62 protein-coding genes are annotated in these 110,642 nt (G+C 52.5%); 54 read left to right on the plus strand and 8 right to left on the minus strand.

Going from position 1 to position 110,642, the window contains the following annotated elements:
* A partial coding sequence (locus IEY46_RS32745; protein WP_188999595.1) for an IPT/TIG domain-containing protein occupies positions 1-3,191 on the plus strand: 3,191 nt, incomplete at its 5' end.
* A gap of 170 nt (positions 3,192-3,361) precedes the next feature.
* A complete protein-coding gene (locus IEY46_RS32750; protein WP_188999598.1) occupies positions 3,362-3,742 on the plus strand; it encodes a (deoxy)nucleoside triphosphate pyrophosphohydrolase in 381 nt (126 codons plus the stop codon).
* On the opposite strand, the gene IEY46_RS32755 is transcribed toward IEY46_RS32750, so the two are convergent.
* Positions 3,734-4,843 carry a PD-(D/E)XK nuclease family protein gene (locus IEY46_RS32755; RefSeq protein ID WP_188999600.1) on the minus strand — a complete coding sequence of 370 codons (1,110 nt, stop codon included), beginning with the start codon at positions 4,841-4,843 and terminating at the stop codon, positions 3,734-3,736. The genes IEY46_RS32750 and IEY46_RS32755 overlap by 9 nt on opposite strands.
* Before the next feature lie 786 nt (positions 4,844-5,629).
* Here IEY46_RS32755 and IEY46_RS32760 point away from each other — a divergent pair.
* Positions 5,630-6,544, plus strand: coding sequence for a glycerol kinase (locus tag IEY46_RS32760; protein WP_188999603.1), 915 nt, complete (start codon positions 5,630-5,632; stop codon positions 6,542-6,544).
* Positions 6,545-6,877: 333 nt separating this feature from the next.
* Positions 6,878-9,583, plus strand: coding sequence for a UxaA family hydrolase (locus IEY46_RS32765; protein WP_188999605.1), 2,706 nt, complete (start codon positions 6,878-6,880; stop codon positions 9,581-9,583).
* A gap of 262 nt (positions 9,584-9,845) precedes the next feature.
* On the opposite strand, the gene IEY46_RS32770 is transcribed toward IEY46_RS32765, so the two are convergent.
* On the minus strand, positions 9,846-10,619 hold the full coding sequence (locus tag IEY46_RS32770; RefSeq protein ID WP_188999606.1) for an IclR family transcriptional regulator: 774 nt from the start codon (positions 10,617-10,619) through the stop codon (positions 9,846-9,848).
* 358 nt (positions 10,620-10,977) lie between these two features.
* Here IEY46_RS32770 and IEY46_RS32775 point away from each other — a divergent pair, with 358 nt between their 5' ends.
* From IEY46_RS32775 to IEY46_RS32835, 13 genes are all read left to right on the plus strand, one after another.
* Positions 10,978-12,711, plus strand: coding sequence for an extracellular solute-binding protein (locus IEY46_RS32775; RefSeq protein WP_188999608.1), 1,734 nt, complete (start codon positions 10,978-10,980; stop codon positions 12,709-12,711).
* Positions 12,712-12,778: 67 nt separating this feature from the next.
* Positions 12,779-13,687: an ABC transporter permease gene (locus IEY46_RS32780; protein WP_188999611.1), complete on the plus strand. Its 909-nt coding sequence runs from the start codon at positions 12,779-12,781 to the stop codon at positions 13,685-13,687.
* A gap of 25 nt (positions 13,688-13,712) precedes the next feature.
* Entirely contained in the window at positions 13,713-14,594 is an 882-nt protein-coding gene (locus IEY46_RS32785; RefSeq protein WP_188999612.1) for a carbohydrate ABC transporter permease, read from the plus strand.
* Positions 14,595-14,626: 32 nt separating this feature from the next.
* On the plus strand, positions 14,627-15,475 hold the full coding sequence (locus IEY46_RS32790) for an amidohydrolase family protein (protein WP_188999737.1): 849 nt from the start codon (positions 14,627-14,629) through the stop codon (positions 15,473-15,475).
* Positions 15,476-15,490: 15 nt separating this feature from the next.
* The gene (locus IEY46_RS32795) at positions 15,491-16,594 is read left to right on the plus strand and encodes a mandelate racemase/muconate lactonizing enzyme family protein (RefSeq protein WP_188999614.1); all 1,104 of its coding nucleotides are present in this window, start codon (positions 15,491-15,493) and stop codon (positions 16,592-16,594) included.
* Between the two features lie 17 nt (positions 16,595-16,611).
* Positions 16,612-17,388, plus strand: coding sequence for a creatininase family protein (locus tag IEY46_RS32800; protein ID WP_188999617.1), 777 nt, complete (start codon positions 16,612-16,614; stop codon positions 17,386-17,388).
* On the plus strand, positions 17,385-17,759 hold the full coding sequence (locus tag IEY46_RS32805; RefSeq protein WP_188999620.1) for a RidA family protein: 375 nt from the start codon (positions 17,385-17,387) through the stop codon (positions 17,757-17,759). Before IEY46_RS32800 ends, IEY46_RS32805 begins: the two co-directional genes overlap by 4 nt.
* Before the next feature lie 21 nt (positions 17,760-17,780).
* Entirely contained in the window at positions 17,781-18,779 is a 999-nt protein-coding gene (locus tag IEY46_RS32810; RefSeq protein WP_188999623.1) for a Gfo/Idh/MocA family protein, read from the plus strand.
* A gap of 22 nt (positions 18,780-18,801) precedes the next feature.
* The gene (locus IEY46_RS32815) at positions 18,802-19,467 is read left to right on the plus strand and encodes an RraA family protein (RefSeq protein WP_188999626.1); all 666 of its coding nucleotides are present in this window, start codon (positions 18,802-18,804) and stop codon (positions 19,465-19,467) included.
* A 66-nt stretch (positions 19,468-19,533) separates the two neighbouring features.
* Entirely contained in the window at positions 19,534-20,688 is a 1,155-nt protein-coding gene (locus IEY46_RS32820) for a Gfo/Idh/MocA family protein (protein ID WP_188999629.1), read from the plus strand.
* Between the two features lies 1 nt (position 20,689).
* Positions 20,690-22,507 (plus strand): hypothetical protein, encoded by a 1,818-nt coding sequence (locus tag IEY46_RS32825; protein WP_188999632.1) that lies wholly within the window; start codon positions 20,690-20,692, stop codon positions 22,505-22,507.
* Positions 22,508-22,735: 228 nt separating this feature from the next.
* Positions 22,736-26,041, plus strand: coding sequence for an alpha-amylase family protein (locus IEY46_RS32830; RefSeq protein ID WP_188999635.1), 3,306 nt, complete (start codon positions 22,736-22,738; stop codon positions 26,039-26,041).
* 143 nt (positions 26,042-26,184) lie between these two features.
* A complete protein-coding gene (locus IEY46_RS32835) occupies positions 26,185-26,415 on the plus strand; it encodes a hypothetical protein (protein ID WP_188999638.1) in 231 nt (76 codons plus the stop codon).
* Positions 26,416-26,600: 185 nt separating this feature from the next.
* Here IEY46_RS32835 and IEY46_RS32840 read toward each other — a convergent pair whose 3' ends face one another.
* Positions 26,601-27,635, minus strand: coding sequence for a Cfr family 23S rRNA (adenine(2503)-C(8))-methyltransferase (locus tag IEY46_RS32840; protein WP_188999642.1), 1,035 nt, complete (start codon positions 27,633-27,635; stop codon positions 26,601-26,603).
* A gap of 777 nt (positions 27,636-28,412) precedes the next feature.
* Complete coding sequence (locus tag IEY46_RS32845) at positions 28,413-29,180, minus strand: VWA domain-containing protein (protein ID WP_188999645.1); 768 nt, start codon at positions 29,178-29,180, stop codon at positions 28,413-28,415.
* Between the two features lie 127 nt (positions 29,181-29,307).
* Here IEY46_RS32845 and IEY46_RS32850 point away from each other — a divergent pair, with 127 nt between their 5' ends.
* The 8 genes from IEY46_RS32850 to IEY46_RS32885 all read left to right on the plus strand — a co-directional run bounded on the left by IEY46_RS32850 (position 29,308) and on the right by IEY46_RS32885 (position 36,793).
* Positions 29,308-30,378, plus strand: coding sequence for an AI-2E family transporter (locus tag IEY46_RS32850; protein WP_188999647.1), 1,071 nt, complete (start codon positions 29,308-29,310; stop codon positions 30,376-30,378).
* Between the two features lie 58 nt (positions 30,379-30,436).
* Positions 30,437-31,090, plus strand: coding sequence for a M48 family metallopeptidase (locus IEY46_RS32855; protein WP_188999740.1), 654 nt, complete (start codon positions 30,437-30,439; stop codon positions 31,088-31,090).
* 39 nt (positions 31,091-31,129) lie between these two features.
* On the plus strand, positions 31,130-31,921 hold the full coding sequence (locus tag IEY46_RS32860; protein ID WP_229750707.1) for a helix-turn-helix domain-containing protein: 792 nt from the start codon (positions 31,130-31,132) through the stop codon (positions 31,919-31,921).
* Between the two features lie 111 nt (positions 31,922-32,032).
* On the plus strand, positions 32,033-33,025 hold the full coding sequence (locus IEY46_RS32865) for a Gfo/Idh/MocA family protein (RefSeq protein WP_188999652.1): 993 nt from the start codon (positions 32,033-32,035) through the stop codon (positions 33,023-33,025).
* Complete coding sequence (locus IEY46_RS32870; RefSeq protein WP_188999655.1) at positions 33,019-33,849, plus strand: sugar phosphate isomerase/epimerase family protein; 831 nt, start codon at positions 33,019-33,021, stop codon at positions 33,847-33,849. The genes IEY46_RS32865 and IEY46_RS32870 overlap by 7 nt, the downstream gene beginning before the upstream one ends.
* Before the next feature lie 300 nt (positions 33,850-34,149).
* Positions 34,150-34,971 (plus strand): phytanoyl-CoA dioxygenase family protein, encoded by an 822-nt coding sequence (locus tag IEY46_RS32875; protein WP_188999657.1) that lies wholly within the window; start codon positions 34,150-34,152, stop codon positions 34,969-34,971.
* 229 nt (positions 34,972-35,200) lie between these two features.
* Positions 35,201-36,145, plus strand: a complete 945-nt coding sequence (locus tag IEY46_RS32880; protein ID WP_188999659.1) for a serine O-acetyltransferase — start codon at positions 35,201-35,203, stop codon at positions 36,143-36,145.
* A gap of 144 nt (positions 36,146-36,289) precedes the next feature.
* Positions 36,290-36,793 (plus strand): GNAT family N-acetyltransferase, encoded by a 504-nt coding sequence (locus tag IEY46_RS32885; protein ID WP_188999742.1) that lies wholly within the window; start codon positions 36,290-36,292, stop codon positions 36,791-36,793.
* A 57-nt stretch (positions 36,794-36,850) separates the two neighbouring features.
* On the opposite strand, the gene IEY46_RS32890 is transcribed toward IEY46_RS32885, so the two are convergent.
* Positions 36,851-37,282 (minus strand): Lrp/AsnC family transcriptional regulator, encoded by a 432-nt coding sequence (locus tag IEY46_RS32890; protein ID WP_188999744.1) that lies wholly within the window; start codon positions 37,280-37,282, stop codon positions 36,851-36,853.
* Between the two features lie 126 nt (positions 37,283-37,408).
* Between IEY46_RS32890 and IEY46_RS32895 the strand changes: the two genes are divergently transcribed.
* Positions 37,409-38,167, plus strand: coding sequence for an MBL fold metallo-hydrolase (locus IEY46_RS32895; RefSeq protein ID WP_188999661.1), 759 nt, complete (start codon positions 37,409-37,411; stop codon positions 38,165-38,167).
* A gap of 75 nt (positions 38,168-38,242) precedes the next feature.
* On the opposite strand, the gene IEY46_RS32900 is transcribed toward IEY46_RS32895, so the two are convergent.
* Entirely contained in the window at positions 38,243-39,235 is a 993-nt protein-coding gene (locus IEY46_RS32900) for a LacI family DNA-binding transcriptional regulator (protein ID WP_188999663.1), read from the minus strand.
* 239 nt (positions 39,236-39,474) lie between these two features.
* Here IEY46_RS32900 and IEY46_RS32905 point away from each other — a divergent pair, with 239 nt between their 5' ends.
* From IEY46_RS32905 to IEY46_RS32930, 6 genes are all read left to right on the plus strand, one after another.
* On the plus strand, positions 39,475-40,749 hold the full coding sequence (locus tag IEY46_RS32905) for a Gfo/Idh/MocA family protein (protein WP_188999665.1): 1,275 nt from the start codon (positions 39,475-39,477) through the stop codon (positions 40,747-40,749).
* A gap of 72 nt (positions 40,750-40,821) precedes the next feature.
* A complete protein-coding gene (locus tag IEY46_RS32910) occupies positions 40,822-42,312 on the plus strand; it encodes an ABC transporter substrate-binding protein (RefSeq protein ID WP_188999667.1) in 1,491 nt (496 codons plus the stop codon).
* 95 nt (positions 42,313-42,407) lie between these two features.
* A complete protein-coding gene (locus tag IEY46_RS32915; RefSeq protein ID WP_188999669.1) occupies positions 42,408-43,337 on the plus strand; it encodes a carbohydrate ABC transporter permease in 930 nt (309 codons plus the stop codon).
* A gap of 54 nt (positions 43,338-43,391) precedes the next feature.
* Positions 43,392-44,228: a carbohydrate ABC transporter permease gene (locus IEY46_RS32920; RefSeq protein ID WP_188999670.1), complete on the plus strand. Its 837-nt coding sequence runs from the start codon at positions 43,392-43,394 to the stop codon at positions 44,226-44,228.
* Positions 44,225-46,132 carry a beta-N-acetylhexosaminidase gene (locus IEY46_RS32925; protein ID WP_188999672.1) on the plus strand — a complete coding sequence of 636 codons (1,908 nt, stop codon included), beginning with the start codon at positions 44,225-44,227 and terminating at the stop codon, positions 46,130-46,132. The genes IEY46_RS32920 and IEY46_RS32925 overlap by 4 nt, the downstream gene beginning before the upstream one ends.
* A gap of 37 nt (positions 46,133-46,169) precedes the next feature.
* Positions 46,170-50,552, plus strand: a complete 4,383-nt coding sequence (locus IEY46_RS32930; RefSeq protein WP_229750708.1) for an Ig-like domain-containing protein — start codon at positions 46,170-46,172, stop codon at positions 50,550-50,552.
* Between the two features lie 205 nt (positions 50,553-50,757).
* Here IEY46_RS32930 and IEY46_RS32935 read toward each other — a convergent pair whose 3' ends face one another.
* Positions 50,758-51,768 (minus strand): fatty acid desaturase family protein, encoded by a 1,011-nt coding sequence (locus tag IEY46_RS32935; protein ID WP_188999678.1) that lies wholly within the window; start codon positions 51,766-51,768, stop codon positions 50,758-50,760.
* A 427-nt stretch (positions 51,769-52,195) separates the two neighbouring features.
* Between IEY46_RS32935 and IEY46_RS32940 the strand changes: the two genes are divergently transcribed.
* The 15 genes from IEY46_RS32940 to IEY46_RS33010 all read left to right on the plus strand — a co-directional run bounded on the left by IEY46_RS32940 (position 52,196) and on the right by IEY46_RS33010 (position 97,802).
* Positions 52,196-52,915 carry a 4'-phosphopantetheinyl transferase family protein gene (locus tag IEY46_RS32940; RefSeq protein ID WP_188999681.1) on the plus strand — a complete coding sequence of 240 codons (720 nt, stop codon included), beginning with the start codon at positions 52,196-52,198 and terminating at the stop codon, positions 52,913-52,915.
* Entirely contained in the window at positions 52,908-53,609 is a 702-nt protein-coding gene (locus IEY46_RS32945; RefSeq protein ID WP_188999684.1) for a thioesterase II family protein, read from the plus strand. The genes IEY46_RS32940 and IEY46_RS32945 overlap by 8 nt, the downstream gene beginning before the upstream one ends.
* 51 nt (positions 53,610-53,660) lie before the next feature.
* The gene (locus IEY46_RS32950) at positions 53,661-59,456 is read left to right on the plus strand and encodes a non-ribosomal peptide synthetase (protein WP_188999687.1); all 5,796 of its coding nucleotides are present in this window, start codon (positions 53,661-53,663) and stop codon (positions 59,454-59,456) included.
* On the plus strand, positions 59,453-63,703 hold the full coding sequence (locus IEY46_RS32955) for a type I polyketide synthase (protein WP_188999690.1): 4,251 nt from the start codon (positions 59,453-59,455) through the stop codon (positions 63,701-63,703). The genes IEY46_RS32950 and IEY46_RS32955 overlap by 4 nt, the downstream gene beginning before the upstream one ends.
* A gap of 17 nt (positions 63,704-63,720) precedes the next feature.
* Positions 63,721-68,397, plus strand: a complete 4,677-nt coding sequence (locus IEY46_RS32960; RefSeq protein ID WP_229750709.1) for a non-ribosomal peptide synthetase — start codon at positions 63,721-63,723, stop codon at positions 68,395-68,397.
* The gene (locus IEY46_RS32965; protein WP_229750710.1) at positions 68,375-71,605 is read left to right on the plus strand and encodes a cyclic peptide export ABC transporter; all 3,231 of its coding nucleotides are present in this window, start codon (positions 68,375-68,377) and stop codon (positions 71,603-71,605) included. Before IEY46_RS32960 ends, IEY46_RS32965 begins: the two co-directional genes overlap by 23 nt.
* A gap of 12 nt (positions 71,606-71,617) precedes the next feature.
* A complete protein-coding gene (locus IEY46_RS32970; RefSeq protein ID WP_188999694.1) occupies positions 71,618-84,043 on the plus strand; it encodes a non-ribosomal peptide synthetase in 12,426 nt (4,141 codons plus the stop codon).
* A 195-nt stretch (positions 84,044-84,238) separates the two neighbouring features.
* On the plus strand, positions 84,239-85,270 hold the full coding sequence (locus tag IEY46_RS32975; protein ID WP_188999696.1) for a fatty acid desaturase family protein: 1,032 nt from the start codon (positions 84,239-84,241) through the stop codon (positions 85,268-85,270).
* A gap of 141 nt (positions 85,271-85,411) precedes the next feature.
* Positions 85,412-87,235, plus strand: a complete 1,824-nt coding sequence (locus tag IEY46_RS32980; protein ID WP_229750711.1) for a cache domain-containing sensor histidine kinase — start codon at positions 85,412-85,414, stop codon at positions 87,233-87,235.
* Positions 87,228-88,841 carry a response regulator gene (locus tag IEY46_RS32985; RefSeq protein ID WP_188999700.1) on the plus strand — a complete coding sequence of 538 codons (1,614 nt, stop codon included), beginning with the start codon at positions 87,228-87,230 and terminating at the stop codon, positions 88,839-88,841. The genes IEY46_RS32980 and IEY46_RS32985 overlap by 8 nt, the downstream gene beginning before the upstream one ends.
* A 239-nt stretch (positions 88,842-89,080) precedes the next feature.
* On the plus strand, positions 89,081-90,031 hold the full coding sequence (locus tag IEY46_RS32990; RefSeq protein WP_188999702.1) for an ABC transporter permease: 951 nt from the start codon (positions 89,081-89,083) through the stop codon (positions 90,029-90,031).
* 24 nt (positions 90,032-90,055) lie between these two features.
* Positions 90,056-90,934: a carbohydrate ABC transporter permease gene (locus IEY46_RS32995; RefSeq protein WP_188999704.1), complete on the plus strand. Its 879-nt coding sequence runs from the start codon at positions 90,056-90,058 to the stop codon at positions 90,932-90,934.
* Between the two features lie 70 nt (positions 90,935-91,004).
* Complete coding sequence (locus IEY46_RS33000) at positions 91,005-92,798, plus strand: type 2 periplasmic-binding domain-containing protein (protein WP_188999706.1); 1,794 nt, start codon at positions 91,005-91,007, stop codon at positions 92,796-92,798.
* Between the two features lie 98 nt (positions 92,799-92,896).
* Complete coding sequence (locus IEY46_RS33005; protein ID WP_188999709.1) at positions 92,897-95,320, plus strand: FG-GAP-like repeat-containing protein; 2,424 nt, start codon at positions 92,897-92,899, stop codon at positions 95,318-95,320.
* A 799-nt stretch (positions 95,321-96,119) separates the two neighbouring features.
* Positions 96,120-97,802 (plus strand): glycoside hydrolase family protein, encoded by a 1,683-nt coding sequence (locus IEY46_RS33010; protein WP_188999712.1) that lies wholly within the window; start codon positions 96,120-96,122, stop codon positions 97,800-97,802.
* A 170-nt stretch (positions 97,803-97,972) separates the two neighbouring features.
* On the opposite strand, the gene IEY46_RS33015 is transcribed toward IEY46_RS33010, so the two are convergent.
* A complete protein-coding gene (locus IEY46_RS33015) occupies positions 97,973-98,590 on the minus strand; it encodes an NAD(P)H-dependent oxidoreductase (protein WP_188999714.1) in 618 nt (205 codons plus the stop codon).
* A 170-nt stretch (positions 98,591-98,760) separates the two neighbouring features.
* Here IEY46_RS33015 and IEY46_RS33020 point away from each other — a divergent pair, with 170 nt between their 5' ends.
* The 7 genes from IEY46_RS33020 to IEY46_RS33050 form a co-directional block, all read left to right on the plus strand.
* On the plus strand, positions 98,761-99,444 hold the full coding sequence (locus IEY46_RS33020) for a helix-turn-helix domain-containing protein (RefSeq protein ID WP_188999717.1): 684 nt from the start codon (positions 98,761-98,763) through the stop codon (positions 99,442-99,444).
* Positions 99,445-99,789: 345 nt separating this feature from the next.
* Positions 99,790-101,058 carry a response regulator gene (locus IEY46_RS33025; RefSeq protein ID WP_188999719.1) on the plus strand — a complete coding sequence of 423 codons (1,269 nt, stop codon included), beginning with the start codon at positions 99,790-99,792 and terminating at the stop codon, positions 101,056-101,058.
* Positions 101,059-101,074: 16 nt separating this feature from the next.
* Positions 101,075-102,835, plus strand: a complete 1,761-nt coding sequence (locus tag IEY46_RS33030; protein WP_188999722.1) for a sensor histidine kinase — start codon at positions 101,075-101,077, stop codon at positions 102,833-102,835.
* A gap of 198 nt (positions 102,836-103,033) precedes the next feature.
* A complete protein-coding gene (locus tag IEY46_RS33035; RefSeq protein WP_188999725.1) occupies positions 103,034-103,993 on the plus strand; it encodes an ABC transporter permease in 960 nt (319 codons plus the stop codon).
* 11 nt (positions 103,994-104,004) lie between these two features.
* Positions 104,005-104,898, plus strand: coding sequence for a carbohydrate ABC transporter permease (locus tag IEY46_RS33040; protein WP_188999729.1), 894 nt, complete (start codon positions 104,005-104,007; stop codon positions 104,896-104,898).
* A gap of 68 nt (positions 104,899-104,966) precedes the next feature.
* The gene (locus IEY46_RS33045) at positions 104,967-106,901 is read left to right on the plus strand and encodes a type 2 periplasmic-binding domain-containing protein (RefSeq protein ID WP_188999732.1); all 1,935 of its coding nucleotides are present in this window, start codon (positions 104,967-104,969) and stop codon (positions 106,899-106,901) included.
* 84 nt (positions 106,902-106,985) lie between these two features.
* On the plus strand, positions 106,986-110,642 hold a 3,657-nt coding region (locus IEY46_RS33050), incomplete at its 3' end, for a right-handed parallel beta-helix repeat-containing protein (RefSeq protein ID WP_188999735.1).

A 110,642-nucleotide genomic window follows, 5' to 3' on the forward strand; every position in this document is an offset into this window, starting at 1 on the left:
TAGTTGCGCCGACGATTACGAGCATTTCGCCGACGTCGGGTCCGACGTCCGGAGGCACGAGCGTCACATTGACCGGTACGAATCTGTCCGGGGCAACCGCGGTGACGTTTGGAGCAACCCCGGCGACATCCTTTACAGTAAACTCGGCGACACAGATCACAGCAACGGCTCCGGCGGGTACGGGAACCGTAGACGTAAGGGTAACGACATCGGGCGGCACATCAGCGACATCGGCGGCGGACCAGTTTACGTATATAGCTGAGCCGACGATTACAAGCATAGCGCCGACGTCGGGTCCGACGTCCGGAGGCACGAGCGTCACGCTGACCGGTACGAAATTGTCCGGGGCAACCGCGGTGACGTTTGGAGCAACCCCGGCGACATTCTTTACAGTAAACTCGGCGACACAGATCACAGCAACGGCTCCGGCGGGTACGGGAACCGTAGACGTAAGGGTAACGACATCGGGCGGCACATCAGCGACATCGGCGGCGGACCAGTTTACGTATATAGCTGAGCCGGCGATTACAAGCATAGCGCCGACGTCGGGACCTACGTCCGGAGGCACGAGCGTCACGCTGACCGGTACGAAATTGTCCGGGGCAACGGCTGTGACGTTTGGTGGAACGGCGGCGACGGGCTTTACAGTAAACTCGGCGACGCAGATCACAGCAACGGCTCCGGCGGGTACGGGAACCGTAGACGTAAGGGTAACGACACCGGGCGGCACATCAGCGACATCGGCGGCGGACCAGTTTACGTATATAGCTGAGCCGACGATTACAAGCATGACACCGACGTCGGGTCCTACCTCCGGAAGCACGAGCGTCTCATTGACTGGTACGAATCTGTCCGGGGCAACCGCGGTGACGTTTGGAGGAACCGCGGCGACGTCCTTTACAGTAGACTCGGCGACACAGATCACGGCTATCGCTCCGGCGGGTAGTGCGGGAACCGTAGACGTAACGGTAACGACACCGGGCGGCACATCGGCGACATCGGCGGCGGACCAGTTTACGTATATAGCTGAGCCGGCGATTACAAGCATGACACCGACATCGGGTCCGACGTCCGGAGGCACGAGCGTCACATTGACCGGTACGAATCTGTCCGGGGCAACCGCGGTGACGTTTGGAGGAACCGCGGCGACGTCCTTTACAGTAGACTCGGCGACACAGATCACGGCTATCGCTCCGGCGGGTAGTGCGGGAACCGTAGACGTAACGGTAACGACACCGGGCGGCGCATCAGCGATATCGGCGGCAGCCCAGTATACGCAGTTTGTTCTGACGTACACGATCAGCCCGTTGTCGGATGAGACGTTTGACGCGCTGACCGCGGACTATGCATCGGGGACACAGGAAACGAAAACGGTGACGGTGACGCGAACGGGAACCGGCGACTTGGCGAGCTTGGTGACAACGCTAAGCGGAACGAACGCGAGCAGCTTTACGATTACGCAGCCAACGGAGACAACGCTCAATAGCGGGACGCCGTCCACGGCCTTTACGGTAAAAGCGAATGACGGACTCACCGCAGGAACGTATACGGCTATTGTAACGGTGTCCGCTGCGGGCATGACGCCGGTAACCTTTACGGTAACGCAAGTTGTTCTGACGTACACGATCAGCCCGTTGTCGGATGAGACGCTAAACGCGCTGACCGCGGACTATGCATCGGGGACGCAGGAAACGAAAACGGTGACGGTGACGCGAACGGGAACCGGCGACTTGGCGAGCTTGGTGACAACGCTAGGCGGAACGAACGCGAGCAGCTTTACGATTACGCAGCCAACGGAGACAACGCTCAATAGCGGGACGCCGTCCACGGCCTTTACGGTAAAAGCGAATGACGGACTCACCGCAGGAACGTATACGGCTATGGTAACGGTGTCCGCTGCGGGCATGACGTCGGTAACCTTTACGGTAACGCAAGTTGTTAATAGTAGAAATAGTGGCGAGACTGGCGGTAGTCCAACATCTCCGGGTGCTCCTACCCGTTTGGATATCGACCAAAATGGCATTATGATTGACTCAGATAAAATTGACACCCGAAAGCCGTCCGTCGCTCTTGAAGTTACACCAAAAGACGGCGTTGCCTATGTCAGCATACCGGCAAGTCTATTAACCGAGTTTGAGAAGAAAAACGCCACTTTTTTCATGGAGATTAAGACGCCTTACGGTAGTTACCAAATGCCGGTCAACCTGACGTCGCTCATTCCGGGGCTGCAGGATTTGCTTGCGAAAAACAACCTCAATACAGGGGACATAAGCTTCAAGGTCACTTTGACCGATAAGTCTCGTGACAAGGACATTCAAGCGGCGGTTGCAAACGGATTGCCAAATGGCCAAGTATTGGGCGCGATTGTGGATTTCAGCATCTTAATTATTAACACCAAGGCAGGGCAAGTGATCGGAACAGCGGACAAATTCAGCAGTGCGCTGACGCGAATCATCCCGATGCCAAAGAACATGACCGATATGCCGGAGCAATGGGGCGTGTTCCGTTATAACGAAACGACTAAGAAGTTTGAGTTTGTATCCGCGAAGAAAGTATTGATCGATGGCGCATGGTACGTGACGATCAATTCTAATTCCAACAGCGTGTACGTCGTGGCAAAAAATCCGGTGAGTTTTGCCGATACGCTTAAACATTGGAGCAAAGCTTTTGTAGAGCTGGCTGCTGCGAAAGGACTCGTTGAAGGAGTTGGCGAAGGGAAGTATAGCCCTGACAAAGCCGTAACGAGAGCGGAGTTTACCGCTATTCTAATCCGGGCTTTGGGACACAGCACATCTGCCGGCAATGCAGCGCCGTATGGAGATGTAAAGCAAGGCGCATGGTACTTCGATGAGGTAGCCAAAGCGAAGGAACTTGGACTGCTCGGCTTCTCTACTGGTACGAGCTTCAAGCCCGATCAACCGCTATCCCGCGAGGAAATGGCGAGCATGTTGGCGGCAGTGATTAATCTTGAAAAGTCGCCGATTGCAAAGGATTCTGTTAACCTGAACGGCTACAAAGATATCGGAAGCGTGAACCCAGCTTACTTGGAGGATGTTCGCACAATGTTTACCCTTCAAATTATGAACGGTACAAGCGCGAAAACGTTCGATCCGAAGGGTGAGACGACACGCGCACAAGCGGCGGTTGTGCTCATCAGAATGCTGCATACACTAGGTTTAATCGATAGATAAGATTCATGGACAAACCCGCTTGAGCAGAGATAAGTCTGTTTAGGCGGGTTTATCCATGTCTATGGTAGTGAAACCGATCACTGCTGTAGGGCGCATCGCTTGGCAGCGAAGAGGTATCCCGTTAGGCTGTCCCGGCAGCAAACAAGGTTATTGTATAGGATGTGAGGAAGATGATCAGAGTAGCGGCAGCGATAATTGAGAACAGACAGGGACAGCTCCTGATTGCCCGGAGGAAGAAGGGGAAGTCTCAGGAGGGTCTGTGGGAGTTTCCGGGTGGGAAAATCGAGCATAAGGAGACAGCCGAGGAGTGCCTGAAGCGGGAGCTTCGGGAAGAGATGAATATTGAGATTGAGCCTTATGCGTATTTTGGCGAGAACGATCATTGGTATGGTCAGACGCATATTAGGTTAATTGCTTACCGGGCAAGGTTTGTGAGCGGTGAGATCAGGCTTGTGGACCATGACGAAAATGTCTGGGTGAATCCGAACCAGCTTGGAGAGTTTACGTTTGCCCCGGCGGATATTAAATTTGTTGAGCTGCTTTCACGATAGTTTTGTATTAATCATAAGAGTTGGATTCTTCTTTAATGCGGCTAATTCATTGTAGATTAACTGTGCGACTTTTTCAGAGCAATTTTCACTACTAATCATGATCTCTGGTACATTCATCATTAGATAATTATCTTGTTCATAGAGTAGCTTGTGCTTATTCTCAAAGTTTTTTACCGTTTGTTCATCCCATTCCGAACAAACACCATAGCACAAAGGACTTCCATGTTTATCCCAAAAATCGTACCAAACTCCAAAGTACAAGACATAACCTTTATTTTCATCCTTGAAGTAAATGGCATATTCCGTATCATTACTTGTTATTTTTCCTTTGAACTCTTTACTGCAGTAGTCCATTACCCCATTTACGATCTCAAACAGCTTATTCATAATACTGGGTATTTCAGGCTTGAACATAAAAGAAACCTCCGAATTCGTAAATGTGATTCTTTTTACCTCGAACCATATCTTTAGCAGATCATAGAAATCTTTTATTTTCTCACTTAGAAGAAACAATTCACTTTCATGTATGATATGAATCAGTTCGTTCCAATATATGGTTGGGGTTTGGATATTGGCAAGGCCATTACGTTTTATAAATTCGCTCGCTTTTGATGACCAGATATGTTGATAGGCATAATTGGATGGTACGAGAAAAATTAGAAACTTTTTCTTTTCACCTGCTTCATACAAGTGCTGAAGATAGGTTACAGGTTGATTTTCCGTTAATCCCGAATTGGAGGTTTTAACCTCAATTAATATTTCATATTCATCATTGGATAGAACAATATCGGGTCGGCAATTATTCAATTCTACTGTATATTGTGTTTGGAAATGATCGTACTCAAATCTTTCAAGCTCTTCATTGCTTAGAAATAAGCCGAGGAATAAATCTCGAAATGGTTTATACGCCATATAATTGCAAAGTAATTCCGTCATGCTGTTTTCGTTAGTTACTACGCCATAATATATATTTTGTACTCTTCTCATAACTTCACTTCCATTTATCAATATATTGGAAATTATATCATATTCTTTAATCTTGCACTCTAAATCATCAGCTGGATTTGGGCTAACTCTAGCCTTTCGTCCAGCTGTTTTCATTTTTGAGTCACACATCATACCTTTTTTATTCTTTGAAACAATGATTGAAGCCCAAGTAATGTAAATATACCCATCAGGAACGTGTAGTAGTTAATATAGATCGTGTTGGTGTACTGATTTATCCAACCATATTCATCAATTAAATTAGCGTTGGTGCTATTAATATGATTTGCGTGATTATACTGTAGATAAACACTTGCGACGATGATGAGCAGGAACAGCAATGGATAGTAAATACTTCGATTGGTAAAATATTTTTCTTTATTCACTATATAACATATGCCAAGAAGCAGGAATACATAGGCTGGAATCTCGATAAACCACAATATGAAAGCAGGGTTACCATTCCCTGAAATGGCTCTTCCTGGGATCATCTTAAAAGTAAGAAGATCCACTAGAAATATCAGGATAACATTGAATAACAGCAAGATCATTGTAACGATAACAGCTGTTTTTGTTCTCACTAAAACAGTCCCTTCTCGAAAGTGGAATTAGTAGGACCGCGTCAGGTGAATAGCGAAGTTTGGGGCTTGTATTGTCCATTATCCATTGCGTAACTTGGTTGGATTCCCTACCATCAGGAATCTTTTACACCAATATACTTTGAAACGTCTGTTCATACAACATAACCTTTTGCAGGAAAGGCGGATACTGGAAAACCGATGTTCAACTCAAAAATGCTGGAACCGGGTTTATTTAAACTATGAACTTTAAACGATATCAAGCCGATATAGAAGCTAGATATAGGACAAATAATTACATAGAAAGCGGGTTGTTTCTAACCAGATGTCACAGAAATATGTATCAACCTCCGCACTAGCCAAGGAACTGAAGATGCAAGCCAAGGACTTGTTCGGGATCTTATTGTCACAAGGACTGATCGATCGGGAGAACGAGAGCTGGGTGTTGACCGATAAAGGAAAAGATGCAGGCGGGATTCTGAAGTCGCATCCCCAACACGGCACCTACATTGCGTGGGAGGAAAGCATAAAAGACCAATTAAATTCTTCTGTAGAAGAGAACAAATTAATAAATGCAACAGCGCTTAGCCAGCATTTCAACATATCCAAGTTCCGCATGAATCCCATATTATCTGAGCTCGGTATGATCCAGAAGTCCGTGAAGGGATGGACGGTAACCCGGTTAGGCGAAAGCTTGGGAGGAAAACAATTCGAGCATGCACAGACGGGCATTCCATCTGTATCCTGGGGTGTCGGCATTTTAACAAATAAACGCCTTATTGAAACGATTCAATCCGTAAAGGGGAATGTAATCGAATGCAATAATGAAGAAAGTGATAGGGCAAGTAAAGAGAAAGAGCCGAAAGTCGAAAAGCCTCATATAGGATTCCGGGAGAAGTTCGAAGCCAAGCACCGTACGACAGATGGGCATTATGTGCGTTCCAGAGCGGAGATGTTAATCGATAATTGGCTCTATATGTCCGAGATTGTACACGCCTATGAGAGAAAACTCCCTGTGGAAGAAGATCTGTATTGTGACTTTTATCTTCCCATTGGCAAAGTGTATATCGAATACTGGGGAATGGAAAACGATGAAAGATATAAGGAACGCAAGAAAGCCAAGTTGGATATTTACAACAAATACGGCTTTAAGTTAATTGAAATTGAGGATGCCGATATTCAGAACCTGGACGATATATTGCCGAAGAAATTATTGAAATTCGGTATCCAGGCCTTTTAAGTAAGAGATGTGTGACGCTGGTAGCCGGCGGTGGGGAATTAATTTCAACGTTTGGATTAAAAAGGTCTATGTAGGCCTTTTTATTATGGATGATTACATGTTAACGAATCCTCAATGGGTCATTTCCGCTACTTGGTGTTCAGAAAACACCAGCCATCCCTTCCAATTCATGATACAATATTTGTATGAACGCATGCGTCAAGCTAAGCTTCCGCATCATTTATGTAATCGTTCCCAACTATATTCCTGCTGATGGTTAGCAAGGTCTTCTAATATCTTTGCAGTTTGCTTTATGTTAACCCAAGCAAATCTTAAATAAGGAGCTAGAAATCGATGAATGCAACTTACCGCTTTGACGAAGTCGCCAGACTTCCTTTACCCGGAGATAATGTGGCTGCTGCCATTCGGCAGTTGGACGCGGGCACCATCATTCACTATGAAGGTCAAACCTTGATCTTGGATTATACGGTTATGGAAGGCCATCGCTTTGCGATCAAGGAGATTGCCCCTGGGGAAGGCTTGCTTTCCTGGGAATTGCCTTTCGGTATGGCTGTGCAATCGATCCAGCCCGGCAATTATGTGATCAACCAGAATGTATTGGAGGAGCTTAGTGTGCGACCGCTGGATTTTGCGCTGCCGGCGGCGCCTAATTTTGACGACGAGGTTCACCCCTTTGTGCTCGACGAGACGAAATTCCAACCGGCTCCGGCATTGCCTGCGTACCCGGATACGCGCACCTTCCTCGGTTATCGGCGCAGCGAGGCGCGCGGCGTCGGTACCCGCAACACGATTGTGTTGCTCGGCACCACTTCCCGCACGGGAAGCTATGTCAAGCAGCTAGCCCTCCGTCTGCAAGGCGAACTGATGAAATATGCCCATGTGGAGGGGATTGTCCCCGTTGCGCATACGGAGGGGGGCACGGATCAGCCCAATAACCGGGAATTATTGCTGCGCACGTTGGCCGGATTTATCGTCAATCCCAATGTGGGTGCGGTCTTGATCGTAGATTATGGCATTGAATCCGTGACCAATCAGATGGTTGAGGCGTATTTACGCGAACACAACTATCCGTTGGATGATGTGCTGCATCGGTTCTTGTCCATCCAGGGTAGTTTTGCAGATAATCTGACCGTAGGGGAAGACATTGTACGGAATTGGCTACCAACGGTCAATGCCATGGAACGGACCCTGGAATCCATTAGCCATCTGAAGATTGGGCTGCAATGCGGAGGATCGGATGCTTTTTCCGGCATTTCGGCGAATCCCTTGCTGGGTCGGATCGCGCAGGAATTGGTACGCTACGGTGGCGCTGCCAGTCTTGCCGAAACCGATGAGCTGATCGGCGCTGAGCCCTATGTCCTGCAGAAGGTACGGGACGTGGAAACCGCCCGTAAATTCCTAACGTTCACAGAAGGATTCAAGGAGCGTACGTCCTGGCATGGTGCCAGCGCGGAAGGAAACCCGTCCGGCGGCAATAAATTCCGCGGCCTCTATAATATTTATCTCAAGTCCATCGGCGCTGCCCGCAAAAAAGACCCGGCGACCCGCCTGGACTATGCGATTGACTATGGTGCGCCCATGCCAGAACCCGGATACTATTTTATGGATAGCCCCGGTAACGATCTGGAGAGCATTGCCGGGCAGGTGGCTTCCGGCTGCAACCTGATTTTCTTCGCGACAGGCAATGGCTCCATCACGAACTTTCCATTTGTGCCGACGGTCAAGGTGGTGACCACGACGCAGCGTTTCGAATTGCTGGCAAATGATATGGATGTCAACGCAGGCCAGTACCTGAATGGCATATCTATGGATGAGTTGAGCGAGCAGGCCTTTGAGCTTTCGCTGCAAATCGCCTCCGGCAAGCGCAGTGTCGGCGAGAAGGCGGGCCATTCGCAGGTACAGATCTGGCGCAACTGGCGGCAAACCGATTCCAGCCAGCTGGATGCCTTGCTCCACACCCCTCTGCCTACGGGGGAACCTATTGCGATTCAAGCGGATGCAGCTGCGGATACGAATCCCATCCGCTTCACATTAACGTGTCACAACGGCCATCGCGCCAGTGACCGCATCGGCTTAATCCTACCCACCAGTCTTTGTTCCGGGCAGGTGGCGAATATGATTGCACAGCGGCTGAATAAACGCGGGCTTGGTCAGCCCAAGCAGCTTTCGCGCTTTGTCGCCTTGGCTCACACGGAAGGCTGCGGCACTTCGGGCGGTCAACCCGAGGAGCTGTATGCCCGCACCATGATTGGCTATGTCACTCATCCGCTGGTCAAGCATTGTCTGCTGCTGGAGCATGGCTGCGAGAAAACCCACAATGACTTTATGCGTCACCAGATGGAGGAAATGGGGGTTGAGCCCGGCCGCCTTGGTTTTGCCAGTATTCAGCTTGACGGCGGGATCGATAAGGTGATGCAGAAGGTGGAAGCGTGGTTTGTGGATCAATTGTCCGCAGCCGGGCCCGACACCACGGAGAGTGTAGGGCTGGAAGCCTTGCGGATAGGGATCGTCAGCGATGGTCCCGTAGCAGGCGCCGCCGGCGAGCAGCTGGCGGGGTTGACCAAAATGATTGTCGGCGCAGGGGGCATGGTCGTTGTACCCCACAACAGCGGATTGCTTTCAACGCCTGCTTACAGGGAGAAGGTATTGACTACAATGGATGCCACACCGTCTTTGGCTTACGGGGAACATGCCCGCCAAACGGGCTTCCACATCATGGAAACCCCAACCGAGCATTGGGTGGAGACCGTTACGGGCTTGGCGGCCACTGGTGTAGAGTTAATCATAGCATTGGTCCATAATCATCCGATGCAGACGCATCCGTTCGTGCCGATGCTGCAAGTGGCGTCGGAACCGGCTGTGCAGCAGACCTTCGCCAATGACCTGGATCTGATGCTCACGGGGAATCCCGCCGATTGGAACAGCCGCATTCTGGAGCGCTGCAAACAAATCATGGAGCATAGCTATACGCCGCGTCTCTATCAGCAGGGGAACGTTGATTTTCAATTAACACGAGGGCTCCTTGGCGTATCGTTGTAAGTGGAAGGTAAGTTAAGAACCAAACTAAACCCCCGAGCGATTTTGTCCCTTTATCGCTCGGGGGTTTTTTGCGTCTTTGCGTGTGCTTCAGCTTAACCCGGGCGAACACACAAAAAAAGAAGACCCCTCGGCACGTTACTACGCCAAAGCAGTCCCCCTATGATTCTTCCGTATGCTCCCCGCAGCCATAAGCAGCAGATTCTGCTCTTGGCCATTCAGCTTCCTTCCCCATCAAGGGAATTCTACTATTCTTCTTCCCTATCTACTTGTATCCAAGAGAAGCGGAAATGATCTTCGCGGTCTGGATCAGCTTCTCTCCGTACTCGGGGATTTTTTGCATTGGCAAATTCCCTTTGAGGGTAGACACGCTGATAGCCCCGAACACTTGGTGGCCTTCCGTGAAGATCGGAGCTCCTACGCAGCGTACGCCCATTTCCCCCTCTTCATCGTCAATCGAATAGCCGTATTGCCGAATCTGTTCCAGATGCTCGCGGAAGGCCTGTTCGGTATTAATCGAATTGGGCGTTAAGGAAAGCATCCCTTTGCTGAACATCACCTGCAGCTCTTTCTCGGGCAGGTAGGCGGCCATTGCTTTGCCGCAAGCCGATACGTTCATTAATTTGCGTTCACCGACATAGGAAAGAAACCGGATGGTGCTCAAACCTTCGATTTTCTCAAGGCACACCGACTCTCCATTATCATACGTACAAAGATGTACAGTGTAAGTCGTCTCGTTGCGCAATGCCTCCAAATGGGGAACGAATAGCTGTTTGGAGTCGATATGCCGTACAGACAGCATGCCTAAGCTGTAGAAGCTAAGACCCAGATTATAGGTACCGCCAGGGTTTTTGCGAATATAATTATGGGCTTCCAGGGTACATAGGATGGCGTAAACGCTCGTCTTCGGCAAATCCAGTTTCTTGCATATCGCGGATAATGAAAGGCCGTCGGTCGATTGCGCCAGGCACTCGATGATTGAGATCGATTTCTCCAAAGCGGGTACGGAGTAGCTTACATTTTCTGAAACTTTTGACATCAATTATTCCTCCAGTGAAACAATATTGAAGCCTTGTTCGGTAAATCAACTCTATTTAATATCTATAATAGATGAATTGGAGATATAATGCAAAAATATTGGGCATTGACAAAAAATAGCTATTAAATTATTCTGTATGTAGATCAAATATTAAATTTGTTCTGTATACGGAACGACCAAGACGGATTTGATCTTGAACAGAATGGAGTACCGGGCTAGAAGGAATTGAGAACAGGTATTGGGCTAGAAGAGAACTGGGGACTGGGTCAGAACAGAATGGAGTTCGGGTTTGAAGAGAATTGAGTTTTCGGGGTTATGTAAGCGCATACCAATTAACAATGGGAAAGGGAGAATGCACGTGAAAAGTTTAAGAAAGAATTTTCTGGCGCTGCTTGTTGTTTGCATGCTGGTATCCATCACTGCTGCATGTTCGAACAACGGCGACAACGGGGGAAAAAATGAGGGGATAGAGCCAACAAATTCACCTTCCACCAACAAAGGTGAAACCGATCCCAAAGAGGAGCGCCCGCTGTACACGATCAAGTATATGGGAGGGTCGGACAAAATTAAGCGCTCGGATGAAACCGAGATCGGCCAAATCATCAAGGAGAAATTCAATATTGTTTTTGAATTTATTCCTTATGCAGGCAACTGGGAAGAAAAGGTTAACCTGATGCTGGCCGGTGGCGACTACCCGGAAATCCTGCGGATTGAATACAATCCAAGCCTGCAGAAGTACATACAGGCAGGAGCAGCGCTGGCCCTTGATGAGTACTTGCCGGATTCCCCGAATTTCTCCAAGCGGTATGCTGAGCAAATTCCATTATGGAGAAGCATATCCGCAGATAAGAAGCTCTATAACTGGCAAACCGGACAGAGCGACTTCAAGAATAACGTTCGCGGGCTTGATATCGGCACCCGAATTGATGTCCTGGAGAAGCAAGGTTATCCAAACCTGGTTTCAGAGGATGAATGGATTAACTATCTTAAACAGGCGATGAAGGATTTCCCGAAAACAGCGTCAGGTCAGAAGACGATCGGCATGGCGGTCCCCTTCGGAGAACCGTGGGGAATGGCCGGGATTGCCGGAATCATGTACGAGAAAGGCGGAAGATATACCGGCGTGGCGGGAAATGGCGCGGTCATTTTCGATCATGCGAATAATCAATTCGTCGACTATTTAAAGAATGAATATGTGGTTGAATCCTTGAAGTTCTTCAATAAATTATATCGAGAAGGAATTCTGGATAAGGAAGCGTTTACGGATAAATATGATCAATACATTGAGAAGCTGAATAGCGGCAGAGCACTGTCCGGCTGGTATGCCCTGTGGGGACTTTCCGGCGTCAATCAAGCATTGATTAAAGCGGGGCAGCCTGAGCAGCAGTATATCGTCCTGCCGGTCCGCAGCAATACGCAGGTGGAACGAAACGAGAAACGCCTGATTATGGAATTGGACCTTGTCCCATTCAATAACACCATCATAACCAAAAATGCAAAAGATCCGAAACGAATCATGGAATTGTTGGATTGGGCTTCAACGGATGAAGGCCAAACCTTGATCCAATCCGGAATCAAAGATAAGCATTACACCGTGGATGCTCAAGGTATAAGAGTTCCGACAGAGCTGTTCACAACTGAGTCTCTGAATGCGGACAGCAAGGTAGGGATTGGCCTGTTCTCGTTCCTGGGCCTTGATGCCAGAACGGGAGAAGACGGTCAGGCTTTCAACGTTGGCTCGAATCCCGACTACGTCGACAAATTGTCCCAAACCGCGGAAACGATGAACGCCTTTGAGAAGCTGGGCTGGAAAACCTCGGTCGATTATTGGGAGAAGACGGCTGTAGGAGCAAAGTCGGGAATTGTGCCTTCGATTAAGATGGATCCCAACTCGCCCCTCATTCAGACGGAACAGAAAATGGTTGAATTCAGGGTGAAAAATTCAGCCAAACTGATGATGGCCAAGGACGATGCGGAATTCAGCAAGATTTGGGATGATGTCATTAAAGAATACGACAAGCTCAATCCCGATGATGTCATTAATGAATACAACAAACTCTACCAAGAAGCGTCGGCTGAGCTAAACAAATAAACGTGTGGGGAAATCGGAGAGAGTGGCGCCTCTCCTGGTTTCTCCAATATAGAAGGTGAGGGCTGTCATGCTAGGAGCGAGATTGTTTAAGCAAAGGTATCTTTTCCTGATGTTGGCTCCAGCGTTTCTATTGGTTCTGACTTTTCAATATATACCGCTGCTGGGTTGGCTACTTGCCTTTAAGCGATATGAGATCGGTTTGGGTTTTTGGGGCTCGGAGTGGGTGGGGCTGGAGCAATTCAAGCGGTTTTTCCTGCAGAGCAATGATTATGTCTACCTTCTTCGCAACACCTTATCCATGAACATCATGATGATTATTACCAATCTTTCATGTGGTTTAATATTTGCGGTGTTGTTGAATGAGATCAGGCAGAAGTTTATTGTAAAAATTTTGCAAACCGTTTCCTTTTTCCCGTATTTCATCTCCTGGGTCATTATCTATTCCATCGCCAATACGTTTCTGTCGCCTTCATCGGGATTGCTTAATGAATTGCTGATAAAGTGGGGGATTCTATCCGATGGCATGAATGTTCTTGGAGAGAGCAAATATGCCTGGCTGCTGGTTGTTTGCCTGGAGGCGTGGAAGTCGGTGGGTTATATCAGCATTATCTTCCTTGCAGCCATATCGGCGATTCCATCGGATCAGTATGAAGCGGCGGATATCGACGGGGCATCACGCTTTCAGAAGCTGAGATTAATTACGATTCCCAACTTAATGCCGACCTTCATCATCATCTTGATCTTGAACAGCGGATGGATCCTTAATTCCAATTTCGAATTGTTCTTCATGTTTACGAATGCCACTAACTGGGATAAAATGGAAGTCCTTGATATGTATATCTATAAATTCGGGCTTCAGCAATTGAATTATTCCTATTCTTCCGCCGTCGGGATCGTGAAGACAATCGTGAGCTTATTGATATTGGTTTCTGTTAACGCCTTTTCCAAGAAAACAACGGGTAAAGCGATCTTTTGATTCAATCGCAGGGAGGAAAATGATCGTGTACAAACAAAGTTCGGGGGACCGCATATTTGATTCGATCAATATAGCGATCATGGCTGTTGTTTTTATCGTCATGGCATTCCCATTTCTTCATCTCATTAATTATTCGCTAAGTAATCCATCGCTGGTGAGCGGCAGGTTTCTGTTTCTGCCCAAGCAGGTGAACCTTGATTCGTATAAAGCGATCTTTGCCAATGGCGATGTTCTGCACGGTATATATATCTCCGTAGCCAGAACGATTTTGGGCACGATATCGATGGTCCTTGTGACTTCGATGGCGGCTTATGTGATTACCCGCGATGATTTGGTTGGCATTAAATTCTTCCGGAAGTATTTTGTGTTTACCATGTACTTCTCAGGGGGTCTGATTCCTACGTATATCCTGATCAAAAGCCTGGGGCTGGTCGGTTCGTTCTGGGTGTATATCATTCCGTCTGCGGTAAGCGTCTTCAATATGATTCTCATCAAAACCTATATTGAGGGCATTCCCAAAGAGTTGGAAGAGTCCGCACTCATGGATGGAGCGAACGACGCTTATTTATTTTTGAAAATCATACTGCCGATCTGCATCCCGGTTATTGCGGCAGTCTCGTTATTTGCAGGCATCGGTCAGTGGAACTCATTCATCGATACTCAATTCTATAATGCCATGAATCCGGATTTGTTTCCCTTGCAATATATCCTTTATAATTCCTTCCAGTCGATTACTTCCGTCGAGCAATTCACGATGGGCACGGGGGCTGCCAATACGCAGCTGCTTACTCCCCAAAGCCTGAAAATTGCGATGACAGTCATTACGGTGCTGCCTATTATGGTTGTTTATCCTTTCCTGCAGAGGTTTTTCATGAAAGGCTTGTTAATCGGATCTGTCAAAGGATAAAACCTATTTAATCATAAGAAATGAGGTATACCATGATCTTCGACTGCCACACCCATATTGCTGAACCGGAGCATATATCAGGACATTTTCTAGCTGATGCACAGAGGGCATGGGGTACAGACTTCCGAATGAATTGCACGACAGATGAACACCGGCAAATGATGAAGGACGCCAAGAACTGCTCGGGTGCCGTTGTACTGGCCATGGATGCTCCAGCGACAGGGTTTAATGTGCCCAATGAATATGTAGCCGAATATGTAAAGGAGGATCCGACACGTTTGTTCGGATTTGCCAGCATCGATCCGAATCGGGCGAACGCCCATATACTGCTGGAATCGGCTGTGAAGGAACTCGGATTAGTGGGGCTGAAGCTTGCCCCCTTCTACCAGGACTTTCATCCGCTTGACCGGGAATGTTATCCGTTGTATGCCAAGGCGCAGGAGCTGAAGCTTCCGATTATGTGGCATCAGGGCACATCTTTCGTACAGCGGGGGCCTCTGGAGAAATCAAGGCCGGTGTATTTGGATCCGATCGGCAGGGCATTCCCGCAGCTGAAGATGATCATCGCCCATATGGGTCATCCCTGGCTTGGCGAAGCGATAAGCGTTGTCCGCAAGAACCCGAATATCTACACGGATATCTCGGCGTTAAGCAGCCGGCCCTGGCAAATGTATAACGGCTTGATAGAGGCAGTCGAGTATGGCATTGAAGACAAGTTATTATTCGGCACGGATTTTCCCTTCTTTGGCATCGAGGCTACCAAGCAATCCCTTATCAATATTAATCATTTGGTTGACGGCACCAATCTTCCACGCGTGCCCGAGAGAGTGATCGAGAAAATTCTGTATAAGAACACACTGGAAACGCTGGGGCTGGCATAAGAGGAGGAATGAGGAATGAAAATTTTATCCGTGGAGGCCGTTCCCATTAACCTTCCGTTCCAGGAGCCGGTAAGCGATATGTGGGGAACCTATCATTCTTCGAATCATGGAATTGTCATCATCCGCAGTGATTCCGGAGAATATGGTGCAGGCGAGATCGCTCTTGCATGGTTTGGAGGCGCCCATTCGTTATGTCATGAGGTCAATACGTATTGGGCGCCGAAGCTGAAAGGCTTGGATATCAGGAACATGTCCCATATATCGGATTTGATGGATCATTGGTCAAGCTTCTCCAAGCGGCACTTATTGGCTAAAGCAGGGGTAGAGATGGCGTTGTGGGATTTATTGGGGAAGATTCTGGGACAGCCTGTTTATCAATTGCTCGGCGGCAAACGGCGGGACAAAATTCGTCTTACGGGCGGTATATCCATGGGCGATCATGCAAGCATGGTTCAGACCGCCATTCGTAAAGTAGGTGAAGGCTACAAGGAGCTGAAGCTCAAAATTGGAAACGATGACCGGGCGGATTTAGAGCTCGTCCGGATGATCCGCAATGCCATTCCGGATTCCGTCATGCTTCGGGTGGATGTGAATATGGCCTGGCAGGATGTCAAAGCTGCCAAACGGCTTATCGATGAGCTGACTCAGTATGGGGTTACCATCGTCGAACAGCCCTTGCATCATGAACGTTTAAGTGAACTGGCATGGCTGCGCCAAAATACGGATGCGCTCATTCTGATTGATGAGGGTGCCTGGGATGTGCATGACGCCAAAAGAAATCTGGACGCCTATGCAGCCGACCTGATACATGTCTATATAACGGAAGCCGGCGGTGTATGGGGAGCCCGTAAAATCTTTGAGCTGGCCTCGGTGTATCACATCGATTGTACAATAGGCTCGATGCCTGAAGGGAAGATTGGCGCTGCCGCCTCCGCTCACGTTGCCGCGGCGATGTCCAATCTGTCCGGACACGCGTCGGATATCCGGGGGTTTACCGGTTACCGGGAGGATGTTACGCAGGAACAACTGGTTATCCATGAAGGAGAGTTGATCGTTCCCGATAAGCCTGGGTTAGGGGTTACTATCGATTTTGACCAGTTATCCAAGCTAGCCGTATAGATGGGGGAAGATGTCCAATGATCTTGCACAATATGACAGCTCCCGAGGTTGGGAATATTGATTTTGAACACACGTTGGTTGTCATTCCGGTTGGATCAACCGAACAGCATGGTCCGCATTTGCCGACTGACACGGATACCTTTATTGTTGATCATTTGGCCAAGGAGCTTGAACGGGAAAACTCGCAAACGATCCTGCTGACGCCGACCATGTGGCTGGGTCATTCCCCTCATCACCTGGATTACGGCGGGACGCTTTCCGTGTACCACCCGGTTTATATTCAAATGCTGCAATCCATCTGCCAATCTTACATCGGTATGGGCGCGCGCAAGCTATGGATCTTGAATGGGCACGGAGGAAACAGCGCACCCAACCAGATGGTGCTGCAGCAGTTGAAGAATGATTTTCCCGATATCCTGATTATCGCTGCTGAATATTGGCATGTTGCCGCGCAGGAGATCGCATCGATCCGCGAATCGGATTCAGGAGGATTGGGACACGCCTGCGAGCTTGAGACTTCCTTGTACCTGTATTTGGATCCGTCTAAAGTGCGGCTTGATTTAATTGCCGATGACGGGGGCCAACCTGCCGGAGGGATTTGGGAATTTGATATGTTGAAAGGCAATGCGGCGGCAAGAGTATTTAACTTTAAAGAGCTTACAGCATCCGGCGTTTTCGGCAAACCCTCAATGGCCAGCAGCGAGAAGGGTGGGAGGTTGTTTGAAGCAATCTCGGGCAGATTGTCGCAGTTCGCCAAGTCGATACTTCAATTAGGTAAGGAGAGTTCAATTTGACCAAACAACAGCTGGCTTCATCCCTTGTCCATCCGGTGTTCGGCAACTATTCATCCGCTATCCTCAAAGGCAATACCTTATATCTGGCCGGTTTCGGGCCATTCGACGTCAACCAGCAGCTTGTGGGCGAGAATATTACCGATCAAACGCATCAAACGATGCAAAATATCCGCAATCTGCTGGAGGACAATGGCTTCACTATGGACGATCTGGTTAGGTCCACCGTATATTTGAGCGATATTTCCCACTGGGCGCAGTTCAATGAAGTGTATGGCCAATATGTTACGGAGCCATATCCGGCGCGCACGGTGGTGGCCTGCCAGCTTAATGGGTTTCTGGTCGAAGTGGAGTGCACGGCTGTTCGGGATTAAGGCAGGGGAGGAGAGGACGGCATGAGCGAAGCACTTCGTATTGGAGTTATTGGCTGCGGCGATATTGCCGCTTCACGGCATATTCCGGCAATAATGGCTTGTCCGGACGTACAATTGGCGGCGCTTTGCGATGCGGATTTGATGAGGGCACAGCAGCTTGCCGGGCAGTACCAGGTGCCGCTGGTGACAGAGGATTATCGGGAATTGCTGCAAAGCGAGTCGCTGGATGCTGTTATCATATGCACGCCTCCGTGGGTGACGCCTCATCTGACGATGGAGAGCCTACAAGCCGGCAAGCATGTATTATGCGAAAAGCCGATGGCGGTTGATCTGGTAACCGCCAAGAAAGTTCAGGCCACGGAGCTGGCTACGGGCTGCAAGGTCCAGGTCGGATTTACCTATCGGCACGGACCCCTGCTGGAAACGCTGAGACAGTGGATCAGAGAAGGAAGACTGGGCTCTCCGCTTGTCTATCGTCTGGGCATCTTCGATGAAGTATGGGATCCGGAGGGCAACAAGGAGCATTATGACCGGATCTACCGGACGATGCAGCATGGCTCGCCTTCGATTCACGATGGCGCTCATGTCGCCGACTTTCTGCATTTTCTCACGGATTCGGCTGTAGCTTCTGTGGACGCTTATGGCATCCGCACCCGTCCAGAGTTTCCGGCGACGAATTATGATCTGTCCATGATTCATTATGAGAATGGCGATATCGCCAGAGTCGAGATTGGCTGGTTCCTGCCGCACTTCCCGAATGGGGAATTTGAGGTGGTGGGACCCAAAGGGATCGCTATATTTGACCGCTTCGCTCAATACGTCCAATTAAAGACGGATAAGTTAACGGAAACGGTCAAGCTGGAGGAAGATTGGGCAGCCTCCTGCTTTCGAATTCAGTTGGATAAGTTTATTGCCAGTATCCGCATGGATACCCCTTGTGTACCGGGTACGGCAGAGGGAATCGCGAGCCTTGCGCTCACCAAGCAGATCGAACAGGGTATAAGAAATAATCATAATTAAAGCTGTTTAGGAGCGTGCAACCATGGAAAACTGGACCGACCAGCAATTGTTTGCGTTGATGAAAGAGAAGCTTTATACAGGCGTCATCTGTGACTCAATGGATGATCTGGGATACCGCAATCAGGCGATGGATGAACATATCCGTCCCCTGGAGGATGGGGTTGTCGTGGTAGGCCGGGCCAAAACGATACTGGCCGCCGATGTCTACCATATTCATGAGAATCCCTATGAGATGGAAATTAAAGCGATGGACAGCATAGCGCCGGATGAGGTAGTCGTTGTCTGTACCAATAAATCCCGAAATAACGGCATTTGGGGCGAGCTGCTCTCGACTGCCGCCAAGATGAGAGGAAGTAGCGGGGCTGTTATCGACGGTTTAATTCGCGATACCAGGCAGATTAAGAAGCTGGGCTTCCCGGTCTATTGCACGGGATACAAGCCCGTGGATTCCAGAGGCAGAGGCATTGTCATCGACTACGACTGCGTAGTGGAAGTCGGAGGCATTATGGTACACCCGGGCGATGTTATATTTGCCGATAGCGATGGAATTGCCGTTATCCCGTCCAGCCAATTGCTGCAGACCGTGCAGAATGCCCTTGATAAGGTGGAGCGGGAGAATCATACCCGTACGGAATTGTTGGAAGGCAAGCTGCTGATCGAGGTTTATAACAAATACGGCGTGTTATGAGATCGTCCAGGTGGGATCGTGGAGCAACCTTACAAAGCGGCTCTGGCCGAGGGGAGATTAATTCGAATGGCAAATAAAAAAGTCAGATTAGGCGTGATCGGTACGGGGATCAGAGGGATTTATGTGGCTCAATTATACCGCAAGCATCCCGATTGTGAAGTCGTCGCCTTATGCGACTCGATTCGCAATAATGTGGAGAGGGCGGCCGCCGAGTTAGGCGTTCCAGTTGCCAACTGCTATACCGACTATGAGAAAATGATCAGCAATGAAACGATAGATGCCGTACTCATCGCCGCTCCGCCGGATATTCAAGTCGATATCGCCTGTTATGCCATGGAGAAAGGCATTCACGTCACGACTGAGGTTCCGGCCGCATATTCGATCGAACAATGCTGGAAGCTGGTCCATACCGTCGAGAAGACGGGGGCGAAGTACCAGTTGTCTGAACAAACACGATATTGGGGTTTTATTCAGGAATGGCGGAGAATGGCGGCCCAGGGTGAATTTGGCCATATTCTTTTTGCCGAAGGAGAGTATTTGCATTACGGGGAATGGGATTATTTCTTTGACCCGCTCACAGGTGAGAAGATAAGCGGGATCGCTACTCCGCCGCAAGACAGGAAGGTAGAGCCGACGTGGAGGAATATCCGGTTCTATAATCCCATCTATTATTTGCCGCATACGCTGAGTCCGCTTCTAAGTATTACGGGAGGCCGGGTGACGAAGGTTTCCTGTATGGGGACCCGCCCGCGAAGCTATTATGTGGACAATTATGAAGCCCGGGATATGGAAGTGGCCCTGATGCATACAAGTACGGACGCGATATTGCGGGTAGCGGCAGGGTTCACATCGCCGCATGGTCACCGCAAGGACACCGGGTATCATTGGTATCAAGTGAAGGGGACGGAAGCAACCGCTGAATGGGCCAGATCGAGCGAAGATAAGCCCAAGCTGTGGACGGCGAATGACGATACGTGGAGGAATATGGATTGGGAAGTGACGGCAGCCGATATTAGCGAATTTGAAGAGCATAGTGCTCACGGCAACGCGGATTCATGGCCTGTTCATAATTTTCTGAAGGCAATCCTTGAGGATAAAGAATTAGAGATGAATGTGTATACCGCGGTGGAGACAGCAGCACCTGCCATATTGGCAGCCGAATCCTCCAACAAAGGCGGCATTCTGCTCGAAGTTCCAGACTTTAGAAGGAAGGAATCCTGATATGAAGCATTCTACAACAGGCTATATTTATGATCAGCCTACGAAAGACCATACCCTTTCGCAGGGCCGCAATTATTGGTATGCCTACATGGAGGAAATATGGGATGAGATGGGGCTGCGGGCATCCCGGTTGACACGAGCAGATTTGTCTGTTCTTGGCAGCCTGGCACAGCTGAAATTTCTGTTTATCGATGTGCACGATTTGTCAGCAGCCGAGCAGCAGAGCTTGCGCGAGTGGGTTTCGCAAGGCGGTATCTTAATCGGATCGGCTATAAAAGGCGCAGACGACCTGTTTGGCATTCAGTCGTTGGCGGTTCAATCCCAGCCTGACGATGAATACACGATTTCGGGCTATGCCAATTTTCAGATGGAGGCAGGAGCCCAGGAGAATCGGCTGGACCCGTTTTACCAATTTCGCGGTGCACTGCTGCCCATCATTTCTCCACTATCGATCGTTGAAGTCAAAGCCGACCATGCCCAGGCGGCAGCTATGCTGCTAAACGCCGGCAGAATGCCAATGGCAAAGGCATATCCCGCCGTGGTCGAAGGACGTATCGGGCAAGGGCAAACCTGGTACTTCGCCTTTGATTTCGCGCAGACCTTGTGGGTGATGCACCAGGGAAGGCCGATAGACCGGGATTATGACGGTGATGGCTATTACCGGACGGGCGATGCGATTCCCTTCAGCCGGCTGCATGATCTTAGTATCCCTTATGGGGATTACTGGCTGCAATTTCTTGAAGGCATTCTGACGCAGCATCCGCAGCCTTTTATTCATCAACTTCCGCCCTTCGCGGATGGAAATGTTCCCGATTTGTTGATCCATTACGGGGGCGATGATGAATGCGTGCCGGAGTATCAGATGATTGCGTCGAACTACATGAAGGCCAAGGGCCTTCCGTATCATATCAACTTGATGCCCATAGCAGGCAAGTTCGCCATTGACTCCGAGGAATTCAAAGCCATCAAGAATAACGGACATGACTTGTCCATTCATTTTGACTTTGTAAAGCCCCATTTCCATTATACCGAGAAGGACATCCAGGAACAGATTAATCTGTTTACCGAAGCCTTTGGCGAAACGCCAATTGCTTCCGTCAATCATTGGTGTACGGGAACCGGCTGGGCCGAGCATGCCCGATGGGCAAGTGCGCATGGAATGAAAGGAGATAACTCAAGAGCGCATGCTTTTAACCCGCCCTACAACCCGATTAACTTAATGGGATACGGGTTCGGGACGGTATATCCGCATTTTGTTTATGACGACTACAAGCATGGCAACGTTAAAATTCCATTCGTAAATATCCCGATCGGTTTCTTTGAGCCGCGCATCTATGAAGAGTCGCGAGTAGAGGATATCAGTCGCATACATGAGGCCATTGATCGTGCGGCCTTCTTCCGCTGGACGCTTAACATGTTTATTCACCCGGTATATATTGCGGACGACAATGAGAACAAGCATTGTCTGCCCGCCCTGGATGAAGTGCTGGACTACCTGGAAGTGAAGCGGCTCAAAGCGATTCATCATTCGACCAACCAGCTATGTCTGTGGTGGATCGACCGTTCGCAGACCAGAATCGATGACTATGCCGTTTCGGTGAACGCGAACAATCAATCCGTTATTTCGTTTGTGGCAGAGACAGAAGCTGTGAGCGGCGTGATCGTGAAATTGCCATTGCCCGCCAGCGTGTCCGAACCCATATTCTATATGCTTGACGGGGAGCGAAAAGCCACGGTCATTCAGCAGCAAAACGGGCGTTTATGGGCGCTTGTTCAAGTGCCCAAAGGCAAACATGAAATTGAAATCGCATTGACGTAACAAAAAATGGACGACAACAAGATATACACATAGCAAGGAGCCCAGATGCAGAGGAATTGCACGTATCTGGGCTCTTTTCTTTAAGGAGGTGGTAGCGTATAAGCAAAAAGCAGGAAGCAAGAAGCCATTTATGAGAGGGGCTGGGCGGGGAAGCCAGAAAAGGCGATTCATTCATTTGAGGGAAGAAGGTAAAGCCGATTCACACACTGACGATGAGGTGGGAAAAAAATGATTAAAAGATGGGCAGCGCTGCTCCTGTTCTTTTCAATATTATTTGGGATCTCCCAGTTTACGGATCAGAAAGTATCTGCTACGGGCGACGCCTATGTCAACTTTGACAGCGTCAATAAAATTTGGACGATTGGAACGGACGCAGTCGAGAAGAAGCTGCATTTTAATTCAAGCGGACAGTTTTTGTTAACCAGCTTTAAAAATAAAGCAACCGGTCAAGAGTATATTCAAGGTGGACAAATATCCGACGAGTTTTCCATCAAAGTGGGAACCTCAACGTTTAATGGCATTCAAACGGGCTGGACTTACGACACCTATACGACGACCACTCTCTCCCAAGGGGAAACGCAGCTGGTCATTACCTTTCATAATTCCCTCATCAAAGTGAACCGCTATTACATCATCTACCATGGCACGGGGATCATTCAGGAATATTCGGTCATTCAGAATATTTCGGGTGTCTCGCAATATTTCTCGGATCCGAGTATTTTCAGACAAAGAATCATGTCAAACGATGTGGCGAATACGGATTTCTATTATATGACTGGTGGGGCGAATTTCAGGGGAAGCCAGATCCTGAAGCCCGTTACATTAACTACTGGTTATGCGCGGACATTCGATTCGCAAGACGCGCCGGAATTAATGATGGTGGATGGAAGCGATAATAATTCGGTCATGGATGATGTCCAAGGCACATCCATTTACAACTTATTCTATGCTATGCGCAACCGTTCGACGAACAGTGGAATGTTCCTGCTCTTCGATTATTTCGGGCATTGGAATGCGCAGATGGGTAATTATGGCGGCAAATTTCTGATGAATGGCAAAGTGTTTATGAGCAATTATTCGGTGGCCCATAATGCCAGCATCACAACACCCAAAGCCTTGACTGGCGTATTTACCGGCGATATTGACGATATGGGCAACACGATCCTTAATTATGTGTATACCTTCAAGTGGGACTATACACGCGAACAGCACATGATGCAGCTGAAAGCGGCCCAATTAAGCGCAGGGATTCAAACGGACAACCTGTATCAAATCACGAATAATTTGAGGTATGTCGGCGGAGATTCAGTCTGGATGGATGATTTTTGGTTTGATCAAAAGGGGAACTGGGACGCTTTGTATCATGATGATTATCCTGGTGTTGTCTCTTACGCGGCAAAATCCGGGATGAGCTTCATTGCCTGGAATCCCCCATGGCATGTGAAATGGCACTCCAAGGTCTTGACAGAAAACCCGACATGGCAAGTCGGAGACGATGAAGAAACCTGGTATGGGCTGCATTTAAATCTGGCCATTCCGGAGGTTAACACCTGGATTCGAAACTATTTGAACAATAAACAAGCCACTTGGGGAACACATGTCTTCCGGTATGACGGCCAGCCGATCTGGACTTCCTATGGGGGCACGGAGAATGACCAGCTTGCCCAATCCAATAATTTTCTGAATATATTAAAGACATTCAAAGATGATAATCCGCTTGCCGGAATATTCGGCTGTGCATCAGGCGGAGAGCTGCTGAGTATTGAGGCGACGCGTTATTCCGATTCACAAGCAACAACGGATGATGGTGCCGCGCATTATATCGCCTATTGGAACAGTTTATTCACGCCGATAGATAAAGTGCTGACCGGTGGAGTAGGGATGAATAATGCCTCCAATCCCGATCTATTGGCAAGACTGGAAGGGATCAGGGTCGAGTGGGAGATGTACCGTTTCTTAAGGACGCAAGGCGTAATGGGTAGATGGGTCAAGATCTATCGTCCTACTCTTAACACTGGCGATGAAACATATTACATCCAGAAGATGAGCGCGGACAGAACGAAAGGATATATTGAAGCGGGCAGTCAACCTCTTTCGGCGAATAGAATCGTTTATCCCAAAGGATTATTGCCAACAGCCAATTATACCATCGCTACTCAAGGAGGCAGCATGGCGACGGCAACGAATACGGGAAGCTACTGGATGACGAACGGTATCCCGTTAACCATTGCGGCATCACATGAGTTCATTTACCTGAACCTGGAGAACAGGCCAGGTGCCGGTACTCCGGATACGACTGCTCCCACGGTTCCAACCAACGTTGTGAAAAAGCAAGCGTCATACTTGGGCCACAGCGGGATAGAGCTGACTTGGACGGCGTCCACAGACAATAAATTTCTGTCGTATTACGAGATTTTCAAAAACGGGGTTTCCGTTACGAAAGTGTCCAAAGGGACTTTTTACTTTGGGGAAAATGGAAGTGTAACGGACAATTACCAAATCAAAGCGGTAGACAGTCACAATAACAAGTCCGCCTTTGCTACTGGTGTTTTTACGAATACTAACGTCTATAAGCTGTCTACGGATTTATCTTCTGTACAAGGAGGGAATAATTGGTCCTACCTGCAGTCGGACGGAACCACTTACTCCAATATGACCTGGAGCGGAACCCAATGGGTAGGTGCCTATCCTCTCAACGTCATATCCTCTCCTATGGCGCTGCACCCGGACACGAACGATTCCGTTATTGCATGGACCGCCCCTCAGACAGGAACGGTTACCCTTAACGGGACGGTGGCCAAAGGCGCGGCCGGAGGCGACGGGGTTAAAGTAAAAATCATGAAAAACAGCACTCAGATCTGGCCTGCGAGCGGATGGCAGTTGGTCGCAGGGTCCGACACCATCGGATATATTCACCAGAATACGATTTCAGTGACTGCCGGAGACAAGCTGTATCTGATCGTCAATAAAAACGCAAATACGTATAATGATACGACAGTGTGGGACGCAAGAATTACGTATGGTACCCCGGAAACGATTACTCAGCCGCTTCCCAGCTACAGCGCAACCGCTGATTTCACGGGGATGCAAGGGAAATACAACTGGTATTACCAACAGCTGTATTTTAATACCTACACGGATATGACGTGGAATCCACTGTCTCTGCAGTGGACAGGATCGACGCCTTATACGCTGGTCGGGCTGCCTGAGGTCATGCATCCTGATGTAAATGACGCAGTCCGGTCATGGATCGCTCCAAAAACGGGAGTTGTCCGGCTTACGGGAGCGGTTGTCAAAACATCGGCTCTGGGCAATGGCGTCAATGTGAAAATTAACAAAGACAGTACACTGGTCTGGCCTTCCAGCGGCTGGCAATACGTGCAAGGAACAACGCGGACAGGCATCACGTATGATATTAGCAATGTGAGCGTGACGCAAGGCCAAATCCTTTATTTTATCGTTCAAAACAATGGCGACAGCAGCAATGATTCAACGAACTGGAATCCTAAAGTGACCTATACTTCTATCCCTTAATCAAGAAGAGTAAGTGCTGATGAAGATGGTTGCACGTAAGCTTAAATGCGACGCTCACCCATGATAGATTCCCGGCAAGATGTTGTGAAGACTCTCATTGCGGGGGTCTTCTTTTTTTTAGCAGCCGCCGTATCGGTTGAGCAATGGTCACGGTCGCAGGCCTGCTGATGGCGACGGGGACGCCCAAAGCGGTGTATGCGGACGAAGATACGGTGAATTTCTCAGGGGGGACGGCACGTAAGCCGAATGCCACCATTACCCGTGAGCAGATGGCGGTCATGGTAACCAGAGCCATCAGCGCAGCAGGCAAGAATGTGGATACTTCAAGCGGCGGTTATGCTGAAACGTTTGCTGCAATACACGGACTTCATTAATTAACCGTTTGGAATATTGAAATCGCAAAAGCCGGAGGTTATTATGCTCCGGCTTTTTTTGTACGGGCTTACGTGCCCAATATATATTTGGAAATATGTGCGGGCCACAGAAATCATCTTTTGACAGCGTAGTGTTTTCTGCAAGTTCTTGAATCGAATTTCCAGAAGTATATGCTTGTTTTGTTTTACTTGTTGTGTCCGTATAGCTGACCGCATGCTGCGTCAATGTCCGTTCCGAATTGAGCCCGCACAGTGACTTTAACTCCCTTTGAATTCAAGATACTGACAAAGCTTTGAACCCGATCTTTGTCTGATTGATGAAAGCTTTCAGGTGTCACGTCGGTTGAATTGTAGGGGATCAAATTGACGTGATATAAATGTTCCCAAGGACCTCTGTCCTTTAACAAAGCGGCAATGGCTTCCGCATGCTCATCTGAATCATTCTCTCCTCGAAGTAATATATACGCAATATATACTTTTCTACCTGTATCACGAATATGCTGATCGAACTTGTTCATCACATCATTAAGCGGAAATCGATTGTTAATGGGCATTAGCTCGCTCCGCTGTTCGTCGAACGGAGAGTGGAGCGAAAAGGTTAGGTTAACCTGTGGAAATTCCTTTGCCAGACGATCGATACCCGGTATAATCCCGATGGTGGAAACTGTAATTCTTCGATGCCCCAAGCCAAAGGTTCGTGGATCTGTTAGAATCATAAGCGTGTCGAAGATATTAGGATTGGCTAGCGCCTCTCCCATGCCCATAAACGAAACACTATCCAAGGCCTGACCATTTAAATGAAAGAATAACAGTTGATCGGTAATTTCATCAGCGGTTAGATTTCGTTTCAGTCCGATTGTACCTGTAGCACAGAAGCGGCAACCATATCCGCATCCGCACTGGCTGGATATGCAGTATGATTTCCAGCCGCGCTCATAGCTTAGTTGAACTGCTTCTATGTGTTCACCGCCCTCAATGGAAAAAAGCACTTTATTCACTTGTTTGGATGTCTTTTGCATGACAGGGGTTAAGTTCAGAACGTGTTCGCCAAGGTTTTTAATTAATTCGTTTCTTATCCCCTTGGGTAGTAGGGTCATTCTGTCATATTCATTAATTCTTTGCTTGAAGATCGCATCCGCAATTTGCTGGAACCGATATGCAGGTTGTTTCAATGCTGTTAATATGTGTTGAATCATTTCATATTTCGAAGTTGATTTCATGTTTTTTCTCCTCTTGAGCCGGAGAAAATGCCTTAAGCACCAATAAAGGGTGCTTAACATCTACATTAACCAACTAAATTAAAACCCAACGATGCTTGCAGCTCCAGTCGCTACGTGCATCTATCGATAGATGGATAATGCTCCGGCTTCCATTTAGTTTGATCGTGAACCGTACCAACGGACAAAGAACGATTCACGTGAACATCTACAACTTCAAACATTTATTCAACCTCCTCATTTAAATAAGAAAAAGTTACATTACAGTTCAGGGTGTTAAATTCCTTGTGTTCAATATGGAAGGGGAAGTATCAAAGCTGACATTTGCTGAAATGGTTCCGCTGTAATCATATTTGCCAAGCAGCAGGTACAGAAATGTTGTTATGCCTCGACCGTTCCTTCCAGTAAATTAGTCACATTATTAAAGACATTGACGAAATTATCCATAAAAAAATGAGCTGCAAGAAAGTTACCTTTCTTGCAGCTCAAATAAATAAATACTGAAATCTAACCCAATAATGGATTAGATATTGATATTTTATTTGAGTGAAGAGAATAAGTAACTTTCTTGCTTAACAAAAAATAAAACAGTTTTTGTTTTATCAATCGTAAAATAAGCAAGAAATATTACATTATTCTCATCATCTCCCCTTGATTAATTACAAGCATTGTAGCACAACCAATTTCGCAATTCAAATTTGTATCCATCAAGAATTCCTCATCCTTGACTTGGATTCCGCTTGATTCCCAATCGCAGTTGATTCACTTCAAGGCTTGATCTCACAGAATGATTCCCTTGCTTCTGGCTTCTTTAAGCCAGGATGGGAACTCAGCCAGGATCCGGTCATACAGCTCTTCATCGCTTATTTTGTCCAGATCGTTAATTTTGAAGAAGTTGGCGTTGTCAATATAGCGGCCATCCATCTCGTCGAGCTCCTGCAGGAAGAAGAAGTGGGTGGGACCCATTCCCACAAATTGAAAGAAGATGCCAAGCTTTGAGACCTGACGGATGATTTCTCGGGTCTCTTCCTTGTCCTCGTTGTCGCCATCCGTGACAAAGAAAATGTAGCATGGCGGGTCATTCCGGTATTTCGACGCATCAACCGTGATTTCTGAACGGCCTCCGATCCCGAAGAAACCGCCCTTTTTCTGAACCGATATCGCTCCCGGATAATACTTCTCCGCCAGCCGTCTAATGACCCCGGCATATCGGGTTCCGCCTTCAAGCGTTTTCTTCTTGATGATTTCACGATCCACGAACTCGAAAAAATTGGATTTGTCGATTTCGCCGATCTCATGATCCTTAACCCCAAAGGCAAATACATCGGCAGCCCCATTGTCGTCGAAGTTCATCGCCAGGGCCAGGCAGCGTTCCGCCGCGTTCTGAACGGTTCCCTTCTTATATAAATTCCGCATCGATGCCGATATGTCAAATACGATGCCGACTCTGGCAATTTGACCGTTAAGTCCTTTCTTTTCCAAGGTAATCGTCGCTTTCTTGCTAAGGTCAATCAGCTTCGTCTCCGCTTTGCGCAATTCGATACTCATGTGCAGCCGCCTCCTGTTGGATTGATGAAATTCGAATGTTTTGCCTGTGTTTGTTCCGCAGCCGCTAAAGGATTTGCCCATTCCTTCTCGAATAAGTGGTTATACCTAAATTGGAAGTGGTGAATACATGCCTCAAGGAAAGTATTTCAGATATGGCTACGGAATCATCATCATTCTAGTGATTATTTATTTAATGACGAAAGTGGATTTTCTATTAAATCCGATTGTAATCGTCTTTAAAACCCTGTTTCTCCCATTTGTGCTCGCGGGTCTTTTCTATTATTTATTGCGCCCGCTTGTCCATTTTCTCGTTCGCATGAAACTGAATCTGACTTTGAGCATTATGACTATTTTTATATTTCTGCTGGGACTAGTTGTTTTTGTCGTTCTAGAGATTGTACCAATCATTCAGGAACAATTAAACAATTTAGTTGCAAATCTTCCCCAGACCATCGAAGAAGCCAATAAGCAGATCCGGAATATTCCATGGCTCACGAAGGTTCTGAACCAGAATCAATTTGATTTGCCGACGAAACTATCCGAGTATGCCGCCAGCATTATATCGAATACCGGCTATGTTTTTAACAGTATAATGGGGTTCATTTCAAAGGTCGTTATTTTGTTATCTACGGTGCCTTTCATCTTGTACTATTTGTTGAAAAGCGGCGAGAAGGTCCCGGAGTTTATCCTTCGCCGATTGCCGTCTGAACAACGTGAGGAGGGGCACGAGACCCTGCGCGAGATGGATAGTGCTTTAAGCGCTTATGTCCAGGGCAAAATAATGATCAGCATCCTGCTGGGCATCCTTGTTTATATCGGCTACGCCATAATCGGACTGGAATATTCCTTGATCCTTGCGCTAACCGCAGCCGCGCTGAATGTCATTCCGTTTGTCGGCTATTTTATCGGCATTATTCCCAGCATTGTTGTCGCGTTTATCCATTCGCCCGGCATGCTTCTGAAGATGGTGATCGTTGTCGTCATTGCACAGCAAATAGAGAATAATTTCCTGTCGCCGCAAGTGATGGGCAAGAAGCTGGATGTGCATCCTTTAACGATTATTTTATTGCTGATTACCGTTGGTGCCTTCGGAGGTCTTCTCGGCATGTTCCTTACCGTTCCTCTCTATGTCCTGCTGAAGATCTTCGCCAGCCATTTCTACCGCTTCTATACCATCAGCAAGCTGAAAAAACCTTGAATGCAGTGAGCGGCAGGTGAAGCCGTGAATAAGTACTTATATGGAAACGATGGTGGCTATGAAAATTGAAATCGGCAGCGAGAGCATAGATGCCCATGTCCAATACGGAAAGGGCAAGAAAATGTCCATTCATATCGATGTGTCCGGTTTTATAACGGTTAAAGCACCTAAAGGCACAACCGATGAGAGGGTTCGGCAAACCGTGGAACAGCACGGGACATGGATACTGGAGAAAATCCGTAGTCTTGAGGAAGCCCGGTCGCTCCCCAAGGCCAGGGAATATCAGGACGAGGGAACGTTTCTTTATCTGGGGAAAACGTATTTGCTTCATGAGTTAATAGATACCGGGGAATTAAGCGAAGAGGAGCTTCGGCAACAACTCAAGAAATTTTATTTCGCCAGCTGCAAGAAGATTATTGGCGAACGAATCGAAGGGTATCAAACCCGGCTGAAGGTCAAACCAAAAAGCATCGAAATTGTAGAGTCGAAAACCAAATGGGGAAGCTGCAGCGCAAGCAAAATGCTCACGTTCAATTATCGGCTGGCCATGGCTCCGCTGGATGTCATCGATTATGTGATCATCCATGAGCTGTGCCATCTGACACATATGAACCATGACCGCTCCTTCTGGAGGCGTGTGGGAAGTATCATGCCTGATTACAAAGCGAAGCAGGAGTTTCTGGAACGGCATGGACAAGCGATGACCCTTTAAAGAATTGCAGATATGCATGTGCAAGGAGGATGCCGCCCAGTGCAAGCACCATTTCAAATTTTTAGCTTTATCGGCACGATGGACAGAGATTGGCAGGATTCGGGCTTTCATGAGCATGAAACGCTCGAAATCAGCCTGCTGATGGAAGGACGCGGCGTTTTCGAATGGCGGGAGGATAAGCTCACGCTGGAGGCTGGGCATGTGGTCATTGTGCCTTCCTATTTACCGCACCGGTTTGAAGGGGCGGGCAGGAACCGGTACGGGGTTATTCATTTAAACGGCATTCCGCCGGAAATGATGAAGCTGCTTGACGGCTGGGTCAAGGATGGCCTTCCAGCGGTCTTCACGCTGTCCCGGCTGGACAAGGAACGCTACGAGCGGCTGTTTCGCGAATGGCTGCGCATTAAGTCATCCCCGTTGAAAGAGATGCAGCGCAATTATGTTTCGTGGGCCGAGGTGCTTATCCTGTTTCTGGTGGAGCATATGCAGTCCGATCAGAGTGCGCTGACGATTACGAAGACCGCCGATTATATCCGGGAGAATTTGCACCAGGGCTTGCAGATATCCGATTTGGCAGTGCTGGCAGGCCTTACGGAATCGGGGTTCCGCAGACTTTTTGAACAAATCTACCATGTGAGCCCCAAACAATATCAGCAGCAGTGCCGGATGACGGAGGCGAAGTGGCTGCTTAGCTCTTCCCAGAACGATATGATGGAGATTTCCAGTCAATTGGGTTTTACCCGCCTGCATTCATTCTCCCAGTGGTTTAAACGAAGCGAAGGAATCTCACCATCCGAGTGGCGCAAAATGCAGCAGGTTAATTTTGGGTAGGCTTTGTGTAAATTGTCTATCGATTTCAATAAATACAATGTTACTCGAATGTTCTATTCTGTTGATAAGCTTGAGGGTTGATCTGAATTCGATGAGGAGAAGTGATAGGAAATGACGGTTAGAATCGGGTTTATCGGTGTTGGGGGAATTGCGGAACACCATATGGGAATCTTGAAGAAAGTGGACGATGCCCGCATCACAGCTGTATTTGACATTAACCAGGCGAGATCTGCGGAGATAGCTGACAAATACGGTGCCCTGTCGTTCGAAAGCGCCGAGCAGCTGATGGATTCGGGCGAGGTGGACGCTTTGTTCGTCTGTACGCCGCCATTTGCCCGGACGGGAATCGAAGAAGCGGCCGCCCGCAAAGGCATTCATTTGCTGGTGGAGAAGCCTCTTGGTTTAGGCATGGAGGATGTGCGCAAGAAGGAGCAGGCCATTCGCGAATCCGGGATCATCAACAGTTCCGGCTACTGCCTGCGTTATCAGGATATCGTAGCCCAGGCGAAGGAATATTTGGCCGGCAGGAAAATCGATTTGGTCATGTCGCACCGCTTCGGCGGTATGCCCGATGTCAGATGGTGGCGAATGCTGGAACAATCGGGCGGTCAATTGGTCGAGCAATCGACGCATCAGCTTGATTTGATCCGCTATTTGGCTGGTGAATTTAAGGAAGTGCAGGCCATCCACGTACAGAGACATATCCAGCAGATAGACCCTGAAGCGACGGCTTATGATGTGGGGACCGTTTCATTCGTGCTGGAGAGCGGTGCGATCGGCAACATCACCAGCACCTGTATCGCCAATTATGGTGGCCGCAGCGGTGTGGAATTCTACGGCCATGATTTCTTTGTGTCGATTGACGGCGCGACACTGCGTATTATTGACGCCCAGCAGGATACGACCGTCAAGTCCGAGGTTGACTTCTACCTAGAGCAGGACAAAGCGTTTGTGGAAGCGGTCCGCACGGGAAAACAGGAATTGCTGTTGTGCGACTATTCAGAAGCGGCGGATACCCTGGCCGTTACGCTGGCGGCGAATGAATCGGCAGCAACCCGTGCAGCTGTAAGCTTGACAGGCGGAAAGGAAAACTCCGTATGCTGAAATCGGTCAATCAATGGTGTTTCGCTGCAGATACGCCTCTGGAGAGAGTGCTGGAAGTCAGTAAGGATGCCGGGTATGACGCGGTCGAGTTGAATCTGTATGAGCCAGGCGGAATCGGCCTGACGATGGACACCACCGCAGCGCAAGCCGAGGAAGTGGGGCGGCTTGCCCGCAGTCACGGGCTGCAGCTTCGCAGCTTGTCCACCGGCTTGTTATGGGGACATCCGCTCTCATCGCCGGATGCCCAGGTGCGTGAGCAGGGCCGCCGGATAGTCGTGAAGCAGCTGGAGCTGGCCGAGCTGCTCGGCATCGACACGGTTCTGGTTGTACCGGGAGCGGTGAACAAAGATACGTCCTACGATCAATGTTATGAGCGGAGCCAGCGGGAGATGCTGATTCTGGCGCAGGAAGCCGAGAAACGCAAGGTCCGGATCGGCGTGGAAAATGTCTGGAACAAATTTCTGCTGTCGCCGCTGGAAATGGCCCGTTATGTGGACGAATGCCAATCGGATTATGTAGGCGTCTATTTCGATGTGGGCAATATTCTGTTGTACGGTTTTCCAGAACAGTGGATCCGGATCCTCGGCTCGCGGATATTCAAAATTCATGTCAAGGATTTCAAAACCGACGTTGGCAACGGAAGCGGATTCGTGTCGCTGCTCAGCGGCGACGTCGATTGGTCAGCCGTCCGCTCCGCACTCGGAGAAATCGGCTACACCGACACACTGACTGCAGAGCTTGGCATTTATAAATCCGATCCGCTTCAGTTGATTTACGATACAGCGCGCCATCTGGAAATCATTCTAGGCGGCAACGCCCGGTAGCACCACGGGGCGGCTGGATCGGGCCTTTTGAAGATAAGCAGCTGCATTCCGCAGCTGCTTTTTGTTCTAACAGGATTGCATGTAAAAGTTTACAGCACCACACTTGCTGCATCTCCGCCAAGACGCACCCGATTGGGGTACTGACGGGACACCAGGCCGCTATATCGAGAAAAATCAGGAAGAATGTATACCGAAAATAATAATAGTTGACATTTGTGGCGAGGTGCAATATATTTACTGGTGTTATAGCGCTTACATGGGAAATTAAAATTTAAATTTTTAGCAGGGAGTGAGCCTGAGATGCGATTATCCGCAGCCCAAATCGATTTTTTTGAAACATTCGGTTTTATTAAGCTTCCCCAGTTATTGCAAGACAGTGTGGACTGGATCACCGATGAGTTCACCAAGACATTTCCCGGTCAGAAGGAAATAACGCCGCATGACGGGATGAAACGGACATGTATTGCCCGGTTCATCGACCAGCGTGAGAAGATGAATACTTTACTGGACGATCCGAGAATTGAAGGCATTGGTGCATCGCTTTTAGGCGAGAATTTCAATTATATGGGCAGCGACGGCAATTATTATACCGGTGAATCCGGATGGCATCGCGATGGTTTCCATCATAAGTATAGACATATTAAAATCGCGTTCTATCTCGATCAGCTCGATGGGAACTCGGGGGCGCTCCGCGTTATTCCCGGCAGCCACCGGCTGGATGACCGGTTCGGTCAGGATCTCCAGGCCAAGATGCACCGGAGTCAGGAGCAATGGGAGCTCAAGGGCAGCGAGCTGCCGGCTGTCGTCCTTGATGTGACCCCGGGCGATATTCTCGTCTTCAACCATAATATGTTCCATGCCTCGTTCAATGGCGGTTCGAACCGCAGAATGTTCACTATTAATATGTGCGAGCGTTATCAAGAGGAGGATTTGCAGCAGCTCCGCGATTATATTGCAGGCGCAGCCCGGTTCTGGATTGACCGGTCCTACACGGATTTGATGATGAATACGGCAACGCCGGGCAGAATGGTTCACCTCGAACAGGTCATGGCGAACGACGGTCATCTGGCGGGACTGAGCGCCGAGATGCGCAGGACGATGCCGGAGCCGGCAAGGGGTTAACTTCCTGGCGGCCATGAGGCGCTCTTTCCTGTGGAACAGGGATCGCCTGCTGCCAGGCTTATCCAGTCCGATAAAGGATGGTTAGCGGATACGAATCTCCCTGCTTTACAATAGGAGCAATAGGGAATAAACTAAAGCGTAAGGGTTTTGCTGCGTATCCGCAGAAGCCCGTTACGCTTTTTTTTTGAGTGGATTCAGCCATGCATACGGCTATTGCAGAGGAGAAATCATGAGCCAATTATTTCATTCCAAGATTGACAGTCTGGTCACCGCTATTGTGGCCAGCCATAGGGAGCATCCCCAGACAATTTCGCTGGACTCGGTCGCGCTTCCCAACAGGGACGCCGTTATAGATATTATTCATCTGCTGAGGGGACTTCTGTTCCCGGGATATTTCGGCAAGCAGAATTTGAGCAATGCCACGATTGAATACCATATTGGCGACATGCTCATCAACATCCATGAGAAGCTTCATGAGCAGATGTGCGGCGTGCTGAGGCTTCAGGAGAGCCAGGACGGCGACAGATGCCCGGATATTGCCAAGAAGTCGGATGGAATTATACACGCCTTCCTGAGCAAAATCCCCGAGCTGCGGGATGTGCTGGCAACGGATGTACAGGCTGCTTTCGATGGCGATCCATCCGCCAAGGACACCAATGAAATTATATTCTCGTACCCGGGTATTCTCGCGGTCAGTATTTACCGGATGGCCCATGAATTATATCTGCTGTCCGTTCCTCTGCTCCCCAGGATTATGACGGAATATGCCCATAGCGTCACCGGAATCGATATTCATGCCGGTGCGTCGATTGGCCGTTATTTCTTCATTGACCATGGAACTGGAGTGGTGATCGGGGAGACGACCACGATCGGCGATCATGTGAAAATCTATCAGGGCGTTACCCTTGGGGCACTGTCAACCCGCGGCGGACAAACCCTGCGGGGCGTGAAACGCCATCCTACACTCGAAGACGAGGTAACGGTGTATTCCGGCGCTTCCATTCTGGGGGGAGAGACCGTTATCGGCAAAGGCGTGCTGATCGGCAGCAATGTATTTATTACCACTTCGGTTCCGGAGGGGACCCGAGTGAGCGTAAAGAACCCGGAATTGGTATTTAAAGGCCATACTCCGCGGGAGTTCGTTCAGGAGTTCACAGCCGACTGGGTCATTTAGCCCCCAAGCCTGCGGGCTGCGAAGCCTGTACATCACGGAGAGCGCATAAGAGATCAGGGGGAAATCCTTGATCTCTTTGCCGTGTCTGTTATGCATATCCAGATAGATGAAGGAGCGGATCAGCTGCAGATGAAGGATACCGGCATCGTGATTCTCGAAACCGAGCGATTGTTTCTTCGTTGTTATCAGGACGAGGATCTGCCTGCTCTACACGCCATCTTCTCGGAGCCGGGGATGATGAGCTTTTATCCGGCACCGTTCACGTGGAGCCAGACGCAGAGCTGGATTAAGCGCAATCAGACACGGTACGATAAGGACGGCTATGGATTATGGGCGGTCTGCCTGAAGGAAACGATGGCATGCATCGGCGATTGCGGCCTGGTTGCGCAGCACATCGAAGGCCATACAGAGGTGGAAATCGGCTATCACATCAAACAGGAGCAATGGTCGAAGGGTTACGCGACGGAAGCGGCCATGGCTTGCCGGGATTATGGGTTCGGGCCGCTAGAGCTTAAGAGACTGATCAGCATTATTCATCCCGGGAATACGGGCTCCATTCGTGTCGCGGAGAAGCTGGGATTGTCCTGGGAGAAAGACGTCGATATTTTCAATAATCGGCATCGTATTTATTCGGCCGTTAAGGGCTGAAGCATTTCATGATAGAGGGCAGAGGAGCAGGCCGGGCTGCTCCTCTTTTTTTGTCATTTATTTTAACTGGCCGATGGACAAGCTCAATTTGTAGTTGCCATACTTCAAAAGCTCGTCGAGAAAAACATTCAGATCTGCCGGCGAGCCGACACGAACCCTCATCCAATAACAGCCTTCGCCGCTTACGCGGTGCATTTCGATAATCCGATCGTTTTGGCTGACGAAGGATTGGAAAGGCTGATGGGCTGTGCCCGACTTCAAAAAAACCGTCACAAAGGCGTGGACCGACTGACCGATTTTGTCCGGATTCCAGCGCAGCGTATAGCCTTCGATGACGCCGAGCTCCTGCAGCTTTCGCACGCGGGCGCCGACGGCCTGGCCCGTCAAATGGACAAGCTGGCCGATTTCCTTGTTGGACTGGGAAGCATCCTTGATTAAGAAGCTCAGGATGCGCAGATCTATCTCGTCTATCGTATAGTTGCCGTTCATGGGGAATTTCCTTTCATCGTGAAAATGGAAGCCGTTATATCGTTTCGTCAAGCGGTATGCGCGTATTCATGCTCATCTTATAATTGTAACAGAACCACATCATAAAGGATAAGAGGTGCAAAGGCCATGAACATTCAATTGATCCGCCATGCCGCGCTATGGCTGGAATATGCGGGCGTTAAGCTGCTGATCGACCCTATGTTCAGCAATACCGGGGAGAATCCGCCGATTCCCGGTTCTGCGAACGAAAGGTGCAATCCGCTTGTTCCCCTGCCTTCGGGGATGGAGGCCTGGCTTCAACCCGATGCCGTGCTGGTGACGCATATGCACCCGGACCACTGGGATCAAGCGGCTGCGGCGGCACTGTCCAAATCGGTACCGGTTCTCTGCCAGCCGGGCGATGAGGAAACCATCAGGGATGCGGGTTTCACCTCGGTAACGGCAATCGATACGGCTCTGGCCTTTAAAGGCGTAACCATCGCCAGGACCGGGGGGCAGCACGGCACAGGTGAAATCGGGCAGAGAATGGGCCATGTATCCGGCTTTGTATTCAAGGCCGCTAACGAGCCGACGCTTTATGTGGCAGGGGACACGATCTGGTGCGGGGAAGTGAGCCGGGCCCTGGACGCCCACCGTCCGGCGTTCACGGTCGTCAATGCGGGCGGAGCGCGGTTTGCGGTTGGCGATCCCATCACCATGGATGTGGACGATGTAGTCAGTCTGGTCCAATATGCGCCCTATACGAAAGTAATCGCCGTGCATATGGATACGATCAATCATTGCCTGGTTACAAGAGCGGATTTGCAGAAGAGCCTTGAGGTCCGGGGATTGCTGGGCCAGGTCGCGATCCCGGGCGACGGGGAATGGATAACGGAAGCTCTCTGAATCTCTACCGAGCCGTAACGATCAAACGCCGTTTGACCTCCCTGAAGGGGATGGGCAACGGCGTTTTTGCGCGCATTATTTTTTTCTGTTCGGTGAAACGGTACCGCCTTCGTAACGCACGAATTCCGTAAAGCTGCAGAATCGTCCTTCCGCGCTGCGGTCATTAATGATATCGATCAACAGAGCAACCGTTTTGGCTTTTTCCGTTTCGGATACATAATAGGTTGTCAGCTGCGGGACACTGACCTTCACCAGGTCGGTATAGCCGGAACCGATCAGGCTAACGTCGTTTGGAACGGATACACCGGTGCTTTGAAGACGCTGCAAGACGCCGAATTGGATAATGGTATTGGAGCAAAAAGCGGCCGTGTAGTCCAGCTTCAGCATCTCCGCCCGCTTGCAGAGCTCATAACCGTTCTCCTCATTGCTGATTTGAATGAGCGAGCGGTCCAGAGTAATTCCGCTTGCTTCATGCGCTTCGCAGAAGCCTTCCAGGTCCCGCTGATGGATGCTGTAATCCAGGCTTCCCAGGAAGAACGCGATACGTGTATGACCGAGCGAGATTAAATATTGCGTGGCATCGAAAGCCAGCTTCCTGTCGTCAAAGGCGGCAACATTCAAGTCTTCGGATTTTTCAGGCAAAGGAAAACCATACAAAATGTAAGGGGATTGGGAGCGCCGGAACAACTCGATGAAGCTCTCGTCCACATCTCCGGAAACGATATAACCGTCGATTTCCTGACTATCCAGGTTCTTCTGCAGCTTATTCAATGAATCCGGGTTATTGGTAATATTCATGAAGACCAGTCCGTAATTAAAACGGCTGGCAGCCTGTTCGATAATATGCAAATCCGCCATATAACGCGGGTCATTTGCATCCCGGTCGTACAGAACGAAACAAAGCTTGGGAGAGACTTCAATGTCCCGGTAGCCCAGTTCTTTGGCGGCCTGCAGTATTTTGTTGCGGGTTTCAGTGGAGATGGTGCTGCTCGGCGTATTGTTCAAAACCAGAGAAACGGCTGTCCGTGAAATGCCGAGATGTTCCGCGATTTCTTTCTTTGTAACCATAGGGATTTCTCCTTTGTAAACACATTCATAACGATAGTTATATTATAGTCTGAAAAGGTGGAATCCGTCAATTTTTATGGGATGAGATCCATTTTTTAGAATCAATAATGAAAATGTAAGCCCTTTATGTGGGAATAATAACGTAAAAAAATGGATTGACACCGCGATATAACGATTGTTATTATTACCTTGAAATTAAGTTTACCGATGTATGCATGGAAAGGTGGGGCATTCAACATTTGCGACAAATCACCGCAATACTTATAGGGGCCGGTGCGAGAGGGAGATTCGTATATGGCGCCTATGCGATGAAACATCCGGAAGAAATGAAAATCGTCGCCGTTGCCGAACCGGATGAAGAACGAAGAATGCTTGCCAAAGCGGAATACGGTCTTTCATTCGATCAGCTGTACGATAGCTGGGAACAGGTTTTAGCCCTGCCGCAAGCAGCGGATATAGCCATAATTGCGTCACATGACCGAATGCATTACGGACCTGCAATGAAAGCAATCGAGAAGGGTTACGATATTCTTCTTGAGAAACCGATGTCTCCCTTTGCGGGAGAAGTGATCGATATGGCGAGAGCATCCCGGGAGCATAAGCGGCTGCTTGCGGTCTCCCATGTCCTGCGATATACGCCATTCTGGTCCAGAATCAAGGAAATGATCACAAGCGGTGAGATTGGTGAAATCGCTTCCGTTCAATTAAGCGAAAATGTCGGCTATTTCCATATGGCCCACAGCTTCGTCAGGGGCAGCTGGAGCAGGACGGAAGAGGCGAGCCCGATGATTCTGCAGAAATCCTGCCATGACATGGATATTCTGTCCTGGCTGATCGACAAACGCTGCTTGAAGGTCAGCTCTTACGGATCATTGCTGCATTTTCGTCCGGAGAACGCTCCGCAAGGGTCCACGCTCCGCTGCATGGATGGATGCGCAGTCGAGCGGGAATGTCCCTATTCCGCCGTTCGGATCTATGAAGAAGATGAAACGCATGAATGGTCGCGATTTATTACGAATGATTTAACGCCCAAAGGGATACATAATGCGCTGCATGAGGGGCCTTTCGGACGCTGCGTGTATCATTGCCAGAATGATGTGGTCGATCATCAGGTAGTCAACATGGAATTCGAGAACGGCACGACGGCATCGTTTACGATGTCCGGTTTCTCGCATGACATTTCCAGAACGGTTCAGATTATGGGCACGCGGGGCGAGATCAGAGGGTATATGGAGAGAAATGAGATTATGCTGTACCCGTTCGGCAAAGAAGCCGTTCACATTCCCGTTGACGCGGAAGCAGGCGGTCATGGGGGCGGAGACGAAGGACTGGTCCGGGAGTTTCTCAGGGAAGTCCGCAAGGGGAACAAGGGTGGCGGCCAGACGCTTACGTCGGCTGAGGTTTCCGTACAAAGCCATCTCATGGCTTTCGCAGCGGAGCAATCCAGGCTGGAGGGCGGAAGCTCGGTCATGATCACGGATATGAGCGCTCAAAAAACCTGTTCGGTTCGTTAACATCCGAATGCGAAGGTTTGGCCAGCTTCATATAGCATGAACGAAGAAGATAACGATTAGGGGGTCTCATCAATGAAAACGGTTAACCTGGTATTGCTGTCATTCGTTATGGTCGCTGTTCTGCTCGCCGGCTGCGGCGACAATAAGAAGAACGAACCGGCCGGTTCCGCAGGAAACAAAAATAATACGGGCTCGACTGCAGCGCCTGACGGCACGAATTCCTCAAGCGAAGCGGATGTTTATGCCGATAATGGGCTGCCTAAGAACGAGAAAGTGACACTGAAGATGGGCTTCTGGGAAAGCGGTTCCGGACGCGCCTGGATGGATCTGGCGGTGAAGAATTTCACGGAGAAATACCCGAACGTCAATTTCGATATTACGTCGACTCCGACGCTTGAAACGATTCTTGAACCGAAAATCGCGGCAGGCAACGACGAGGATATGTTCGATCTGTTTATTCCGCGTTTCCTCGCACCCGGCCAGCTTGACCGCTTGGCCCAATCCGGCCAGTTGGAGCCCCAGGATGATCTGTGGGACCGCGACGTACCCGGTGAAACCGGCAAAAAGCTGCGGTCGGTCATCTCCGACGATGCCTACGAGACCTCGCTTAGCGTTGGCTTCACGGCCCGTGTTCCGGTAAACGGTTATACGGCCGGATTATTTTTCGATCAGAAGCTGTTCGACGAAAAAGGCTGGAATAAAAGCCCCGCAACCTGGGACGAATTTACGGCGCTGCTTGATCAGATCAAAGCCGACGGCCTCATTCCGATTACATTCCCTGGCGTATACGCCGGTTATTTGACGGATTACGTATTTAATATCCTGCAGTTCGACCTGGCCAAAGCCAACGGCAAATTCGACGAATATTTGAAAAACTTCCGCAATTACGACGGGCCGCTGCTCACGACGGAAGAAAATAAGGAAGCCTGGAACCGGATGTACGAATTCGGCAAAAAAGGTTATTTCCCGGCAGGCGTAGCCGCATTGAACCATACGCAGTCCCAAATGCAGGTGCTGCAGCACAAAGCGGCCATGGTCTCCACCGGGGATTGGGTCGGCAACGAGATGAAAGACAGCACGCCCGAAGGGTTCACATGGGGTTTCATGGCCGTTCCTGCGGTCAATGATCCGAACCAGACCGTATTTGTCAACTCCGGTGTAGGGGATGCGTCCTTTGTCATTTGGAAAAACAAACCGGAGCTGCAGAAGAAATGGGCAAAGGAGTTTATACTCAGTCTGTATGACTTCAAGGTTCAGGAAGCGCTGGCATCGGAGGCTGGAACCTATCCGGGCAGACTGGATTTCGGTGAAGATCCGGCCCGCATTGCCAAGCTTCAACCTACCCAGAGAACCGTAATGGAGTATGCAACCAAGCATAGTGTGGAGTATATTTCGTACCGTCATACCTTCGGCTTGACGAGTCCCCAGAGCGGACAGGCGGAGAAGCTGCTAAGCGAGCTGATCACGGCGGTGGCGACAGGCAAGAAGGATCCTGTGCCTGTCCTTGAGAAAGCGGAGGCGCTCAAACAAGTGGCGATTGAGAAGGACCGTCCCAAACAATAAATATCCGGATGGTTGTGTGAGAAACATACACCATCATTAGGACCGGGGGGAGCCGATTCCTCCCGTTCCTTTATTCAAGAAAGGGGGAAGTCGCTTTGAATGCCGGCAACGAGGCGCGCAAGCGGTTGGGCTCCGATAAGGCCTCAAGACAGAAGACCGTTTTTTTGATCATTGCCATTGTTCCGTCCCTTCTTGGCTACCTGTTGTTCACCTTGTACCCCAATGTCATGTCGGTTTATTATTCGCTGCTGGATTGGGACGGTTTAAGCGGCGCTGTGTTTGTCGGCTTTGACAACTACAGCAATATGTTCAAGGATGATTTCGTCTGGCGCGCGCTTTACCATAACCTGCTGTATATGATTGTGGTGCCTGCGCTGACCGTGCTTATATCCCTGCTGCTGGCTTATTTGCTGAATAATAAATCGTATAAGGAAAATGCCGTCTACAAGGTGATTTATTTCTTTACCAACGTGCTTTCGACGGTCGTTGTGGCCCTGCTCTGGTCGTTTATTTTCGACGGAAGCTTCGGGATGCTCAACGGTGTTCTGAAGCTGTTTGGATTGAATATGAACGATTTCTATTGGCTGGGCGATACGAGTACCGCCATATGGGCGCTGGTGCTGCCGATGGTATGGGGCGGAGTCGGCTTGTATGTCGTTATTTTCATCAATGCGATGAGCTCCATTCCCGCTTCCCTCTATGAAGCGGCCGTTCTGGAGGGCGCACGGCCCATGACAATTTTATTTCGTATCACCATTCCGCTGATCCGCGGCGTTATCCGTGTGTGCGTCGTATTTGTCATCCTGGGGTCGCTGAAAGGATTTGAAATTATTATGGTCCTGACGAACGGCGGACCGGAAGGGGCAACCGACGTCATCGGCTTGTATATGTTTAATCTGGCTTTCGGCAAAGAATATCACAATTATGGGTACGCCTCTGCGATCGGCATGCTTCTGTTCGTGATTCTGGTCGGAGCCAAGCTGATCATCGACAAATTATATCCGGAAGAGCACGTGGAGTTTTAGAGCTCTGTCCGGTGAGCGGACGAACTTTCAGCATAAGGAAGGAGGCATGCGAATATGGCGGAGCGCCGAACGCTAATGGATGTGGTATGGAGGCTGCTGCTTTTTTTGTGGGCGGTATCCATCCTGTTTCCGGTCGTCTGGATTCTGTATCAATCCTTAAGGACGAATGCAGAATTTTTTCAGGATATATGGGCCCTGCCGGGGAAATTCCAGTGGAGCAATTATACCAAAGCCTGGAGCGGCTACAATATCGGCCAGTCCCTGCTTAACACACTTTATTATGTGGGCGTCAGTCTTGTGCTGGGGACGTTCCTGACAACAATTAACGCTTACGCGCTGACCCGGATGAAATTTCGCGGCCGCAAGCTGATTTGGGGACTTATTATGCTTTCGCTGTTCCTGCCGGGCATCAACGCGCTGGTTCCCCAATACATTCTGATGAAGTCGCTGCATTTGACGAACAGTCTGACGGGCCTGATTATACTGGACAGCTTCGGAGAAAATGTATTTTTCCTCATGCTGCTTGGCGGGTTCATGTCTTCCCTGCCCAAGGACCTAGAGGAAAGCGCATATATCGATGGAGCTACCATCTTCCAGACCTTCTGGCGGATTATGGTGCCCCTGTCCACGCCGGGTATCGTCACGGTGGCAATCTTCAAGTTTCTCGGTCTGTACAATAATTTCCTGGGGCCGTTCGTTTATCTGGGCGATCCGGAGAAATACACGATCGGCGTCAACATGTACCAGGCGAATATGAAAATGCAGTACAGCGCGGATTGGGTGACCCTCTTTGCCGGTGTTCTGATCGTCATGGTGCCATCTATTATCTTCTATATTATCTTTCAAAGGCGCATTATGTCAGGCGCTACGATGGGAGCGATGAAAGGATGAGCAGTATACCGGTTGCCTTGTCATTCACCGGGGATTTGGAAGGCCGGCAAGCCGGCTTGGACAGAATTTGCGGCATGCTTGGTTTGGAGCGTGCCGAGAGCGGAGGCATTCCGGTAAGCCTGGAGCAAGCGGCGGCAGAGCAGCTGATTGTGGAATTCGATGGAGCCTGTGCGAGAATTCAATACAATCAGCCTTGCCAGCTGTTCCGTTCCGTCGGCCTGCTGGCGGAGGCTCTTCCATCGGATGAGCCTTTCCGGATCATGGAAGAACCGCAGTTTGATACAATCGGATTTATGCTGGATTGTTCGCGGAATGCCGTTCCGCGAACGGACAGCATTAAAAAATTGCTGCGTTATATGGCTCTGTTGGGGATGAATGCCCTCATGCTCTATACCGAGGATACGTATCCGGTAGAGGATGAGCCATATTTCGGATACATGCGCGGGAGATATACGGAGGAGGAGCTGCGGGAATGCGATGACTATGCCGCGGGGCTTGGCATTGAGCTTATTCCCTGCATCCAGACGCTGGCGCATCTGGAAACCTTTCTGAAATGGGAGGCTGCGGCTTATTTGAGAGATACCCAGGACGTGCTCCTGACCGGCAGCGAACCGACCTATAATTTGATCGAACGGATGATTGCCGGTGCATCGCGATTGTTCAAAAGTAAGCGTATACATATCGGAATGGATGAGGCCCATGGTTTGGGGCGGGGGCGGTCGCTGGACCTTTTTGGTTATCGGAACCCGTCGGAGCTGATCTATAGGCATTTGTCGAAGGTGAAGGAAATAACGGCCGCTTACGGACTAAAGCCGATGATCTGGAGCGACATGTTCTTTCGGACCGGCTCGCTCACGCATGATTATTACGATCCCGATGCTATTGTCGGCGGTGAGCAGGCAGGCGTGGCGGCTCAGGATATACAGCTCGTATATTGGGATTATTACCATTACGAGCAGGAATTTTATGAGGGTATGATCGGCAAGCACCGGCAGCTTGGGGGCGTTCCTGTTTTTGCCGGAGGCATATGGTCCTGGTTGGGGATGGCCACGCATTACAGCCGGACGGCGAAATGCTCCCATGCGGCTCTGGCGGCCTGCAAGCAGGAGGGGGTCAGGGAAGTGTTTGCAACGGCATGGGGGGATAACGGGTCGGAGAATCATTTATGGTCGCTCCTTCCGGGACTGCAGTTATATGCCGAACACGCCTATGCCAAATTGCCGGATGAAGAGCAGCTGCAGCGGAGGATTGCCTTCTGTACGGGGATTCCTTACGGCCATTATATGAATATAGAGCGGTTGGACGATATTCCCGGACTGCTGACCGGACACGGCGATTATTCCAATCCGTCCAAATATCTGTTATGGCAGGATCCGCTGATGGGGCTGTTTGACAAGATGATTGCGAATACTGCCGTTTCCGGATATTACGAGCAGCTTTCGGGGCTGTACCGGGAGCAGGCGGCGGTCAGCGATGAAGCTCGTTGCCTGTTCGAGGTTCCGGCCCGGCTGAGCGATGTGCTTGCGCTCAAAGCGGATTTGGGACTGCGCATGAAGCAGGCTTATGAATCGGGGGACAGGGCGGGACTGAAGCAGTTGGCGGATAGTGTGCTGCCTGAACTGCTAGCGAGAGTCGAAGCGCTGCGGATCGCCCACCGGACCCAGTGGATGGACACGAATAAACCCTTCGGCTGGGAAGTGCTGGATCTTCGTTACGGCGGCCTGACAGCCAGACTGAAGTCGGCGGCAGACCGCCTGGCAGACTATTTGGAAGGGAGGGTGTCCCGCTTGGAGGAACTGGAGGAACTGCGTTTGTATTTTGACGGCAGGAGCGAAGAAGGCGAAGCGGGAGGGGATTATTTTACGTCGTATCACCGCATTGCAAGTGCCGGAACGATGATTTAGATTTCAGCTTCTCTGCACCTGACAAGAAGGAAGGGGAATGGTGATGAAGATCAGCCGGAAGTTATGCTGGATATTGGTTATTGCCGTTGTGGGGATGTATTTTGCACCGATGGCTCCCATTCGCACCGCCGAGGCTTCGCCGCTTGCCGGAGACGATATGGAGGATATTGGCGACTGGAGCCTGACTAATCCGGCTAATGGCGCTATGAGCGTGTACTCCGGTGCTTCCAGAGTTATTCAGGGATCCGGCAGTATGAATTTCAGGATCACCGACGATAACGACGGAACGAATGATGCCGTCTCGGTGTCCAAAACCTTTTCGCCGCAGCTAAATCTGGGCTCCCAGGATGTCCTGTCCTTCTGGATTCAGAGCGATGCTTATGATCCGCGGTTCGACATCATGCTCCAGGATTCCGATGGAACGGTCAGCAAGGTGCCGCTCTCAAACGTCGTTCGCAGCGCTCATCTGCCTGCCTCGATCATACCGGATAACTGGTACCAGGTATTCTGGCATTTCAAGGAATACAGCGGTACCGTGAGTGGCGGAGACGATGCCATGAATTACGGCTCCATTCAGAAATTAACATTTGCTTCGACAGACGGCCGGCCGGCTAACATGAAATCGGAGCAGGTTAATTTCTACATCGATGATGTGTATTTTTATGCCGATTCGGATCTCTATCAGCAGAACCTGATCGACGGCATGGAGAGCACCGCCGCCTGGAATGCGACTGCCGGAGCGAGCCGTGCTCTCTCCACCGCACAGGTGAAGCAGGGAACCTCCAGCATGAAATACACAGTGACGAACAACAACAACGGCCAGGCCGATTATCCGGCCTTATACCGGGCCAATGTCAGCTACAATCTGACCGGCTTCTACGAAATGACGTATTGGATCAAACCTTCGCAGAACCTGACCTTCTTCAATGTCCGCATAACGGATACCGATCAAACCTCGGAGGAGTTCCATCTGTCGGATATGTTCCCGGCCTCCGGAGGTACGCTGCTGGCCAATAAGTGGTACAAAGGCCGAATATTGTTCCGAGATGATCCCGGCACGATTGTCGGGGGCAACGGAATCATGAATTTCGACCAGATGAAAGAGATTGTGTTCGTCACGAGGGATTCGGAGCTGCCTCCGGGCGTAAACACGGATATTTATATCGATGATCTGCAGGCGGTCAAATATACGGACCGGGTGACGGTTGACGCCTTCGACTCAGCCGGCGGATGGACGACAACGCCGGGTTCCGACAACACCGTAAACACGAACAATTACCGGGATGCGTCCCGCGCATCCGTAACTTTTCATGCACCGAACAATAATGACGGGATTGCTAATTATTATACGGCGTCCAAGAGTGTATCGGCCAATCTGGCGAACCAGGATGTGCTGTCTTTCTGGCTGCTGGTCAGCGAAGATACGGAGAAGCTGGTATTCAGCCTGAAGGATGCCGACGGCACGGCGAATTATATCCGTCTGGATTCCATTGTATGGGGTTCTCAGCTCGTTCCGGGACGCTGGTGGCATATCGAATGGCCGTTTAAGACGCAGACGGACGAGATTGCGGGCGGCAACGGGGTCATGGATTACAGCAATGTGACCGGCTTTGAGATGACGGTGGACGATAACACGATGGTCAAAGGAACCGCTGGCAACTATTATTCTGTGGACAATCTGGAGGCCATGACCGATAAGGAATGGATGCGGAGCAAGGAGCAGACGCCTATGCTTGAGCCAACGGGGAATGATTATGCAGCCCGGGATTTCCAGATCGGCATCTATAACAACGCTAATGTCCAAACGGAAAAAACGCTGCACGATATGTCCAAACATGGAGTCGATTTCATTGTTTCCCATGTCTCGCACCGGGACGACACGATTACCAAAAACGCCGCTTTGGCCGAAAGGCTCGGACTGAAAATCGTCCGCCAATCTTTCCCGGTAGCGAATAATAACTCGCTGGATCATGCCGGGTTAAGCGCGCTTGCGGCAAACGATTCCAACCGGGCGGCACAAGCTGATCCCGCCAATACGACGATCAGCTACCTCAATGCCAATGAGCTTGAAGTGTATTGGCCCAACCGTCTGCAGTCGGATCCCGGCGGAGATTTCACTTATTTCGCCGACCAAACGCGGATGAATGACAGCGCAAACGGCGTGGACCGGCGCATCAATACCCATCACATCAATTATCTCTGGTACGATACGGGCGAGGATCATCCCTGGTACATGGACTGGTCGACGCTGGGGAACTACGGGGGATTTCAGTGGACCGACCGACTAAAGCAGACTGCATGGCGGATGGGGAAAACAAATGCGACAAACACACAATCATGGTCGCCAAGCAATCTGTTGACCAGTATGAGCGACAGAATATATAGGCATGTCGGCCAGGCGCCTCTGAATCTGGATGAAATCGCCGATTTCAAGGATTCGCTGTGGACCAACTTTGAAGGCGGATTAAGCGGGGTCGCTTTTTTCATCTGGGATGGGGATGAATGGGCCAACGAATGGAACTTCGTCGATAATGACGGCAATCCGATGAACGACCGGCGCTGGGCGGCGGTAACCGACATGTCCAAACAAATCCGCGCCACAGAAGGCAAGCCCTACGTGGAGCTAACATACCCGAGAAGCTTCGAGGTGGTGGAGAAGGGCAGCGTTGCCGTCAGCGCACAGGCTGTTCCAAGCGGATTGCCTGTGACATCGGTAATCTTCGAATATAACGACGGCACGAACACGGCCTGGACGCCGATCGGTACGGCCTCGGCCGCCCCTTACACGGTGAACTGGAATACGGGCGGATTGGATGCGGCGAAGAAATACTTCGTGCGGGCAAGAGCTTATGACGGGGTCCATGAATCGGCTCCGGATACCAGCTACTCCGTATCGCTGAATAATGCCGGGGGGCCGAAGGTTTCGGGAACGGCCGTTTCCTCCAATGCGACGAACGGAGCGTCATCGGTTACGATATCCACGGCTGCGGCAGGCAGCGGAAAGCCGGTGGCCAAGGTCCAATATTATGTGGATACGGTCCAAAAGCCCGGACAGGGCATAGACATGGCCGCAGCCGACGGCATGTTCAACAGCATCAGCGAAGGAGCGACCGCAACAATCGCCATTCCTCCGCTGAATAAGACGGCGCCGATCCTGATCGATGACATGAGCGATAGTAGCGATTGGAGCGGAACGGCAGCAAGGGCGCTGGAGTCGGGTTATCTTCGCCTCGATGTCAAAAACAATAATAACGGCGCTGCGGATATGCTGACGGCCGTCAAGGATTACGGCACCGGCCTGCAGGATTTGAGCGGTCTCGATACGCTGTCCTTCTGGGTGAAGGATGTTACCAATCCGCTTAGCCAAATGCAGATCAGGCTCAGAGACAACGACGGTACGACGCTGGAAGCGTCTCTTCCCGCTTATTACGGGGCAAGCAGCGTTCCGGCTGATAACTGGAAAAACATACGCTGGAATTTCAAAGAGAATGACGACAGCATCTCCGGCGGCAACGGCGTGTTTAATTTCGATCAGGTCAAAGCGGTCGAATTCAGTATCGATGACAGCACGCTTCCGGCCTCAGGCGCGCTGCAGAAGATTTATATCGATCAGATCCGCGCATTCGCGGAAACACGGTGGCAGGAGCAGACATCGCCGGTCATCTACGTCCGCGCGATGGATAATGCCGGCAACTGGGGGCCTACGCAATCGGTGAAAATAAATGTGACGAACGCTCCCGCCGGAGATACCCAAGGACCCGTTACGGTAACGGCTGGAACCAATCCTCACGGAATCACGGATGGTCTGACGTCGTTTCTGCTCACCGCCAATATCGATGACGGCATTAACAGCACGGGCGGCACCCGGATCGAGAGCGCCGAATATTTTATTGATGCGCCTGGGGCAAACGGGGCCGGAACGCCAATGCTGGCGGTTGACGGAGGCTTCGACTCCATGAGCGAGTCCGTGGCGGCTTCGGTATCTGCTGCCGCCTGGGCGGACAACAGCAAGCATACGCTGTATATCCATGGCCGGGATGCTGCAGGGAACTGGGGGCCGTTCTATAGTGAAACAATTATCAAAACAACCGCTCAGGGACCGCTTATCCAGAATGCGTCGGCCAGCCCCAATCCGGTTCAGGGAAGCGGGCCGGTGACCATCCGGGCGATTGCCGACGAGACGGACACAGGCTGGGGAGATATTGCCGGCGGGGAATATTTTGTGGATACGATTGGTTTTGAAGGAAGCGGCACGCCGATGACGGCGCTTGACGGCATCTTCGACGCACGGAATGAACAGATGACGGCACAGATCAACACCGCTTCATGGTCGAACGGTTATCATACGGTATTTGTTCATGCGAAGGATTCGCGGGGTAAGTGGGGGCCGCTGAAATCGGTCACCGTGGTAAAAAATTAAACGAAAGGAGCAGGAGAAATTCCTGCTCCTTTTGTTTTTGGCGTTCAGGCGCCGGGGATGCCAACCCGGGACCAGCCGAGCACCTGACGAAAAAAGCGGCTGAGCGTACCGGGTGCCCGCAATCGGCGCTAACGGTTCGAGCGCAGTGATAACGAATGCCGTTTCGCCTTGTTCCAAATGATTTTGAGTGGTCCGCCGTTCAAAGCTATCGGCCTTTCAGCTTGTTCCAAAACGGAATGCGCCCTTGAATATCGTCGATAACGGAAGAGAAGCCGGGAGCCAGCGACAGGAAAAATCCGGTGCAGTGATGGGCCTTCTGGTATTCGGAATCCTGCATCAGCACCAAGTGCGCCTTCTTGATACTGTAATGGGGCACCGCTGGAAACAGATGATGAACGAGATGATACGAGTTGCGGTGGGGGTGAAGAAGTATCCGTTCGAACCGGTTGCCGAACGAATTCCGCGTCGCGAACAGCTCCTTGTCGTTCTCCAGTCCCGCATGCTCCGCCATTTCGGCCCAATATTTCAAGATTTGCAAGGTCGTCAGAAACGGCACGGCCCAGAACATAATCAGCTCCAGCCAGAAGCCGAAAATGATGGAGCAGACGATGATTGCGACCCAGTAGACAGCACGCACGACGGTATCGAACGGCGTTTCGTCTTTAGGAACCATCGTAACCTTGACCATGCCTGTCAAATACCGCGGTACATGCGCAAGCGTCAGCGGCTTCAGGCAGTGGCGCAGAAAAAATTGCGTTCTGCTTATGTTCGGGTTGTCCAGGCCGACGATTTTATAGCGAATTTTGTCGGGATCGATGTCGCTCCACAAATATTTGTGATGCGTCATATGACCCTTGATGTAAGCGCGATAGGAAATCATAATGGGGAATGCCGCAAACAGACATGCGACCCATTTGTTCAAGTTGCGGTTTTTAAAGAGCATATTATGGCTGGATTCATGCATCATAATGTCCAGTCCGCGCATGCGGCTGCCGATGATAACGATGCTGATCAGGTACACCCAGACGGCGGGCTTGAAATAATACAAGCCGATAGCTGCCGCGATGATCAGCCAATCCAATCCGATGGCGAAGAAGTTGTACCAGTTGTTCCGCTTTTGCAGTTCGCGTATTTGGCTGCGGATTTCGGAAGCGAACCGGTATTTTTCCAGTTCCTGCGGAACTTCAGCCTCCAGGCGGCTTGTTGCGACGCTCATGTTTCGTGCCCTCCTCATAACTTATGTCTTTCAAAAACCTTACAAAATCAGTTCGATAACAAGGTTGAAAATGTAAGTGTTTTTTAAACATTGAAGGTTATGGTGGATTAGTCACCACATGTTTTTATCAAATATTAAGTTGCACTTTCGAATTTTTTCAGGTTAATATAAATTGTAATACAACCGGATTGCAATTTGATATAGGTCAAATATCATATTATCATATAAATACAACCAATGAATGAAAATTAAGGGATTTAATAGGTTTGTATTATTCCATTTCAGATGGTAAAATAATGTTCGCAATGCAGGCGGGGATTTGACAAAACCCTTACAAACGTAACCCCGACAAAGAAGCTTATTCCGATTGTGTTGTCGGATTCTGAAAGTCTATCAACGACGGATATCGCGAGGGATTCGATAGAATATGGAAATGCCAGCCGTCTACGCCGCAAGGATCGGCAGCCAGCCGGACCGCTCGTCCATCGACCGTCTTCTGGCCTATTTACCGCCTGACAAGCAAGCCCGGATCGGCAGATTCAGAAATTTCGCCGACGCGCAGCGAACGCTGCTGGCCGAAATCGTCGTCCGGAATGCGATCGTCGGGACAACCGGCACGGATAACCGTTCGATCCGGTTCGACACCAATTGCTATGGAAAACCGTATTTGAAAAATTCTGAATATTTCAATTTCAATATTTCGCATTCCGGGGAGTGGGTCGTCTTTGTTTTCGGCCACTGCGCCGTCGGGATCGACGTCGAGCAAATCGGGCCGATCGACATCAGCTTAGCGGAGCGCTATTTTTCGCCGCTCGAATATAGCAGCCTGATGAGCCACGACCCGTCCGATCGAATCGCTTGTTTCTATGATTTATGGACGCTGAAAGAAAGCTATGTGAAGGCTGTCGGGAAAGGCTTGTCCATTCCGCTTGACGCGTTCGCCATCTTGATCGGGAGGGACGGCATCCGGATGGAAGGCGGCGGGCCCGAACGCTATTTTTTCAGACAGTACGGCATCGACGCCGGCTACAGGCTTTCGGTCTGTTCGGCCAAGGATGAGTTTCCTGCATGCCCCGTCTTGTTGAATGCCGAAGACGAGTGCGTGTCCTTCATCCGCCATTGTCAGGAAGGAACCGGCTATGGATAAGACATTGCTCTATTGTTTCCCCTATGCGGGCGGTTCTGAAACGGTTTTCTACCCGTGGCGTAATACACTGCTTCCCGAAATCGAACTGAGGCCGGTCTCGTACGCCGGACGCGGCAAACGGTTTCATGAACGCTGCTATGCCGGTATGGACGAGGCTGTCCGCGATTTGTACGAAACAGTTGGCGCCGCAACCGGCGGGCGGCCGTATTCGTTTTTCGGACACAGCATGGGCGGGCTGATCGCGTACGAGCTTTGCCGGAAGATCGTGGAGAAGGGTGGACCGCCGCCCGTGCATCTTTTTCTGTCGGCCGTCAAAGCGCCAGACAGGATTGGCGGAGAGAGCTTTCACAGCTTGCCCGAGGATAGATTGATAAAGAAGCTGGAGAATTTGAATGGCACGCCGAAGGAAGTGCTCGAAGACCGCGGGCTGATGGATCTCTTCCTACCGATTATCCGGTCCGATTTCAAGCTGATGGAAGAATACCGGTTCGCCGGCGGTCACGAACGGCTGAACTGCCCCATGACGGTGTTATACGGCGAGGAGGACGAGATCGCCAATGAGGAGATGCTGCGCTGGAATTCATACACGAAGGGGGTATTTCGACTCGCCGGATATCCGGGCGACCATTTTTTCATTCACCGTTACCGGGACGCCGTCGTCGGATTGATCAATGATACATTGGCTCCGCGCTGAGGGCTGGGCCAAGCGTTCCACTCCACTTTTTGTGCCGAATAGGAGGTATTTATGTCCATTCATAACGTTTCCGCCAAGACGAGTCATGCTCAAGGTACCGGTAAACGTACGGAAGAAGAAAACTATTGGCTCGGCAAGCTGCCGCCCGATTTGACGATGAGCAGCTTCGCCGACGATCACAGGATGGTCCGGCCGGGCAAATCGCGGCAGACCGACTATTCCTTCAAGCTGCCGAACGACGTTTCCCGCAAAATTGTCGCGATGGCCGGCGGTTCGGAGCATGGCGTATATATCATTGTGCTGAGCGGCATCCAATATTTGCTGTCCGTTTACACGGGGCGCAAAGATGCGGCGGTCGGAACGCCGGCGTTCAAGGCGAAATCCGGTCCTTCCTGGCAAGACCGCTATCTGATCCTGCACAGCGAGCCGGAAGGGCGGATGACATTCAAGGAGCATTTGCTGGACGTGAAGCAAACGGTCGCGGATGCGGATAAGCACCGGAATATCGACTACGGAAAATTGTATCGATGGGAGACCGGCGAGCCGCCTCGTCCGCGCACGTTCGTCCTGCTGGACAATATTCAGAACGACATCTTCGCCTTGCGGTCGGCAGCCGATACGACGTTTCGGTTCAACTTGGAAGACGCATGCATACGATGCTCTATTTCGTACCATGTGGAAGCGTTCGCAGAAAGCTTCCTGCACGGAGTTGCCGCTTATTTGATTCATTTTCTCGAAACGGTTCTGAATTATCCTGACGTGCGGCTGTCCGAGGTTGGCATTCCGGACGAGCAGAAACAAAGGCTGCTCGCGGTGTTCAACGATACGGCAGCTCCATACCCGAAGGAGCGGACGGTGATCGACTGGTTCGAGGACCAGGTTGCGAAAACGCCCGAGCGGCCGGCCGTCGTCTACCGGGACCTGCGCCTCACCTACGCGGAGCTGAACGCGAGGGCGAACCGGGTTGCGCATGCGCTGATCGCGCAAGGAATCGGAGAAGGCAGCGTCGTCGGCATCATGGTGGAACGGTCGCTGGATATGCCCGTCGGCATGCTCGGCATTATGAAGACCGGCGGAGCGTACTTGCCGATCGATCCGAATTTGCCGGAGGAGCGGATTCGAACACTGCTCGGCAATTCGAAGGCGACGCTTATTTTGACGGACGAGGGGCTGGAGCATAAAATTTCCGATCCGGCGCTGTCGACGATCCGGATCCGTTCGCTTCTGGAAGGCGGCGCGCCCGAGTCGGCGGAAAATCCGGGCCTGACGTACGATCCGGAGGGCGTCGTTTATGTGCTCTATACATCAGGGACGACGGGCGTGCCCAAAGGGGTGATGGTGAAGCGGCGCTCGTTCATCAACCTGATCACCTGGTTTATCCGGGAAGCGAATTTGAACGAATCTGTCCGTTTGATGCTGATCGCTCCGGTCAGCTTCGATACGGCGCACAAAAACGTGTTCGCTCCGCTGCTGGTGGGCGGACAGCTGCATCTCTTCACCGCGGGCATGTATGACTACGACGAAATGTCCGACGTGATCGAACGCGAGCGGATCGATGTCATCAACTGCTCGCCGAGCGCCCTCTATCCGCTCATCGATTACAACGAGAAGAACGGCTACCGCAAGTTGAGCCCGCTTAAGCAGGTCATACTCGGCGGCGAGTCGATCAATATGAAAAAGCTTAAGCCGTGGCTGCTGTCCCCGCAATGCGGAAGCGACGTCATCAATACCTACGGACCTACCGAATGTACGGATATCGCTTCCAGCTTCCGGATCAACCGGCTGAACACGGCCGAACTCGATATCGTTCCCATCGGCAAGCCGCTGCCCAACGTCGAGATCGATATCGTCGACGATGAGCTGAAGCTGCTGCCGATCGGCGTGGCCGGCGAATTGTGCATCGGCGGAGACGGGCTGTCGTACGGCTATTACAATGCGCCGGAGTTGACCAGCGAGAAGTTCGTGGACAATCCGAACCGCGAGGGGCGGGAAATGTATAAAACCGGCGACCTCGCAAGGTGGACCGAGGACGGCACGCTCGAATTTCTTGGCCGCAAAGATTTTCAGACGAAGGTGAGAGGCTTCCGCGTCGAGCTCGGGGAGATCGAGAGCTGCCTGTTGAAGCATCGCGATATCGAAGAAGCGGTCGCAGTGGCGATGACGGATGCGGCGGGGGGAGATGCGATATGCGCCTACTTCGTTTCGCATGCGGATGCAGAAGTTCCGGAGCTGCGTAGTTATATGGCGCGGAAACTGCCCGAATTCATGGTTCCCGCCTACTTCATGCGGCTGAACAAGCTGCCGCTCAACAATAACGGCAAAATCGACCGCAAGGCGCTGCCTGCGCCTGATCCGGCCACCGCCTCCAGCTCGCCGTATGCCGCGCCGGAAAACGGGACGGAGCGGCTGCTCGCCGAGTTCTGGGAAGACGTGCTGGGCGTGGAGCGGGTCGGTGTTCATGACGATTTCTTCGAGCTGGGTGGCCATTCGCTCAAAGCCGCTTCCATCGTGCTGAAGATGAACCGGGAGACGGGAGTGGGCCTGCAAATAAGCGATCTGTTCCGGCATCCCACCATTCGCGAGCTTGCCGAATATGCAGTCGGGCTCCGGCAGCGGCAGGTTCCGGCAATCGGGACCGCCGAGGAGGCCGACGCTTACCCCGTTCCTTCGCAGCAGAAACGGCTCTTTATCCTGTGGCAGTTGGACCGGCATTCGACCGCTTACAACTTGACCTCGCTCAACATGCTGGAAGGGCGCATCGATCTGCCAAAGCTGAAGGCGACGATCGAGCGTTTGATCGAGCGGCATGAAACACTGCGAACCTCCTTCGCCTTCAAGAACGGCAAACTGGTGCAGACGATCCGGCTCGCAGGCGAGGTGAAGGTCGAGCTCTCCGAAGCGGAGGAGTCCCGCGTCCGCAGCGCGGTCGACGAATTCATCAAGCCTTTCGACCTGGAGGAAGGGCCGCTTGTCCGGGTGAAGCTGTTGAAGCTCGGCGACAACCGGCATCTGCTGATGACCGACATTCACCATATCGTGTTCGACGGCGCGTCGATGGATATCGTCATGCAGGAGTTTTCCGAGCTGTACGCTGGACGACCGCTGCCTGTGCCCGAACTGCAATATAAGGATTATTCGGCGTGGCAGGCGGGATGGAGCAAGGCGGAACAGTGGAAGCGGCAGGAGTCATATTGGCTGGAGCTGTTCAGGGACGGCGTTCCCGAGCTGCGGCTGAATACGGATTATCCGCGGCGGCCAGTCATGAGGTTCGACGGCGCCGGCGTCACCGTCTCGGCTGACGGCAGGCTGACGGCAGGCTTGAGAGCGGCGGCGGCGGAATGCGGCGCAACCCTTTATATGCTGCTGCTGGCCGCGGTTAACGTCCTCTTGTACAAATATACGGATCAGGAGGATATTGTGATCGGATCGCCGACGTCGGGAAGAGGCTTTCCCGGGCTGGAGCGCGCCGTCGGCATGTTCGTGAACACCGTCGTCATGCGCAACTTTCCGGCAGGAGACAAGACGTTCAGCGCTTTTCTCGGCGAAGTGAAGGAAAATACGTTGGGGGCGTTTGAGAACGAGCAGTATCCGTTAGAGGAGCTGGTGGAGAGGCTTGGCTTTGCCCGCCATTTGGGGCGGAATCCGATGTTCGACGTGATCTTCTCGCAGGAGAGCGGCGAGCGGGCGTCCATGGATACGGGCGAGCTTGTTTTTCGGGAATACCCGCGGGAGGATCGCGCCACGCAGATCGACCTGTCGATCCGCGCATTGGAGAAGGAGAACGCCGTCGATTTCCGGTTCAAATACCGGACGGATCTGTTTGCGGAAGATACGATAACGAATCTAGCCCGTCATTTCATGGAAATTCTGGAGGGTATCGTCCGAAGCCGCAGCGTAAAACTGCAGGATATTCGCATCATGTCCGAGCCGGAGGAGGAGCGGGTGATCGCGGACCTGACCGGACAGCGGGCGGAATACGACTATCATACGACGGTACAGGAGCTGTTCGTGCGGCAGGCGAAGGCAACGCCGGCAGAGGTGGCGGTCGTCGACAAATACGGGGAGACGACCTATGCCGAGCTCGAAGCGAAAGCGTGCCGGTTGGCCCGGGTTCTGCGGGAAAGGGGCGTGCGGCGGGGCGACATTATCGGTATCGCCTCCGACCCGTCCACGGACAGAATCGTCGCCGTGCTCGGCGTGCTTATGGCCGGAGGCGCTTATTTGCCGCTCGATCCAGACGCTCCGGCGAAGCGCATCCGCTATATGCTGGAGGACAGCGGCTGCTCGCTGGTCGCGGCGCAGCGCCATTTGGCAAGGACGCTTGAGCTCGGAAGGGACACGGTCATCCTGGACGAGGAAGCGGCGTCAAGCATCAGGGAAGGCGACGAATGGAACAATGCCAGCTTGCCCGGGGATTTGGCTTATGTGATGTATACATCCGGGACGACAGGCCAACCAAAGGGCGCCATGATCGAGCACCGCAGCGTGACGAACCTGCTTATGGGCATGATGGAACGGCTCCATTTCGATCGCGACTGCCGCCATTTGCTGCTGGCGAAGTTTACGTTCGACGTATCGGTGCAGCAAATGCTGCTGCCGCTCGTATCAGGCGGATGTCTCGTTATTCCGGATCGTGAAACGGCCGCCGATCCCGAGCGGCTGTGGAGCTTCATGGAGGACAGCGGCGTCAACGTGCTGGGCGCGGTTCCGGGCCATATGACGCTGCTGCTCGACAACCGGCGCGACGCCGGACCGAATGTTCGGCTGCGGTATATGCTGCTTGCGGGAGAACCATTCACCCGCAAGCTGCTTCACCGGCTTCGCGGTGCCGGCATCGCCGACGAGATCGTGAACCTGTACGGACCGACGGAAGCGACGGTCTATTCGAGCCTTCACCGGTGCGGCGGCGGCGAGACCGACGAGGGAACTCGGATCGGCCGTCCTTTGCCGGGCTACAGGCTCTATATTCTGGACCGCAAGCTGCGGCCGGTTCCCCGGGGCGTGACCGGCGAGCTTTATATATCCGGGGCGGGCGTCGGCAGAGGCTACTTGAAGCTGCCGGAATTGACCGGGGAATGTTTTCTTCCCGACCCGTTCGCCGAAGGGGAGACGATGTACAAGTCGGGAGACCTGGCGAGGCAGCTCCCGGACGGCGGCATCGAATATTTGGGCAGGGCCGACCACCAGGTCAAAATCAACGGCATCCGCATCGAGCTGGGTGAAATCGGCCATACGCTGCTGCATTGCGGCGGCGTCAAGGATGCAGCCGTTGCGGTCAAGACGAAGCCGGGCGGCGAGCATTATCTGTGCGCATACGTCGTTGCCGATGAGGGAGTTACCGTCACGGATTTGAGGGAATATTTGGCCGCGGAGCTGTCCGGCTACATGATTCCCGAGCGTTTCGTCAGACTGGACCGGCTGCCCATGACAGTCAACGGCAAAGTCGACCTTAAGGCGCTTCAGACGCGGGAAGACGACGACTATATGGTTCCCGGGACCATTTACGAGGAGCCGGCTACCGATCTCGAACGTGCGATTACGGAGATTTGGCAGGAGGTACTCGGGAGGGAGCGGGTCGGACGTCACGATCATTTCTTCGAGCTCGGCGGCAATTCACTGTCGATCGTGCAGGCGAACGAGCTGCTGAAGCGGCGGCTTCAAGCCGACATTCCCGTCGTCGACATGTTCCGTTATTCCACCGTGCATGCGCTGGCCCGGCGGCTCGGATCGATGTCGGATGCGGGCGAACGGGAAGAAAACGGACCGGATCGCGGCCGGATCCGGGAGGATGCAAAGAGCAGGCTGCAGCAGCGGAGCAAGCGGAGACAGGAAGGAGGGAGGTCATGAGAGATTACAAGGCGACCGGTCTTGAAATCGCAATCGTCGGCATGGCATGCCGGGTTCCGGGCGCGGACGACGTAAGCAGCTTCTGGGAGCTGCTGAAGAACGGTACGGAAGCGATCTCCTTCTTCTCGGACGACGAGCTGCTTGCCGCAGGCATCGGCGCGGAGACGATCCGCGGCTCGGATTATGTCAAAGCCGGCGGAATCATCCGAGGCTCGGAATGGTTCGATACGCAGCTGTTCGCGTATACGCCCCGGGAGGCGGAGGTAATGGACCCCCAGCTCAAGGTGCTCCACGAATGCGCCTGGGAAGCGCTGGAGGATGCCGGCTGCATGGGGGAGCGGGGGAGAGGACTGACCGGAGTCTATATCGGGGCGTCGACGAGCCTGTACTGGATGAACGACGTGTTCGAGCGGGCGCCGGATTTTCTGAGAGAGGCGAACCTGCTCGCCGGCTCGCAATTTTTCGGTACGCGATTGTCGCATCAGCTCGATCTGAAAGGTCCGGGCTATACGGTGCAGACGGCATGCTCCTCCTCGCTCGTCGCCGTTCATCTCGCCTGCCAGGGGCTGCTTGCCGGCGATTGCGATACGGCGCTGGCCGGCGGGGTGACCGTGACGCTGCCGGAAGTGAAGGGCTACCGTTATCAGGAAGGAATGATAATGTCGCCGGACGGTCACTGCAGACCGTTCGACGCCGATGCCCGGGGAACGGTGAACGGCAGCGGAGTGGGCGTCGTCGTTCTGAAGCGGCTGCAGGACGCCGTAGAGAGCGGCGATTACATCTATGCCGTCATCAAGGGCTCTGCGGTCAACAACGACGGGCGCGACAAGGTCGGCTTCACCGCGCCGAGCGTGGCCGGCCAGGCGGAGGTCATCAAGTCCGCCCAGGCAATGGCCGAGGTCGAGCCAGATAGCGTCACGTATGTGGAGGCGCACGGGACCGGGACCGTCCTTGGCGATCCGATCGAACTCGAAGGGCTGAAGCTGGCGTTCGGCAGCAGTGGAGGCAGACGGGGCTATTGCGGCGTCGGCGCCGTGAAGGGGAACATTGGCCATCTCGACAACGCGGCGGGCATCGCCGGCTTGATCAAGACGGCGCTCGCGCTGCGGCAGCGGCAAATCCCGCCGAGCATCAACTTCAGCAAACCGAACGGCAAAATCGATTTTGCTAACAGCCCGTTCTATGTCAATACCGCTCTGAAAGATTGGGACGTGCCGGAATTTCCGCTGCGCGCCGGGGTCAGCTCATTCGGCATCGGCGGCACGAACGCCCATGTAGTGCTGGAAGAGGCGCCGGAGCAGCCGGCGCCGGACCGCGGCCGGGAGGCGCAGCTACTGGCGCTCTCCGCGCAATCGATGAAATCGCTTGACGATCAGACGAAGCGGCTTGCCGGTTATTTGGACCGCAATCCGGACGTTCGTTTGCCCGATGTTGCGTATACGCTGCTGACCGGAAGGAAGCAGTTCAAGTACCGCAGAGTGCTGACCGCCTGCGGTGTGGAGGAAGCGAAGGCAGCGCTCTCCTCGCCGGATTCTTCAAACGTGCTCACGGCGGTCGCGGATGACGCCGACAGGCCGGTTATCTTCATGTTCCCGGGTCAAGGGGCACAGTACGCAGGCATGGGCGAGGCGCTCTACCGGGAAGAGGCGGCGTTCCGCGAAGCCGTCGACCGGTGCTGCCGCATTCTGTCGGAAACGAGTGCATGCGACTGGAAGGACGTTTTATATCCAGCGGACAAAGAGGCAGGAATGAGCGGGAGGATTCATCAGACTTCTTATACTCAGCCTGCAATTTTTATATTCGAATATGCGCTGGCGGAGCTGCTCATGAGCTGGGGCGTCCGACCGGACGGCATGATCGGCCACAGCCTGGGCGAATATGCCGCCGCCTGCCTATCCGGCGTACTGACGCTGGAGGACGCGCTGGCACTGGTGTCGGCGCGCGCCGAGCTGATGCAGAAGCTTCCGGCAGGCGGCATGACGAGCGTGATGGCGTCAGCGGAGAAGGTCGGGCCGCTGCTGACGCCTGGCCTGTCCGTCGCTGTGTCGAACGGCCCAGCGCTCTGCGTCGTCTCGGGCCCTTTCGGGGAGCTTGAGGCATTGGAAGCCGTCCTAGAGCGCGAGGAAATCCGTTATAAACGGCTGCAGACGTCCCATGCCTTTCATTCCGCGATGATGGACCCGGTTATAGAGCCGTTCAAGGCGGCGGTCGAGAGCGTTTCCCTGAACGTGCCGAACATTCCGTATATCTCCAATGTGACGGGAACCTGGATTTCGGCATCCGAGGCGGCTGATCCCGCCTACTGGGTCAACCATTTGCGCGGAACGGTCCAATTTTTCGAAGGAATCGGCCGCCTGCTGGCGGATGCGGACAGCGTCTTCGTCGAGGTCGGTCCCGGCAGAGCGCTCGGCTCGTTCGTCAGGCAGCAGCTTGATGAAAATGCCACAAAGCGGAACGTGATCGTGAACGTGGCGGGATCCGCGAATGCGCGCGAGGGGGACGACGAGCTGCTGCTCCGCGCGCTCGGGAAGCTGCACGTCCACGGCGTCGATGTCAATTGGATGCGATACTACGCCGGCGAACGCCGGCTGAGCATCCCGCTTCCCACCTACCCGTTCGACCGCAGCTATTATAGTATCCGCTCCCGCGGCGGCCATGAAGAGCGGGGCGAACGGCCCGACATGGACGGCCGTCATGAAGCGGCCGCCGGCGGCGATATATCTGCCGAAAAAGGGGCGGTTTCCCTAGCGGACAAGGAGCGTCTTATCACTGCGGCATTTAGTGAAGTGACCGGCGTGAACAACGTCGGCGTCCATGACGATTTTTTCGAGCTGGGCGGCAATTCGCTGTCGGCTGTGGGCGTCGTCGCCCGGCTGCAGGGCGAGCTGAGGATCTCGCTCGGGCAGCTGTTCGAGCATCCGCGTGCGTCCGATCTGGCGCGGGAAATCCAAAGCCGCACGGTCAGCGGATTGATTGAAAAGGCGGCAATGAAGCGGTACTTGCTGGCGCGGCAGGAGCGGTACCGCACAAGCGCGGACTCTATCGTCGAGCTTGCGCCTATGCGCCGTCTGTATGAGGAGCGTAACCGCGCCTATGATACCGCCGATCTCAGCCGAAGGAGGACGTATCGCGATATTCTATTGACCGGAAGTACGGGTTATCTTGGCATCTATCTGCTGCGCGAGCTGCTGACCCGCACCGAGGCCGACATTCATCTGATCGTCAGGGGCGGAAGCCGGGAAGAAGCCGGGAACCGGCTGCTGGAGAAGCTTCGCCATTATTTCGGTCCAGACTTTTACGGCAACTGGAAGCGGAGGCTGTTCGTTTACCGCGGCGATCTGACGAAGAGCGGTCTCGGGTTGGAGCAAGGCGAGTACGACAGGCTTGCCGATCGCATCGATTGCGTGCTGCATTCGGCGGCAAATGTAAGCCATTACGGCAAATACGATGATTCCTGCGAGGCTAATATTACGGCAACGAAACAGTTGATCGGCTTTGCGTTTGCCGGCGGCAAAAAAGCGTTCCATCATATCTCAACGATGGCGGTTGCGTCCGGTACGGTCCCGGATAAGCGGGACATCCTGTTCACGGAATACGACGGCGACGCCGGACAGACGATGGCGGGGGCTTACGCGGCGACGAAGTTCGAGGCGGAGAAGCTGCTGTTCGAAGCGCGGAAGCAAGGTCTCGAAGCGTCGATTTACCGCGTCGGCAATATCGTCTTCGACTCCGTCAACGGCAAATTCCAGACGAATATCGAGCAGAATGCGATTTATTCCTTGATCCGGGCCTACGCGGCGATCGGTTTCGTTCCGGAAATGGAGCGGGATACGGATTTCTCGTGCGTGGACGATGTCAGCCGGGCGATCGTCAGCTTGTTCGACCGGGAGGCGCTGCAAGGGGAGACGTTTCATATTTGCAATCCACATGCCGTCAGCATGTCCGAGCTGCTCACTTTGCCGGATCTCGGGCTCGGCGTCGTCGAATTGCCGCTGGAGCCGTTTCTCGATGCGGTGTATGACGATGACGGAAATTCCGGACACGAAACCGATTTGTACACGATTCAGCTGCACAGCATCGGAGAAGATCGGGACAATCTTGACGATCCGTCCGGGCATACGCTTTTTCATCCGGCGAGCGACAAGACAAACGAGCTGCTGGCCCGGACGGGATTTATATGGAGCGTGCTGGACGAGCGGCAGGCGAGCAAAATGATCGCGCACTGCCGGGCAGCGAATTTTTTGTAGCAACGGAGGTGCAGCGCATGAAAGACGTTCGAAATCGTACGGAAACGTATCCGCTTACCCATCCCCAGAAACGAATCTGGTATATGGAGAAAATCAATCCCGGTCAGCCGATGCACAATATCGGCGGCACCGTGCGCATTCAGGGGGAGACCGATTTACATCTGCTGGAAGAGGCGATCCGCCTGTTCGTGCGGGCGAACGAAGGCATCCGGCTCCGTCTGGCCGAATCGGAGCGCGAGGTCAGGCAATATATCGGCGAAGATGAGGATTTTCCGGTTGAAATGTTCGATTTCGGCGATTTTCCGGACGGGGAGGAGCGTTTCGCCGACTGGGTGCGGCGGGAAGCGGCGGCGCCGATGCCGCTCTGCGACAACAGGCTGTATCGTTTCGCCTTGTTCAAATTGCCGGGCGGCGACAGCGGCTATTTCGCCAAGGTTCATCATATCGCCGCCGACGGCTGGTCGATGAATTTGCTGACCGGGCAAATTTTCGACGCGTATTCGCAGCTGTCCCGAGGAGACGTCCCGGAAATCCGGGACGGGCACTCCTATCTCGACTATATCGATCAGGAGCGCTCATACCTGGCGTCCGCCCGCTTTATGAAAAACAAATCGTTCTGGAACGATAAATTCGCTTTGCTGCCGGAACCTGCCGGCAAGTCCGGCATGGAGAGCGGCGAGGGAAGGCGGCGGACGTTCCGGATCGAAAGCGGTCTTGCCGGGCGTATCAAGCGGTTCGCCGAAGAGCGGTCCGTGTCGCCGTATACGTTCTTCGTCGCCATGCATTTCATCTATCTATATATAACGTCGCGGCGGGACGATATCGTCATCGGCCTGCCGCTGTTCAACCGGGCGGGCCGAAAAGAAAAAAACACCGTCGGGATGTTTACGAGCACGATGCCGTTCCGTTTCCGGATCGATTCCAATTTGGCTGTCGACCAGCTGATCTTGGAGTTGGGCCAGGAGCTGACGTTATGCTACTACCATCAGCGGTATCCGTTCGATCTTCTCGTGCGGGACCTGGAGTTGAACAAAAAAGGGTACGGAAGCCTGTTCGACACGTCCGTGAACTACTACAACACGCGGATGATGGACGAGCTTGCCGGCGCGCCGGTCCTGAACGAGGAATTTTATAGCGGAAACCAGCTCTATTCCTATCAGCTTATCATAAGAGAATGGTCCGGATCGGGAGAGCTCCGGCTCGATATGGATTATAAAGTGCGCGATTATACGGAAGAGCGGATCGAGCGGATCTACCGCGGGCTGCTCCATTTGGCGGAGCAGATGATCCGGCAACCCGGGCGTCCGGTCAAGGAGCTCGGCCTGCTTCCCGAAGCGGATTGGAACCGGCGGATCCGCGATTTCAACCAGTCCGCCGCAGATTATCCGCGGGAGAAGACGATTCACCGGCTGTTCGCGGAGCAGGCGGCCGGGACGCCGGATCGTATCGCAATCCGCATGGGCGAGGAGACGCTGAGCTACCGGACCTTGAATGAAAGAGCGAACCGGCTGGCGCATGTACTGATCGGAAAAGGCGTCCGGCGCGGAACGGTCGTCGGGCTGCTCGCCCGGCATTCGATCGAGTCGGTCGTCGGCATTCTCGCCGTATTGAAGGCGGGAGGCGCTTATTTGCCGCTTGATCCGGGGCTGCCGGCGGACCGAATCCGTTACATGCTGCAGGATGCAGAAGCCGGTCTGATTCTGACGAACGTGCCGGAGGGCGAGCGGCCGGACGGAACGCCGCTCCCGGGCGGGATCGTTTCATTGACAGCAGAGAGCGGATATTCGGGCGATCCGTCCGATCCGGGAGAGCGAAGCGGGCCGTCCGATCTTGCCTATATCATCTACACGTCTGGCTCAACCGGCGCGCCGAAAGGCGCCATGATCGAGCAGCGCGGGCTGGTCAACTACATCTGCTGGGCGCGCCGTGCCTATACGGAGGCCGAAGCTGCGGACGTGTTCCCGCTCTACTCGCCGCTCTCCTTCGATCTGACGGTCACCTCGATCTTCACGCCGCTCATCGGCGGCGGGCAGATCGCCGTTTATCCCGAGGGCGCAAGCGAATTCGTGCTGCACCGAATCCTGCGGGACGGAATCGCCACCGTCGTCAAGCTGACGCCCGCGCATCTTTCGCTGCTTCTGGATGCCGACTGCGGCTGCGGCTCGGTTCGCGCCTTCATCGTCGGGGGCGAGGATTTGAAAGCGAATCTCGCGGCGGCCGTCGCGGAGCGCTTCGGCGGCCGTATTCGCATCTTTAACGAATACGGTCCCACGGAGACGGTCGTTGGCTGCATGATCCACCGTTTCGATCCCGCGAAAGATACCGGCGGATCTGTGCCCATCGGTGTGCCGGCGGCCAATACGAGCATCTATGTGCTCGATCCCGACATGAATCCGGTGCCGGACGGCGAAACCGGGGAGCTGTACATTTCCGGAGACGGCGTCGCGCGGGGCTATTTGAACCGACCGGAGCTGACGGAGGAACGGTTTATGGCCGATCCGTTCAACGCCGGCGCGCGGATGTACAGGACGGGCGATCTTGCGAGATTTACGGAAGGCGATGTCGTCGAATATGCCGGAAGAGCCGACAGACAGCTGAAAATCCGCGGATACCGAATCGAGCCTGGCGAAATCGAATCGGTCCTGCTCGGCCGTGCCGGAATCCGGGAGGCGGTGGTGACGGACCGCGTCAGCCGGAGCGGCGGCCGCTATTTATGCGCTTATTATACCGGTGTCGCCGGGCTGACCGAGGCCGAATTGTCGCAATATGTAAGGGACCGCGTTCCGGACTATATGATTCCGGCCCGCTTCGTCGCATTAAGCGCCATTCCGCTGACGATCAACGGCAAGATCGATAAAGCGGCGCTGCCCGATCCCGAGGCGGCGGAGCTGGACCCGGCCGAACGGGAGACCGTTTCAACCGCGGCGGAACGGGCGTTGATCCCGATCGTGGAGGAGCTGCTGAACGCCGCCGGGATAAGCCCCAGCGACAATTTCTACCATCTCGGCGGAGATTCGATCAAAGCGATTCAAATCGCCTCGAGGCTGGCCGGTGAAGGATACCGGATCAAAGTGAAGGACATGCTGGCGTATCCGAGACTTGCGGATATGGCGTTATATATGGAATCTTCGGGGGAAGCAGACGGCGGTTACGAAGCCCCGTCCGAAGGTCCCGTCGGAACGATTCCGGCGGCATCCTGGCTGCTTGCACAGCGATTGCCAGACATGAAGCATTACACGCAGTCTGTGCTGCTGAGTATGCGCGGAGAGCCGGCGTTCACCGTATTGGAGGCGGCTTTCGACGCCGTTGTGCGCCGTCACGACGCCTTCCGCATCAATGTCGGCGCCGGCGGGGGCGAGCTCTATTACAACGAAGCGCCGTTCTTCGTTCCGAACAGGATCAGGGTCGCCGATCTGTCGGACCTGTCCGCCGCCGAAGGACGCAAGCGAATGGCCGCGATCGGCGAGAAGCTGAAAGCAAGCTTCGATCCGGCCGGCGGCATCATGATCAAGGCTTGTCTGTTCCGGCTGGGAGACGGGGAAACGCGGCTGCTGCTGGCCGCCCATCATCTGGCCGTCGACGGAATCTCGTGGCGGATTATTTTCGAAGACATAAGCCAGGCTTATGAGCGGCTGACGCAGGACCGCGCGTCCGCCGAGAGCGCAGCCGGGACTGAAGGGTCTGACGGTTCGAGGGATGCGGGCTTGTCCGGCGGGAAGAGCTTTCATCGCTTTCATGCCTCTATCGGATCGGACAAGTCTAGCGAATATGTCGAGGCGGAACGATTGCGTTCGCTCGCGCAAGAGACGCTGCCTGCGAAGACGGCTTCCATGCAGGCTTGGGCCGCCGGGCTGGAACGATTCGGTCGGGCGCGGGCGATCCGCAGCAAAGCCTACTGGGAGGACGTGCTGGATGGAGCGACCCCTTCATCTTGGAACGATTACGATCGCGGTCCGGACGCAATGAATCAGTGCGAGACGGTAGAGCTTGTGCTGACGGAGGACGAGACGCAGCGGCTCGCGGCCAAGGCGGACGACGCCTACAGGACGAGGGCCGACGAGCTGATGCTGATCGCGCTGGCGCTTACGGTCCGGGAGTTTGCGGGGAGCGGCGACGTCCACTTGGAGCTCGAGCGGCACGGTCGCGAGGAAATCATCGAGGGGCTCGACGTATCGCGCACCGTCGGCTGGTTCACGAGCCTGTTTCCAGTTCGGCTGGCGGTACCCGAAGCCGGTCTGTCCGCGCAAATCAAGGGACTGAAGGATCAGCTGCGGCGAATTCCGAATAACGGGCTTTGCTACGGCGTGCTCAGGCATGTAACCGGCGAATTGGACGGCGATTCCGGCAAGCGCGTGCGGTTCAATTATTTGGGCGACTTTGAAGCTTCCTTTACGGGAGGCATGTTCGGCTATGCGGAAGAATATACCGGGCGCGAAAGCGGGGGATGCAATGAATTGCCTTGCCTGCTGGACATCGTGGCCTTCACGATTGGCGGCAGGCTGCGCTTGTCGGTCACTTACAGCCTGAGCAAATTCAGGCGGGAGACGGCCGGTCGGTTCGCCCGCGATTACAGGGACCGGCTCGGAGCGGTGATTGAGCATTGCTGCGGCAGGGACAGGAGCGAATTTACGGCCGCCGACTTTGAGACGACGAGCCTGTCGGACGACGAGCTTGACCAACTATTTGACGACTGAATCGCGGGCCGAAGCGATTCGCGGATTGGAGTGGAACATGGCGAAGATGACACGGACACGAAATGCCGCCGCTATCCTGCTTGCCGTTGTGCTGCTCGTTCTGACGGCGGCTGTGAATCCTCTTGCCGCCGCCGCGGATTCGGGCGCGGCCGCCGATTTGCCGGACGGGTATGAGAAGCAGCTGGATTCCTGGATCGGAAAGCTGAAGAAAGAGGGCAAAATTCCGGGCCTGTCGGTCGTCGTCGTGAACGGCGCACAGCCGGCGTACAAGAAGAGCTTCGGCTATGCCGATCTGAAATCGAAGACGCCGGTGACGCAGCGGACGCCGTTCGAGATCGGCTCCAACAGCAAGGCGTTCACGGCACTGGCGGTTTACCGGCTTGCCGAAGAGGGCGCGCTCGATTTAAGCAAGACGGTGAGCGATTATCTGCCCTGGTTCAAAATGAAGTACAAGGGCGAATACAGAGGACGGTCCGTCGACGGAGATGTCGACATTACGCTTGAGCAGCTGCTGCATCATACGAGCGGCATTCCGTTCGAGACGATCAAGGACATTCCGGCGGCGGACGATGACGGCGCGCTGGAGCGGACGGTAAGAACGCTGCTGAATCGTCCGCTGGCGTCCTATCCGGGCGAGCGGTTCGAATATGCGACGATCAACTACGATATTTTGGGCCTGATCATCCAGGAAGCGTCGAAGATGAGCTTCGAGGACTATATCCACACCCGTATTCTGCAGCCGCTGGAGCTTGACGAGACCTACTTGGATCGAGCGGAAGCCACAGCGAACGGGATGGCCCAAGGGTACAAAATCGGCTTTCTGCGAACAATGCCTTACGACGCTCCGATGTACCGCGGCAACAAGCCGGCCGGTTATTTCATTTCGAACGCGAACGATATGGAGCGGTGGCTGAACATTCAGATGGAAAACGCCGCCGCGCCGGACGCGGCGATGGCGGAGGCTCTCCGGCAAACGCTCGAGCCGGACCGTTCCGTTGCGCCGGCCGGCGATGGCGGTTCGTATGCGGGCGGCTGGGAGGTCTATCAGCGCGGGAGCGGGGAAATTTCCCATGACGGAAGCAATCCGACCTTCTCCTCCTTCATCGTTTTCCGTCCGCAGGAGGGGCTCGGTGTCGCTGTTCTGGCGAATCTGGACTCGGAATATACGCGCGCCATCGGCCAGGGCGTTATCGATATTTTGCAAGGGAAGAGCCCCGAGAAGAACGCGCGGGATACGTATAAAAGCATCGACGGCTTCGCGTTCGCCGTCATTCTGCTGACGGTTCCGTTTATCGGCGTCGTGCTGTTTTTCATGATCCGGTCTATCCTGCAGCTGATCCGCGGAAACAGAAGGGTGGAGAAGAACGCGAAACGTCGGCTCGGCATACCCGCCCTTTCGCTTGTATTTGCGTTGGCGGCGGCGTACGGACTGTATCGGATTCCGGACGTGCTGTTCTCGGGACTGAGCTGGGAGTTCGTCCGAGTATGGGCACCCGCAAGCCTGCCCGTGGCGGCGCTGGCGGCGCTGTCCGCCGTCGTCCTGTTCGGCCTGTACCTGTCGTTCGCTTCGGTGTTTCCGGAGCATCGGGACCGAAACTTTTTCTCGCTCATCGTCATGAGCATTGCGAGCGGCTTCGGCAACGCCATGATCATCTTCATCGTCAACGAGGCGCTGAACCGGATGGACGGGGAGCAGTCGGGCGGTGAATTGTTCCTCTATTTTGCGCTTGGCATCGCCGTCTACGTGCTCGGCCAAAAATTCGTGCGCACCCGGCTCATCGCGCTGACGAACACGATCATTTACGAGAAAAGGGTCGAGCTGCTGGACAATATTTTGAACACGCCCTATGAAAAAATCGAACGGATGGAAAATGAGAAGATCCAAACGACGCTCAACAACGACACGGAAGCGATCAGCAACCATGCCGCTATTCTGATCACCGGATTGACGGATTCGATTACGCTCATTTGCTGCCTCGTTTACCTAGGCGTGCTGAATGTGTACGGACTGCTTATTTCCATCGCCGTCATGCTCGCCGCGGCGGGACTCTACTACGCGGCCGGCCGTTCGGCCAATAAGCTGTGGGAGCAGACGAGAACGATTCAAAACACGTTCTTCCGCTTTATCAACGATCTCATCGGCGGGTATAAGGAGCTCAGCCTGGGCCGGGCGAAGCGGGACGAGTTCCGGGCGGATATGGAAGGGACGATCGGAGAATACAGAACGAAACGTATCCGCGGCGGCTTGAAATTCGCCAACGTGTTCATTATCGGGGAACTGCTGTTTACGCTCGTGATCGGGGCGGTAGCGTTTCTGTTCCCGCTGCTGTTCGAGAGCGTCCGAAGCGATATTTTGCGAAACTACGTGCTCGTCTTTCTCTATATGACCGGACCGGTCAACAGCATTCTGAACGCGATCCCGCAGGCCGTGCAAATGCAGATCAGCTGGAAGCGGATCAAAACGTTCATCCGGCAGCTCACAGAGCCGGAGGACGGCGGACGGGCGGCGGAAACCGGGCCTGACGTCGCCGGCGATGGATTTGAAATCGAACTTGATGGCGTGGAATACGAATACCGCGGCGACAGCGGCGAGTCGTTCCGTGTCGGCCCGATCGACTGCGTCTTCCGTTCCGGCGAGATCGCCTTTGTAACCGGCGGCAACGGAAGCGGCAAGTCGACGCTGGCGAAGCTGATGACGGGATTGTACGCCTGCGACAAAGGCGAAATCCGGATCAACGGCAGAGCCGTCGGCCAGGAGGAGCTGGGCGAGCTCTACTCCGCGATTTTCAGTGATTATTATTTGTTCGGGAAGCTGTACGGCATCGATTCCGCCTCCAAAAAGGATGAGATCCGGACCTATATGAAGCTGCTGCGCATCGACGAGAAGCTGACCATTCAGGACGGGACGTTCAGCACGACGAAGTTGTCGACGGGTCAGCGCAAGCGGCTGGCGCTGCTGATCAACTATTTGGAGGACAAGCCGGTCTGTCTGTTCGACGAGTGGGCGGCCGATCAGGATCCGGAGTTCAGGCAATTTTTCTACGCGGAGCTGCTGCCCGAATTCAAGTCCAAAGGCAAATGTGTCATCGCCATCACCCATGACGACCGGTATTTTCACGGGGCGGACAAGCTGATCAAGATGGAACAAGGAGAAATTGCGGAAGATACGAGCCGCATCGCCGCAGGATCTCCTGCCCAGGCGAGATAGGAGGAAGTCGAGATGGCCAAATTGGAACGGGAGCTGGTCGAGGATATCGTCGCCCTGACTCCCATGCAGGAGGGAATCCTGTTTCATTATCTGAAGGATCCCGGCAGCGAGGAATATTTCGAGCAGCTCAGTCTGGAAATCGAAGGGGACGTTGACGAGACGTTGTTTGCCGAGGCTTGGCGGCACGTCGCGGAGGGCAATGAGATGCTACGCACCATGTTCCGCTGGGAGAAGGTGAAGGCGCCCGTTCAAATCGTATTGAAGGCGCATCCTTTGCGGCTGCAGGTGCATGATCTTGAGGGCATACAGGCGGATAAGCGCCGCGAAAAGCTGGAAGCGATCCGGGCGAACGACCGGGCGGACAAGTTCGATCTCCGGCAGGTGCCGTTCCGGATTGCGCTGTGCCGGTTGGAGAATGACCGCAGCGAGATGATCATCAGCCATCATCATATTTTATTCGACGGCTGGAGCACCGGCCTTCTTCTGAAGCAATTCATTGACGCATACAGGCGGCTCGGCCGATCGGAGACGGTCGTATTCCCTGCAAGGAAGCGGTTTAAGGATTTTGTCATGACCGTTCAAAATCAGGATAAAGATGAGCAGCAGCGGTATTGGCGGCGTATGTTCGAACGGTTCGAGACGCAGGCTCGGCTGGCTTCGGGAGATTCGGGACCCGGCATCGCGAAGAGCGATGTCCATTATTCGGTTACGCTGGACAAGAATAAGCCGGAAGAGTTCGCAAGACGGAACGAGGTGACGCTCGCCGCGCTTGTTTATGCCGCATGGGGGATCGTGCTGCAGAAAAACGCAAACGCCCGCGACGTCGTATTCGGTACGACCGTATCCGGCAGATCCGCTGCGATTCGGGGAATGGAGGAAGTCGTCGGCTTGTTCATCAACACACTGCCGCTGCGGGTAAGCCGCGATGCGGGCGAATCGGCCGCCGAGCTTGTGCGGAAGGTCCACCGCAGCCTGCTGAACCGGGAGGAGCATGAGCACACGCCGCTCGCCGACATTAAACGGCATGCTGGCATAGACGGCCGGACGGACCTGTTCGATACGATCGTCGTATTCGAGAACTACCCGCTGGACCGTATCGTGACGGCGCGGCGGGAGAGCGAGGACGGCATCGCCTTCCGCTCGTACGCCGCGTTTGAGATGACAAACTACGATCTGACCGTCAGCGTCACGGTGTCGGACGGGATCGAGGTCACCTTCAGCTGCAAGGAGCATGCCTTCAATGCTTCGGCGGTCAAACGGCTTGCGGAGCAGCTGACCGCCGTCATGGAAGACGTCGCCGATCACCCCGGCAAGCGGGTGGAAGAGATCGAGCTTGTGTCCCCCGCCGAGAAGGCGCGGATATTGGGTGAATTCAACGGCATGCGCACACCGTTCCCGGAGCGAGCGGCGGTCAGCCGGCTGTTCGAGGAGCAGGCAGCGAGAACGCCGGAGCTTGCGGCCGCGGTGTATAACGGGCGGACGGTCACCTACCGGGAGCTGGACGCGATGTCGAACAGCCTGGCGCACGAATTGCGCAAGCGGGGCGTGAAGAGTGGGGATGTCGTTGGCATTATGGCGGAGCGGTCCGTCGAGACGACCGCCGCCATAATCGCCGTCCTGAAGGCAGGCGGCGCCTATTTGCCGCTGGACCCGGCGTATCCCGAATCGCGCAAGCAGTATATGCTGGAGGACAGCGGAGCGCGATTGCTGCTGTCCCGGCTGGGGACGCTAGGGGAGGGAGGCGGGAGCGACGAAGTGGACGCTGCGGGCGCGGAAGCCGCCGGATTGCTGGCGGCCGACGGTATCCTGCTGCTGGACGATCCCTCGCTATTCGCCGGCAATACGTCCCCGCTGTCCGCCGACCCCGATCCGGGAGGGCTGTTCGCCGTCTTCTATACGTCGGGAACGACGGGGAAGCCGAAGGGCGTGCAGGTGGAGAACCGAGGCGTCGTCAATATCGCGCTCTGGTTCGGCGACATGTACCACATCGGCAGCGGCATGAATGTGCTGCAGATGACGAACGTTGTGTTCGATCCGAGTATTGAGGAGATATTCGGCACGCTGCTGCACGGGGCGACGCTGCATATTGCCGACAAGAGCCTGATTCTCGACCCGGGGCAGTTCGCCGATTATGTGGACCGGCATCACATCCATCTGATCAACCTCGTTCCGACTTTATTGAAGCAACTGGTCGGCGGGAGGCGGAGGCTGGACAGCCTCCGCACGATCATCTCCGGAGGCGAGCGGCTGGACGATGCGCTTAAGGACGAGCTGACCGGCATGGGCTACGGACTGTACAACCATTACGGACCGACCGAGACGACGGTGGACGCGCTGTTCACCCGCTGCTCGGAACGGAAGGTTTCCCTCGGCAGGCCGATTGCCAACATGAGATGCTATATTCTTGATTGCGACGGCAATCTCGCCCCCACCGGCGTCGTAGGGGAGATCTGCCTGGCCGGGGCCGGCGTGACCCGGGGCTATGCGAACAGCCCGGAGCTGACGGCGGAGAAGTTCACGGACGATCCGTTCGTCCCGGGCGAACGGATGTACCGGACGGGCGACCTCGGAAGGTGGTCGCCGGACGGGGAAGTGGAATTGATCGGCCGGGCTGACCATCAGGTGAAAATAAGAGGGTACCGTATCGAACTTGGCGAAATCCAGAACGTCCTTTTGAAGCATGACCAAATCCGGGATGCCGTCGTGATCGACCGGGATGGCGGCAACGGAAAAAAATCGCTCTGCGCCTATTACGTGTCGGATGACGAGCCGGAGGTCGCAACGTTGAGGGCGTTTCTGTCCAAGAAGCTGCCGGACTTCATGGTTCCGTCCGCTTATGTGCGATTGGAGCGGCTGCCGCTGACCGCGGTCGGGAAAATCGACCGCGGCGCGCTGCCGGCGCCCGATCCGGCCGCGGCCGGAAGCGGCTATGAGGCGCCGCGCAGCGAAACGGAGGCGAAGCTTGCCGGAATATGGGCGTCTGTTCTCGGCGTCGACGAGCAAACCGTCGGCATTCACGACAACTTTTTTGAGCTGGGCGGGGATTCGATTCTGAGCATTCAGATCGCCGGGAAAGCGATGCAGGCGGGCATGGCGATTACGGTGAGCCAAATGTTCAAGCATCAGACGATCGCCGAGCTCGTGGCAGCCGCGGAGCTGACGGAGGCCGGGCACGACGGGAAGCGGGGAGCATCGGAGGAGGAAGCGTCGGGAGAGGTGCCGTTGACGGCGATTCAGCGCTGGTTTTTCGAGCAGAAGCTGGAAAACGTTCATCATTGGAATCAGGCGGTCATGCTGGAAACCCGCCTTGGCCTGAAGCCCGAGCTGCTGCGGGAAAGCTTCCGCGCGCTGACGCGAGCGCACGACGGCTTCCGGCTACGCTTCCACCGGCGCGGCGGACAATGGATTCAGTCTTATGCAGCGGTTGAGGGGGACCATCTGCCTTTCCGGGTTTATGATTTGTCCGGCATGGAGCCGGCGCGGCGCGAAGCCCAGCGGAAGCGGATTTGCTCCGCGCTCCACCGCGGTCTGAACTTGACGGACGGACCGCTGGCGGCGGCGGCTTATTTTGAAAATGGGAACGGGCAGAACGGAACGCTGTTCATAGCGGCTCATCATCTGATCGTGGACGGTTACTCGTGGCGGGTCATTGCAGGCGACATCGGAGATCTGTACGATCAGCTCGAACGAAGCGGGTCGGCGCCGCCGCCGCCGAAGAGCCTCGGCTTCAAGGAATGGTCGGAATACGCGCATGCGTATGCGGCTTCATCCGAGTTATTGGAGAAGCGCGGCTTTTGGCTGGACGCCGCCCCAGCCACCTCCAGGCCGATTCCCGTCGATTTCAAGGACGGCGTGAATGCCGAGCGGGATGCGCGGACGGTATCCGTCGCACTCGCCAAGGAGGAGACGCGCCGGCTGCTGCTTGATATCCATCGGCCGTTCGGCACGAGAATCGACGATATCTTGCTTGCCGCGCTATCCTGCACGCTGGCGGGCTGGTCGGGGGAGACAACGGTCGATCTGGAAGGCCACGGACGGGAGAAGCTGCTGGAGGAGCATGATCTGTCCCGCACGGTCGGATGGTTTACGTCCGTCTTTCCCATCGTTCTAGGCGATGGTGACGTGAAGGGGGATGAGGAGGACGACGGCCGGCCGGCTGGATCTACGGGCACGCTCATCAAGCGGGTGAAGGAGCGGTTTCGCGGCATTCCGCGCGGCGGAATCGGCTACGAGATGCTCCTCTATCTCGCGGAGGAGGAGGTCCGCGCGGTGTTCGCAGCGAGGCCGAGAGCGCAAATCAGCTTCAACTATCTGGGCCAGTTCGACCAGCTGTTCCGAAACGACGCGCTGTTCATTAAGCCGGCAGCCGACCCGGGCGATACCCGGGATCCGGACGGCATCCGCAGCCATCTCATCGATATCGACGCGATCCTATCGGACGGGGAGCTGACCGTCGACTGGAAATACGGCTCTAAGATCCATGAGGAGACGACGATCAAGCGGCTCGCGGACGATTTTATGCGCAACCTGAAGGCGATTATCGCTTATTGCCGGCAAGCGGAGACGCGGCAGTTTACGCCGTCCGATTTTCCGCTCGCTCCGGTCACGCAGGACAAGCTGGACGAATGGTCCTCCCGGTACCGCAATATGGAGGATGCGTTTACGCTGTCGCCCGTGCAGCAAAGTATGATTTTCCATCATGTCTATTCGCCGGATTCCTCCGTCACCGTGGAGCAGACCGTCTATACGATCAAATCCGCGTTGAATATCGAGGCATTTCGGCGCGTATGGCAGACGATTCTGAGCCGCTACGAAAGCTTGCGGGCGTCCTACCATTGGGAGGGGCTGAAGGAGCCGGTGCAGCTCATTCACGGCGGGATCGACATCCCGTTCGAGGTGCTGGATTGGACGGACGCCGCAGAAGCCGAGCGAACCGGAAAGCTGGAGCGATGGATCGAGTCGGACCGCCGGCTCGGTTTCGATCTGTCGAAGCCGCCGCTCATGCGGATTACGGTCGTGAAATGGGCGGAATCCGTTTACGACGTCATCTGGACGCACCACCATCTCCAGCTGGACGGCTGGTGTGTCGGCATTCTGCTGGGCGAGATCGGAACGCTGTACGAAGCGTATTGCGACGGACGGGAAGCGGAGCTTCCCGCCGCTCGGCCGTTCAAGGACTACATCGCCTGGTTCCGCGGCCAGGATTTGCAGCTTGCGGAGCAATTTTGGAAGCGGACGCTCGCCGGATTTCGGACGCCCGTCCGGTTTGCCGATTTGTTTCCGTCGGCGAACGGAGCGGAAGATCGGGCGCAGGCGTTCGGCAAAGCCGAGCAAGACGTTTCGCCGGAGCTGCAGCAAAGGCTTCGCCAATTCTCGCGCAAGCACCACGTCACGCTGAACACGATCGTACAGGGAGCCTGGGCGCTGCTGCTGAACCGCTACGCCGGCGAAACCGACATCGTGTTCGGCACGACGTCGTCGGGCCGTCCGGCCGACCTCGCCGGTTCCGGCTCCATGGTTGGCTGCTTCATGAACACGCTCCCGTTCCGGGTTCTTACGGCTGACGATGCCGGCACGATCCCATGGCTGCAGGACATTCAGCGAAGCAGCGTGGAGATGCGGCAGTACGAATATACGCCGCTCGCCGACATTCGCAGCTGGAGCGACGCGCCGAGAAGCTCGGCTTTGTACGACCTGTACGAAAGCATCGTCATTTTCGAAAACTATCCGTTCGACGAGACGCTAAAGGACGGGCTCGGCTCACTGCGCATCGAGTCGCTGCGCGTGGAAGAGCAGATGGATTATCCGCTGACCGTCTACTGCAATTTGCAGCCGGAGCTGCATTTCAAGCTTCTGTTCGATTGCCGTTATTTGCGCGAGGAGGAGGCCGAGCGGATTCTCGGCCATCTGATGAATCTGATCGAGGGGCTGCTTGCCGGCGGGGAAGCGGCGATCGGCGACATCCCGATGCTATCCGCCGCCGAGCTGCGGGGGCTTGCCCATAACGGCGGCGCGATGGACTACCCGCAGGAGCGGTGCTGGCATGAGCTGTTCGAGGACCGGGCGCGGCTGCAACCGGAGCGTACCGCGGTCATTCAGGAAGACGAGCGGCTGTCGTACGCCGAATTGGATCTTTTATCGAACCGGCTGGCGAACAAGCTGAAGACTTGGGGCGTCGGTCCCGATGTGCCTGTCGGCTTGTATGTCGAACGGTCCATTCCGATGATCGTCGGCATGGTGGCCATTCTGAAGGCGGGCGGCGCCTTCCTGCCGATCGACGCGGACTATCCGGGCGAGCGCGTCGATCTGATGCTGGACGATGCCCGCGTCCCCGTGCTGCTGACCGAGTCCGCGCTGGAAGGTAAAGTTAAGGGAGGCGGATGCCGCATCGTCTGTCTGGATACCGAAGGGGAGGCGCTGATGCGGGAGGCAGGAGACCGTCCGGTTTCCGAGGCGAAGTCCGAAAATCTGGCCTATATCATCTATACGTCCGGCTCAACCGGCAGGCCGAAGGGCGTCATGATGCCGCATGAGGCGGTCGTCAGTCATACCGTCGACATCATCGGCCGGTACGAGCTTACGCCGGAGGACCGCGTCCTGCAATTCTCCTCGATCGGCTTCGATATTTCGCTGGAGCAGGTACTGACGACGCTGGCTGCCGGCGCCGCGCTTGTGCTGCGGGACAAGCATACTTGGACGCCCCGGGAATTTTCGCAGAAATGTGAGGCGTACGGCCTTACGGTGACGAATCTGCCCACCTCCTATTGGAACGAGGTCGTGCAGCTGTGGCACTCCGCCCCGGACATCGTCCCGCATGGAAGGCTGCGGCTGATGGTCGTCGGCGGGGAACGAATGCTGCCGGAGAGGGTCGCGCAGTGGAATCGGCTGCCGGGCGGCCGGATCGGGCTGCTCAACGCATACGGCCCGGCGGAGACGGCGATGACGAGTACGCTGTACTCGGCTTCCTCCGAAAGCTCCGCAGCGGACGCGGAACGCGCAAGCACGCCCGTCGGCAAGCCGCTTGCCAACCGGCGGATTTATATCGTGGACGAGCGCATGCGGCCGGTTCCGGCGGGCATTAAGGGCGAGATCTGCATCGCCGGCATTCCGCTGGCGCGCGGTTATTTGAACAATCCGGGGCTGACGGAAGAAAAGTTTGGGAAGGATCCGTTCTTTGGCGGATACGGAAGCCGGCTTTACCGGACCGGCGATTTGGGCAGGATGCTGGATGACGGGAATTTCGAGGTGCTCGGGCGGAAGGACGAGCAGACGAAAATCCGCGGCCACCGCATTGAGATCGGCGAGATCGAAAGCGTGCTGAACCGGTGCGAGCTCGTGCGCAGCGGCGTGGTCGTCGTCAAAACAAGCGCTTCGGCGGAAAACGATCTTGCCGCCTTCTACGTCGCTTCCGGGACGGAGGGGAACGACCCATCCGGCATCCGGGAATTTATGCGCGGCAGTCTTCCAGCTTACATGGTCCCGTCGTTTATCGTGCCGATGGATCGGCTTTCGCTCAATCCGAACGGAAAAATCGACCGCAAGGCGCTCGCCGCTCTTGAAATGGGGGTGGATCCGACCGAGCAATATGAAGGGCCGGAAAACGGCATTCAGGCCAAGCTGATCGCGATATGGGAACAAATACTCGGAGTCGGCGGCATCGGCATTCATCATCATTTCTTTGAGCTCGGGGGCCAATCGCTGAAAGCGATCAAGCTCATTTCCGAAATTCAACGGGAATTTGCGGCCGAGCTGTCGCTTGCCAACGTGTTCGAAGCGCCGACGATCAAGCAATTTTCGGCATTGATCGAACGCACGGAACAGATGCGGGACGGTTCGCCGGACGAATATGCGGCGGCCGCGATAGAAGTCGGGCCGGCTGGCGAGCTCGCGCATCTGTCGGATAAGCGGACGCTTCCGGCTATCGAACCGGCGGTGGAGAAGGAGCGCTACGGCGTCTCACCGGCACAGCGAAGACTGTTTATCGTCAACAAGCTTGCGGGCGCAACGACCAGCTATAACATTCCCGGCGCGGTGCTGCTGGAAGGCGATCTCGATGCCGCGCGGCTGGAACGGGCTTTCCGGGCGCTCGTTGAGCGGCACGAGGCGCTCCGCACCTCTTTCGAGCAGGAAGGGGACGCCATTTACCAGCGCATTCACCGGCAGGCGGAATTGAAAGTTTCCCATCTTCGCGCCGCCGAAAGCGAGCTGGAGCGTGTGTTCGAGCGGTTCGTGCAGCCGTTCGATCTGGCGCGCGCACCGCTGCTCAGAACTGCACTGGTCAAGGTGACGCCCGTGAAATGGCTGCTTATGTACGACATGCACCATATCGTATCGGACGGGCTGTCTGTTGCCATTCTGATCCGTGATTTTGCCCGGCTGTATGCAGGCGAGATACTGCCGGCGCCGCCGGTCCGCTATCGGGATTACGCCGAATGGCAGAACGGCCGGTTGAATGCCGGGGAGTTCCGGAAACAGGAGGAATTTTGGGTCCGCGAATTCTCGGCGGAAATCCCGCTGCTGGACTTGCCGACCGACAGGCCGAGGCTGCAGGAGGCGACAAACGAGGGAGGTCAGGTCCGGTTCGAGCTGGACGGCCGTCTCGGTTCCGGGCTGAACGCGCTGGCGCGCGGGCAAGGCGTGACCCTGTATGCGGTGCTGTTGGCGGCTTTTAACATCCTGCTGCATAAGCATTCCGGCCAGGAGGATATCGTGGTCGGCAGCCCCGTTGCGGGCAGACGGTCTTCCGATTTGGATGCCGTCGTCGGGATGTTTGTGAGCACGGTAGCGCTGCGGAATTTCCCCGAACCGGGCAAATCGCTGGGCGAGTTCGTGAAGGAAACGGCGGCCCGTTCACTGGAAGCGCTGGACCGTCAGGACTACCCGTTCGAGGCGCTGGTCGAGAAATTGCAGCCCGACAGGGCGCTGAACCGCCATCCGTTGTTCGACGTCATGTTTGCTTTTGAAAATGTTGATCTGGCGCAGGCGCGGGTCGACGGCGTCGACATTACACCCTATGAACCGGAAGGCAGCAATGCCAAATTCGATCTCGAGCTGAAGGCAACCGAAAAGAACGGCGGTCTGCGGCTTGTGCTTGAATATAGAACCGAGCTGTTCGACCGGGAAACGATCGGCCGGATGGCGGAGCATCTGATCTCGATACTGGAAGCGATGGCGGCGGACTTGACGGTTCCGATCGGAGAGCTCGAGTTGTTAACCGCGGAGGAGAAGCGGCTGCTGGCGCGGCTCAACGAAACCTCGGTACCGTATACGAAAGAGCGCACGATCAAGCGGCTGCTCGAAGAGCAGGCGGAGAAAAGCGCCGGCCGCACGGCCGCCACGTCCGGACGGGATGCCCTGACGTACAAGGCGCTGAACGAAAAGGCGAACCGGCTCGCCAAACGTCTGATCGAAGCGGGAGCCGGCCCGGGCAAGGCGTTCGGCATCCTGGCGGAGCCGTCGCTCGACATGATTGTCGGCCTATGGGCGGCCATTAAAAGCGGTGCCGCTTACGTTCCCGTCGATCCCGAATTTCCGGAGGAACGGATTCGGTTCATGCTGGTGGACAGCGGCGTGATCGGACTGCTCTGCCAGCCGCACTTACAGGCGTCTGCCGATTATCGAGGCGCAATCATTCCGCTCGATCAGGCCGCGCTGCCGCCCGGGGACGAAGAAAATCCGGCGGATAACGGGTCGTCCGACGATCCGGTCTACATCGTGTACACATCGGGGACGACCGGCGTTCCGAAGGGGGTGCCCGTCAAGCACCGCAGTCTGATCAATTACTGCGCATGGTTCACCCGAACGGCGGCGATTACCGCCGGCGACCGGACGATGCTGCTGTCGTCCTTCGCATTCGACCTGGGCTATACAAGCTTATATTCGTCGCTGCTGAACGGAGGCGAGCTGCATCTGGCCGCAAAGGCGGATTATGCCGATCCCGGCAAGCTGTTGGAGATGCTGCGCCGCCGCCGGATCAGCTATATCAAGCTGACGCCGTCGCTGTTCGGCCTGCTCACGGGCAGTCCGTCCTTCGCGGAGCATGCCGATCTCGTGGAATTGAGATTGGTCGTGCTCGGGGGCGAGGAGCTTAAGCCCAACGATGTCCTGAAGTTCCACAGCCGCTTCCCGAACGCGGCGCTGATGAATCACTACGGGCCGACGGAAACGACCATCGGGGCGATCGCCCGTCCAATCACGTTCGATCGCGGGGATGCGCCGCTCAAAGGCTCCATCATCGGCAGGCCGATCGACAATATGAAGGTCTTTCTGCTCGATGCGCGGCTGAAGCCGGTCCCGGTCGGCGCCGTCGGGGAAATCTGCATTGCCGGGGACGGACTGGCGGATGGTTATTTAAATGAAACCGGGCCGACGGCCGGCAAGTTCGTCGAAGCCGCGGTTTCCGGAACCGGCAGCGACCGCTTGTACCGGACCGGCGACCTTGGCCGATTGACGGCGGACGGCGAGATCGAATTTCTCGGAAGAGCCGACAATCAATTGAAAATACGCGGCTACCGGGTGGAGCCGGAGGAAGCGGCCGCCGTGCTGCGGAATCATGGTTCGGTCGCGGACGCGGCTGTCATCGTCAGGAAGACTGCGCAGAACGACCCGATATTGTGCGCGTATGTGGTGCCGGGGGAGGATGCGGATCTAGTGGAGCTGAGAGCGTATGCCGCAAGCAGGCTCCCGCATTATATGGTGCCTGCCGCGATGATTCGGGTGGACGGCATCCCGCTGACGCCGAACGGCAAAATCGATGCCAAGGCGCTCCCCGATCCGTCGGACGCACCGGGCAAGGACGGTGGATACGAGCCGCCTGAAGGGCCGGTCGAACGGAGGATGGCAGAGCTTTGGGAAAAGGTGCTCGAACGCGCCGGCGTCGGCGCGCAGGATTCGTTCTTCGAGCTGGGCGGACATTCGTTAAAGGCGATGCTGCTGGCGGCCGACATTCAGCGGGTGTTTCGTGTGGCGATACCGCTGCGGGATATTTTCAAAGCCCCGACCGTGCGAGCGATGGCCCGCTATGTGACGGAAGCGCCGGAAAACATCCATTCATCACTTCAGCCGCTGCCCGAAAGGAACGTTTACGAGCTTTCCTCCGCCCAGCGAAGACTGTATACGCTCGATCAAATCGAAGGAATCGGCACCAGCTACAATATGCCGAGGGCGACACTGCTGGAAGGCAAGCTCGATCCGGATCGGCTGAAGCGGGCGTTCAGCGAAATCGTGCAGCGGCACGAGGCGTTCCGCACCTCCTTCGAGATCGCGGACGGCGAGCCGGTGCAGCGGATTCACGACCACGCGGACGTCGATATTCCATATTGGGACGGCAGCGAGGATGCCGATCTCGATCCGGAGCGCGGGTTGACCGGCAGGGCGGAGAGGCTTTTCGAGGCATTCATCCGTCCGTTCGATCTCGGCAAAGCGCCTCTGTTCCGAGTCGGAATCGTCGCCTTGGGCAAGGATCGGCATGTGCTGCTGACCGATATGCACCATATCGTTTCGGACGGTTATTCAGTCGGCATTCTGGTGCGTGAATTCGTGAAGCTCTATGCAGGCGAAGGCGGCGAATTGCCGGAAATGACGCTGCAGTACAAAGATTTCGCCGCTTGGCAGAACGGTTTCGTGAAGACGGAAGCGGCCGAGCGTCAGCTGCGGTATTGGGCGGAAAAGCTGTCCGGTGAGCTGCCCGTCCTGAATCTGCCGACTGACTTTCCGCGTCCGGCACTGCAAAGCTTTGAAGGCGCAAGCATCCGGTTCTCCGCCGAACGCGGGCTCCGGGATCGGCTGGAACGGCTCGCGCGTGAATCCGGCGGAACGCTGTACATGGTTCTGCTGGCGGCTTACAGCACCCTGCTGTCCAAACTCTCTGCCCAGCAGGATCTGATTGTCGGCGCGCCCGTTCTGGGCCGGACGCATGCGGAGTTGCAAAGCATCATCGGCATGTTCGTCAGCACGCTTGCCATCCGCTGCCGTCCGCAGGGCGATCGGACCTTTGCCGGGCTGCTTGCGGAGGTGAAGACGAGCTTGCTTGAAGCGTACGACAATCAGGACGTGCAGTTCGACTTGCTGCTGGAACGGCTGCAATTCAAGCGGGATCCCGGCCGTAATCCGGTATTCGGCACGATGCTGGCGCTTCAGGAGGCTCCGCAGAACGAACGGAACGCCGGAGAAATGAAGCTGAATCCGGTAAGCTACGGAAAACGCGATTCGAAATTCGATCTGTCGCTGTTCGCGCAGCCGGACGAGAGCGGCATTCATTTCGAATACGAATATGCGACCAAGCTGTTTACGCAGGAGACAATGTCGAAAATGGCGGACGATTTTCTGGCCGTTCTGGACGCTGTCAGCCGTGATCCGGACATTGCGCTGCACGACATTGAAATCGGCGGCCTAGCCGACGACAGGGCTGATATGGATAATGTCACGTTCCATTTCTGAATCATAGCAACGCCTCCGAAATCCGCGATGGATGCGGATTTCGGAGGCATTGTCGTATGAGGATGTCCCAAAAGTCGATAGATGGGACATCCTTTTTTCATTTCTTTAGACAGTTGAGTTAGGAAAACAATGAATGAATGACTCTTTAGTATTACAAAAGTTAAATATATAAATATAGACAGGAGTGTCTATACAATGAGCTTGGTAGTGAGTGAGCAAAAGATTTTAAAGGAGAAAGATAATAATGACTCACATCAAATCGAGATCGAGTACTATAAAGGACATCAGTTTTCAAAAAATCTGCTTCGTGAAATTAGGGCCTTACAAGAAAAAAATAACTGGTATAACTTTTTCTCATTAGCGTTAGATTGGCTTTTAATAGCTATGGCAATTGTAATAACACAAGTATATTCGAATATTATCGTATATATATTATCTATTATTCTAATAGGCGGTCGTATGCGCGGATTAGATAATTTGATGCATGAGTCAAGTCATAAAATGTTATTTAAAAATCAAACACTTAATAAGTGGATGGCTTCAATTTTTATCGCTCTTCCTGTAGCTACAAACTACAATTCATACTGTAGTTCACATTATAAGCATCACAAATACTTGTGGACAGATGAAGACCCCGATACCTCGGAACTAAAACGATTAGGATTGGGAAGTAACGCAATAACAAAAAGGCAATTCGTACTGAGATATATATTTGGCTCATTTCTGATAAAACACATTATTAAAAATATAATCGATTGTATCACTAGGTTAGTTTCTAAAGATCAGCAAACCAATTTCGAGTATTTCATCAAGTTGAGCGGCTGGATTATAATAGTATCTGTTTCTGTGTTATTTAATTTTTGGCAGGAACTTTTACTATTCTGGTTTGTTCCTTTAGTTACAGTATTCCCTATTATCCGCTTTTGGTCTGACTTGGCAGATCATTCTGGACTAGAAGATTCCAATCCATTTCACTCCAGCAGAAACAATTACGGAAGTTGGCTTGAAAGACTCATCTTGACTTCGCATCATGATAACTATCACATTGCCCATCACTTATTTCCTGCTATTCCTCATTTTAATCTTAAAAAAGCACATATAATGCTTTTAAAGCACCCGCAGTATGCAAAGGCTAGTCATTGTACTGGTTTTTTTAATACTTTTCTTCCAGGTTTTAAATCGGTTATTTCGGATGTGGTAAGAAAGATGAATAAAAACAGATACTGAGCATAATCGCAGCCATTTTCTTATTAGGGGCCAACCACCGGTTGGCCCTATTCTATGGGCGTTCAACAGGATACTCATTGCTCTTCGCCGGAAGGTGAGGTTACAATGTGGGTAATTGGATGAATGAAAGGTGAATGGGAAATGGTGAATTGGAAGCGGCTGAAACAAACCTTATCGCAGCATACGATCAAGAGCAGGCTGACGATCTATCTGATCGCCTTTTCAGTTATTCCGTTGACCTTTGTAAGTATCTTTCTCTATAATGAAACCTCTGATATCGTCCAGTCGCAGGCCGAGAAATATGCCCAAACCGTCTTGTCGCAGACGACAAGCAATATCAACCAGTTGATGGACGATGTAACGGGTGCGAGTGTAAGGCTGGTCACCGATCCGAATATTCAGAATGAGGATTCGCTTGGCCTGAGCGGATTTGAGCAAAAAATGCATAACCGTGCGGTTGCCAATCTCATGACCAGCGTCATGATGAGCCAGCCGGAGATTTCCTCCATGTATCTGTGCATGGACAATGGCAGCATCATTACGCCCAATCCCATCAATCTTACGCTTGATGCCGATTGTAAGCGCTATAATTCCTATCAGCAGGCCTGGAACAATAATTTGAAGCCCCTGTGGCTGGGAATGCATGAGAATGAATTTGATGAAGGCACGGTATCGAGGAACCGTTATGTGATGACACTGGCACGAGCGGTGTACAGCTTTGATACTTACAAGCCGCTTGGCGTGCTGATTATCAACATTTCGGATGAAACGATCAAGAATATGTTCCAGGACGGTTTTGACGGCGAGCCCGGCATTTTCTATGTCACCAACCCGCAGAAGAATGTGATCTACATGAAAGAGCCCTCCCGTTATGAGACGCAGCTGACTAAACCTTATCTGGATCAGGTGCTGCAGATGAAAGCCCAGGGCGGTTTTGTCTGGAAAAACGACCAGGAGCTGAAATATATCCGGTATGCTTATTCCACCAAGTCGGACTGGATCTATATCGCCGAGCTCCCGATTGATTATATCACCCGCAATTCGGATGTGATTCTGAAAGCGATGATCGTTGTGGTGTCGGTCTGTTTCCTGCTCTCGATGATTATTGCCTATATGCTGGCCAACCGCATTACCTTCCCGATCAAAAATCTGATCGCCTCCATGAGGCGGAGCAAGGATGGCGATTTCAGCCGGACCATAGAGCTGCAGAGCATGAACGAAATCGGCATTTTGACGCAAAATTATAATAACATGATCCATGAAATCCGAAACCTGCTGGATCAATTGGAGAAAGAAAACGTCATGAAACGCCAGGCGGAGCTGGAAACGCTGCAGGCCCAGATCACGCCGCATTTTCTCTACAACTCGCTCAATTCCATAACCTCTATGGCGCGCATTCACAATAATGAGCCGATTTACCGGACATCGACCAGCCTGATCGGTCTGCTGCAGCTGAGCATCAGCAAGAATACGGTGTATATTACAATCGCGGAGGAGCTGCAGATGGTCAGGCATTATATGGAGCTGCAAAACATCCGCTATCAGGATAAGATCAAGCTTCTATTCGAGGTCGAAGACGAGCTGCTGGAATGTCTGACAGTCAAGCTGGTCCTCCAGCCGCTGGTGGAAAACTCGATCCTGCACGGGCTCGATTTGAAGCAAAAAGGCGGCATTATCGTCGTCCGCGTGTTCCGTCTTCATGGGGATATCTGCCTGCAGGTGGAAGATAACGGTAAAGGGATGGAACAGGCGCGGCTGGGGCATCTGCTCTTGGTCCAATCGCAATCCGGAGGGCCGCGATTCAGCCGCATCGGTCTGCGCAATGTGGATGAGCGGATCAAAATCCATTACGGCGACAGCTACGGAATCAGCTTCGAGAGCGTACCGGGCGCAAGCTTTGTGAATACCATCCGCATCCCCATGCAGGTTAACAATCATCCTCAGGAGGCTTTGGCAAATGGTTAAAGTGATGATCGTAGACGACGAATATTATGTCCGAATGGATGTCAGGACCCTCATTCCATGGGAGCAAAAAGGCTTCCAGCTAACCGAGGATGCGGTGGACGGGCAGGATGCCCTGCAAAAAATCAGCGAGCTGGGCCCTGACATCGTCCTGCTGGATATCAGCATGCCGGGCATGGATGGCATTACGCTGCTGGGGCGGCTGCGCGAGCAGGGATTTGCGGGAAAAATCATCGTGCTCAGCTGCCACGACGATTTCAGCCATGTGAAGGAGGCGCTGCTCCTGGGTGCCCAGGATTATTTGCTCAAGCATAATCTTGCGCCGGATATGCTGGAGAAGGCGCTGGATAGTGTGGTTCGCAAGCTTGAAGAGGAGCGGCAGGAAACCGAGCAGCTGTACAAGTGGAAAGCTGCCGCCGCCGATTCGCAGCAGATGTACCGCAGAAACTTTCTGCAGCAGATGCTTCAAGGCTACATGACCCAGCCGGAACCGATCCGGGAGAAGCTGAAGGAGCTCGAGCTGACCTTCCCAACTGCTTACGGCGTTGTGATGGTCATGCAAATTCATGATGCCGCGCAGGAGAAAGAGCGGCGCGGAAGCCGTGCCTTCGATCAGGTGAAAACCCGTCTGGAAGAGCGCATCAATACGGCTTTTATCGATCCTTCCACAGGCTACTGCTGCGAGAACGGGGAAGGGCAGTTTGTTTTTCTTCTCGGCTTCGCAGAGATGCCAAGCTTCCTGTATTTGCAGAATCTGCTGTATGCCTTGTCCAGCGGCGTACGGGGCCTCCTGCAAAACGACTATCAGCTGCAGGCATCGATAGGCATCAGCAGGCATTGTGAAGCGATCGGAGAGATTGCCGATTATTACCGGCAGGCACAGGAAGCGCTGGCAGGCGTGTTTTTTCTGGGGAAAGGGCGGGTCATACATTATTCCGAGATCACCGACTATGTGAACCGGCCGACGGCAGGATTCAAGGAGGTGGAGCTGCAGCTGCTGGCGGCAGTCAAGGAGGGAGGACGGATTCCCGCGCTGATTGGGGACATCCATGAGGATCTGATGCGGCAGAAGGTTTCCATGGAGGCGATGAGGAACATCCATTTCGAGTTTGTTTCCTTCATCAAGAAGCTGCAGCGCGACCATGGCATTGCGGATCAGGAGCTGTTCGGGGGCGGGGCCTCGCCGTATGAAGTGATCAACCAGATGGAGACCGGAGAAGAAATCCGGCTTTATATCACCGGTATTCTGGAGCTGGCAAGCGGCATTATAACCTCCCGTTCTCAGCGCAAGCTCCGCAAGGAGATCGCCACGGCCATTGCGTATATGCAGGAGCATTACCGCGACAATCTCTCTCTGGAAATTCTGGCTGCCCATATTAATATGAACAGTGCTTATTTCTCCAACCTGTTCAAGAAGGAGACGGATGAGAACTTCGTTGCTTTCCTGCAGAAAATCAGGATCGAGAAAGCCAAGCAGCTGCTGACCGGCACGCAGGATAAAGTCTATGATATCGCTGCGCAGGTCGGGATCGATAATTACCACTATTTCTGCAAAACCTTCAAGCAGCTGACGGGCATGACGCCGGTGCAGTACCGCCTCCTGGGGTAACCGGGCTTTATATGCTCCTTCATCATCTTCATCCGATTAGCCAGCGGATGGAGATTTTTTTGTCCCGATTTGGACCTGCCGGAGCTGCGGCTGCCGCGGTTTTACAAAAAATGTGCAAGAATTCTAGAAATAATGCATAAAGCCGCTGTAAAAATGACAATGTTCTCTAGAACCTGTTGATTTGAAAGCGGATTCAGCCCCTTTATAATGAAGGTACACAACAAACGGGGGGCGCAGGGATGGAACAAATGAAAAACGGAAATTGGCTCAGAACGCTCTCGCAGCAAAAGGTACTGCTCTTATTCTTGCTTCCGGCTATCGCATTGGTCTTCATTTTCAACTATATTCCAATGTTCGGGCTGGTGATGGCCTTTCAGGATTTCGATATTATGGGCGGTTATTTCGGCAGCGAGTTTGTCGGCTTCGATAATTTCAGGGAGTTTTTTCAGTCGGCTGATTTCTATCTGTCCTTGAAGAATACGATCGCCATCAACCTGATTTGTCTGATCATCGTATTCCCGATGCCGATTATATTCGCTATCCTGCTCAATGAGCTGGTTAGCTCCAAACTGAAGAAAACGATCCAGACGATTACCTATCTGCCCTACTTTATCTCCTGGGTCGTTGTGGGTGGATTATTCTATAAGCTGCTGGAAAGCGACACCGGGGTCGTGAATATGATTCTGATGGCATTGGGCTTCGATAATATTCCTTTCTTCCGCGAGCCGCAGTACTTCTGGGCGATTATTATTATCGCCACCATCTGGAAAGGGATCGGCTGGAATTCGATTCTCTATCTGTCCTCCATCAACGCGATCGATCCTCATCTATACGAGGCGGCGGAGGTGGACGGAGCGAACCGTCTGCAGCGGATCTGGAATATCACGCTGCCTGGCATTATGGGAACTGCGACTTTCCTGTTTATTCTGACGGCGGGCAGCCTGATGAACGGCACCGGCGGTGCCGGAGGCTCGCTTGCGCCTAATTTCGAGGCGTTCTGGAATTTCCGCAATGCGCTGGTAGCCGGCAAGTCCGACGTGCTGGATATTTACGTTTATCAGCAGGGGGTGCAGGGTGCGCATTATGCTTATGCGGCGGCAATCGGCGTGTTTCAGTCGCTCATGTCTCTGGCCTTGCTGTTCGTGACCAATTCGCTGATTAAACGCTGGCGCGGCGAAGCCTTATTTTAAACTATAAGAAAAGGGAGGTACCTCATGAGAACGCGTCTGAAGCTGTTTGATCTAACCGCGGGTACCTTGTTTATCCTGCTGTGCTTTCTGACGATTTACCCGTTTCTGTACGCCTTGTCCTACTCGCTAAGCAGCGGTCAGGAGGTGCTGACGGAGAAGGTGACGTTCTGGCCGGTCGGGTTTACGCTGGAAAATTACAGGACGGTATTCGCCAATAATTCAATCCTGCATGCCTTTATGATTTCCGTGCTCAAAACAACGGCAGGGACCCTGTTCTCGCTGGTGGTGATTGCCACGGCCGCTTATTCCGTCTCCAAGCGGCATCTGATTATGAAGAAATGGATTCTGCCTTTCTTTATTATCCCGATGTATGTTTCCGGCGGCCTGCTGCCCTTCTACATCCTGATCTATAATCTGGGACTGATGAATACCTTCATGGTTTATATTCTTCCGGGAGCCTTCAGCGGACTGTTCATGTTTCTGATGAAGGTCTATTACGAGACGCTGCCCGGCGAGGTTGAGGAATCGGCGAAGATCGACGGAGCGGGAGACTTCCGCATTTTTGTGAGCATCTTCGTGCCGTTGTCCGCCCCCGTTTATGCGACGGTCGCCTTGTTCGTCGGCGTGGGACAATGGAATGCCTGGTTCGACGCGCTGCTGTTCGTAAGCAATGACCAGCTGCACCCGCTGCAGCTGCTGCTGCAGAATATTTTGCGGGAAGCGGAAATTACGACCTTCGCACAGGTGGCGGCACTCAGCTCGCCGCAGGCCGTCAAGCAGACCTCCGTGGAAACGCTGCGGATGGCGACGCTGATGGTCGCCACCTTCCCGATCCTGTTTATTTATCCTTTCTTCCAGCGGTATTTCATTAAAGGGGTGGCCCTTGGCGCTGTGAAGGGATAACGTATCGTTAACGTTATTAATTGCCGATGCAATTAATATAAAGCACCAACAAACATTAGGGGGCAATCGTATGCAACGTTTAAGGGGAAGAAGCGGGAAAAGTGCCATGTCATTGCTGCTGGCGCTTGTTATTATGGCAGCTGTATTTGCCGGATGCGCCAAGGAGAACAAGCCGGATGCGCCGACAGCGGATCCGAAGGAAGGGACGAACGCGGAGCAGGGCGGAGCAGCGGAGGATACGACGCCGCTGGAATACAGCTTTTATCAGGAGAATGACACGCCGCCGGCTTTTGCGAACAACCCGAATGATGTCCTCACTCCGATCGTGGAGGAGCGCTTCCATGTGAAGGTCAGCAAGGTCCTGTACAATCAGGGTTCAACGTTCAAGGAGCGCTTCAATATGCTGCTGGCCACCAACGATTTGCCGGATGTCATTTATTCGCAGTCCAACGCCAGCATTGTCGCCAACAGCGGACAATATGCGGAGATGGGCCCGCTGATGGAGCAGTACATGCCGAATCTGATGAAATATGCGCCCAAGGAAACGTGGCGGGATGCGCTGTTCAATGGAAAAATGTTCGCCATTCCAGCCGTTTGGGTGGATACGACGGCAGATCAGTATAAAGATGATATTTATGCGGTACCCAACAGCAACTGGGGCCTTCTAATCCGCGAGGATATTCTTGATAAGCTGGGTTACAAATATACCCCGCTTAAAGAGATTGAGAAGAATCTCAATGACAGCCAGGCGAAGCCGCAGCTCAGCGATTTTGCCATCGAGCCGGCCATCAAGACCCCGGAGGATCTGTACGAGTTTCTGAAAAAGGTCAAGGCGCTGAATCTCAAGGCAGGCAGCAAGGACGTAATTCCGCTGTCGATCCCGTGGTGGGCACAGCATCATCTGGCTAATATGTATGCCGTCAACAGCTCCTGGCAGTATCATCCGGAGGACAATATCGTCTCGGGATCGCCTTTTGGCGATGCCAACGGCAAGGAATATTACCAGTTCCTGAACAAGCTGTACAACGAGCAGCTGCTTGATCCCGATTTCTCCATCCAGAAGGATGAGCAGCTCAAAGAGAAGCAGGCGAGCGGTCAGGTTGCCGTATCCCTGGTGCTGATGGACCCGGCGGGAGCGAATACCGGCATCGACAAAATTGCGCCGGGAAAAATGTTCCACCCCATCCCGATGCCCGGCATCGAAGGAGTGAAACGCAACGGAATTGATGCATTTAATCCAGCCACTTACCAATTCTTCTTGAAGAAGGATTTCAAGGATATCCCCCGCCTGCTGAAATATTTTGACTGGTTCTTCTCGGATGAAGCGCTGGACCTGAAAGTATGGGGACCCGAAAGCCTCGGCTTGTGGGAAATGAAAGGCGACAAGAAGGTATTCAAGGACGAGGCGCTGCATCAGGCGCTTATTGAAAGCCAGGACGGCAGCATTGCCGACGAGCAGTATTACAAGAAGGGGCTTGGTCAATACACCACGGGCTCCAAGCAATATTCCAAAGCGTTCGGAGCGGCTCCTGGACCGATTGGCTATAATCCGTTCGACTGGCAGCGCAGCTACCCGTACAAGGTGTCGGATATTTTCTCGCTGGCGATGGCTTATGTGACGACAAGCGCGCTGGAGCGTGACGGCAATGTGCTGAGCGGCGTCGACGATGCGACGAATGCGCCAGGCAACTGGTTATGGTCGGATTTCTACAATAACAAGGCGGCGAAGCTGTATGCGGTCAAGCCCGCCGACTTCGACAAGAATTGGGAAACGCTGAAGAAAGAGTTTCTGAGCAAAACCAAATATGAAGAGGCGCAGGCGGCTATGACTGCCGTATTCAAGGAACGCGGATTGATGAAATAGGCGGCACCGGTTGTCGGGCCGGACGGATTGGACAGGGAAACCATGTTTGATCAGTCCGGCTTTTTAACAACATATCCATGATAACTGGAGGTGTAAGGATGAAGAAGATTTTGGTCTATGCGGGCTCAATAGTGGCGGCTTCTCTGCTTGCTGCGGGTGCAGGGCAGGCGAAGGCTTCGGCGGCAACGGATGTGGGGATGTGGTATGCCACCTGGTATTCCAAGGTGCCTGCCGTCAACAACGACTGGCTTACGAATTTTGGCGGGTCGAGCCTCAAGCAGTTTGTGGGGGATGTGAATGGCGACGGGAAGGATGACGCCATTACATTTAACAGTGGAGGAACCTGGAATGCCGCTCTTGCAAACGGCACCAGCTTTGGCACGCCCTCGCAGTGGGTGACCGGCCATGGCGCCGGTTCGGATCAGCAATTTCTGGCCGATGTGAATGGAGACGGCAAAGCTGATGCAATTGTTTATTTCAACAGCACCGGCAGTCTGTATGTAGCGTTATCAAGCGGCAGCGGGTTCGGCTCCTATACCCAGTGGAAATCGGGCTTCGGCACGAATGCCACCAAGCTGATGTTCGCGGATGTGAATGGGGACGCCAAGCAGGATGCCCTTGCATTCTTCAGCGCCACAGGCACTTGGCAGGTTGCTCTCTCCAGCGGCACGACTTTTGGAACTACGCAGACCTGGGCAACCGGCTTCGGAACGAATTCCACGAACCAGTTTGCCGCCGATACCAACAAGGACGGCAAAGCCGACGCCATCTATTTCACGGGCAGCAACGGCAATTGGTATAAGGCGAACTCCAGCGGCACTTCATTTGGGGCATCCGCAGCCTGGACCGCCGGCCATGGGGTAGGCTCGTCTATGCAATATGTGTACGACGGCAATGCCGACGGTTATGCGGAGCCACATCTTTATTTCAACCATGACTTGAATGCGGACGGCAAGATCGGCGACATTATCGGACGGGAATATGACCGTTCCCTGAAGGCCATAGCAGCCGACGATATCAGGATGAACTCGGGCTTCGGCTATCAGGCGACAAGCTTGATGCAGGGGAATGTGACAGGCGACCTCTACGGCTGGAAAGCGAATATCGCCTTCTATGCGGGTATCGGCGGGGGAACCTGGAAAGTGGAGCGTTACCGTCAGCTCGATACCGTCTCGACGGATACCTGGCTTGGTTTTCCCGGCAAGCCGGCATTGAACTACCGGCCATTGACGCTGGGCAGTTATCAGACCTATGACAGCGGCGATGCGGCTGTAATCGATGAGCATCTGGCTACCATTGCCGATGCCAAGGTGGACTGGCTGCTGCTTGATGAGACCAATGGGCTGAATAATGTAAGTGGGGCCATACTTAACCGGGCGAAGCGGTTAGCGGAGCGGATCAAGCTGTGGAACGACGACCCGGCGAAGCGGGATGTCCGATATGCTTTTGCCATCGGCAGGGTGCAGTGGACCAATGATCCACTGACGATCGAGCAGGAAGCCGGACAGGTCTGGGAGGAGTTTGCCAACCATGCTGCCATCGGCGGGGCCAATTATTATTATCAGCTGAACGGCAAGCCGATTCTGGTCATTTACGCGAACACGAATGTACAGACCGCCTGGAAGAACTATACCGGGGATAAAACCAACACCAACCACTTCACGATCCGGTTCGCATCCTCGGCCCTGGCTGGCGAATACGGCTGGCAGCTGCCGCAGAGCGGAACGGTGGACCATGATGAGGTGATGGTGGTGATGCCGGGATGGAACAATCATGTGGCCGGCTATACGCCTGTTCTGCGCAATAAAGGAACCTTCTATATCCAGTCCAGCTGGAATAAAGTGCTGCAGCGGGCGGTGAAACCGAAGATCGTGGTTATTAACTCCTTTAACGAGTTTGCGGAAGATACCGGCATTCAAATTGCCGATACGAGCGGACTGACGGGAACCTCGGAGAAATGGACCGACAGCAGCGGCGCAATCAACAATGCGATGTACTGGAATATGACAAAGAATTTTATTAACCAACTTAAGAACCCGGCTTCCACTTATTCGGCAGCGGCTGGATTCGGAAGCACCCAGGGCGCTGGTGGCTGGTCTTATCAGGAATGGAGCTACAGCGGCACGACGCGTACTGTGAATCCGATGACGTGGGATGCGGCGAACAGCCGCTGGAAAGGAACGACGGCCTATAGCCTGATCGGCAGCAATTGGCAGCATCCCGATATCAACAAGGAGTCCGTTCGCGTCTTTACTGCTCCGGCATCCGGTACAGTGACCATCACCGGAACGATTGCCAAGCAAACGGCGCAGGGCGACGGGGTGAAGGTGAAGATCCGGAAAAACGATCAGGATTTCTGGCCGGCCGGCGGCGGATATATCACGATTACGGATACAACCGGCTATAACGTGTTCGTCACTTCGGCCGTGAATGCGAATGACCAATTCCAATTTATTGTTAACAGCAATGGTACAATCGATTATGATGGAACAAACTGGAATCCAACCATAACGTATAACTAGTCAGATGTTGGGAAAGTGGGCAGTAGGCAGGCGGTGCATTGGAGCTGCCTGCCTTGTTTTGCTCGGATGCATAATCCGGACATATACATAGTTGTTTGCACGGAAAGGGGACGACACTCTGGAGTGCTCTATTTCTGGCTTGAACGGTATGCTTGGGCTGCCAGCACCAAGAAGCTGTGTTGCAGCAAGGAAATTCCTGCTTGGAGGCAGGAATTTCAGGCTTTGGCGGCTGCAGCAAGGATTTTCCTTGCTAGAGGCGCCGAATGTGCGGGAGCAGCTCGATTAGTAGGCTGTAGCAAGGAAATTCCTGCTTGGAGGCAGGAATTTCAGACTGGGACAGCTGCAGCAAGGATTTTCCTTGCTAGAGCACCCGAATGTCCCGGAGCAGCTAGATTAGTAGGCTGCAGCAAGGAAATTCCTGCTTGGAGGCAGGAATTTCAGACTGGGACAGCTGCAGTAAGGATTTTCCTTGTTAGAGCACCCGAATGTCCCGGAGCAGCTGGATTAGTAGGCTGCAGCAAGGAAATTCCTGCTTGGAGGCAGGAATTTCAGGCTTAGGCGGCTACAGCAAGGATTTTCCTTGCTAGAGCGCCCGAATGTTCGGGAGCAGCTAGATTAGTAGGCTGCAGCAAGGAAATTCCTGCTTGGAGGCAGGAATCTCAGGCTTAGGCGGCTGCAGCAAGGATTTTCCTTGTTAGAGCGCCCGGATGTTCGGGAGCAGCTGGTTTACTAGAAGAAACACATTCGGTTATAAGCGTGTATACAAGGGATTTTCAATATGTTTAAGGAGGCATCGTTCATGAAGGTTTTGCCAATGGAGTGTGTAACGATGAAAGGCGAATTAGCGGAAAGGGCAAACGCTAACTTTGCCAGACTGGAGCTTGCGGAATACGCTCCGGATCGGCTGTTCCAGCCGGCCGGCTACAGCTGGCCCGGGGATTTTGAAGGGCGGACGATTCTGGCCTGGGTGCTGTTGTCCAGAGCAACAGGAAAGGATGCGCTGTTCCTGGAGGAGGTGCTTGAGAAGCTTCCTGGTTATTATAATGAACGGGGATATCTGGGTATGATCCACCCGAAGGGCACGCTCGATGAGCAGCAGTTGTCCGGACACAGCTGGCTGCTCAGAGGACTATGCGAATATTACGAATGGAAGCGGGATTCGCGGGTGTATGGGTGGATCGGGAATATAGTACGCGGACTGCTGCTCCCTGCTGCCGGAATCTACGCCGGATATCCAATCAGTCCCGGCGAGCGGAGGCAGGAGGGCGAAGCCATCGGGGAGTTGACCGGCGAGAAGATCGGCGCCTGGTACGTATCCTCCGATATCGGCTGTGCGTTTATTATGCTGGATGGCGCGACGCATGCCTATTCGATTATGCCAAGCCCTGAGCTGAAGGAGCTCATAGAGGAGATGATCGCCAGATTCACCGATATCGATTTTATCGGCGTATCCATGCAGACGCACGCCACCCTGAGCGCGCTGAGAGGAATGCTGCGATTCTATTCATTTCATCCGCAGGAAGATCTGCTTCAAGAGATTAACCGTATTTATCAGCTGTACCGCCAGACGGCGATGACCGACAATTACGAGAATTTCAACTGGTTCGGGCGTCCGGACTGGACGGAGAGCTGCGCGGTGATCGACTCTTTTATGGTAAGTTTCGAGCTGTGGCGGATTACGGACGATCCGGGTTGCCTCGGGGATGCGGAGCATATTCTGTTGAACGGAATGGGCTATGGCCAGCGGCCGGGAGGCGGCTTCGGCTGCAACGTATGTGCCAGCGGCGGCCATCATGAGCTTAAGCCGCATCCGGATTTATATGAAGCGTACTGGTGCTGCTCCATGCGGGGCGGCGAGGGCCTTGCCCGGGCAGTTGAATATGCCTTTCTTCAGGATAGTGAGACGATCCGGCTGCCTTTCTATCACAAAGCGACTGTAAAAACGTCATGGGATGATGAAAGCATCGCTTTCACGGTGGAAACATCCTACCCAATTGAAGGAGAGACGGCCATAAAGATCGAGAGCAGCACGCTGAAACAAGCCCGAAAGTTCCAGCTGTACATTCCCGCTTGGGTAGACCCCTCAGACGTTAAGCTTTCGTTAAACGGAGAGGCTGTGCCTTCCGAAGTCGCAGATGGTTTTGCCAGCTGTGAAGGACTGTTCCGCGAAGGGGATGTAATCCGGCTTTCCTTCCCGGTCGGACTCCGCCGGGAGCAGGCGATGCAGGGAGATGAACGAAGTGTTACCTACCGTCATGGCGCGCTGCTGCTGGGGGCGGATGGCGAGCTATATGTTGCTGCATGTGAGCATAAAGTCAATGATGATCCTCGTGGAACGGGTTCCCAGGAAGCGCCTATCTATCTTGGGGATGGGGAATATCTCTTTCAGTCAAGCCAGATAAAGCTGTCCCCCGTTAACCGGCTGTTCTACAAAACCACTGAAGAAGCTAAACAGGATCATAAAATGGTCATTTTCCCCTGACTGGAATAAAAGATTGCCTATACTCAAGCCGATCATGGCTTGAGTATATTTTTTTGACCGTATAGAATTTATATGTTTCACTCTTATAAATTTCTATAAGGCCTAAGGAAAGAAACTATCTTGCCGTCAGAGAACGGCACAGCCGTTTCTTCTTGGACTAAAGAAATCAATCACAGCATCGCGAAACGCTTCTCTGTCTTTTCGAGAGCTTGCAGCCTCATCTCCAGGCTGCGGTCTTCCATACCGGTATAGTTGTACCAGCGGAGCTTGCGGATACCCATTTTGCGGAAAGTGCCCCGGAATAGGATCTTGGTGACGGGATTTCCAAAAATCCACCGGTAGATGAAGTCGGGCGTGCTCATGACGGTCAATAGGGAAACGCCTTTCGTATTCGGAAGCAGACTGGCAAATGGACGCCCGGGCTTGGTTCTCTTGTAAATTGTGCCCTCTACGAATACCTTTTCGATGAACCCTTTCGTAAGGGCAGGCATCGACTCCCACCAGATCGGGAAGATGAAAACAATATGGTCCGCAGCGATAAGACGCTGCTGGTAATCGGCTGCGAGAGGATCGGCGGTTTTCTGCAGCCGCCAATCGGCAAGTTCTTCGGCAGACATAACCGGATTAAATCCGTCGGCATGCAGATCGATGAGATCGATCGTGTGCCCCTTTGCGGCAAGTCCCCGCATAACAGAGTCCAGCAGGGCTGCTGAATAGCTTCTCCGGTGCGGGACATTTCCGGATGCTGAAGCTCCGTACGGATGATCGAAAATAATGACGACATTCATTAACAGGACTCCTCTGCAATCTTATTGTTTCAATGAAACAAAATTCAGATCTTGGAAACAATCATATAATCCACTCTTGCCTTCTGTCAATATTGTTTCCTGGAAACTTTATTTGTTTTCTGTTTTTTGTTAAACTGGACAGTAGATGAGCTTAACGAGGAGGCCGGTCAATGAACCCTACTTCCGAACAATTGCCTGATAAGGAACGGTTAATAAACAAGTTGCTGGAGACTATACCTAAATTACAGAAGCGGTTTCAATCGGAGGATGACGAAGAGAAGGAGTGGCTGATCCAGAACTGCGGCGGCAATCCCGTTATCATAGATTTTCTCAAGGAATGCACCGTCATGATGCTTCATGTCATCGATGCTGTTGGTCAGCTTGAGCCGGTGAACGGAGCTACCATTTCGAAACAATTCGGAATTCCTAAAGGCAGTGTATCCAAGATCACCAGAAAATTAGTGCAGCAGCAAATCATCCGCACGGAATTTCTTCTTGATAATAAAAAAGAAGTACTGTTTCACACTACGGCCTTGGGCAAAGAGATCTTTCATTTGCACCAAGCGCTGCACAGACAGATGAGAAACGGAATAAATCATTTTCTCCAGCGTTATGACACGGAGGAATTGTTATTTCTTATCCGGGGTTTCGAAGATACCTTGGAAGCGTCGTGGGTTAATCCGGAACCTGCAGATTCAGAGCAGCAGGAACACCGTTCAACCCCCGATAGGGAACATGCTGTGCAAAACGAGGAACTCAATACGATCGTAGATATGCTTAAACAACTGGATACCCGCAGTCTGAAAAAAGCGAAGGCGATTCTGCAGGATGTATTTTTCACTTCTTTTGATTAGCAAAATGAGGAACGGATCGTTAATAGGGAACGGATCGATTCGCTGGAGGAGCTGACCCGCGCCAATCCCGTCCTGGATTATGTGGAAAGATATGATCATGAAAGATCATGGCTGGCTGAACTCGCTCAATGAGACAACAATGGAATCAATCGGTTCTCCCTGATATCGGGGGGAACTTTTTTGTGTTATTGGGGACAGCGGTACGGGGATGTATTCGGCCGCCCTTCTTGTCAATAGGGCGAGAAGATTTTTCCATATTTTACAATGCACATGACAGTGTTAAAATATAGTTGTTTAAGCAAAGGACATGTTTATGGTGAGCCAGCTAATGGGGGGATACGCGCAATGTTTTCCATTCTTATTGTTGACGATAATCTGTCCGATCGGGCGGGAATCAATGGCCTGATCGATTGGGAAGCTCTTGACATTGAAGTGGTTGGGTTTGCTGTTGACGGGGGAGAGGGGTATAAACAGGCGGTTGAACTGCGGCCCGATTTTATCTTGACTGATGTGGCTATGCCGGTCATGGATGGAATCAAGATGACGCAGCAAATAAAAGAGGAACTGCCGCAAACGAAATTCATCTTCATGAGTTGTTTCGATGATTTCGAGTATTTGAAGGGAGCCATAAATTTAGATGTATACGGTTACATATTGAAGCCTATCAATTTGTCCGAATTAACCGAAACGCTTGCAAAGGTGAAAAATTTGAAGCAGGATGAGCTCGAAAAGGAACGAAATGACCAAAAGCTAAAGGTACAGCTTCAAGAAAGCATGCCGATCCTCCAGGAGCAGTTAATCAGGGATTTATTGTACGGGAAGCTGGGGGATGAGGATAATATCAGAAACCGGATGAACAGTCTGGGTATGGATTTTACCAATAACTCGTATGCTGTTCTTTATCTTCAAATCGGTAACACTGACGCCCAGAATCCGGATAAGACGATGGAAAACAGACACTTGACGATCTACAGCGTGCAGAAATGCGTGGAAGAAACGATCTTGTCGGAAATCCCGGGTTACGTAACCAATCAGCATCAGGACAGTCTGGCTGTTATTCTCTTCATGCCCCATACAAGCGACGAAGAAGCGGTCCATCAATTGATGAGCCTGACCAATGCCTGCAGGGAAAAGGTTAATCATCAATTGGGCTTGCGCATAACCATTGGGATCAGCGAGTTTTCCAACCGGCTGAGCTTGCTTCCCAAACTATTTGAAGATGCGGAATATGCCATTAAATCAAAGTTTTACAGTAAAGACAACCAGGTTATTATGACGTCGAAAGGGCGTTACCAGAAGGTCATGGAGGATATTAAAGCGATTATTGATGAACAATACGCCCAAATCGAAAATGTGAATCAAATTGTCAGTCCGCTTTTTCTGAGCGTCAGCCATGCGAATTTAATCTTCAAGCAGCAATCCGGACAAACGATATTCGATTATTTGATTAAAAAAAGGATGGAAGTTGCCAAAAGCATGCTGATGGACCCTTATATTAAAATATATGAAATCGCAGAGAAAACGGGGTATAAGACTAATTCTTATTTCGCCTCTGTATTTAAAGAATATACGGGCCTGACTCCAAAGCAGTTCAGAGATAAAAATCGCGATTGAAAGAGGGGGAGGGAGAATGCTTAAAAAGCTGATTCATTTCTTTCTGCCGAATTCCACGCTTAAGAACAGGATTTTTAAAAATTTAATCATTTTTACGATCATCCCCTTTATTCTCATTTCTATCTTTGTATTTCGTTATACGAATCAGAAAATCACCAAAGAATACAGCGACAATATGACAGAAAAACTAAATATAAGCAGAAGCTTAATTAACGAAACGCTTCTCAAGTATATTGAAAAAAGCAGTTATATTATTACAAACCAGTATCTTATCGGAAATATTCAAAAAGATTACGGCAATGATCTGGAACAGATGATCTATTTTATAGATAATGTCAACGCCATGATCAGCGAACCTTTCAGCGATAGAATTAAAAGCCCCTATATCATTCATTCCTACAATAAATCGTTATTGGAAGGTAAATTCATAGAAATAACCGATCTAAATAATATGAAGGAAATGACTGACGACGATTTGAAGGTTTCTGCCACCGGGATTTTCTGGGAGCCAAAGCTTACCACGAAAGTTGATCAACAATATGTAACGTTTTACCGAAATATTGTGGATTTCAAAACATCTGTTGGCATATTGGAAGTGAATATTCCTTACAGCAAAATAAAATCGGTTATGGATGACACGGGAATGCCAGAGCAAGGATTGATTTTGTCGACGAATGAAGATGGAGATCTCATGCATTTTAACAGCTCAATCGATATGAACATGACAAATATCGGTTCAATCACAAGCCATGATTATTTAATCATAAGCGATACGCTAAAGAACGGAAACCTGTTGACGATTGCTATTCCTAAACATGAGATATTCAAAAGATCGTTGAGGACATTGGGACTGATTCTGGCATTTTTCTTGCTGTATCTTATCGTTATGCTTCTTGCATCCCGAATGACGGCCCAGAAAATTACGGGTGACCTGGAGGATTTCGTTAACAAGATCAAACGCAATGACAGCCTTCTGCTGCATGAGGAGCTCATTCAGATCAAAGGCAATGACGAAGTATCGATTATCAAACGTAAATTAAAAGAACTTGTAAGCAGAATGAATGAAATATACAAGGAAATGGTAAGTGTCAGACTTGAAAACAGTTCACTGGAAATAGAACTGCTTCAATCCCGAATCAATCCGCATCTTCTCTATAATTCATTATCCGTCATCAACTGGACCGCCCTATGGAACAAAGACCACAAAACGGTGGAGATTATCGACGCCCTGACGAAATATTACAGAACCGCTTTGAGCAAAGGAAACAGCATTATCAGTATAGCGGCCGAGCTTGAGATGATTGAAGAATATGTGAGAATTAATAGATATGCCCATTCTATCGACTATCAGCTTGTGTTTGATGTGGATGATGACATATTGGGTTACTTTACCTTAAAGCACCTGATTCAACCGATTGTGGAAAATTCAATCTTGCATGGACTTAACGGGAAAAGAGAAGAAGCACGAATAACGATCGCAGGGTACAGGGAAGATGCGGATATTATTTTTGAAATCAGGGATAATGGGCGCGGAATGAACCCGGAGACCCTCCGGGACATTATGAACCTGAACTATACCGCAAGCTATGGAGGGTTCGGGATCAAAAATTCAATTAAGCGAATACAAGTTTATTATGGCAGCCATTGCGGCATCCGAATTGAAAGCAAATGGGGTGTGGGCACCGCTGTTACGGTTAGAATCGAAGCGCTCGGCGAGAGGGAGCTGAACGAAAGAAGGGAGAGCAGAAGCAGTATTCAATCGGCTGAATTCATATAATGCGCTGCCGCAATCCAGCGAGGCGAGGCAGATTGCACCCCCCTTTTGGCAAAGCCAAAGGGGGTTTTTCACCTTTCTTAAGTAGATATTAATACTTTTCGGCAGATTGTTGCCTTGTTGTGCACTTCGTATTTTCTTAAGATTAAATCAAGATCAAGCCGTTCAGCCAACCTGCAATTCTAACAAGGAGGGGAGTTATTGAATACCGCTTATTCTACAGAAACCAATCGTACCGCGCTCCCTCAACGGAAGAAATGGATCCGAAAAATGGTTCGTTACCGGTTTTTATATCTTCTGATATCGGGCGCATTGATTTGGACATTCATCTTTAGTTACTTGCCCATGCTGGGCATCGTGATGGCATTCCAGGATTTCAATATTTTTAAAGGTTTTCTTGGAAGCGATTTCGTAGGATTTAATCATTTCATTACGATTTTTACGGACCCCATTTTCTTAAAGGCCATCGTAAACACCTTGTATTACAGCGGTGTGATCCTGATCGTGGGATTCCCGTTTCCGATTGTGCTCGCTTTATTGTTTAATGAAATCAGAGGCACCCTCTTTAAAAGAATTGTTCAGACTATCAGTTATCTTCCTTATTTTCTGTCATGGATATCGGTTGTGGCGCTGTTCTATGCTTTTTTCGAAATGAGTGGTCCGTTCAATGATTTAAAGGCGATGATCTTTGGAGCGGATATGGAACGGACCAATATTTTAATGGATCCTGAGAACTTTCTGGGGATTCTGCTAGGATCGCATCTGTGGAAAAATGTTGGCTGGTCATCCGTTATATTCATTGCTGCAATTGCCGGAATTGATTCGCAGCTGTATGAAGCTGCCGTAGTAGACGGCTGCGGAAGATGGAAGCAGATGATTTATATTACGATTCCAGGCATATGGCCGACGGTGATGATTATTTTCATACTCTCCTCGGGAAGCCTCGTATCGGCGAATTTCGAGCAGGTTTTCGGGTTTCAAAACCTGTACACTGTGGAACAGACTGAGGTTGTCAACACGGTTGTCTATCGAATGGGGGTACAGCAGGGAAATTATTCGATTGCGACAGCCTTTGGATTGGCTCAGGGAATTGTATCTTTTCTAATTGTGTATGTGGTTAACAGAATCGCCAAGAAATTAAGCAATATTGGCATATGGTAAAGGAGACAACGATGAAAATAAGTATCAGTGAAAAAATATTTAAAATTTTCAATATTATTTTCATGCTAATGCTATGTGTGGTTACCTTATATCCTTATGTGAATCAGTTTGCGATTTCGTTAAATGATGCGAATGACACTATATTTGGAGGTGTCACCCTATACCCGAGGAAATTCACGTGGCAAAACTATAGTACGGTGTTTTCGAATGCAGGGTTTTCCCGTTCCATCTTGATTTCATTTCTGCGAGTTGTTTCTGGAACTGTGTTGGGCATTATTGTGATTACGGGGGCTGCATATGCGATATCCAAGAAAGACCTTCCGGGCAGAAATCTGTTTATTAATTTTTTGATCATTCCAACCTTTATCTCGGGCGGGCTGATTCCCATCTATATTCTTTACCGGTATCTGCACTTGATGAATAACTTTCTCGTCTATATTCTTCCGATGGCCTTTGTATTTTTCTACATGATCATTATCAGAACCTACCTGCAGTCCCTGCCTCCAAGCATGGAAGAATCGGCAGTCATTGACGGAGCTAACGAAGTGCAAATTCTGTTTAAGATCATCATTCCGCTTTCAATGCCGGTCATGGCTACCGTTATTTTATGGCTTGCAGTTGCCCATTGGAATGATTGGCTTACGTCGCTGTATTTTATAACGAAAAGCAATTTATACTCCTTGCAATATGTCATGTACAAAGTAATCAAGGAAGCCGAGCTCATCAATCAGTTGGCTACGCAAAGCGCGATGACAGGAAGCAATGCAACCGCCGGAGTCAAGGTTAGTCCTGAATCGGTTAAAGCGGCGACGATTATTGTGGCGACATTTCCGATCGTCATGCTGTATCCGTTTCTGCAAAAATACTTTATTAAGGGTGTCATGATTGGCGCTGTCAAAGGATAGCCGAAATTCGGATAATACACGAACAGTGTTTATCACATAGAATGGATTGAAAAAAGGGAGGAAGTAGAATGTTAAGAAAAAAGGCCAGGCCACTGAGCGTGCTGTTCTCTTTGGTATTGGCGGCGATTATGTTTGCGGGGTGTCAAAGCAACAGCAACAACAATACTGCGGCAACGAAAAAGCCGGAATCGTCGGCAACAACAGCAACATCGGCTGAGGCAGAGAAGAACGGGGATTATGCTCCGTCCACAGATCTTGAGCTCACGATCTGGAATACGCAAGGCAACGATGTGATGTCCATTGAGAAACCGGATGAAGACCTTCCGGGAGACTGGCTCGCCAATAAAACAAAGGTCAAAATAAAAGAGTTTTATGGAAACGGAGGGCAGCAATGGGAACCCAAGCTTACGACATTGGTGGCAAGCGGGAACTTGCCTGATCTTGTTCTCACTCAAGCAGGTCAGGGGCCCGCACATCATGCCAAACTGCATGAGGGCGACTTGAACTGGGAGCTGACTCCTGAAATGCTCCAAAAATATGCTCCGGATGTGTGGAAATTCGTACCGTCATGGGTTTGGGACAGTATTAAGATCGATGGAAAAATATATGGAATTCCGTTTTCATTCACGGTGGATGAGGAAGTGGATTCAAGCCTCAGCTCTGACTTCATCACCGCCTTTACGCTTCCAAGACAAAAAGCAACATGGAACGGCGGTGATAATATTTTGGCCGTCCGGGATGACATTCTGAAGGAGCTCATTCCATCTGCTATGGATTACAAGGAGATTATGGATAAGATCAAAACGAATAATGCTCCAATGGGTGACCAATATATACTTCCTATTAAATCATCAGACGAATATATCAAGTTTATGTACGATGTGAAAGCGCTGGGACTTAAAGAAGGCAATAAACCCGTATATGCGTTCGGCTACGCCGGGGGCGACAACTGGCCCGCTCTAAGTATATTGGGGGCGGAGATGCTGGGCTATAAGGGATACAATTACACAGGGTGGCTGAATATAGCGGACAAGAAAATGGGCTTTGGATATTTGGATCCGGTGTTTAAGGAAGCGGCAAGCATACAAAACAAGATGATAAATGATAAAGTAATCGATCCCGAATCGCTGGTCCATAACGGCGAGAAATTCAAGGAAAAAGTATTGAATGGTCAGTATGCCATTGTTGCTATCAACTATGTGGATGGGATCGATACCGTCAATACTAATCTGGAAAAGGCAGGAAAGCCCTTCCGGTACGTGCCTTTCTTCACACAGGTGCCGCAAAGAGCGGAATACCCGGCCTTCAAGGAAGGACCCCAATCCTTTAACGAAACCTTATCCTTGATGAAAACGCTTAAAGAAGACGAGGTTCCGCAAGTCCTCAACTGGATTAATACGATGTTCACGGATGAATGGGATGATATTCGTTTCTGGGGCACGAAGGAGGCTGGTCTATATGAAGACTTGACCGACGGAACGAGGAAGTTTAAAGAAGAGACTATGAATAAGCTCCTTCTCGACGGGGATTTAACCGCTATGGATTGGAAAAAAGCCAAAGGGCTGATGACCAATAACATACCATTCTCGGGAGGAACGCCAGGCTTTTGGAATGGTGTTCAAAAGTGGAACAATTTTGCAAGCTCTTTCGAAAGACGGTACTTTAATAAAACGATTAAATACGCTACGGTGCAAGCGTCATTGAAGTTCCCTGCCGACAGCGAATGGACAAAAGGGTTCGTGCCCGTACCTAACATCCAATCCTGGTCGCCTGAATATGCCAATATCCCAGAAGTACAGGAGCTGTGGTCGAAAAGGGCTTCATGGGATGATCCGTTCAAGGTAACATTAACTGCAAAAAATGAAGAGGAATTCAGCAAAAAGTGGGATGCCGCTATTGCAAACTTCAGGAAGGTCATCGATGTAGATAAGATGCTGGAGGAACAGACGAAGATTGTTTTGCCCTTGCTTGAGCAGCGGACGGCACAAGCAGCACAAAAATAAGCATCGCGGTCAGTTGACAGACTTGGCTTTACGGGTAGTGCTTAATTTCAAAACTGAATATGAAGTGGAGGAAGGAGCGACATTGTGAAAAGGATAAAATCAATCTTCGCCGGTCTTATGAGTATGTTTTTATTAACCGGTATGTTAGGTATTTTTCCTGAATCGGCAGCATCGGCATCGGCACAGCATACTTTTTTCGCATCAACGGATGGAAGCGGTGCCATTTGCTCGCAGGAAGCGCCATGCACCCTTGTTGGAGCAAGAGACAAAGTGCGTACAGTCAACGGGAATATGGCTGGAGATATTGTTGTTTATCTCCGCGGCGGCGTTTATCCATTATCGGAAACCCTCGTATTCGATCAGCGGGACTCCGGCACGAATGGATACAACGTCATATATAAAAGTTTTCCCGGGGAAAAAGCATCGATCAGCGGGGGACGGGAGATATCAGGTTGGACACCCATAGGCGGTGCGATTTATAAGACGAATGTGGGAACGCAAAATTTCAGACAGTTGTACATTAACGGCCGCAGCGCCGTCAGAGCGCGAACGCCGAATGCGGGAGAGTATAGGGTCCTCTCATGGGATACTTCGGGCAAGAGGATCAATATCGATAGTTCCAATATTGCCAATTGGAAGGATTTCGCCAAGACAGAATTAATACTGAGACAGGATTGGACGATGTCTGTCCTGAAGCTTAAATCCTACACTGTAACCGGAAATAATGCGGCCGTTGAGATAGCGCCGGAATTAAATTCGATATTTACCCGTTCGGCTCCATCGGCTAAGGCCGGTGTCAGCTTTCATTTCGAGAATGCTTATGAATTTTTGGATCAGCCGGGCGAATGGTATTTGAATCGGGATACAGGCGATTTATTTTACATGGCACGCGAAGGGGAGGATATGTCGGCAGCCTCGGCAATCGTTCCCAATGTGGAAACGCTGGTCAGATTGGTTGGAAAGTCGGGCAGCGACCCGGTTCATCATGTTCAATTTGAAGGACTTGTGTTCGAATATACGAATTTTACGGCGCCCGGGAACGGGCGCATCGGAACCCAGGGCGACTTGGAGGGAGGAAGACCGCCGGCTGGCGTGTTCCTGGAGTCTGCGGATCATATCAAATTCGTACGCAATGCCTTTCGTTTCATGGGATCCACCGCACTCGATATTCATCATCGAACCCATAACGATGAAGTGATTGGCAATACGTTCACAGATATTGGCGGCAGCGGAATTCTCGTGGGCGTTTTCTCCGAAATGGGAGGCAACGGCGCGTTGTTCAACCCTTCGGATCCGAAAGAATTGTCACAGAACATTGTCATCAGCAACAACTATATATCGGCCGGCAAAGTGACGAGTTCCACCGTCGGGATACTGGCAGGCTATACGCAAGGCATCCTGATCGAGCATAATGAAATCGCCGATATGCCTTACACTGGCATCTCATTAGGCTGGGGCTGGCAGGACAAACCTTCTTCCTTGCGGGACAATGTGATCAGATACAATAATATTTACAATGTGATGAACAAGAATGAAGATGGAGGTGCGATCTACACGTTAAGCCAACAGCCAAATAGTGAAATTTATGGAAATTATATTCATGATTTGGACCGGGATGAATATGCGACTATTTTTGCTGTTGCCGGTATTTATTTGGATCAAGGTTCCAACTTCTTTAATGTTCACGATAACGTGCTGACCGATATTGTCGATAAATTTCAACTGAATATGACCGGAAGCAACAATAAGGTCACTAATAATGACGGCGAAGACCGAGCAGTGATGTCGTTAGCCGGGCTTGAACGCGAATACTGGAATATCGTTCCCGGTCATCTCCTTCATACGATAACCGGCAGCGATAAAATCAGAGAATGGACAGCGCCGGAGAAAGGAGACGTCAGGATCAACGGTACCGCACAGAAAAGCACATCCGGAGCCGGAAAGATTTCGATCAGTAACAACGGTACGACCGTCTGGGGACCCGCTGCGGTAACGACTGATGGTCATGCATCGCATAATCTGGTCATTCGTGTAGAGAAGGGAGATAAGCTCCAATTCACAATGGATTCCGCTGATATTGTTTGGAATCCGGTCATTAAGCTGGAGCCTTACCCGGTTCGATTGGAAATCGAAGATCTGACGATGGCTGAGCAAGCCGAAGCGCCTACGATTGCCTCAGCATATCGGACTGTATCCGTTACGGTCAAGGAAGGTACCGACATCAAACATTTGGCCCCGATCCTCAAGGTGCCTCAGAGTGCAGTCATTACGCCAGCTTCCGGATCAGTACAGGATTTCACGAACCCTGTGCAATATAAAATAACGGATGCAGATGGCGTAAAATGGAAGTTGTGGACAGTTACCGTGAAGGTGGAAAGCATGAATGGTGCAAGGGGCTTTCCGTTGAACGAAGCGATCGGCGACAGCGACAGCTGGTTCGTGCCCGCCGGCGCGACGAAACAAAAAGGGGTGGGCAGCCTGATCGTAAATACGCCGGGGTCTTCGCCCTATGCGATGTATACGGCGAAGAAATTCGGCGATGAACTCCTGGAATTCACCATGAAAAATGTGAATGAAGATACGGGCGCCTGGCCGGCCATCAGCATCCGGAACAAGCTGAACTCGGAGAGCGTACTGGCTTCCAATAACGAAGGATATATTGCGGTATTCAAGCATGACGTGATTGAACTGCAGCGGTTCAATCAAGGAAAACGAACGGTCTTCTACGGAGATATTGGCGCAGAACCGGGAATTGCGGGTCATGCTGTGCCCAATACGGTGTTCGAGTTCGGGAAACCGAGCCTGGTGCAGTTCGGGGCGCTGAACGTGGACGAAGGGGTCCGACTGGTTCTTAATGTGAATGGAACCAAAGTATTCGATTATGTGGATACAGGCGCCGGGAAAATCACCGCGCCGGGCTATTTCAGCGTGTACGCGCAGCAAGGTCCCGTCATGCTCGGCAATGCGCCAGTTCCGCTCCGTTTGAACGAAGCGATCAGCGAGAGCGACAGCTGGTTCGTGCCCGCCGGCGCGACGAAACAAAAAGGGGTGGGCAGCCTGACCGTAAACACGCCGGGATCTTCGCCCTATGCGATGTATACAGCGAAGAAATTCGGCGATGAACTCCTGGAATTCAACATGAAGAATGTGAATGAAGATACGGGCGCCTGGCCGGCCATCAGCATCCGGAACAAGCTGAACTCGGAGAGCGTACTGGCTTCCAATAACGAAGGATATATTGCGGTATTCAAGCATGACGTGATTGAGCTGCAGCGGTTCAATCAAGGAAAACGAACGGTCTTCTACGGAGATATTGGTGCAGAACCGGGAATTGCGGGTCATGCTGTGCCCAATACGGTGTTCGAGTTCGGGAAGCCGAGCCTGGTGCAGTTCGGGGCGCTGAACGTGGACGAAGGGGTTCGACTGGTTCTTAATGTGAATGGAACCAAAGTATTCGATTATGTGGATACAGGCGCCGGGAAAATCACCGCGCCGGGCTATTTCAGCGTGTACGCGCAGCAAGGTCCCGTCATGCTCGGCAATGCGCCGGTTCCGCTCCGTTTGAACGAAGCGATCGGCGACAGCGACAGCTGGTTCGTGCCCGCCGGCGCGACGAAACAAAAAGGGGTGGGCAGCCTGACCGTAAACACGCCGGGATCTTCGCCCTATGCGATGTATACGGCGAAGAAATTCGGCGATGAACTCCTGGAATTCAACATGAAGAATGTGAATGAAGATACG

It is taken from the genome of Paenibacillus nasutitermitis (assembly GCF_014641075.1).
In the GTDB taxonomy this organism is placed as follows: Bacteria; Bacillota; Bacilli; order Paenibacillales; family Paenibacillaceae; genus Paenibacillus_Z; species Paenibacillus_Z nasutitermitis.

What these genes read in the sequence shown, in the direction of transcription:
- IEY46_RS32910 (WP_188999667.1), top strand. Translation starts at nt 40,822, where the DNA reads ATGAAAACGGTTAACCTGGTATTGCTGTCATTCGTTATGGTCGCTGTT.
- IEY46_RS32920 (WP_188999670.1), top strand. Translation starts at nt 43,392, where the DNA reads ATGGCGGAGCGCCGAACGCTAATGGATGTGGTATGGAGGCTGCTGCTT.
- IEY46_RS32930 (WP_229750708.1), top strand. Translation starts at nt 46,170, where the DNA reads ATGGTGATGAAGATCAGCCGGAAGTTATGCTGGATATTGGTTATTGCC.
- IEY46_RS32780 (WP_188999611.1), top strand. Translation starts at nt 12,779, where the DNA reads ATGCTAGGAGCGAGATTGTTTAAGCAAAGGTATCTTTTCCTGATGTTG.
- IEY46_RS32985 (WP_188999700.1), top strand. Translation starts at nt 87,228, where the DNA reads ATGGTTAAAGTGATGATCGTAGACGACGAATATTATGTCCGAATGGAT.
- IEY46_RS33025 (WP_188999719.1), top strand. Translation starts at nt 99,790, where the DNA reads ATGTTTTCCATTCTTATTGTTGACGATAATCTGTCCGATCGGGCGGGA.
- IEY46_RS32935 (WP_188999678.1), bottom strand. Translation starts at nt 51,768, where the DNA reads ATGAGCGTCGCAACAAGCCGCCTGGAGGCTGAAGTTCCGCAGGAACTG.
- IEY46_RS32750 (WP_188999598.1), top strand. Translation starts at nt 3,362, where the DNA reads ATGATCAGAGTAGCGGCAGCGATAATTGAGAACAGACAGGGACAGCTC.
- IEY46_RS33015 (WP_188999714.1), bottom strand. Translation starts at nt 98,590, where the DNA reads ATGAATGTCGTCATTATTTTCGATCATCCGTACGGAGCTTCAGCATCC.
- IEY46_RS32755 (WP_188999600.1), bottom strand. Translation starts at nt 4,843, where the DNA reads ATGAAAACAGCTGGACGAAAGGCTAGAGTTAGCCCAAATCCAGCTGAT.
- IEY46_RS32815 (WP_188999626.1), top strand. Translation starts at nt 18,802, where the DNA reads ATGGAAAACTGGACCGACCAGCAATTGTTTGCGTTGATGAAAGAGAAG.
- IEY46_RS32790 (WP_188999737.1), top strand. Translation starts at nt 14,627, where the DNA reads ATGATCTTCGACTGCCACACCCATATTGCTGAACCGGAGCATATATCA.
- IEY46_RS33000 (WP_188999706.1), top strand. Translation starts at nt 91,005, where the DNA reads ATGCAACGTTTAAGGGGAAGAAGCGGGAAAAGTGCCATGTCATTGCTG.
- IEY46_RS32875 (WP_188999657.1), top strand. Translation starts at nt 34,150, where the DNA reads ATGCGATTATCCGCAGCCCAAATCGATTTTTTTGAAACATTCGGTTTT.
- IEY46_RS32865 (WP_188999652.1), top strand. Translation starts at nt 32,033, where the DNA reads ATGACGGTTAGAATCGGGTTTATCGGTGTTGGGGGAATTGCGGAACAC.
- IEY46_RS32970 (WP_188999694.1), top strand. Translation starts at nt 71,618, where the DNA reads ATGGCCAAATTGGAACGGGAGCTGGTCGAGGATATCGTCGCCCTGACT.
- IEY46_RS33005 (WP_188999709.1), top strand. Translation starts at nt 92,897, where the DNA reads ATGAAGAAGATTTTGGTCTATGCGGGCTCAATAGTGGCGGCTTCTCTG.
- IEY46_RS32825 (WP_188999632.1), top strand. Translation starts at nt 20,690, where the DNA reads ATGAAGCATTCTACAACAGGCTATATTTATGATCAGCCTACGAAAGAC.
- IEY46_RS32810 (WP_188999623.1), top strand. Translation starts at nt 17,781, where the DNA reads ATGAGCGAAGCACTTCGTATTGGAGTTATTGGCTGCGGCGATATTGCC.
- IEY46_RS32845 (WP_188999645.1), bottom strand. Translation starts at nt 29,180, where the DNA reads ATGAGTATCGAATTGCGCAAAGCGGAGACGAAGCTGATTGACCTTAGC.
- IEY46_RS33040 (WP_188999729.1), top strand. Translation starts at nt 104,005, where the DNA reads ATGAAAATAAGTATCAGTGAAAAAATATTTAAAATTTTCAATATTATT.
- IEY46_RS33045 (WP_188999732.1), top strand. Translation starts at nt 104,967, where the DNA reads ATGTTAAGAAAAAAGGCCAGGCCACTGAGCGTGCTGTTCTCTTTGGTA.
- IEY46_RS32945 (WP_188999684.1), top strand. Translation starts at nt 52,908, where the DNA reads ATGGATAAGACATTGCTCTATTGTTTCCCCTATGCGGGCGGTTCTGAA.
- IEY46_RS33020 (WP_188999717.1), top strand. Translation starts at nt 98,761, where the DNA reads ATGAACCCTACTTCCGAACAATTGCCTGATAAGGAACGGTTAATAAAC.
- IEY46_RS32850 (WP_188999647.1), top strand. Translation starts at nt 29,308, where the DNA reads ATGCCTCAAGGAAAGTATTTCAGATATGGCTACGGAATCATCATCATT.
- IEY46_RS32760 (WP_188999603.1), top strand. Translation starts at nt 5,630, where the DNA reads ATGTCACAGAAATATGTATCAACCTCCGCACTAGCCAAGGAACTGAAG.
- IEY46_RS32855 (WP_188999740.1), top strand. Translation starts at nt 30,437, where the DNA reads ATGAAAATTGAAATCGGCAGCGAGAGCATAGATGCCCATGTCCAATAC.
- IEY46_RS32765 (WP_188999605.1), top strand. Translation starts at nt 6,878, where the DNA reads ATGAATGCAACTTACCGCTTTGACGAAGTCGCCAGACTTCCTTTACCC.
- IEY46_RS32955 (WP_188999690.1), top strand. Translation starts at nt 59,453, where the DNA reads ATGAGAGATTACAAGGCGACCGGTCTTGAAATCGCAATCGTCGGCATG.
- IEY46_RS32995 (WP_188999704.1), top strand. Translation starts at nt 90,056, where the DNA reads ATGAGAACGCGTCTGAAGCTGTTTGATCTAACCGCGGGTACCTTGTTT.
- IEY46_RS33010 (WP_188999712.1), top strand. Translation starts at nt 96,120, where the DNA reads ATGAAGGTTTTGCCAATGGAGTGTGTAACGATGAAAGGCGAATTAGCG.
- IEY46_RS32980 (WP_229750711.1), top strand. Translation starts at nt 85,412, where the DNA reads ATGGTGAATTGGAAGCGGCTGAAACAAACCTTATCGCAGCATACGATC.
- IEY46_RS32960 (WP_229750709.1), top strand. Translation starts at nt 63,721, where the DNA reads ATGAAAGACGTTCGAAATCGTACGGAAACGTATCCGCTTACCCATCCC.
- IEY46_RS32840 (WP_188999642.1), bottom strand. Translation starts at nt 27,635, where the DNA reads ATGAAATCAACTTCGAAATATGAAATGATTCAACACATATTAACAGCA.
- IEY46_RS32900 (WP_188999663.1), bottom strand. Translation starts at nt 39,235, where the DNA reads ATGGTTACAAAGAAAGAAATCGCGGAACATCTCGGCATTTCACGGACA.
- IEY46_RS32975 (WP_188999696.1), top strand. Translation starts at nt 84,239, where the DNA reads ATGAGCTTGGTAGTGAGTGAGCAAAAGATTTTAAAGGAGAAAGATAAT.
- IEY46_RS32880 (WP_188999659.1), top strand. Translation starts at nt 35,201, where the DNA reads ATGAGCCAATTATTTCATTCCAAGATTGACAGTCTGGTCACCGCTATT.
- IEY46_RS32795 (WP_188999614.1), top strand. Translation starts at nt 15,491, where the DNA reads ATGAAAATTTTATCCGTGGAGGCCGTTCCCATTAACCTTCCGTTCCAG.
- IEY46_RS32950 (WP_188999687.1), top strand. Translation starts at nt 53,661, where the DNA reads ATGTCCATTCATAACGTTTCCGCCAAGACGAGTCATGCTCAAGGTACC.
- IEY46_RS32925 (WP_188999672.1), top strand. Translation starts at nt 44,225, where the DNA reads ATGAGCAGTATACCGGTTGCCTTGTCATTCACCGGGGATTTGGAAGGC.
- IEY46_RS32835 (WP_188999638.1), top strand. Translation starts at nt 26,185, where the DNA reads ATGGTCACGGTCGCAGGCCTGCTGATGGCGACGGGGACGCCCAAAGCG.
- IEY46_RS32830 (WP_188999635.1), top strand. Translation starts at nt 22,736, where the DNA reads ATGATTAAAAGATGGGCAGCGCTGCTCCTGTTCTTTTCAATATTATTT.
- IEY46_RS32870 (WP_188999655.1), top strand. Translation starts at nt 33,019, where the DNA reads ATGCTGAAATCGGTCAATCAATGGTGTTTCGCTGCAGATACGCCTCTG.
- IEY46_RS33030 (WP_188999722.1), top strand. Translation starts at nt 101,075, where the DNA reads ATGCTTAAAAAGCTGATTCATTTCTTTCTGCCGAATTCCACGCTTAAG.
- IEY46_RS32890 (WP_188999744.1), bottom strand. Translation starts at nt 37,282, where the DNA reads ATGAACGGCAACTATACGATAGACGAGATAGATCTGCGCATCCTGAGC.
- IEY46_RS32800 (WP_188999617.1), top strand. Translation starts at nt 16,612, where the DNA reads ATGATCTTGCACAATATGACAGCTCCCGAGGTTGGGAATATTGATTTT.
- IEY46_RS32940 (WP_188999681.1), top strand. Translation starts at nt 52,196, where the DNA reads ATGGAAATGCCAGCCGTCTACGCCGCAAGGATCGGCAGCCAGCCGGAC.
- IEY46_RS32770 (WP_188999606.1), bottom strand. Translation starts at nt 10,619, where the DNA reads ATGTCAAAAGTTTCAGAAAATGTAAGCTACTCCGTACCCGCTTTGGAG.
- IEY46_RS32895 (WP_188999661.1), top strand. Translation starts at nt 37,409, where the DNA reads ATGAACATTCAATTGATCCGCCATGCCGCGCTATGGCTGGAATATGCG.
- IEY46_RS32990 (WP_188999702.1), top strand. Translation starts at nt 89,081, where the DNA reads ATGGAACAAATGAAAAACGGAAATTGGCTCAGAACGCTCTCGCAGCAA.
- IEY46_RS32820 (WP_188999629.1), top strand. Translation starts at nt 19,534, where the DNA reads ATGGCAAATAAAAAAGTCAGATTAGGCGTGATCGGTACGGGGATCAGA.